General features: G+C 41.9%; 110 protein-coding genes, 14 tRNA genes, 3 rRNA genes and 1 pseudogene (2 of these 128 cut by a window edge). 7 read left to right on the top strand and 121 right to left on the bottom strand.

Going from position 1 to position 115343, the window contains the following annotated elements:
- Together ACFSN5_RS00965 and rpmB are read right to left on the bottom strand one after the other, a co-directional pair.
- Positions 1-340 carry the 5' portion of an Asp23/Gls24 family envelope stress response protein gene (locus tag ACFSN5_RS00965; protein WP_004229225.1) on the bottom strand. The gene continues 26 nt to the left of window position 1, outside the view, so 340 of the gene's 366 nt are visible here — the first part of the coding sequence; the start codon lies at positions 338-340; the stop codon falls past the left edge of the window.
- Between the two features lie 360 nt (positions 341-700).
- On the bottom strand, positions 701-889 hold the full coding sequence (gene rpmB, locus ACFSN5_RS00960; RefSeq protein WP_165212339.1) for a 50S ribosomal protein L28: 189 nt from the start codon (positions 887-889) through the stop codon (positions 701-703).
- A gap of 163 nt (positions 890-1052) precedes the next feature.
- On the opposite strand from rpmB, the gene ACFSN5_RS00955 reads away from it, so the two are divergent.
- Positions 1053-2381 (top strand): hypothetical protein, encoded by a 1329-nt coding sequence (locus ACFSN5_RS00955; protein ID WP_165212478.1) that lies wholly within the window; start codon positions 1053-1055, stop codon positions 2379-2381.
- A 244-nt stretch (positions 2382-2625) separates the two neighbouring features.
- On the opposite strand, the gene ACFSN5_RS00950 is transcribed toward ACFSN5_RS00955, so the two are convergent.
- The 5 genes from ACFSN5_RS00950 to tig all read right to left on the bottom strand — a co-directional run bounded on the left by ACFSN5_RS00950 (position 2626) and on the right by tig (position 8185).
- A complete protein-coding gene (locus tag ACFSN5_RS00950; protein ID WP_004229704.1) occupies positions 2626-3507 on the bottom strand; it encodes a class II fructose-bisphosphate aldolase in 882 nt (293 codons plus the stop codon).
- 153 nt (positions 3508-3660) lie between these two features.
- Positions 3661-3746 (bottom strand) — tRNA-Leu (locus tag ACFSN5_RS00945).
- 150 nt (positions 3747-3896) lie between these two features.
- On the bottom strand, positions 3897-5501 hold the full coding sequence (locus ACFSN5_RS00940) for a CTP synthase (RefSeq protein WP_165329440.1): 1605 nt from the start codon (positions 5499-5501) through the stop codon (positions 3897-3899).
- Between the two features lie 294 nt (positions 5502-5795).
- The gene (gene rpoE / locus ACFSN5_RS00935) at positions 5796-6377 is read right to left on the bottom strand and encodes a DNA-directed RNA polymerase subunit delta (protein ID WP_165329441.1); all 582 of its coding nucleotides are present in this window, start codon (positions 6375-6377) and stop codon (positions 5796-5798) included.
- 524 nt (positions 6378-6901) lie between these two features.
- A complete protein-coding gene (tig, locus tag ACFSN5_RS00930) occupies positions 6902-8185 on the bottom strand; it encodes a trigger factor (protein ID WP_165212343.1) in 1284 nt (427 codons plus the stop codon).
- A 141-nt stretch (positions 8186-8326) separates the two neighbouring features.
- Here tig and ACFSN5_RS00925 point away from each other — a divergent pair, with 141 nt between their 5' ends.
- A complete protein-coding gene (locus tag ACFSN5_RS00925; RefSeq protein ID WP_165212345.1) occupies positions 8327-9178 on the top strand; it encodes a mechanosensitive ion channel family protein in 852 nt (283 codons plus the stop codon).
- A gap of 40 nt (positions 9179-9218) precedes the next feature.
- Here the strand turns inward: ACFSN5_RS00925 and ACFSN5_RS00920 are convergent, their stop codons facing one another.
- The 24 genes from ACFSN5_RS00920 to ACFSN5_RS00805 form a co-directional block, all read right to left on the bottom strand.
- Positions 9219-9782, bottom strand: coding sequence for a TIGR01440 family protein (locus tag ACFSN5_RS00920; protein ID WP_165212347.1), 564 nt, complete (start codon positions 9780-9782; stop codon positions 9219-9221).
- Positions 9783-9789: 7 nt separating this feature from the next.
- Positions 9790-10260 carry an ECF transporter S component gene (locus ACFSN5_RS00915; protein WP_165212349.1) on the bottom strand — a complete coding sequence of 157 codons (471 nt, stop codon included), beginning with the start codon at positions 10258-10260 and terminating at the stop codon, positions 9790-9792.
- A complete protein-coding gene (locus ACFSN5_RS00910) occupies positions 10241-11011 on the bottom strand; it encodes a bifunctional hydroxymethylpyrimidine kinase/phosphomethylpyrimidine kinase (RefSeq protein ID WP_165212351.1) in 771 nt (256 codons plus the stop codon). Before ACFSN5_RS00910 ends, ACFSN5_RS00915 begins: the two co-directional genes overlap by 20 nt.
- A complete protein-coding gene (gene truA, locus ACFSN5_RS00905) occupies positions 11001-11750 on the bottom strand; it encodes a tRNA pseudouridine(38-40) synthase TruA (RefSeq protein WP_165212353.1) in 750 nt (249 codons plus the stop codon). The genes ACFSN5_RS00910 and truA overlap by 11 nt, the downstream gene beginning before the upstream one ends.
- Before the next feature lie 299 nt (positions 11751-12049).
- Complete coding sequence (dnaJ, locus tag ACFSN5_RS00900) at positions 12050-13180, bottom strand: molecular chaperone DnaJ (RefSeq protein WP_165212355.1); 1131 nt, start codon at positions 13178-13180, stop codon at positions 12050-12052.
- 692 nt (positions 13181-13872) lie between these two features.
- Positions 13873-15705: a molecular chaperone DnaK gene (gene dnaK / locus ACFSN5_RS00895; RefSeq protein ID WP_004226779.1), complete on the bottom strand. Its 1833-nt coding sequence runs from the start codon at positions 15703-15705 to the stop codon at positions 13873-13875.
- A 489-nt stretch (positions 15706-16194) separates the two neighbouring features.
- Positions 16195-16734: a nucleotide exchange factor GrpE gene (gene grpE, locus ACFSN5_RS00890; RefSeq protein WP_165212357.1), complete on the bottom strand. Its 540-nt coding sequence runs from the start codon at positions 16732-16734 to the stop codon at positions 16195-16197.
- A gap of 23 nt (positions 16735-16757) precedes the next feature.
- Positions 16758-17792, bottom strand: coding sequence for a heat-inducible transcriptional repressor HrcA (gene hrcA, locus ACFSN5_RS00885; protein ID WP_165212359.1), 1035 nt, complete (start codon positions 17790-17792; stop codon positions 16758-16760).
- Positions 17793-17954: 162 nt separating this feature from the next.
- Positions 17955-18539, bottom strand: a complete 585-nt coding sequence (locus ACFSN5_RS00880; protein WP_165212361.1) for a glycoside hydrolase family 73 protein — start codon at positions 18537-18539, stop codon at positions 17955-17957.
- A gap of 19 nt (positions 18540-18558) precedes the next feature.
- The gene (locus tag ACFSN5_RS00875; RefSeq protein WP_165212363.1) at positions 18559-19296 is read right to left on the bottom strand and encodes a M15 family metallopeptidase; all 738 of its coding nucleotides are present in this window, start codon (positions 19294-19296) and stop codon (positions 18559-18561) included.
- Positions 19283-19984 (bottom strand): histidine phosphatase family protein, encoded by a 702-nt coding sequence (locus ACFSN5_RS00870; protein WP_165212365.1) that lies wholly within the window; start codon positions 19982-19984, stop codon positions 19283-19285. The genes ACFSN5_RS00875 and ACFSN5_RS00870 overlap by 14 nt, the downstream gene beginning before the upstream one ends.
- Positions 19985-20554: 570 nt before the next feature.
- The gene (locus ACFSN5_RS00865) at positions 20555-21892 is read right to left on the bottom strand and encodes a PFL family protein (RefSeq protein ID WP_165212367.1); all 1338 of its coding nucleotides are present in this window, start codon (positions 21890-21892) and stop codon (positions 20555-20557) included.
- Between the two features lie 11 nt (positions 21893-21903).
- The gene (locus ACFSN5_RS00860; protein ID WP_165212369.1) at positions 21904-22170 is read right to left on the bottom strand and encodes an ACT domain-containing protein; all 267 of its coding nucleotides are present in this window, start codon (positions 22168-22170) and stop codon (positions 21904-21906) included.
- Positions 22171-22300: 130 nt separating this feature from the next.
- Positions 22301-23203 (bottom strand): LysR family transcriptional regulator, encoded by a 903-nt coding sequence (locus tag ACFSN5_RS00855; protein ID WP_165212371.1) that lies wholly within the window; start codon positions 23201-23203, stop codon positions 22301-22303.
- Positions 23204-23387: 184 nt separating this feature from the next.
- A complete protein-coding gene (locus ACFSN5_RS00850; protein WP_165212373.1) occupies positions 23388-24584 on the bottom strand; it encodes an acetate kinase in 1197 nt (398 codons plus the stop codon).
- A 62-nt stretch (positions 24585-24646) separates the two neighbouring features.
- Positions 24647-25600, bottom strand: coding sequence for a class I SAM-dependent methyltransferase (locus ACFSN5_RS00845; protein ID WP_165212375.1), 954 nt, complete (start codon positions 25598-25600; stop codon positions 24647-24649).
- Between the two features lie 176 nt (positions 25601-25776).
- Positions 25777-26235: a competence type IV pilus minor pilin ComGG gene (gene comGG, locus ACFSN5_RS00840; protein WP_165212377.1), complete on the bottom strand. Its 459-nt coding sequence runs from the start codon at positions 26233-26235 to the stop codon at positions 25777-25779.
- Positions 26213-26650, bottom strand: coding sequence for a competence type IV pilus minor pilin ComGF (comGF, locus tag ACFSN5_RS00835; RefSeq protein WP_165212379.1), 438 nt, complete (start codon positions 26648-26650; stop codon positions 26213-26215). Before comGF ends, comGG begins: the two co-directional genes overlap by 23 nt.
- Positions 26634-26927, bottom strand: a complete 294-nt coding sequence (comGE, locus tag ACFSN5_RS00830; protein ID WP_165212381.1) for a competence type IV pilus minor pilin ComGE — start codon at positions 26925-26927, stop codon at positions 26634-26636. The genes comGF and comGE overlap by 17 nt, the downstream gene beginning before the upstream one ends.
- The gene (gene comGD / locus ACFSN5_RS00825; RefSeq protein WP_165212383.1) at positions 26899-27333 is read right to left on the bottom strand and encodes a competence type IV pilus minor pilin ComGD; all 435 of its coding nucleotides are present in this window, start codon (positions 27331-27333) and stop codon (positions 26899-26901) included. The genes comGE and comGD overlap by 29 nt, the downstream gene beginning before the upstream one ends.
- Positions 27287-27613 (bottom strand): competence type IV pilus major pilin ComGC, encoded by a 327-nt coding sequence (gene comGC, locus ACFSN5_RS00820; protein WP_165212393.1) that lies wholly within the window; start codon positions 27611-27613, stop codon positions 27287-27289. The genes comGD and comGC overlap by 47 nt, the downstream gene beginning before the upstream one ends.
- Positions 27610-28653, bottom strand: a complete 1044-nt coding sequence (gene comGB, locus ACFSN5_RS00815; protein WP_277423768.1) for a competence type IV pilus assembly protein ComGB — start codon at positions 28651-28653, stop codon at positions 27610-27612. Before comGB ends, comGC begins: the two co-directional genes overlap by 4 nt.
- Positions 28577-29524 (bottom strand): competence type IV pilus ATPase ComGA, encoded by a 948-nt coding sequence (comGA, locus tag ACFSN5_RS00810; RefSeq protein ID WP_165212397.1) that lies wholly within the window; start codon positions 29522-29524, stop codon positions 28577-28579. Before comGA ends, comGB begins: the two co-directional genes overlap by 77 nt.
- A 133-nt stretch (positions 29525-29657) precedes the next feature.
- Entirely contained in the window at positions 29658-30032 is a 375-nt protein-coding gene (locus ACFSN5_RS00805) for a DUF1033 family protein (protein WP_165329442.1), read from the bottom strand.
- 218 nt (positions 30033-30250) lie between these two features.
- Between ACFSN5_RS00805 and ACFSN5_RS00800 the strand changes: the two genes are divergently transcribed.
- Positions 30251-32626, top strand: a complete 2376-nt coding sequence (locus ACFSN5_RS00800) for an HAD-IC family P-type ATPase (protein WP_165329443.1) — start codon at positions 30251-30253, stop codon at positions 32624-32626.
- A gap of 342 nt (positions 32627-32968) precedes the next feature.
- On the opposite strand, the gene ACFSN5_RS00795 is transcribed toward ACFSN5_RS00800, so the two are convergent.
- From ACFSN5_RS00795 to ACFSN5_RS00780, 4 genes are all read right to left on the bottom strand, one after another.
- On the bottom strand, positions 32969-33589 hold the full coding sequence (locus tag ACFSN5_RS00795) for a TetR/AcrR family transcriptional regulator (RefSeq protein WP_165212401.1): 621 nt from the start codon (positions 33587-33589) through the stop codon (positions 32969-32971).
- Between the two features lie 332 nt (positions 33590-33921).
- Positions 33922-35034: an ABC transporter permease gene (locus ACFSN5_RS00790; RefSeq protein ID WP_165212403.1), complete on the bottom strand. Its 1113-nt coding sequence runs from the start codon at positions 35032-35034 to the stop codon at positions 33922-33924.
- Positions 35035-35045: 11 nt separating this feature from the next.
- Positions 35046-35762, bottom strand: coding sequence for an ABC transporter ATP-binding protein (locus tag ACFSN5_RS00785; protein ID WP_165212405.1), 717 nt, complete (start codon positions 35760-35762; stop codon positions 35046-35048).
- A gap of 763 nt (positions 35763-36525) precedes the next feature.
- The gene (locus tag ACFSN5_RS00780) at positions 36526-37047 is read right to left on the bottom strand and encodes a PadR family transcriptional regulator (protein ID WP_004226204.1); all 522 of its coding nucleotides are present in this window, start codon (positions 37045-37047) and stop codon (positions 36526-36528) included.
- Between the two features lie 126 nt (positions 37048-37173).
- Here ACFSN5_RS00780 and ACFSN5_RS00775 point away from each other — a divergent pair, with 126 nt between their 5' ends.
- Entirely contained in the window at positions 37174-38859 is a 1686-nt protein-coding gene (locus tag ACFSN5_RS00775) for an MFS transporter (protein WP_165329444.1), read from the top strand.
- Positions 38860-38996: 137 nt separating this feature from the next.
- On the opposite strand, the gene ACFSN5_RS00770 is transcribed toward ACFSN5_RS00775, so the two are convergent.
- From ACFSN5_RS00770 to pbp1b, 9 genes are all read right to left on the bottom strand, one after another.
- Positions 38997-39920, bottom strand: a complete 924-nt coding sequence (locus ACFSN5_RS00770; RefSeq protein WP_165329445.1) for an ABC transporter ATP-binding protein — start codon at positions 39918-39920, stop codon at positions 38997-38999.
- Positions 39917-40966, bottom strand: a complete 1050-nt coding sequence (locus ACFSN5_RS00765) for an ABC transporter ATP-binding protein (RefSeq protein WP_165329446.1) — start codon at positions 40964-40966, stop codon at positions 39917-39919. The genes ACFSN5_RS00770 and ACFSN5_RS00765 overlap by 4 nt, the downstream gene beginning before the upstream one ends.
- A 10-nt stretch (positions 40967-40976) precedes the next feature.
- On the bottom strand, positions 40977-42008 hold the full coding sequence (locus ACFSN5_RS00760; RefSeq protein ID WP_004228615.1) for an ABC transporter permease: 1032 nt from the start codon (positions 42006-42008) through the stop codon (positions 40977-40979).
- A gap of 11 nt (positions 42009-42019) precedes the next feature.
- Positions 42020-42934, bottom strand: coding sequence for an ABC transporter permease (locus ACFSN5_RS00755; protein ID WP_040804788.1), 915 nt, complete (start codon positions 42932-42934; stop codon positions 42020-42022).
- A gap of 86 nt (positions 42935-43020) precedes the next feature.
- Complete coding sequence (locus tag ACFSN5_RS00750) at positions 43021-44682, bottom strand: peptide ABC transporter substrate-binding protein (RefSeq protein ID WP_165329447.1); 1662 nt, start codon at positions 44680-44682, stop codon at positions 43021-43023.
- A 311-nt stretch (positions 44683-44993) separates the two neighbouring features.
- The gene (gene rpoC, locus ACFSN5_RS00745) at positions 44994-48647 is read right to left on the bottom strand and encodes a DNA-directed RNA polymerase subunit beta' (protein WP_165329448.1); all 3654 of its coding nucleotides are present in this window, start codon (positions 48645-48647) and stop codon (positions 44994-44996) included.
- Between the two features lie 115 nt (positions 48648-48762).
- The gene (rpoB, locus tag ACFSN5_RS00740; RefSeq protein ID WP_165329449.1) at positions 48763-52341 is read right to left on the bottom strand and encodes a DNA-directed RNA polymerase subunit beta; all 3579 of its coding nucleotides are present in this window, start codon (positions 52339-52341) and stop codon (positions 48763-48765) included.
- A 656-nt stretch (positions 52342-52997) separates the two neighbouring features.
- Positions 52998-53360: a hypothetical protein gene (locus tag ACFSN5_RS00735; protein WP_165212421.1), complete on the bottom strand. Its 363-nt coding sequence runs from the start codon at positions 53358-53360 to the stop codon at positions 52998-53000.
- Between the two features lie 234 nt (positions 53361-53594).
- Positions 53595-56006: a penicillin-binding protein PBP1B gene (gene pbp1b, locus ACFSN5_RS00730; protein ID WP_206222667.1), complete on the bottom strand. Its 2412-nt coding sequence runs from the start codon at positions 56004-56006 to the stop codon at positions 53595-53597.
- Positions 56007-56108: 102 nt separating this feature from the next.
- On the opposite strand from pbp1b, the gene tyrS reads away from it, so the two are divergent.
- Positions 56109-57365, top strand: coding sequence for a tyrosine--tRNA ligase (gene tyrS, locus ACFSN5_RS00725; protein ID WP_165212423.1), 1257 nt, complete (start codon positions 56109-56111; stop codon positions 57363-57365).
- A 76-nt stretch (positions 57366-57441) separates the two neighbouring features.
- Here the strand turns inward: tyrS and ACFSN5_RS00720 are convergent, their stop codons facing one another.
- The 42 genes from ACFSN5_RS00720 to ruvB form a co-directional block, all read right to left on the bottom strand.
- A complete protein-coding gene (locus tag ACFSN5_RS00720) occupies positions 57442-58248 on the bottom strand; it encodes a metal ABC transporter permease (protein WP_165212425.1) in 807 nt (268 codons plus the stop codon).
- The gene (locus ACFSN5_RS00715) at positions 58241-58945 is read right to left on the bottom strand and encodes a metal ABC transporter ATP-binding protein (protein WP_165212427.1); all 705 of its coding nucleotides are present in this window, start codon (positions 58943-58945) and stop codon (positions 58241-58243) included. The genes ACFSN5_RS00720 and ACFSN5_RS00715 overlap by 8 nt, the downstream gene beginning before the upstream one ends.
- On the bottom strand, positions 58945-59388 hold the full coding sequence (locus ACFSN5_RS00710) for a zinc-dependent MarR family transcriptional regulator (protein ID WP_165212429.1): 444 nt from the start codon (positions 59386-59388) through the stop codon (positions 58945-58947). Before ACFSN5_RS00710 ends, ACFSN5_RS00715 begins: the two co-directional genes overlap by 1 nt.
- Before the next feature lie 481 nt (positions 59389-59869).
- A complete protein-coding gene (rplQ, locus tag ACFSN5_RS00705) occupies positions 59870-60256 on the bottom strand; it encodes a 50S ribosomal protein L17 (protein ID WP_165212431.1) in 387 nt (128 codons plus the stop codon).
- A 14-nt stretch (positions 60257-60270) separates the two neighbouring features.
- Positions 60271-61209, bottom strand: coding sequence for a DNA-directed RNA polymerase subunit alpha (locus ACFSN5_RS00700; RefSeq protein WP_165212433.1), 939 nt, complete (start codon positions 61207-61209; stop codon positions 60271-60273).
- A 51-nt stretch (positions 61210-61260) separates the two neighbouring features.
- Positions 61261-61644, bottom strand: a complete 384-nt coding sequence (rpsK, locus tag ACFSN5_RS00695) for a 30S ribosomal protein S11 (protein WP_002959353.1) — start codon at positions 61642-61644, stop codon at positions 61261-61263.
- A gap of 25 nt (positions 61645-61669) precedes the next feature.
- Positions 61670-62035, bottom strand: coding sequence for a 30S ribosomal protein S13 (gene rpsM, locus ACFSN5_RS00690; protein WP_004229861.1), 366 nt, complete (start codon positions 62033-62035; stop codon positions 61670-61672).
- A 17-nt stretch (positions 62036-62052) separates the two neighbouring features.
- Entirely contained in the window at positions 62053-62169 is a 117-nt protein-coding gene (rpmJ, locus tag ACFSN5_RS00685; protein ID WP_002959355.1) for a 50S ribosomal protein L36, read from the bottom strand.
- A 25-nt stretch (positions 62170-62194) separates the two neighbouring features.
- Positions 62195-62413, bottom strand: coding sequence for a translation initiation factor IF-1 (gene infA / locus ACFSN5_RS00680; protein WP_001040189.1), 219 nt, complete (start codon positions 62411-62413; stop codon positions 62195-62197).
- A 115-nt stretch (positions 62414-62528) separates the two neighbouring features.
- Entirely contained in the window at positions 62529-63167 is a 639-nt protein-coding gene (locus tag ACFSN5_RS00675) for an adenylate kinase (protein WP_165212435.1), read from the bottom strand.
- A gap of 94 nt (positions 63168-63261) precedes the next feature.
- Positions 63262-64566, bottom strand: a complete 1305-nt coding sequence (gene secY / locus ACFSN5_RS00670; RefSeq protein ID WP_004228821.1) for a preprotein translocase subunit SecY — start codon at positions 64564-64566, stop codon at positions 63262-63264.
- Between the two features lie 15 nt (positions 64567-64581).
- Entirely contained in the window at positions 64582-65022 is a 441-nt protein-coding gene (gene rplO, locus ACFSN5_RS00665; protein WP_165212437.1) for a 50S ribosomal protein L15, read from the bottom strand.
- Between the two features lie 134 nt (positions 65023-65156).
- Positions 65157-65339 (bottom strand): 50S ribosomal protein L30, encoded by a 183-nt coding sequence (gene rpmD / locus ACFSN5_RS00660; protein WP_165212439.1) that lies wholly within the window; start codon positions 65337-65339, stop codon positions 65157-65159.
- A 14-nt stretch (positions 65340-65353) separates the two neighbouring features.
- Positions 65354-65848 (bottom strand): 30S ribosomal protein S5, encoded by a 495-nt coding sequence (gene rpsE / locus ACFSN5_RS00655; protein WP_165212441.1) that lies wholly within the window; start codon positions 65846-65848, stop codon positions 65354-65356.
- Positions 65849-65865: 17 nt separating this feature from the next.
- The gene (rplR, locus tag ACFSN5_RS00650; RefSeq protein WP_003001342.1) at positions 65866-66222 is read right to left on the bottom strand and encodes a 50S ribosomal protein L18; all 357 of its coding nucleotides are present in this window, start codon (positions 66220-66222) and stop codon (positions 65866-65868) included.
- 100 nt (positions 66223-66322) lie between these two features.
- On the bottom strand, positions 66323-66859 hold the full coding sequence (gene rplF / locus ACFSN5_RS00645; protein WP_004226133.1) for a 50S ribosomal protein L6: 537 nt from the start codon (positions 66857-66859) through the stop codon (positions 66323-66325).
- A 205-nt stretch (positions 66860-67064) separates the two neighbouring features.
- Entirely contained in the window at positions 67065-67463 is a 399-nt protein-coding gene (gene rpsH / locus ACFSN5_RS00640; RefSeq protein WP_004227018.1) for a 30S ribosomal protein S8, read from the bottom strand.
- A gap of 292 nt (positions 67464-67755) precedes the next feature.
- A complete protein-coding gene (locus ACFSN5_RS00635; protein ID WP_002959375.1) occupies positions 67756-67941 on the bottom strand; it encodes a type Z 30S ribosomal protein S14 in 186 nt (61 codons plus the stop codon).
- 17 nt (positions 67942-67958) lie between these two features.
- Positions 67959-68501: a 50S ribosomal protein L5 gene (gene rplE / locus ACFSN5_RS00630; RefSeq protein ID WP_004227682.1), complete on the bottom strand. Its 543-nt coding sequence runs from the start codon at positions 68499-68501 to the stop codon at positions 67959-67961.
- A 26-nt stretch (positions 68502-68527) separates the two neighbouring features.
- Positions 68528-68833 carry a 50S ribosomal protein L24 gene (gene rplX / locus ACFSN5_RS00625; RefSeq protein WP_003001275.1) on the bottom strand — a complete coding sequence of 102 codons (306 nt, stop codon included), beginning with the start codon at positions 68831-68833 and terminating at the stop codon, positions 68528-68530.
- Positions 68834-68929: 96 nt separating this feature from the next.
- Entirely contained in the window at positions 68930-69298 is a 369-nt protein-coding gene (gene rplN / locus ACFSN5_RS00620; RefSeq protein WP_002959382.1) for a 50S ribosomal protein L14, read from the bottom strand.
- Between the two features lie 24 nt (positions 69299-69322).
- Positions 69323-69583 (bottom strand): 30S ribosomal protein S17, encoded by a 261-nt coding sequence (gene rpsQ, locus ACFSN5_RS00615; RefSeq protein ID WP_004226848.1) that lies wholly within the window; start codon positions 69581-69583, stop codon positions 69323-69325.
- Between the two features lie 26 nt (positions 69584-69609).
- Positions 69610-69816 (bottom strand): 50S ribosomal protein L29, encoded by a 207-nt coding sequence (rpmC, locus tag ACFSN5_RS00610; protein ID WP_165212443.1) that lies wholly within the window; start codon positions 69814-69816, stop codon positions 69610-69612.
- Between the two features lie 9 nt (positions 69817-69825).
- Positions 69826-70239: a 50S ribosomal protein L16 gene (gene rplP / locus ACFSN5_RS00605; protein WP_165212445.1), complete on the bottom strand. Its 414-nt coding sequence runs from the start codon at positions 70237-70239 to the stop codon at positions 69826-69828.
- Between the two features lie 3 nt (positions 70240-70242).
- On the bottom strand, positions 70243-70896 hold the full coding sequence (rpsC, locus tag ACFSN5_RS00600) for a 30S ribosomal protein S3 (protein ID WP_004226514.1): 654 nt from the start codon (positions 70894-70896) through the stop codon (positions 70243-70245).
- Between the two features lie 12 nt (positions 70897-70908).
- A complete protein-coding gene (gene rplV / locus ACFSN5_RS00595; protein ID WP_004228640.1) occupies positions 70909-71253 on the bottom strand; it encodes a 50S ribosomal protein L22 in 345 nt (114 codons plus the stop codon).
- A gap of 15 nt (positions 71254-71268) precedes the next feature.
- Positions 71269-71544: a 30S ribosomal protein S19 gene (gene rpsS / locus ACFSN5_RS00590; protein ID WP_002959393.1), complete on the bottom strand. Its 276-nt coding sequence runs from the start codon at positions 71542-71544 to the stop codon at positions 71269-71271.
- Positions 71545-71883: 339 nt separating this feature from the next.
- Positions 71884-72717 carry a 50S ribosomal protein L2 gene (rplB, locus tag ACFSN5_RS00585; protein WP_165212447.1) on the bottom strand — a complete coding sequence of 278 codons (834 nt, stop codon included), beginning with the start codon at positions 72715-72717 and terminating at the stop codon, positions 71884-71886.
- A 17-nt stretch (positions 72718-72734) separates the two neighbouring features.
- Entirely contained in the window at positions 72735-73031 is a 297-nt protein-coding gene (locus tag ACFSN5_RS00580; protein WP_019769788.1) for a 50S ribosomal protein L23, read from the bottom strand.
- A complete protein-coding gene (gene rplD, locus ACFSN5_RS00575; protein WP_165212449.1) occupies positions 73031-73654 on the bottom strand; it encodes a 50S ribosomal protein L4 in 624 nt (207 codons plus the stop codon). The genes ACFSN5_RS00580 and rplD overlap by 1 nt, the downstream gene beginning before the upstream one ends.
- A 23-nt stretch (positions 73655-73677) precedes the next feature.
- Positions 73678-74304: a 50S ribosomal protein L3 gene (rplC, locus tag ACFSN5_RS00570; protein WP_165329450.1), complete on the bottom strand. Its 627-nt coding sequence runs from the start codon at positions 74302-74304 to the stop codon at positions 73678-73680.
- Between the two features lie 107 nt (positions 74305-74411).
- Complete coding sequence (gene rpsJ / locus ACFSN5_RS00565; RefSeq protein ID WP_002959404.1) at positions 74412-74720, bottom strand: 30S ribosomal protein S10; 309 nt, start codon at positions 74718-74720, stop codon at positions 74412-74414.
- Positions 74721-75045: 325 nt separating this feature from the next.
- On the bottom strand, positions 75046-75834 hold the full coding sequence (locus ACFSN5_RS00560; RefSeq protein WP_165212453.1) for an acetoin reductase: 789 nt from the start codon (positions 75832-75834) through the stop codon (positions 75046-75048).
- 134 nt (positions 75835-75968) lie between these two features.
- Positions 75969-77252 (bottom strand): MATE family efflux transporter, encoded by a 1284-nt coding sequence (locus ACFSN5_RS00555; protein ID WP_165212455.1) that lies wholly within the window; start codon positions 77250-77252, stop codon positions 75969-75971.
- Positions 77253-77282: 30 nt separating this feature from the next.
- Positions 77283-78767, bottom strand: coding sequence for a threonine synthase (gene thrC, locus ACFSN5_RS00550; protein ID WP_165212457.1), 1485 nt, complete (start codon positions 78765-78767; stop codon positions 77283-77285).
- A 420-nt stretch (positions 78768-79187) separates the two neighbouring features.
- Positions 79188-80303 carry a hypothetical protein gene (locus ACFSN5_RS00545; protein WP_165212459.1) on the bottom strand — a complete coding sequence of 372 codons (1116 nt, stop codon included), beginning with the start codon at positions 80301-80303 and terminating at the stop codon, positions 79188-79190.
- Positions 80304-80432: 129 nt separating this feature from the next.
- Positions 80433-81179, bottom strand: coding sequence for a hypothetical protein (locus ACFSN5_RS00540; protein ID WP_165212461.1), 747 nt, complete (start codon positions 81177-81179; stop codon positions 80433-80435).
- A gap of 578 nt (positions 81180-81757) precedes the next feature.
- Positions 81758-82525, bottom strand: a complete 768-nt coding sequence (locus ACFSN5_RS00535; protein ID WP_165212463.1) for a hypothetical protein — start codon at positions 82523-82525, stop codon at positions 81758-81760.
- Between the two features lie 95 nt (positions 82526-82620).
- The gene (locus ACFSN5_RS00530) at positions 82621-84402 is read right to left on the bottom strand and encodes an acyltransferase family protein (protein WP_165212465.1); all 1782 of its coding nucleotides are present in this window, start codon (positions 84400-84402) and stop codon (positions 82621-82623) included.
- Positions 84399-84797 (bottom strand): MORN repeat-containing protein, encoded by a 399-nt coding sequence (locus tag ACFSN5_RS00525; protein WP_165212467.1) that lies wholly within the window; start codon positions 84795-84797, stop codon positions 84399-84401. The genes ACFSN5_RS00530 and ACFSN5_RS00525 overlap by 4 nt, the downstream gene beginning before the upstream one ends.
- A 10-nt stretch (positions 84798-84807) precedes the next feature.
- Positions 84808-85233, bottom strand: a complete 426-nt coding sequence (locus ACFSN5_RS00520) for a low molecular weight protein-tyrosine-phosphatase (protein WP_165212469.1) — start codon at positions 85231-85233, stop codon at positions 84808-84810.
- Between the two features lie 45 nt (positions 85234-85278).
- Complete coding sequence (ruvB, locus tag ACFSN5_RS00515; RefSeq protein WP_165329451.1) at positions 85279-86277, bottom strand: Holliday junction branch migration DNA helicase RuvB; 999 nt, start codon at positions 86275-86277, stop codon at positions 85279-85281.
- 105 nt (positions 86278-86382) lie between these two features.
- On the opposite strand from ruvB, the pseudogene ACFSN5_RS00510 reads away from it, so the two are divergent.
- A pseudogene (locus ACFSN5_RS00510) lies at positions 86383-86661 on the top strand (tyrosine-type recombinase/integrase); the annotation flags it as partial.
- Between the two features lie 110 nt (positions 86662-86771).
- Here the strand turns inward: ACFSN5_RS00510 and rpsI are convergent.
- From rpsI to ACFSN5_RS00415, 19 genes are all read right to left on the bottom strand, one after another.
- Entirely contained in the window at positions 86772-87164 is a 393-nt protein-coding gene (gene rpsI / locus ACFSN5_RS00505) for a 30S ribosomal protein S9 (RefSeq protein ID WP_165212473.1), read from the bottom strand.
- Positions 87165-87183: 19 nt separating this feature from the next.
- Positions 87184-87630 carry a 50S ribosomal protein L13 gene (gene rplM / locus ACFSN5_RS00500; RefSeq protein ID WP_165212475.1) on the bottom strand — a complete coding sequence of 149 codons (447 nt, stop codon included), beginning with the start codon at positions 87628-87630 and terminating at the stop codon, positions 87184-87186.
- 214 nt (positions 87631-87844) lie between these two features.
- Positions 87845-88471 (bottom strand): sigma-70 family RNA polymerase sigma factor, encoded by a 627-nt coding sequence (locus ACFSN5_RS00495; protein ID WP_165212477.1) that lies wholly within the window; start codon positions 88469-88471, stop codon positions 87845-87847.
- A gap of 289 nt (positions 88472-88760) precedes the next feature.
- Positions 88761-88844, bottom strand: a tRNA-Leu gene (locus tag ACFSN5_RS00490).
- A gap of 15 nt (positions 88845-88859) precedes the next feature.
- A tRNA-Gln gene (locus ACFSN5_RS00485) sits at positions 88860-88931 on the bottom strand.
- A gap of 5 nt (positions 88932-88936) precedes the next feature.
- A tRNA-His gene (locus ACFSN5_RS00480) sits at positions 88937-89009 on the bottom strand.
- A 6-nt stretch (positions 89010-89015) separates the two neighbouring features.
- Positions 89016-89086, bottom strand: a tRNA-Trp gene (locus ACFSN5_RS00475).
- Between the two features lie 7 nt (positions 89087-89093).
- Positions 89094-89174 (bottom strand) — tRNA-Tyr (locus ACFSN5_RS00470).
- Between the two features lie 17 nt (positions 89175-89191).
- Positions 89192-89264 (bottom strand) — tRNA-Phe (locus tag ACFSN5_RS00465).
- A gap of 18 nt (positions 89265-89282) precedes the next feature.
- Positions 89283-89356 (bottom strand) — tRNA-Met (locus tag ACFSN5_RS00460).
- Positions 89357-89366: 10 nt separating this feature from the next.
- Positions 89367-89456 (bottom strand) — tRNA-Ser (locus tag ACFSN5_RS00455).
- 5 nt (positions 89457-89461) lie between these two features.
- Positions 89462-89533: transfer RNA gene (locus ACFSN5_RS00450), tRNA-Glu, on the bottom strand.
- Between the two features lie 11 nt (positions 89534-89544).
- A tRNA-Ile gene (locus tag ACFSN5_RS00445) sits at positions 89545-89618 on the bottom strand.
- A gap of 34 nt (positions 89619-89652) precedes the next feature.
- Positions 89653-89723 (bottom strand) — tRNA-Gly (locus tag ACFSN5_RS00440).
- A gap of 5 nt (positions 89724-89728) precedes the next feature.
- Positions 89729-89801, bottom strand: a tRNA-Val gene (locus tag ACFSN5_RS00435).
- Between the two features lie 27 nt (positions 89802-89828).
- Positions 89829-89944, bottom strand: a 5S ribosomal RNA gene (gene rrf / locus ACFSN5_RS00430).
- 190 nt (positions 89945-90134) lie between these two features.
- A 23S ribosomal RNA gene (locus tag ACFSN5_RS00425) occupies positions 90135-93033 on the bottom strand.
- Between the two features lie 278 nt (positions 93034-93311).
- Positions 93312-93384: transfer RNA gene (locus tag ACFSN5_RS00420), tRNA-Ala, on the bottom strand.
- A 202-nt stretch (positions 93385-93586) separates the two neighbouring features.
- Positions 93587-95134, bottom strand: a 16S ribosomal RNA gene (locus tag ACFSN5_RS00415).
- The 16S, 23S and 5S rRNA genes sit together here with 13 tRNA genes alongside, the layout of an rRNA operon.
- Before the next feature lie 320 nt (positions 95135-95454).
- Here ACFSN5_RS00415 and ACFSN5_RS00410 point away from each other — a divergent pair.
- Positions 95455-96828 (top strand): NAD-dependent succinate-semialdehyde dehydrogenase, encoded by a 1374-nt coding sequence (locus ACFSN5_RS00410; RefSeq protein WP_165329547.1) that lies wholly within the window; start codon positions 95455-95457, stop codon positions 96826-96828.
- A gap of 95 nt (positions 96829-96923) precedes the next feature.
- On the opposite strand, the gene purB is transcribed toward ACFSN5_RS00410, so the two are convergent.
- The 16 genes from purB to ACFSN5_RS00330 form a co-directional block, all read right to left on the bottom strand.
- Complete coding sequence (gene purB / locus ACFSN5_RS00405; RefSeq protein ID WP_165213170.1) at positions 96924-98222, bottom strand: adenylosuccinate lyase; 1299 nt, start codon at positions 98220-98222, stop codon at positions 96924-96926.
- A 240-nt stretch (positions 98223-98462) separates the two neighbouring features.
- Positions 98463-99134, bottom strand: a complete 672-nt coding sequence (locus ACFSN5_RS00400) for a hypothetical protein (RefSeq protein WP_165213168.1) — start codon at positions 99132-99134, stop codon at positions 98463-98465.
- A 152-nt stretch (positions 99135-99286) separates the two neighbouring features.
- A complete protein-coding gene (locus ACFSN5_RS00395; protein ID WP_165213166.1) occupies positions 99287-99898 on the bottom strand; it encodes a CPBP family intramembrane glutamic endopeptidase in 612 nt (203 codons plus the stop codon).
- Positions 99899-99970: 72 nt separating this feature from the next.
- The gene (locus tag ACFSN5_RS00390) at positions 99971-100663 is read right to left on the bottom strand and encodes an aspartate/glutamate racemase family protein (RefSeq protein ID WP_165213164.1); all 693 of its coding nucleotides are present in this window, start codon (positions 100661-100663) and stop codon (positions 99971-99973) included.
- Between the two features lie 56 nt (positions 100664-100719).
- Positions 100720-102195, bottom strand: coding sequence for a YecA family protein (locus ACFSN5_RS00385; RefSeq protein WP_165213162.1), 1476 nt, complete (start codon positions 102193-102195; stop codon positions 100720-100722).
- Positions 102192-103283 carry a 5-(carboxyamino)imidazole ribonucleotide synthase gene (gene purK, locus ACFSN5_RS00380; RefSeq protein WP_165213160.1) on the bottom strand — a complete coding sequence of 364 codons (1092 nt, stop codon included), beginning with the start codon at positions 103281-103283 and terminating at the stop codon, positions 102192-102194. The genes ACFSN5_RS00385 and purK overlap by 4 nt, the downstream gene beginning before the upstream one ends.
- On the bottom strand, positions 103270-103758 hold the full coding sequence (purE, locus tag ACFSN5_RS00375; protein WP_004226150.1) for a 5-(carboxyamino)imidazole ribonucleotide mutase: 489 nt from the start codon (positions 103756-103758) through the stop codon (positions 103270-103272). Before purE ends, purK begins: the two co-directional genes overlap by 14 nt.
- A 227-nt stretch (positions 103759-103985) precedes the next feature.
- Positions 103986-105167 carry an ATP-grasp domain-containing protein gene (locus tag ACFSN5_RS00370; RefSeq protein WP_165213158.1) on the bottom strand — a complete coding sequence of 394 codons (1182 nt, stop codon included), beginning with the start codon at positions 105165-105167 and terminating at the stop codon, positions 103986-103988.
- Positions 105168-105226: 59 nt separating this feature from the next.
- Complete coding sequence (gene purD, locus ACFSN5_RS00365; RefSeq protein ID WP_165329546.1) at positions 105227-106486, bottom strand: phosphoribosylamine--glycine ligase; 1260 nt, start codon at positions 106484-106486, stop codon at positions 105227-105229.
- Between the two features lie 172 nt (positions 106487-106658).
- A complete protein-coding gene (locus ACFSN5_RS00360) occupies positions 106659-108980 on the bottom strand; it encodes an ATP-binding protein (RefSeq protein ID WP_165329545.1) in 2322 nt (773 codons plus the stop codon).
- Positions 108981-110243, bottom strand: coding sequence for a site-specific DNA-methyltransferase (locus tag ACFSN5_RS00355; RefSeq protein WP_165329544.1), 1263 nt, complete (start codon positions 110241-110243; stop codon positions 108981-108983).
- Positions 110244-110359: 116 nt separating this feature from the next.
- Positions 110360-111235 (bottom strand): Abi family protein, encoded by an 876-nt coding sequence (locus ACFSN5_RS00350; protein WP_165329543.1) that lies wholly within the window; start codon positions 111233-111235, stop codon positions 110360-110362.
- 320 nt (positions 111236-111555) lie between these two features.
- Positions 111556-112539: a Gfo/Idh/MocA family protein gene (locus ACFSN5_RS00345; RefSeq protein ID WP_165329542.1), complete on the bottom strand. Its 984-nt coding sequence runs from the start codon at positions 112537-112539 to the stop codon at positions 111556-111558.
- A gap of 269 nt (positions 112540-112808) precedes the next feature.
- A complete protein-coding gene (gene garR / locus ACFSN5_RS00340) occupies positions 112809-113690 on the bottom strand; it encodes a 2-hydroxy-3-oxopropionate reductase (RefSeq protein ID WP_165213144.1) in 882 nt (293 codons plus the stop codon).
- Positions 113691-113790: 100 nt separating this feature from the next.
- Complete coding sequence (locus tag ACFSN5_RS00335; protein WP_165329541.1) at positions 113791-114933, bottom strand: glycerate kinase; 1143 nt, start codon at positions 114931-114933, stop codon at positions 113791-113793.
- A gap of 23 nt (positions 114934-114956) precedes the next feature.
- Positions 114957-115343, bottom strand: the 3' portion of a protein-coding gene (locus ACFSN5_RS00330) for a dihydrodipicolinate synthase family protein (RefSeq protein WP_165329540.1). 522 nt of this gene lie beyond the right edge of the window; 387 of the gene's 909 nt are visible here — the last part of the coding sequence; its start codon lies off the right edge, out of view; the stop codon is at positions 114957-114959.

Raw genomic sequence — 115343 nt, 5'->3', positions numbered from 1 at the left:
TTTGAATATAGACATTAACAACATTGGCATGAATACCAAGTTGATTTTCTAGATTAAACTTCACGCGTTCTTGAATATTCTTAGAAACTTCACTGATTTTAACACCGTAACTCATCACCGTGTAAACATCCACAGTAATACCATCTTCCATCGATTTAACAACAACACCCTTAGAATAGTTTTCTTTACGTAGCAATGCTTGAAAATTATCTTTGATGGCACTCTTACTAGCCATCCCGACTACCCCAAAAATTTCTGTCGCTGAACCTCCGACAACCGTCGCAATAACATCATCAGATAATTCAATCTGACCATCTTTCGTATTAATTTTTACAGTCATCCTCTTACCTCACAAGTTTTTATCATCTTATTCTATCATAAACACCGACTAAAGTACAAAGATACAAGGGAAGGATCTTAAGCACCAAAGCACTTGGTAATTAACTCCGTTACTGGAGATGAATTGACTACTTCTTTTGCTAACTTTAATTAATGAGTATTATTGCTCCCTTAGCTTCCATATCACAAGAACTCCAATTTTAAAAAAGAAAAATTTACCTAAGTATTAAAGCATTTAATCATCATGCCAATTAATAAAGAAAAATCATCTCTTCTCAGGTGTCATCCTCCCAAAAATTAACTAAAATACCTCTATACTGAAAATAAAAAGAACAACAAAAAAGAGCCCTTGGGCTCCTCATTAAACACGTTCCACTTTCCCTGATTTAAGGGCACGAGCTGAAGCCCAAACTTTTTTAGGCTTACCATCGACAAGGATAGTAACTTTTTGCAAGTTTGGCTTGACAACACGTTTAGTTTTGTTCATTGCATGCGAACGGTTATTGGCTGATTTTGTTTTACGGCCTGTGAAATAACATACTTTTGCCATTGATCTGTTTTCCTCCTACTTAGTCTAAGGGTGAATCCACCACATACCGTAGTATTGTAGCAAAATTCAAGCCATTTGACAATAGAAACTTCAATTATTTTTATCGCTTGTACTTCATCATCAGAGTACTATAATGATTATCAATAGGAAGTGGGTGAATTTGATGAATGCAATAACCAAAAATGCCGGAGCTGCTCTAGGAGAAGCCTTAGCAGAAGGGGCTGTCATTGTCCCAAATGTTATTTTTGCAGGTTTATTATACCAGCATTATGGTCAATACCGTTTCCTGCTTCCTTTCGTATTATTATACTCATTTGAAAAAGCTGGAACCTTTGCTTTGCAAGGTTTTGGGGAATTAAAAAATCCATATAAAGTTTTAAGATACAGCCTTTTGCTAACACTCTTAGGATGTTGCTCGTGTCTATTGGGCGAGATTCATTTTATATTTTGGGAAGCAGGAGCCATTTTAATAGGATTGGGACTGTCTAACTATAACGCTCTCTTTAAAACAATCAAAAGTCTTTTAAAAAAAGAAAATAAGTGGGAAGGGAAAGGATCCTTGGTTAAGGGCTATCTTATCTTAGGAATCACGATTGTTTTACTCTTATATCTCCGTCATACTGCTATAACGCTGGTATTTGCTCTTTGGTTACTCCCTTTAGGTGTGTTATATATATTTATCTACCAGCTTGAACAAGGACAAGAAACACAGATAGGATCTTCTTTTTCCGGAAAAAGAAGATCTTTGCTATATTTCTTACCGGCCATTTGTATGCTGCTGCTTTCCTTTTTTACAAGATTATTAAAACAAACAGCAGATGCCCATTATATTTTGGACATAGGTTTTGCTTTGTGCTTATTTCTGATTGTCGGACTGTCTATTAGCCCTTTACGTTTCTCTTTACCGACTGTATCTACCATGTGGTTTGGTGCCGCAAGAAATTTCATAGTCATTTACAGCCTTATCTACTTTATAGCTATTAACAAACTCTATATGGTTGGACTTTCTTATATCATGCTTGTTTTAGGTTTGCTTTTATCAATGATGATAAGAAGGAAGCTTAAGGAGGTCGTAGATGATCAACATTTATTGGCTTTCTCACTCATCAGCAGTATTATAAGCTTCCTACTTCTCCTACCGTCCGCGACTTACCTCATTGGAGTCCTGCTAAGCTGTACTTTTATTGCTACTGGCAATCACTTAATCCTGCAAAAATATACCAAAGATGAAACTTTACCATTTTTAGAAAGAAGAATTAAACGTTCTCAATATTATGGACTCGGTGCTATTATCCAACAAGTCTTTTCATTGTCAACCCTCACAGTAGTATCTTGGATTAAAGATCACAATTCAGCCTTGAGTGTCTACGCACTTTCTAGTGATATCAGCAATATAGCAGAGAGCTTTTTTTATACAAAATTAATTTGCTTAGCCTCCATTGGACTAGTGGGTATCATTGTGGCAAAATGGGCTTTAAAACCTACAAATTGATACTAACTCAAAAATAGAAACTAAAATTTTAAAATACTTTAAGTATTTATACAAACCTAAAGTATTTTAAAGACACTCATCTTTAACCACAGCCTTCAGACCTGTAACCTACACGCTACAAACGCCTCTATCAACTCAACTAACAGCGATCTCACTCTGCTAATTTGTCAATCTTATTTTTTTGAAAATAAAGAAAGCCCGCTATACACGGACTTTCTTTATTATAAACTTAGCACAATTACAATTAAGCTTTACCTTCTGAACCAAATACGTCGATACGTTCTTCAACAGCTTCTGTGATAGCTTCGAAACCAGGTTTCAAGAATTTACGTGGGTCGAAGAGTTTCTTCTTCATGTATTCAGCTTCGTTAGCATCAAATTCATGAACAAATTCACGAGTTGCTTTACAGAAGGCCAATTGACATTCAGTGTTTACATTTACCTTAGCCACACCAAGCTTGATAGCAGCTTGAATTTGATCGTCAGGAATACCTGAACCACCGTGCAATACGATTGGGAAATTAGGGACAGCCGCAACCAATTTTTCAAGGTGATCAAGGTGAAGACCCTTCCAGTTTTCAGGATAAGGACCGTGGATATTACCAATACCTGCAGCCAGGAAGTCTACACCAGTAGCAACCATTGCCTTAGCATCTTCGATTGGTGCCAACTCACCATCACCGATAATTCCGTCTTCTTCACCACCGATAGTACCAACTTCGGCTTCGACAGAAACACCCTTAGCATGTGCTTTTTCAACAACAACTTTAGCTTTTTCAAGGTTTTCTTCAATTGGAAGGTGTGAACCATCAAACATAACTGAAGTGTAACCTACTTCGATACATTCCAATGCATCTTCATAGTGACCATGGTCAAGATGAATAGCAACTGGCACAGTAATTCCCATTGATTCTACAAGATTTTCAATAAGATTCTTACATACCTTGTAACCACCCATGTATTTAGCAGCACCCATAGAAGTTTGAATAAGAACAGGAGCTTGTTTAGCTTCTGCGGCACGCAAAATTGCTTGAGTCCATTCAAGGTTGTTTGTGTTAAATCCACCAACTGCATAACCATTGTCACGAGCTGCTTGGACAAATTTTTCTGCTGAAACGATTGCCATTATAAAGGCCTCCTATTTATTTTTCGGGTTAACCCGTTTACAACGTTAATTCTAGCACAAATTGGTCTAAAAAACTAGCCTTAATCAGTTCTGGAAGCGTTTTCTCAAACTTGTATAAAATAAAAAAGAACCAACCTCAGGTGATTCTTACCATGCGGAAAGAGGGACTTGAACCCTCACAGCCTAAAGCGGCCACAGGATCCTTAGTCCTGCGCGTCTGCCAATTCCGCCATTTCCGCTACTGTTACAACAGAACTTATTATATCAAGGGAGGTTTTTCTTGTCAATAATATTTTTCAATTTTTTCAGAAGCTCTTCAAAATAGAACATTAAAAGCGATAAGAAAACCCCAGCCAAAGGCTAGAGTCTTCTTCAAATAGCTTTACTTTTTATTTAGCATTTTCAACCGCTGCTGTAACAAAGGCCGTATAAAGTTCTTCAGCACGATTAGGACGACTCTGCAATTCTGGGTGATACTGAGCTGCTACGAAAAATTTCTTATCAGGCAGTTCCACCACTTCCATCAAGCGGTTATCTGGCGATACCCCAGAAAAAACAAAACCAGCTGCCTCAAAATCTTCCCGATACTTCGTGTTAAATTCATAACGGTGGCGATGACGACGCTGTACAACCTCTTGATTATCGTAAGCCGCAGCTGCCTTAGAACCTGGTTTTAATTTACATGGATAGAGACCCAAACGTAAGGTTCCTCCCATATCTTCCACATCAACCTGATCTCTCATCAGGTCAATCACTGGATAAGAGGTATTAGGATCCAGCTCTGATGAATTTGCCCCTTCCATATTGAGGACATGGCGGGCAAACTCAACACAGGTCAGCTGCATGCCCAGACAGATACCCAGCATAGGGACATCATTTTCCCGAGCATAGCGGATAGTTTGAATTTTACCTTCGGTACCGCGCTGCCCAAAGCCACCTGGCACAATAATCCCGTCGACATCTCCTAGCAGGTCTGCCACATTTTCAGCCGTAACATCATTGGCATTGACCCACTTGAGATCAATAGCTGAGTCATTGACATAACCAGAGTGCTTAAGCGCTTCAACAACAGATAAGTAAGCATCTGGCAATTCGACATACTTTCCAACTAAGGCAATCCGAGTAGTTTTCTTAAGGTTAAGAACCTTATCAACCATAGCTGACCATTCGCTCATATCTGCTTTAGGAACATCCAATTTCAAGTGGTCACAGACAATTTGATCCATACCCTGGGCCTGCATATTAAGAGGCACTTGGTAGATATGGTCAACATCCAAAGATTCAATAACAGCTTCTGGAGCGACATCACAGAATTGCGCTAATTTATTTTTCACCCCTTGGGTAGCTGGTTGTTCGGTCCGAATAACCAACATATTTGGCTGAATTCCGAGGCCACGCAATTCTTTAACAGAGTGCTGGGTTGGCTTGGTCTTCATTTCTCCAGCTGCCTTCAGATAAGGCAAAAGGGTCGTGTGGATATACATAACATTATCTGACCCCACATCAGCCTTCATCTGGCGCAAAGCTTCTAGGAAAGGCAAACTTTCGATATCCCCAACGGTACCACCAACTTCGGTGATGATGACATCAGAATCTGTGGTAGTAGCTGCCCGCTTAATTTTTTCTTTAAGGGCATCGGTAATATGAGGAATAACCTGAACTGTTGCTCCTAGATACTCACCCTTACGCTCTTTACGAAGGACTTCACTGTAAATTTTACCAGTCGTAACATTAGAATACTTGTTGAGGTTAATGTCGATGAAACGTTCGTAGTGACCGAGATCCAGATCAGTTTCAGCCCCATCATCAGTGACATAAACTTCCCCGTGTTGGTAAGGACTCATAGTTCCAGGATCAATATTGATGTAAGGATCAAACTTCTGAATGGTCACCTTGAGACCACGATTTTTCAACAGACGCCCCAGACTAGCTGCAACAATCCCTTTACCAATAGAAGAAACCACACCGCCGGTAACAAAAATGTACTTTGTCATACAAACTCCTTCAACTCTACGATTCAGGCCGAAACTTATGTCAAAAGTCTCAGCTAATAAAACAACACAACAAGAGTGACAGTACTTTGACTTATTTGGACAAGCCAAGCTCCCGAAAAAGTTCAAAATACCCAACCATTCAAAAATCAATTAGGCGGGGCTAGACCCTGCCACAATTAAAGAGCTTTTGAAAAATAAAAATAGCCCCCTATTCAAGTAGGGAGCTCTCCGACCTCTAAAAGAGGTGCCCGATAATTAGTATAGATTATCTAAACTTGTTTGTCAATTGGAAAATCAGTCGTTTTCGACATCATCGTCGTCATCATCGTCGTCCGACTCATTCAAATCAACGGCATCTTCATCACTAACTTCATCGTCTGGGATAATTTCATTAATTTCAGAATCGTAAGACTCAACTTCTGATTTTTCATCATCAGGATTTTCATCATCATATTCGGCATCCGTTGGCGTGAAGGTATCTTCATCTTCCGGATCATCATCATTGTAATCAATAGCATCTTCATCGCCATCCATGAAGGCATTAACCCGTTTGCGCTTACGTTTTGGAGCATTTTCCCCATTTTCTTCCAGGGTAATAACTTCTTCATCAATTTCATCAATGGCATACCAAGACCGTAAGCCCCAACGATTTTCACCAAGCGGAATAAAACTACCGTCAGTGTTCAAATCTGAATAGAAAAATGGAAGGGCTTGACGAATGTCCGCATCTGATTTTTCTAAATAATTTTGAATTTCATTAACCAAATCGCTAAAGTACATTTCATGGTCACGTCCGCGTGATTCCAAAATTGCACGAGCAACTTCAATCATTGACAATTCACTTTTTTCTTGTCCAGCAAATACTTCTAATTCCAAGATCTACTCCTTATATGTAAGATACAAAGTCGCTAAGCACTTCGAAGAAAATGAAAGCCCCGATGGTGACTAAACACCTAATAAGGCACGCCTATTCTCAGAGAAGTGTAGGTGTGTGTTCAATTGAACAGTCTCAAATGCACTAAAATGATTGCCTAGCCCCCTGACAACTCTCGATAAAACAGTATCACTGTCCGTTTTATCTCTATATCGAAATGAAACAAAGCTAGTCAAAATTATTAAAATGACTCGCTACAAGGATTGCTAGGCAATCTTTTCATCCGTTCTATCCTCTCAGAAAGCATACAAATTCACTTCTATCATTATCTGAATAACGTCAGCACTTATTATTTTACGCTAAAATTTAACTTTTGTCTATTACTAATTTTTAAAATCACTATCCTTCTTTTAAGGATAAGTCACGAGTATACCAAGCATAGCTTAGAGAAACTACCAAACAACGTTTAAGGTGAGATAAAAAATTGACCGCCAAATGGCAGTCAATCTTACCTATTAATCTAGGCTTATTTAATGCTTGCTGAGCTTGTGACAGCTTCGATAGCTTTCTTCATCGTAATATCATGCTTGAGCATGTCAGTTGAAAGAAGGGAACGCACTTGGTCAGCTGGCATATTGTATTCAGCAGCCAAATCCGTAACTTCTTTTTCAATTTCTTCATCAGTCGCATCGAATCCTTCTGCAGCTGCGATTGCTTCAATAACAAGATTAGTACGGACGCGTTTGTCAGCATCAGCTTCGTATTGTTTGTGAAGGTCTTCTTCACTTGTACCTGTCAGCTGATAGTACATTTCAGGAGAGATCCCTTGACGCTGCATATTACTCAAGAACTCATTCATGGCACGGTGAACCTCATCGTGAACCATTTCTTCTGGCAATTCAACGATTTCAGCATTTTCTACTGCTTTTTCGATTGCAGCGCCTTCAACAGCATCATCATAGGCAATTTCTTTAGCAGCTTCCAATTCTTTGCGGTATTTAGCCTTCAATTCATCAAGTGTTTCAACTTCTTCATCGATATCTTTAGCTAATTCATCATCAAGTTCTGGAACTTCTTTAGACTTAACTTCATGAACTTTTGTTGCAAAAACTGCATCTTTACCAGCCAAATCTTCAGCTTGGTAATCAGCTGGGAAAGTCACCTTAACTTCAACATCATCACCAGCCTTAGCACCAACTAATTGTTCTTCAAAGCCCGGAATGAATTGGCCTGAACCAAGCTCAAGCGAGAAGTTATCGCCCTTTCCGCCATCAAATTCTACGCCATCAACAGTTCCGACAAAATCGATTACAACAGTATCGCCATTTTCAGCCGCACCATCCTTGATAGTCAACTCTGCCAAATTATTGCGTTCACGCTCAATCTTGTCATCAACTTCTTGGTCAGAAACTTCCTTGCTTTCATCCACAGAAACTTCAAGGTTCTTGTAGTCCCCTAATTTAACTTCTGGCTTAGTAACAACTTCTGCCTTGATAGCCCAGTCTTGGCCTTTTTCCATTGAATCAACATCAATTTTTGGTTGGGCAACCACATCGAGGCCGCTCTCTGCAACAGCAGCTTCATAAGCGGCTGGTAAAATAGTATTTAACGCATCTTCATAAAGAGCTTCTTCGCCAAATTTTTGATTGAAGACTGCACGTGGCAAATGTCCCTTGCGGAAACCAGGAACGTTCAAATCTTTTTTTACTTTATTGAAGGCTGTGTCAAGGGCTGGTTGGATTTGTTCTTGACTGATTGTAAATGTAAGCACGCCACGATTTACAGCCGTGTTTTCAAATGATACAGACATCTTATTCTCCTTAAAAATCGTAATACACTTTAGTCTATCATAAATCAAGGCTTTTTGAAAGTTTTTTATAGACAGCAATATGAATAAAGCCTGCTAACTCTCTAATTTTTTGCTACACTAGAAAAACGAAAGGATGTTTATATGTCAATTTTAATCAAATATTGGGAGTCCCTCCACTTAGAAGATATGGCTGTCAACCTATTATCCAAAGCTGTATCATTATTACTTCTAATCATCGCCTTCCTTATTGGTAAACAAGTGGCTAACTGGGCTTTTAACAAATTTTTTTCTCATTCTCCGCGGCTTTTGGGGCAATCGGAAGGGCGGCGCAAAACCTTAATTAAGCTTTTCCATAATATCATGGACTATCTGCTCTATTTTCTCTTAATCTATTGGATTTTAGCCATCATAGGCCTACCAGTTTCCAGTCTATTGGCCGGGGCGGGAATTGCAGGTTTAGCTATTGGTCTTGGAGCTCAAGGATTTTTATCAGATTTAGTCAACGGTTTTTTCATCCTGATAGAGCGGCAATTTGATGTTGGGGATTCCGTTGTTGTAGGTACCGTTTCAGGAACTGTTTCCAGCATCGGCATTCATACGACTGAAATTCGTGGCTTTGATGGTACCCTTCATTTTATTCCCAATCGCCAAATTCTTTTAGTTAGTAACAAATCCAGAGGTGACATCCGAGCACGGATTGAAATTCCAATCTATGCGACAACAAATCTGGATCGAGTGACCCAAATTATCAAAAAGGTCAATGCTGAAGAAATTCCAAATACGCCTGAAATGGTGGGGGTGCCATCCATCTTAGGCCCTCGAAATTCCGTTAACGGCCAATTTGTATTTCGCGTGGATATTTTTGTTCAAAATGGACAAGAGGAAAATGTCTATTCCAAATTTTTCCGACTCTACCAAGAGGCTCTACTCAAAGAAAATATCAGCCTGCCAACACCAAACACTCATATCCTTCCAACACAAACAAAGAGTTGACCGAAGTCCAACTCTTTTTATATTAGCCTTAATAATAAATTTAGCTCTTGCGAATAGGGTCTGATTTGTACTTAGCCCTAGCCCCTCCAATTAATTTAGGGCGACTAGCCAGAGCCGTTACATGAGCGCTTCCGAGCTCACGTTGCAAGGGTATCAAAGGAACCTGCACCCGCTTAACATGCATCCCGATAAAGGTATCACCAATATCCAAACCAGCATGAGCGGTAACTTTTTCAACCTCAACCGGACTCTCCATATAGTCAAAAGCAGCCAATTGACCGCTCCCTCCTGCATGAAGACTAGGAAGGACATTGACAATTTCTAAGTCCTTGCTTTCTGCAACTGCTTCTTCTATGACCAAAGCTCGATTGAGATGCTCGCAGCCCTGAACAGCTAGGTGGACACCTTTGGCCTTGGTTTCTTCCAGAATGGTTTTAACAATAACTTGGCCAACCTCTAAGCTAGATTTTTTCCCAATCAGCCCCCCGACTACCTCGCTGGAAGATAAGCCTAAGACAAAAATTTGTCCTTTTTTAATAGCCGAACGTTCCAAAATATCTCTGATAATGTTTCGCGTTTCCTTTTCCAAAACCTGCAAATCCATAACATCCTCACTTTCTCGGAAACACCTTGTCAAAGGCTCTATAAAAACTAGCTCCAAGAGCCAAGCCCAAGGTATTCTGACAAAAATTTCCCCAGATACTAGCCAGGGCTGCTCCCCAGCCAAAACCTAAAATTAGGGTCGCCAGAATATAGATAGTAATCATAATAAGACCGGCTAGTATGACCCCGAGAGCGCGGCGAGACCCCTTCCAGCCTGCAAAATAGCCTTGCATCCCATGAGCAATGAGGCTGAAAATCATATACTGGGGATACCCTAAAAGAAAATCTAAAAGGAAAGCCGACAAACCGCCAACGATAGCTCCCGAACGGCTGCCCAAGTAGAATGCCGTGAAAAAAATCCCCGTATCAATCAAGGTCAAAAATCCTGTCGGAGTAGGAATAGTGATAAAACCAAGCGCCAAACTGAGGGCTGTTAAAATAGCTAATAAGGTTAATTGACTAGTCTTTTTGCTTCCCATAAGCTTGTACCACCCCATAATCATCTGAATGTAAAATCGCTTGATAAACAAAGGACTTAGCTGTTTTAACCGCCTCGAGGGGTTCTTTCTCCAAAACCAACTGGCTGGCAATACCAGAAGCAAAAGTGCAACCAGCCCCAACATTGTTCTTCTCAGACAAAGGCCCGCTCAATACTTCCAGTCTTTCTCCATCATAGAAAATATCCAAAGCACAGTCCGCTCCTAAGCGGTTGCCGCCTTTGATAACAACAGCCTTAGCACCCAAGGCATACAATTTTTTAGCTGCCACTTTCATATCTTCAAGTTCTTTGATGGAGAGGCCTGTGAGAATTTCTGCTTCTGCTAAATTTGGTGTTACAATAGATACATCAGGCAAAAATTTCAAAAGCTCATCTCTCAGAGCACTGACGGCCACATCGTGCTTTTCCTTACAAACTAAAACAGGATCCAGAACAATGGGAAGACCGACCTGCGACCTGACAAAAGATAGGGCAGCCTCAGCAATTTCAGCATTAGGCAAAAGACCTAGTTTAATCCCAGCAAAATCAACCTTTTGCAGACTATTCAGCTGGGCTTGAAAGACCTTTGGATCTGTCGCAAAGACCTGAAAACCATTGTTTGTCATAGCTGTTAGACAGGTCACCGCCAAGAATCCCCGAAGACCATTGAGGGTATAGGTCGTCAAGTCAGCATAAAGCCCACCACCACTATAAATATCATTTCCCGAAATAGCTAAAATGTTAGTCATCATAGATAATCTCCTTCAAATAAAGGCCATTGCCTGCTGCTGTCGGACCTGCTAGATTTCTATCCTTGGTCGCCAAGATTGTCTTAATCTGGCTGACCGACATGCGTCCATTGCCAATTTTCAAAAGGGTCCCTACCATATTGCGCACCTGTTTATAAAGGAAACCATTGCCTGAAAAGGTAAAAATCAAAAAGCCGGTTTTGCTGTCCCGCTCGACCTTAGCCTCAGTAATAGTACGAACCTTATTTTGTACCGAACTCCCAGAAGCTGTAAAGCCGGTAAAGTCATGGGTACCAATCAAATCAGCCATCGCTTCCTGCATAGCCCCTAGATCCACTGCATAGGGAAAAGGAGTGGCATAGGCCCGCATCATGGGATTCTTAGGCCGACCAGTATCCACTAGAAATTCATAGGTCTTGCTGTGAGGAGTGTAGCGGGCGTGAAAATCATCCGAAACCTGCTGAACACTAACGACATCAATATCCTCAGGCGATTGAGTATCCAGACCAAAGCGTAATTTCTCCTCATCACGGACTTGAGATAAATCAAAATGAATAACTTGACCATAGGCATGAACACCGCTGTCAGTCCGACCAGCTCCATGTACTTTGACTGGTCTTCCACTATTTAACCGCTCTAAGGTTTTTTCTAATTCTTCTTGGACCGAACGCTCCTTAGTCTGGCGTTGAAAGCCAGCAAAAAGAGTCCCATCGTAGGAAATAACTGCCTTATATCTTACCATGGCCCTATTTTAACACGATAAGTTAGGCTTGCCTAGGGAAAAGGAGAGAAACTGTCCCCAGACAGATTTAAGCTGAGACAGTCAACTAGCACAGCTATTTATAGTAATTGTATTAAACCCACGGCAGATTTAAACTGTTTGATGTAAATCAGAGCAACTCCTTTAACAGAATCCTAAAACGCGAAATTGGGGCGTTTTATCTGGATTACCTTGCTTTGTTCTATTTTTTCAATCCACTATAAAAGTTCTCTTTCCATAAAAAAGAGCAGACCTATAAAATCTACTCTTTCATCATAAGTTTATTCACCATCAAAGGCATCTTTGACCTTATCAAAGAATCCCTTTTTCTTAGGCTGAATACTGCCTTCACCACTGGCTGCTGCCAAGGCAAGCAAGGCCTCTTTTTGCCCATCATTAAGCTTAGTCGGGGTGACAACATTAATCGTCACATGCTGATCTCCCTGACCACCGCCACGCAAGCGAGGAGCTCCCTTGCCTCTGAGACGGAAAGTTTTACCTGTTTGAGTTCCTTCGGGAATCGTCATCTCAACATCGCCGTGGACAGTTGGCACTTCTACAGTATCACCCAGAGCGGCCTGAGCAAAGCTAATATTGAGCGTGTAGTAGATGGTTGAACCATCCCGCTCAAATTGCTTACTTGGTAAAACATTGATAATAACGAAGAGATCACCATAAGGACCGCCATTAAAACCAGCTTCACCCTGACCTTGCAAACGGATTTGTTGGCCCGTTTCGACACCAGCAGGAACTTTAACAGAAACCTTATGAGATTTCTTTTCATGACCAGTACCTTGACAAGTGCTACATGGCTCCTTGATTTCCTTACCGGTACCGTGACAGACATCACAGGTAACCTGACGGCGCATCATACCAAGAGGTGTCTGAGTGTCAACATTAATAACCCCTTGACCATGACAGCGACTGCAGGTCACTGGGCTGGTTCCAGGCTTAGCTCCTGAACCATGACAGGTGTGACATTCCGCTTCGCGGTTATAGGTAACATCCTTCTCAGCCCCAAAAATTGCTTCTTCAAATTTCAGGTTCAAACGATATTGCAGATCATCACCTTGACGCGGTGCATTGGGATTACGACTGCTTCCGCCACCGCCAAAGAAGCTAGAAAAAATATCTTCGAAGCCACCAAAGCCTGCACTGTCAAAGCCGCTGAAACCACCGCCAAAACCTGCATTGGCACCATCAGGTCCATACTGATCATAAGCAGCCCGTTTTTGCTCATCGCCTAAAGTTTCATAAGCCTCTTGAATATCCTTATATTTTTGCTCAGCACCTGGATCCTTGTTGATGTCAGGATGGTATTTCTTGGACATTTTCCGATAGGCTTTTTTGATTTCGTCCTGACTGGCGTTCTTTGACACCCCCAGACGATCGTAATATTCTTGATTGTTCATATTTAAGATACCAACCCCGTAAAAAGTAAAGTGAAAATAGTAAATCGGCTGAAAATGCTTATTTTCTAGACGATCTATCCCTTTTACACAACTTTTAGGGCGGGTTCAATTCCTTTCTATAAAGGTTTTTCTGTGGACAAACTCCTAAGAGATCCCCAAAAATAGAAAGCCGTCCGACAATACTTGTATCCTAGGAAAATCTATATTTTTGGCACAATCCCTAGCCCGTGCTCAGTTACGAACACTCTTACTTTCTATATGTTTAAAAGGTTATTTTTGATCATTTTCTGATGTAGTGCGACTGGATCGCTTATTTTTGAACCCAAAGGTTTCAAAAATCCCCTCATAACAAGCTAAAGCTACTGTTACTCTCACCACGGCAAAAATTATCAGCTGTGCAGTCTTCGACCGCTTTTGTTGCTGACGCTATTACCCAAAAACAGAGGCTGGTTTGCAACCTCTGCAGTTGGTTTTATAGTACAATTGCTATCTCGCTTTCACATCTCCAAGCTCAGAATAAAACAGTCCAGTGAACCACTGCTTATTTCTAGCTTCTGGCTCGCAGGCTAAAACAATCCCCCGAATCTGCCTTGCTCTCGAATTTCTAAGCTCGAGATAAAACAGTCCTTCGAACCTGAACCCTTCGCTTCTAGTTTCTAAGCTCAGGGGCTAAAAACCTTCCCCGAAGGTTTTTACTTCTCAGTAAACTCACCATCTACGACGTCATCGTCACCTTTATCTGATGATCCAGCATCAGCTGCGCCTTCAGTTCCACCAGCGGCTTGTTGAGCTGCGGCAGCTTGTTCGTACATTTTAACAGCTAAGGCTTGGGCTTTTTCGTTAAGGGTTTCCAGCTTAGCTTTCATATCGTCCAAGTTGTTGTCTTCTTGAGCTTTCTTAAGATCATCAAGAGCTGATTGAGCAGCATCACGTTCAGTGTCAAAGCCTTTACCTTCGGTTTCTTTGATAGTCTTTTCTGTTGCAAAGATAGCTTGGTCAACTTCATTTTTGAGGTCAACTTCTTCTTTACGCTTAGCATCAGCATCAGCATTAGCTTCCGCATCTTTCATCATACGTTCAATTTCTTCTTCAGAAAGACCGTCATTTGACTTGATAACGATGTGTTGTTCTTTTTGCGTACCGAGGTCTTTAGCCTTAACAGATACGATACCGTTCTTGTCAATATCAAATGTTACTTCGATTTGTGGCACACCACGAGGAGCAGCTGGAATATCTGTCAATTGGAAGCGTCCCAAAGTCTTGTTGTCCGCTGCCATTGGGCGTTCACCTTGAAGAACGTGGATATCAACGGCCGGTTGGTTATCTGCCGCAGTTGAGAAGACTTGTGATTTAGAGGTTGGGATAGTTGTGTTGCGGTCAATCAACTTCGTGAAGACACCGCCCATGGTTTCGATACCAAGTGACAATGGGGTCACATCAAGAAGTACGACGTCTTTGACATCACCAGTGATAACACCACCTTGAATAGCAGCACCCATAGCTACGACTTCATCAGGGTTCACAGATTTGTTTGGTTCTTTACCTGTTTCAGCTTTAACCGCTTCAACAACTGCTGGGATACGCGTTGAGCCACCAACCAAGATAACTTCATCAATTTCTGACAGGCTCAAATCAGCATCAGACAAAGCTTGACGAACAGGGGTCTTGGTACGTTCAACCAGATCGCGAGTCAAATCATCAAATTTAGCACGTGTTAATGAGACTTCCAAGTGGAGCGGTCCAGCATCACCGGCAGTGATGAAAGGCAGGCTGATTTGTGTTTGGGTGACACCTGACAAGTCCTTCTTAGCTTTTTCAGCAGCATCTTTCAAACGTTGCAGAGCCATCTTGTCAGTTGACAGGTCAATGCCGTTTTCTTTCTTGAATTCATCAACCAAGTAGTCAATAATCTTTTGGTCGAAATCGTCACCACCTAGTTTATTATCACCAGCAGTAGCCAATACATCGAAGACACCATCGCCCAATTCAAGGATAGAGACATCAAAAGTACCACCACCAAGGTCAAACACTAAGATTTTTTCATCTTTATCTTGTTTATCAAGACCATAAGCAAGAGCTGCTGCGGTTGGTTCGTTGACGATACGTTCGACTTCAAGACCCGCGATTTTACCAGCATCTTTCGTTGCCTGACGTTGGGCATCGTTGAAGTAAGCAGGGACTGTAATAACAGCTTTTTCAACTTTTTCACCAAGATAATCTTCAGCATAACCCTTAATGTATTGCAGAATCATTGCTGAAATTTCTTGAGGAGTATATTCTTTACCATTAGCAGAAACTTTTTCAGAAGTCCCCATCTTAGATTTAATAGAGATAACCGTATCTGGGTTAGTCACCGCTTGACGTTTAGCCGCATCACCGACAATGATTTCTCCGTTTTTAAATGAGACAACAGAAGGAGTTGTACGATTACCTTCTGGGTTAGCGATAATTTTACTTTCAGTTCCTTCAAGAACGGCAACTGCTGAGTTTGTTGTTCCTAAGTCAATACCAATAATTTTAGACATAGTATAAGATACCAAGAACGTTGAAATAGTCCGGTGGACTTTTCAATCGGGAGAGGGAGGAAGCATCGCTTTCTTCCTCTAGCGACTGACAACAACGTTCAATTCCTTTCATTTTCCTCTTTTTTAATTATAAGTTTTTTTGATATTTTTCTTAAGTGGTGGGGACGCTAGCAAACCTTCGGTTTCATGGCTAATTTTTGAGCCTAAAGTCTCAAAAATCCCCTGTCAGATAACCCGACTTGTTATCTGACTATCACCACGGCGAAAAATATCGCTTTGGGCAAGCCTTTGGCTTGCTTCTTTCTTTGTTGCGAGTAGTTTACTGTCATTTCGGACAAGTTTATTTTTATTAGCTATCATCATTGCATAGTTACAACGTGAGATAGCAAAATCGATACCATTTTGCTATCGAGCTAGTAAGGAGTCTAGGCAATCCGCCATAGTGGTTGCCGTATAATGGTGAGGCGTTTTAATGCCCATCATTATTGACTAGTTATATACCACCACCATGGCTGGCCGAAGCAGGCGATCATGCAGTTTGTAGCCCTTTTGGAAAACTTCTGCAATGCTGTCTGCTGGGTGCTCATCATCAGCCGGTAAGGTTTGAACAGCCATGTGAAGGTTGTGATCAAAGCTTTCGACTGTTACTTCTTCCACGCCTTCTTCTTTGAGAGCTTGGATCAGGCTTTCTTGTACCATTTCCAAGCCTTTCTTCACATCATCACTCAAGCCTTCAACCGCCAAAGCACGCTCTAAGTTATCCAGGCTAGGTAAAATTGCCTTAGCGAGATCCTGTGAACGATACTTTTGCAGCTGCTGACGCTCTTCATTGGCACGTCGCTGAATATTTTGCATCTCCGCGTGAGCCCGTAAGAATTTATTTTCAAAATCCTCAGCTTTCTCTAAAGCTGCTTCCAATTCTGTTTTTTCAGTAGTTTCCTCAGGGGCCGCTTCTGTTTGCAACTTGTCTTCCGTTTCAGAAGCCTGAGTCTCTTCGGTCACTTCCTCTTTTTTAATATCTTCTGACATAATGCCTCCTTCATTAAATGTTATTAATTGACTTCATAATGATTGCTACTAAGGTAACGATAGAAATCAGCTGATTTCATAGTCAAAACTCGACTGACAATTCCTAATAGACTGAATGCTCGTTGGTAATCAATCGTCACGGGTCCAAATAGACTTAAACTGCCGAAACCTCGGTAAGGAATGAGAAATTTATAGGACAGCTGTGTTAAAGAAATCAAACCGGCTTGGTTCTCATCTGCCAGACGAATGGCATAAGGTTTATCTTCTTGAAGCAACTGACGAATTTCCAAAGCTAATTCTTGGGTCTTGTCAAAGAAACGGTAGATCTGATCATCAGAAAACTTGAGGAGATTCTCCTTGCCAGCTAAAAACGGCTTTTCAACAAACATTTCCTTAAAAATATGCTCAAATAATTCTAAGACATTGTCTGTTGTCTTAAAATAGCGCTGAACAATCTGCGGAATCTCGGTTCGAATCCGATAATGGATCTCCATGACTGTTTGTCCCAAAAACCGCTCACGCACTAAACCGCTTAAAGTAACTAAGTCTTCATCAAGAAAATTCTTAGGAATAGCAAACTGACTGGTGACCGTATTGGAATCATCAAAGGTCATGACAGCTAGAGCATCGTGATGACTGAGCTTGACAATATCAAAAGCACTCAAGCGTTGATTGCTTGGTTCAACATCTAAAGCAACTGCTGTGCACCCTGTCAACTCTGCTAAAAGATCGCTGGCCTTTTGCAACAAATCTTCCAGTTTAAAAAATTCAAAATCAAAACCTTTGATAACTTGATAAGCATCAGCTTCATCAATCCTCTCAAAATTTAAGAGATGACTAACATAATACTGAAAACCTTGACGACTTGGCAAGCGACCACTAGATGTGTGCGCCTTTTCCAAGAGGCCAATTTTTTCTAAGGCAGCCATATCATTACGGATGGTGGCACTACTAGAAGCAATATAATTTTGTAAAACCTTGGATCCGACAGGTTCGTGTGTCTGCGTGAACAGCTCAACCACAATGGATAAAATGTCATTTTGCCGCTGGGTAATCATCACGGACCTCCAATCCAAAAGTTTATTAGCACTCTTAAACTAAGTCTGCTAATTTATGTTTCTATTATACCGCTCTAAAACCAACTGTCAAGAGAAAAGCACAAAAAATTAGCACTCTTTTTTAAAGAGTGCTAATTCGGCTGTCCTTATAAAAAATAAATGCTAACTATCATACTGAGTAAGATTTTTTTCCCGAATAATCGTAATAAGCTTATTAGCATAGTCAGGATCTGCATTGACTCCTGCTTTTTGCAGAGCCTGAGCTGCCGTAACATACTCTTCAGTTGTGGCTAGGATAGTGTAAAGCTGCTTTCCCCACATACCCGAAGAGATAGCTTCAAGATAAGCCGTCAAACTATCCTGCCAGTTGGTATAAATAGCATAAGGTTGTTTAACCGTCTGCCACTGACCGTTTTCATAAGACTGAGTGGTTAAAACAATCTTAGCCTGCCCAGGCTGAGCTAAGGTACCTGTGAAATTATGATAGCGCACAGCCAGTAAGTTAGAGCCATAATTGGATGACTGAGCCGCCTGAGCAATAATTATAGAAGCTTTAACGCCATAGGCTTTTGATAACTTCTGGGCTACCGGAGCAACCTCTTTAATGAAGGAAGCTTCTGTATAAGAAGTGCTAACCTTAGTATTGGCAGCCTTTGTTTTCATGTTAAACAGGAGAGGCAGAAGAATAAGGGCTAAAACAAGCCCAAAAACGATCATGAAAGGCCGAAACTTGAGCCTTGATTGCATATTATTCCATCCTCCTATCCTAATTCTTCAATAAGGCCACATACTCTTCCAAGCTCAGATTATGCTCGGTCATATATTTGGCTGACTCCTTACCAACATAGCGGAAATGCCAGTCCTCATAATCAACCCCAGTCGAATTGCTCTTCCCCTTTTCAAAACGAAGAACAAAGCCATAATCCGGCGCAATCTTTTTCAGTTGCTCTACAACGCTAGGGTCGCTTTCGTTGAGGCTGTCAACCGTACTCATATCAATTGCTAATCCTGTTTGGTGCTCACTAGCTCCGGCTGGCTGGGAATAGGTTTTAACCTTTTCCTCAGCTTGGTCTTGACTCAAACTAGGGTCGCTAGCCATCTCCTGCTTAACATAGGAGTCAAAGAGTTCCTGTTGATATTCGACACTGCGGTAACCTGAAATCAGATGCTCACTGCTATCAATCTTTTGTGCAGCTGCCAAAAATTCTTTGACCTTGTCCGCAATCCGCGAATCCACTTTGATATTATCAATAACCGTCAAATCAGGATTAAGTTCCTTAGTAATCTTGTCACGATTAACCACAATTAACTGCCAATCATCTGCTGAAACATCAGGCAGATCCGAGCTCAATTCAACTTTCTTAGTTTTTTTGACCTTAGCCAACTGACTGGCTCCTGTTTGATTTGACCGAGAGGCCAATTTATCATGCAGGAAGGCAAAACTAAAAATGACGACTAATCCTAAAATAACAACGATAAAAAAGTTGCGACTAGACTTTTTCATGGTTCTCCTTTGCTAAAATTTCTCGACCTTTTTGTCGATAAGTCATGTCTCCGATCGCTTCAATATGGAATGTACCAGACTCATAAGTTACCTGACAGACGCTACCGTTATCGAGAGCTAAACTCCTTGGAAGACTGGAATCAATCAAGCCCATTAAAGTACCAATAGTCATCCCGTGACTGACCACGATCGCATCACCACCACCTCGGCTCTCAACTTCTTTAGCAATGTCAGTAAAACCAGATAGAATTCGATCTCGCAGAATTTCCCAAGGTTCAGCCCAACCAGCTGTATCAACTGCTAGAATAGCATCAGCCATATCTTGGTAGGTCATTTCTTCAACTGGCTTATCGAAAACCCTTGGCACGACCCCGTTAAAGAGTTCCGCATCATAACCACCGTCAAGGCTGCCGAAGCACCATTCACGAATTCGCTTATCTCGCTTATAAGGAATGTCACTCTGCCCCATTTCTCGTAAAATAATTTCCATAGTCTGCAAGGTCCGACCGCTATCACTAGAATAGGCAGCAACAAAATTTAGACCTGCTGCCTTTAAGCCTAGGCCAAGTTCCTGAATCCCCCGCTCACCTTCTTTAGTCAGTGGCGTATCAGACCAACCTTGAGCCCGCCCAATAGTGTTAAACATAGTTTTACCATGGCGGGCAATAAATAAGCGTGTTTTTGTCATAAGGCCCTTCTCCTTGATTTTCTTTCTATTATAACAAATTTAAGGAAATAAAAATAGCTGATAAATAAGACGCTAATGACAATAATGAAAAACGTAGGACGCTTATTATTCATAAATATTAGTGAACAGTTTCTGGCGTTAGCCCTATTGCTAAACAGGCGACGATGGCAGAGATATCATGGTTCCAGTAATAATTAACTCCATGATAATACGGAAAGACAATCCGTTTTTTATTAGTTTGCCAGACTGATGCTCTTATTGAAGATAGAGATAACCTAAGCGAGACAGAGATTTGTCCACTCAATCTGACCGACTCAGGCAGGATTTTTCGATATAACGTCTGCATAAACTCTGCCTTCAGTAATAAAGAAGCGCGCTTTCCTCTTTATCAAAATAAGGTTGGCAATAAAAAATTTGATAACTCAAATCATCAACAGTAAACAGTACAAATCGTACTTGGTCAAGTTTGGTTTTTCAAAGAATATAAGTACCATTAGTTTTACCACCAATCAGTATCTTAAAATGAGAGTAGAAAAAAAATCCCCACCAAGATTGGTGAGGAAGCAAATGCTAATTTTTAAAACTGTGAATTGGAGCGGGGATTTGTCCGCCGCGGGCAATGAAATCTGCCGATGACTTTTTATTGACTGACATGACTGGAGCAGAGCCAAGGAGACCGCCAAACTCGATGGTGTCTCCCTCTTTGCCTTTAGGAATCAGGCGAACAGCAGTTGTTTTCATATTGATAACACCGATAGCAGCTTCGTCAGCAATCATAGCAGCAATGGTTTCGGCTGAAGTATCTTCTGGAATAGCAATCATATCCAGACCAACCGAACAGATGGCTGTCATAGCTTCTAACTTTTCCAGATTAAGCGAACCAGCCTCCACTGCAGCAATCATACCTTCATCCTCAGATACTGGAATAAAGGCGCCAGACAGACCCCCAACCTGATTGCAGGCCATCACTCCGCCCTTTTTGACCTGATCATTGAGAAGGGCTAGGGCTGCTGTTGTCCCATGGGTACCGACAGTCTCAAGTCCCATTTCCTCCAGAACCCGAGCCACCGAATCTCCTACCGCTGGCGTTGGAGCCAAGGAGAGATCAACAATACCGAATTTAACTCCCAGTCTCTCACTAGCCAAGCTGCCGACCAGCTGACCAATGCGGGTAATCTTAAAGGCCGTCTTCTTAACAGTTTCAGCCACAACATCAAAAGACTGACCCCGGACCTTTTCTAAGGCTCGCTTAACGACCCCCGGACCAGAAACACCGACATTGATGACGACATCAGCCTCACCAACCCCATGGAAAGCTCCAGACATAAAGGGATTATCCTCAACCGCATTGGCAAAAACTACCAGCTTAGCCGGCCCCATCTCGGACAGCTGAGCGGTTTCCTTGATAATCCGCCCCATATCCCCAACAGCCGTCATATTGATACCCGATTTGGTCGAGCCAATATTGACAGAGGAGCAGACAAAGTCAGTCTCAGCCAAAGCTCTGGGAATGGATTTGATGAGAATGTCATCGCCTTTTTGATAACCTTTTTGTACCAAGGCTGAGAAACCGCCGATAAAATTGATACCAATTTCCTTAGCGGCTTTGTCCATAGCTTTAGCTAGAGGGACATAGTCGGTCGCATCCGTTGCTGCCCCAATGATAGCAATCGGTGTAACTGAGACCCGCTTATTGACAATAGGAATCCCCAATTCTGCCGAGATCTCATCACCAACCGCAACTAATCTAGCGGCCTTGTCGACAATTTTACGATAAACTTTATCAGCTGCCCGATTGATGTCGGAATCAATACAGTCAAGAAGCGATATGCCCATAGTGATGGTGCGAACATCAAAGTTCTGCTCCTCAATCATGGCAATGGTTTCTGTAACCTGTTGAATATCCATGGAAATCTCCTTTACAACTTGTGCATAGCATCAAAAATAGCCGAGCTTTGAATATTAATCTTAACACCCAGACTATCCCCCAATTTTTCCAGTTCCGAGCGAAGGAAGGTGAAATCCTTTTTCTCAGGAGAGGACACTACCGTCATCATAGTGAAATACTCATCCAAAATGGTTTGGGTAATATCATCAATATTGAGTCCCAATTCAGCGATTTTGGCAGAAACTCCTGCCACAATCCCTTGGCTATCTTTACCAACAACTGTAATAATTGCTTTCATGTTTCTTCCTCTTTTTCTTGGTATTGTTAGTATTTTAGCACATATCTGGAAATTCTTTCAAAAATTATTAGAAGTATCACTGTAAATCCGAACTTTCCTAAAACATAAAGAGCCAGCAAAGTCCGACTCTCTAATTTCTTTCACTTTCTGCTAAACTAGCCTTTACTCGCTCAATAAAGGCTTCTATAATGGGAGTTTTTTTGCGTTTATTATTGGTCACGAGACCTAAGGTATGGACTGGACTATCTGCCAGCGGAATAAGGACTATTTGCTCTTTGATAAATCCATTGACAATTCCTAAACCCGAAGCGTAAGCGTCTGAGGCCGTCAGCAAGTTCATAACTGTCCCTCGGTCATTACTGTACATAATAGTTTGATTATCCAAAACCTCTAAAGTATCCTCATCAAAATTCAAGCCGGACTTTTCCTGACGGAAACGCACCTGAGGATACCCCTCCAAATCAGCTTTGGTCAGAACTTTTCTATCTGCCAAGGGATGGCCCTTCCGCAGAAAAATTCGCGTTGGAAATTCCCCCAAGGAGGTAAAACTTAAATCCTGATTAACCAAAGATTTTTCCAGAATAGGACGATTATCAGCATCCAGATAAATAATCCCTAGGTCGCTTTCAAATTTATCAACACTTCTGAGAATCTTCTTGGTAGTCGTCTCAATCAGCTGAAATTCCTGATAGTCAGCCTCAAATGTTTGAACAATCTCAGTTAAGGGCAGGAAGAGAAAATCATAATGGTGGGAAGCTACCGTGAAACCCTTGCGAAATTTCTGCTGATAACGCTTCTCCAATAAGTCCAGCTCCCCAATAATCCGTTTGGCATACTTGATGAAATCATTCCCATCATCAGTCAATCTGGCACCCGTATTGGAGCGGACAAAGAGCTGCACACCCAGTTCCGCTTCTAAATCCTTGATAGAAGCGGATAGGTTGGGCTGGGTAACATACAGCTTTTTCGCAGCTTGGCTAAAAGAACCTGTTTCTGCAATTGCCTCAACATAACGACACTGTTGAAAATTCAATACAGGTCACTCCCTTCTTTTGAAAAACTTGCTCCTATTATAGCAGAGCTAGATTCAATTAGAAGGGAAATAGCCATAGGAAAATTTAATCAACTCTTTAGTTTTTTTTATACAAATTTCGCCAGAGAAAAAGCACCCGAACGGATTCGAATGCTTTCTTTTCATGAACTCTTTAACCAAAACCTTATCGCATCTTCTTAAAATGTTCAACATCACGCGCAATCATCAATTCCTCATCGGTTGGAATGACCAGAACCCTAACCTTAGAATTTGGAGTTGAAATGTCACCGACATAGCCAAAGACATTCTTTTCTGGGTCGATCTCCATACCAAACCAAGAGAGCCCAGCAATGATATCTTGACGCATACCGATAGCATTTTCACCCATACCTGCGGTGAAGACCAGAGCATCAGCTCCATTGAGGACGGCGAAGTATTGACCGATAAACTTCTTGAGACGGTCAATAAAGATATTATAAGCTAGAACTGTGTTTTTATCATGAGCTTCAATACCAGCTTCAATATCTCGCATATCGCTAGATTTTTCAGATACCCCCATGAGACCTGATTTCTTATTAAGCATTTCAACCACATCGGCAGCTGTTTCCAAGTCTGGATCCTGCTGAATTAAAAAAGGAATAATAGCTGGATCAATATCGCCTGAACGGGTTCCCATCATAGGGCCGGCCAGCGGCGTCAGTCCCATAGAGGTATCCACTGATTCCCCGTGGTAGTTAGCCGTGATAGAAACACCATTTCCAATGTGAGCCGTGATCAATTTTAATTCATTGAGAGGGCGGCCTAACATCTTAGCCGCTTCCTGAGCGACATACCGATGGCTGGTACCATGAGCTCCGTATTTACGCACCTTGTAATCACGATAATATTTTTGCGGAATAGGATAGAGATAGGCATGTTTAGGCATGGTTGTATGAAAAGATGTATCGAAAACAACTACGCTGGTAATGTCTGGCAAGATGTCTCGGAAAGCTCGAATCCCAGCAGCAGCCCCTGGATTGTGAAGCGGGGCTAAAAGTGACAGTTCCTCAACCTGTTCAATCACTTTTTCATCAACCAAGGCAGATTCCTTAAAGTATTCGCCACCAGCGACAACCCGATGACCAACTCCTGTAATCTCCTGATAATCCTTAATCAAACCATGCTTAAGCAGATCTTCTAAAAGAATCCGAACTGCCATGGTATGGTCAGGAATATCTAGCGTTTGCGAATCAGACTTGCCATCGTATTTAACTGTTGAGATTGAATCATTTAAGCCAATGCGCTCAATGAGCCCCTTGGCCAAGACTTCTTCTTCCGGCATTTGATAGAGCTGCCATTTGAGACTGGAGCTCCCAGCATTGATTGCGATTGTTTTTGACATAGGCTACCTCTTCTAATGTAAACGTTTTCTAAATCCGTATTCCATTATAGCAAATTTTCTCATCAAAGAATATAATCAGCTGACCATTTCTTGAAATTTTCCATAAAATCTAGGAGATTGTCACGGTCCTGCAAATCACTCAGAGGATAAACAAAAGTCTCGGGTGCCTGACTGCTCTGCTTTTGCAAGACAAAGATAGACTTAGCATTAACAGGATTGCCAAAGAGTTCCTCTGGTAGAGCAATGACCGCCACAATGTCTGCGTAACCCTTGAGCCAGCCTTTAAGCAAATCGCTCTGAGGACTAGTCAACAGATTAACCGGAGCTAGAAAGATAGCAAAGCCCTGAGCCTTCAAGTATTTAAGTGACTGCTCCATCAGCAAATGATGGGCATAGGTATGTTCATTTTGAGCAGCCACCTGATAGCGACTAGCTATAGTATCATTAGGATAGTAGCCAACAGGAAGATCACTAACAATAATATCGCTTTCTTTAATCAGCTGGGGCCGCACAGCGTCTTCCTGTACAAAACTCCCTTCTGAGCCCACCACATCAGCGATACTAGCTGATAAATCAATCAGTAAGTCGTCAACTTCCAACCCCATGTAATCCAGCTGTCTACTGCTGTTGTTAATGAGCGTCTGAGCTAAATTGCCAGTCCCAGAACCAATTTCCAGAACATCCAGCCTTTCGTTTTTAGTTAGATTTTCCAGCAAGAAAAGCAGAACAAAGCCAATGCTGTCTGGCGTAAACTGGTGGTTAGCTTGCAGAGGCTCAGACTGAGCCATCTTGATAAATAGAAACTGGTAGGCTCGTCTCCATTCTTCCTTGGTCAATTCAAGCTGTCGCAAGGCTTGATTATTAGCAAGAATTTCTTCATTCTCAGTCTTACCATCCAAATAGAGAGCATTCTGCTCAATCAGAGCATCATAACTATTAGTTTTTAGGTTATTTTGTAGGAGCTGGACGTTTTCCAAAAGCAGCTCATAAGCTTTTTCAATCTTCTCAAAATTCATAATCCTATCATAACAAAAATGCCAAAAAATGGGAACGAAAGGCCCCCATAAGACAGTAAAATCCCAACTCAGATATGTAATAAAGCCCAAAGACAGAAAATCCAATGAATGGTATATTTTTTACTGAGTAAGTTATTCTGGAAATTAATGTCTGTAACGTTTTTTCCAAGACAGCATCAGACACCATCGCTGGGATCTTTCTCATCTTCATCATTGCGCGAAGACGAACTTTTTTCACTTGATTGTGATGTTGAAGAGCTACTGGCTGAAGAAGAGGCAGGCTTCCCTTTCTTTTTGTCCTTACTGGAACTAGATGAACTAGTTTCTTGATTTTCAATAAAATCATAGCAGTAACTATTGCCATCAGAAAGGATTACTTTCACGCTCAGCGCAGTCCCATCTTTTTGATAAATCGCTTGACCCTGCTCAAAGGACATTTCTCCTGAAGACTGATTAGCCTGCTCTTTGACCAGCTGGGCTATCAGATAGGCTTGTGAGTTATTAGCTAAAGCCTGGTTCTGTCGCTGGCTAGCCACTACTCTATCTAAATAAAACTGCAAGAGCAGAACAAAGATTGCTGCCATGAGCAAGGCGTAGATTAGGACTCCTGCCCTAAGACGTTTTTGCAAAATCATAGACAAAAGTCCTTTCTAAGCCTGATTCAAAGGTGACAAAAACTGTGATGGTCTGACCATCCTGACTGATAGTGCTAGCTTTGACATGAAAGAGCATGGGCTGATAGCCGCGCCCATCCGCATTGGTCTTGCGAAAATCATCCGAGCGGGACTGCCCAAAGGCTAAAGGTTGACCTCCTTTTTTTACGTAAAGTTTATTATCCGCCACCTGTTCCAACTCTGTTCCAGCTAACTCCGAGCGCAATTGCTGGCAAAAAAGAAGCCAGTCCTCCTCGTCATTCTTACTGATATAAGCGACATTGGTTACCAAAACTTGAGTCAGACCTTGATAAACCATGACACTGCCCGCAATAACCAAGAGAGCCACCAAACACTCCAAGAGGGTGAAAGCCCGAATTCTAGTTTTTGGACACATGAAGGACCTCCTTTCCGTCTTCATAAACGGTAATACTGGTTGAGGTTCGCTGAACTTGGACAGTCACCCCATTAAGACTCAACTGGTCCTGCTTGGTTTGAACCGCCATTTGGGCGACATTGAGCGCTTCTTGTCGATGAAGACTGACTGCTAACTCTTGGCGGTTCCGATTAATCTCACCTAGAATCAGGCTAACGATAGTAACCAAAACCGCCAGAGCAATCAAACTTTCTAAAAGAATATAAGCTTTAATTTTCCGTTTTTTTATAGCGACCACTTCCTATATAAAGTTGATAAGAGACAGAACCTTTCTCAGTTGCAAAGGTCAGTTTTTCCAGTGAGGAATTGCCACCCTCTGGTGAAAACTCTATGGTATAAGATTGACTGGGTCTGACAGTGTCAGGGATGGTCAGACTTTCCTGTCCATTAGTCACTTGACCATCTGAAATATTTAAGGTCAAGGTCTTTTGCTGGGCATTGCTGAGCTTCTGGCTATCCCGATAGAGGTGCTCAAAGGAGAGGAAAAAAAGCTTCTCTTGTACCCCTGCAAAAACTTCTTGAACGCCACCTGTAAAGGCTAACAATAAAAAGCTGGTAATAGCCAAAACCAACAGACTTTCAACTAGGGTAAAGGCTCTAGTTCGGAACCTGCCGATTTTCCTTATGTTTCTTGTAATAATCATTGTAAGAATCCGCTTGTTTTTGTGTGATATCTCCACTGGACACTAGTTTAGACACCGTGGCATCGTCTGTATGGTTTAATTCATAAAGTTCGGCCTGGCTTTCTACCACCTTGACAACGGCCGCACCACCAGTATCCTTAACTTTATCCTTCTGCTTGGCTAAGTTAGGCACAAAAAGCAAGAGCAGAACACTGATAATTAACAGAACTATTAACATTTCAAGAAGAGTGAAAGCTTTGACTTTCTTTCCTTTTAAACGTTTGAGTAATTTTTTCATCATAAGGGTACCTCCATATTGTGATACATGGGCAGTAGCATGGCTGCATAAATCATGACGATAACAAGGGCCACCAAGATAAAGACCAGAGGCTGAATCAATTGGGTTGCTCGGTTAACCCGGCTAAAGAAGGCGTCCCAAGTCTCCTGAGCATAGACTTCTAGCTCACTACCCAGTTTAGCTTTGACCTGACCGTATTCAATAATCAGACTCAATTCTCGTAGGAAGAAGGGATAATCTAAGACCTTATTGTGAAACTCTTGACCGGCCAGCAAGGCATCCTCCATCTCACGGCCAAGTTCTTGAAAGAGCTGAGACTTCTGCTTCTGCATAAGCTGGACAATCTGACTCATTTCCACCCCTTGACCGATCAAATTCCCCCATTCCCGCGCATAATAAGCCGTCAAGTAAAGTTTGGCAAATCTGCCAAGCAAGGGAAGCTTAGCCAAATGACTGTACCAAGAAATTTTTCGTGATCGCCTCTGCAACCAAGTTAATAAAAGGATAACCAATGCTAGGACCAAAACTCCTGTTAGAAAAACCATGGGAAAATGATTGATAATACGGGTTGCTAGGTTTGTTCCCTCCAACTGTGGCAAGAGGTAATTGCGAAGTCCCAACATGATAAGAATTAAAAAAGTTAAAAGGATGATGGGATAACTAGCTACTTCCAAGAGCTTTCTTTTTACAGTCATCAAATTAGCTAGATAACTCTCAATTTTTAAAAGACTGCCTTGGGTATTCCCGTGGATATCGGCTAAAGCCAACTGAGTCACCACATCATCAGAAAAGCCCAGTCTCCCCATCATAGAAGCTAGATTTTCACCTGCTAAGAGACTAGAACGCATTTCCTGTGTATAATACTGAGCCAGAAGATGACTGCGTTCCAGAAAATCCACAATCTCAGTCAGAGTGAAACCAGATTCCAAAAGATTATTAAAGAGCTGAATAACCTTGCGCTGGCGGCTAGTTCTTAATCTTTTCGGCTTCTGCCTGCTCGTAAGTGAGATGTCCTGTTGTAAAAAGCTGGTCAATTTTCTTATTCCAGCTGTCAGCCTTGTGACTTTGAAAATGGTCTTGAGCAAAATCAATCAATCCTCCTCCCCCGATTAAACGCTGGTAAGCAATGCCAGCCAGACAATTATCCAACTCTTCCTGAGAAACTCCCAATTCTAAAATCCGAGCATAAACACCTGGAATACTCTTAGCATGGACGGTTGAGAAAACTCGTATTCCTGTCAAGCTAGCTCTGATAACCGCTTGGGCTGTCTCTTTATCGCGAATTTCTCCTATAATTAGAACATCTGGCCGGTGTCGCAGTGAAAGTTTAATCAAATTATCATAGGTCATCTCGATAGAGGGATTAAGCTGGAGCTGTAGCATCTGATCCTGTTTAATCTCAACAGGATCTTCAATAGTAATAATCTGGCGGTCAGCATACTTGCGACTGACCAACTCATACATCAAAGTCGTCTTACCCGAACCAACAGGGCCAGAGAAAAGATAGAGGCCTCGGTCAATAATCTTGGGTAACAGTGCATTGAGGCCATCAAACCAAAACATCAGCTCTCGTCGCCTGTCAAAGAGCAAGCGAACAACCAGACTTTCCCGTCCTTGATAGTCTCCGACCGTTGATAAACGCAGAGCGGCCGTCTCACCATCTGCAAAATCATAGTGACAGGCTCCCAACTGGGCTCGCCGCTTCTCCCCAACATTCATTCCAGCAACAAATTTAAAATGACTGATTAGTCCCATAGCCTGTTCCTGAGGGCAAGTTTGGAATAGACGTCTCTCATCACCTATGCGCAGATAAATTTCATAATCATCAATCTTTGGCAGCAAATAAATATCCTGAGCCTGCCTGCTGACAGCTTCCCCAATCAGACTCTTCCCTAGCTCCTGCACCTGTACCATAGTAGCCTCCTTCTTCCTGCTTACCTATTAATTCGTAAAAAATTTCTAAAAACGGAAATTTTTTCAAACTATATTGAGCATAAGAAAAGACCGAGCATAGGCTCGATCTCTATCAATCTATTCTACAAGCGGTTCATTGGCTTCCAAATGATTTTATTTGACATTGGAAAGGAAGGGGATTATCATTGCTCCGCTCATAACCTGGACGATGGCAATCCTTGGGAATAGCCTCCCATTCCTTGAGCAGGGCCAGTGAATAGTACTGCTGCAAATCTTCACCGCACTCTTCACACCAACGTTGGTCTTTACTATCCCAAAAAGCCGTCATGACACTGCTCTTACTATTAAAGCTGGGGTAATGGTTCACCAAATCAAACCATTCTTTTTTATAATAACTGAGCGCTTCGTAATAGTCCTCAAACTCTTGAACTTCAACAATATCATCTTGCCAATCATCGAGAAACCACCAAGGCTCTAAGTCTCCGTACATTTTTACTACTTGATACATAATTTAATCCTAACTGACTCTGATTATATAGGAAAAGTTGATGAAGTTAAAAAATTTTGCTTGGAAATATCAAAAAATTAGAAATTTTAACTAATTCTTATTTTAAAAAGACATGGATTGACTCGACTAAAAGTTTTTAAAGCTCCAACGGTTCCTAGCTTTCTTTTGGGGAGCGTGATAAAATAAAAAGTAATCACGCTCTAGGAAAAGAGGATTTTATGAAAGATACTAAGGGATTAACGAGCCAAGAAGTAGCTAGCCGCGTAGCTAAGGGATTCGTCAATAAGGCCAGCACTTCTGATGTGAAGACAACTAAGCAAATTCTTAAGGAAAACACTCTGACTTATTTCAACTTAATTTTTGCAGTCTTAACTATTTTATTACTGATTAGTGGTAATCTTGGCATCAGCAACTTCACCTTCCTGCCTGTAGTCTTTATCAATACTATTCTGGGGATTATCCAGGAACTGCGGTCTCGCAAGATTGTCTCCAAACTAGCTATCGTCACCACGCCCAATGTGACCGTCCTGCGAGATAACAAACTTTCAACCATCCCGGTTGAACAGCTGGTCCTAGACGATGTCATCCAGCTATCAGCCGGTAACCAAATTTCAGTTGATGCTCACGTTTTATCCAGTAATATTCAGGTGGACGAGTCCATTTTAACTGGGGAAGCTGATGAAATCACCAAAAATGAGGGCGATGAGCTTATGTCTGGCAGTTTCGTTGTCGCAGGAACTTGTCTGGCTCAAGTTATTCATGTCGGAGAGGATACCTATGCCGCTAAACTGGTCAAGGAAGCCAAGACCCTTGATAGCGATGAACAATCCGAAATGATTCGCTCCATCAACGCTATCGTTAAATGGGTGGGAATTTTGATTATCCCTCTAGCTCTAATTATGCTCTATCAAAGCCTAATAGTCAACCAAACTGGTTTTGGCGGAGCTGTTAAGGCCATGGTAGCAGCTGTCATCGGCCTTATACCAGAAGGGCTCTACCTCCTGACCACCATCTCTTTAGTGGCTAGCACCATGCGACTGGCCCGTAAAAAGGTTGTCCTCCACGATATGAAAAGTGTTGAAAAGTTAGCCCGAGTTGACGTTCTCTGCATTGATAAAACAGGGACCATCACAGAAAATAGCATGTCGGTTCAAGACTATATAGCCACCGACGCCTTTGGTAAAAGTCCCGATGCAGGTCTCCGCCTAGACAGTCTGATTGCAAGTGTCGCTAATGAGTTAGCTGGAGACAATGATACTATGGAGGCCTTGCAAACCTACTTTACTAAGGAGCAGGCAGCCAGCCTAGCTCTCCAAAAAAAGCATCTTCTGCCCTTCAAGTCCTCTAATAAATACAGCGGGGTAATCTATGATGGCTTTTCCTATCTAATCGGAGCTCCTCAAATCTTGTTGGGGACAGATTGGCCAAACTACGAGGAAGAAGTCAATCACTACGCTGCCCAAGGTTATCGGGTTCTGGCCTTTGGCAAATTGACTTCCGAACAGGTCGAACCTCTGGATCGCCCACTTGTTCCTTATGCTTTTATCCTGATTTCCAACCCTATTCGTCAGGAAGCTCCTGAAACCTTTGCTTATTTTAGTCGGCAAGAGGTAGCTATCAAGGTCATCTCTGGAGATGATCCCGTGACCGTGTCCCATGTAGCCGGCAAAGCTAAAATTAAGGGAGCAGAAAATTATGTAGATGCCAGAACCTTAGTGACAGACGACCTAGTCAAAGAAGCTGCCCGCACCTACACTGTCTTTGGTCGAGTAACACCTGAACTCAAACGCCGGTTAGTACTAGCCCTACAGGATGATAACCACACTGTTGCCATGACAGGAGACGGGGTCAATGATGTTTTGGCTCTCAAAGCCGCCGACTGTAGCATCGCTATGGCTTCCGGTAGCGATGCCGCTCTCAATGCTTCGCAAATCGTCCTCGTCGATTCTAACTTTGCCAGTATGCCATCAGTGGTCGCCGAAGGCCGCCGCACTGTCAATAATATCGAGCGCTCAGCCAGTCTCTTCTTGATTAAGAATATCTTTTCCTTCCTGCTGGCTATTCTGTCCATTATTTTCGCTATCGTCTATCCGCTCAAGGCTTCGCAGATTTCTCTAATTTCAGCCTTTATGATCGGACTGCCAAGTTATCTATTGACCCTCGAAGCTAACAACAAGCGGATTTCCGGCCATTTCATGCTCAAGGTGCTTAAAAACGCCCTACCAGCAGCTGTGGCGGCCGTGGCAGCGATCGGCCTCTTGGTCGGAGCGGCTGCCTTCTTTCAAATTGACTATGATCAAACCTCAACCGTTTCAACCTTCCTGCTCTCTATCATCGGTTTTATGGCCTTAGTTCGTCTGTCCAGACCTTTAACCAAGAGCAAGATTGCGATTATTGCAGTATCCATCCTAGCTTTTATCATCTCAGCCCTCTTACTCAAGAATATCTTTGAGCTCAGCCATGTTACTCTAGAGGTCTTCCTGCTGGGGCTTGTCTTCTTTCTAGTCGGTGAATCCATCTACCGCAACCTCTCTACCTTCTTTGACTTCATCGCTAACAAGGGATGGCGGCGCCTTAAATGGTTTAAAAGATAGAACAAAGCAAGTGTAAAATTTGATCAGCATTCAATTTAAAGTAAAAAATCGCATGAAATCAATGTTCTAAGATCAGAGAACTTATGCGATTGTATTGATTTTTATACTTCTTATGGCAGACGTTTTTATATCTTCATAACTTTCTGAACGCTATCACATAACAAAAATCTCTATCGTCTAACTGATAGAGATTTTTATATTACAGTAATAAAGCCCTTTGTCATCCCTATAATAAGAGGCTCCAGAATCATCAGTTTCCTGCTTCTTTTACTAAAAATCTTATATCTCTCTAAGTTTCCTTGAATTATTTTCCTTTAGAAAACTCTAGTTATAAAATCAGACCTATTTAGTCACATTTTGTAAAATTTCTTCCTCAATATCAGCCAAATCCTGAATCTCATCTTTACTAGCCAGTCCTAAAATCTGAGTTTGATAAAAATAGGTTAAAAGCGGCCCTACCATACGCCGAATCAAACTGGATAAGGGCAAGTCCTTACGAAAATTTGGATTGGCTGCCTTGATTTCCTGCACGACAGTCAGGTCTTCCAGTCCTTGAAAATTCTTCAGCAGTTCCGTCTTAAATCCTTCATTGGTCAAAAACTGTTGGATCAAAATTTTGAGCAAGGGACTGTTGGACTTGATAAAAGTCCAACGATCCTGAACTAAAAAATGAACGGCATCTTCTAATCTTTTATGGGCTAGGAGATTGCTAAAGAATTCATCTTTGACCCTAGGAATAACTGGATTCAAAATCGCTAGCAAAAGCTCGTCTTTGGTCTTAAAATACTTGAAAATCGTGGCTTGACTGATTCCAGCCTGAGTGGCAATTTGGGCCGTCGAAGTCCCGTCAAATCCTTGCTTAGCAAAGAGCTCAATGGCTGTAGCCATAGCTTTTTTCTTGCCCGGCGGCATCTTCTCCTCTGCCAAAATCTGAACATAATCTTTAACAATATTTTGTGACATATTTTCCTCAATTTAAATTATTACTAGTTAATGATATATAGACTCTGAATCATTACTGATTATCTTTAGTTTACCAATGACACTTCTGAGATCAACTAGAATACTATTCAGTGTCTTAGCAAGAGAGATAATCCAATCAGATTAATCTTTCTAAAAGCAGAAGTTTGTTATCTAAGTTTTCACACTTGATAACAAACTCCATGCCGACAAGCTCTCAAAGAATTTTAAAACATTGAACGACAAAGCACACAAACTTCTAGACCATTTTATCTCAATTCACAGAGTCACGGACGGTTCAATTCAAGACTATCTGCTTTAGACGTTTATTAGCGTTACACCTTCCGATATCGTTTCAACCCTTGTATATTAAAGATTGTCAAAACGATAACAAAGATAAGCAAAACCCAAATATCCCTGTTGATGGCGGACAAGCCCTGCCCTCTCATCACAACCTTGGTTAGAGCATCTCCCGAATAGGACAGAGGCAAAACTGTTCCAATAATCCGCACCCAGCTGGCCATAGAATCCAAAGGAATTAGACCTGAGAAGAAAAGCTGCGGAATGACAACCAGAGGAATAAACTGCACCATCTGGAACTCTGATTTTGCCAATGTTGACAGGAGAATACCAAAGGAAAGTGCAACCAAGGCCATCAAGACATTAATGATTATAACATAGCCGATAGAACCTACCACTTTAACATCCAATAGCCAGATGGTCGCAAAAATAATCACTAAGGTTTGAACAATAGCTAAGAGCCCATAAGATAAGAGATAGCCAAAGACAATATCGCTGCGTTTGACCGGTGTCGCCAGCAAGCGATCCAGAGTGCCGCTGGTTCGTTCCTTGAGCAGAGACATGCCTGAAATTAAGAAGACAAAGAAGAAGACAATAAAACCCATTAAAATCGGAATCATCTTATTAAAGAAATTTGAATCCTTATCTCCGTAGTTGTAAGACTCCTTAAGAGTAACCTTACTAACCTGCCGACTAGCTGCTTGCTTTTGAGCCATCGGTGGTAGATTTTTTTGAACCTGCTTTACATTATCCGTTAACTGCTGGGTAGAATCCTTGATAATAGCTGCCTTGATAGATTGACGAACGACACTGGTCTTAGTCGCATCCGTATTAGCATGGAAAACCTTTAACGCTTTATCCCCATCTTGAGTCAAAATAGCATCGACCTCTCCCGTCTTCATATCTGCCTTGGCCTGCTTAACACTGGCATACTTTTCCAAGGTTACGTGTTTGACATCATCCAGATTTTTCACAACAGAACTGTTCGCATGAACTGTAGCAATGGTGACATCGGTATCCGTATTAGCTGAGAACATAACGTTCATCAGCCACATAATAGCAATTGGTGCAATAAATATCAAGGCCAAAGTACGTTTATCCCGCAGAAGTTCTTTGATAATTCTTTTGGTAATTCCTAAACTTTTCATCTCTATATTCCTCACTTGCTTTCTACTGTTAGGAAAACCTCTTCAATAGAGTCCACTCTATAAGTTTCCTTGAGTTTATCTGGCTCATCGCAGGCAATAATCTTACCTGCCAGAAGAAGAGCTACCCGATTGGTCAGTTCGGCCTCATCCATGACATGAGTGGTAATCAAAATTGACCGCCCTTGGTCTCGAATAGCACGCAGTTCCTTCCAAATCTCCCGCCGAAGAGCAGGATCAATACCAACCGTTGGCTCATCTAAAATTAAGAGTTCTGGATTCCCAAGTAGAGCTATAGCGAGTGAGAGCCTTCGTTTCATCCCGCCAGAATAGGCAGAAACATAGGTTTCTAGACTATTTTGCAAATCAACTACCTTAGCCGCATGGGAGACAGCACGCGTTAATTCCTCTCGCACAAGCCCCTTCATTTGACCAAAAAATTCCAAGTTCTCCAGCCCTGTCAAACTCTCATAAAGGGCATCAGACTGGGCCATATAACCAATCCGCCCTAAGATATGCCGATCAGGCATTTGGGTATCTAATACCAGAGCCTGACCGCTGTCTGACTTTTCCATACCTAGCATCGTCTTAATCAATGTGGACTTCCCAGCTCCAGATGGCCCAATCAACCCTAAAATCTCACCTTTAGCTAGAGTCAGATTAACCCCATCCAATACCGTTTGAGGCCCAAAAATCTTGTGTAAATTCTGTAAAACAATTCGATTTTCCATCAATGTCACTTCCTTTTGACAAAAGGAGATGAAGAAAATTAGAGCCTTCTAATCTCTTCCTCCTGAATAATCTCAGGTGAGTGTTTGCTCACCCAGCAACACCTCTATTATAGTGAGTGATCACTCACCTGTCAAGAGAAAAATCTTATTTTGAACGTTTTTCTAGCTTACCATTCAATCATGTCCATAAGGAAAAGAGAGTGGGATCAACCCTAAGATTTAAAAATTTGGTTTTCACCACGCCCTAGTTTCAAGGTGATGACCTAAAACGGTCTCTCCCCAGAGCATTTTTAACACTTGCTTTGCAAGCTTCATTTCTCGATTAAAAAGGTCTGAGAAACCTTTTGAGGTTGAAAATAAGATGAACGATGGTCATCACATTCGTTTAGATTTTCCGCTTTGGCCTTGGGACAAAAGGAAAAGCCCGCCTCAAGCGAGCCTTTTACTTTTTATATTTATGTCATCCGTCTAGTATGCCACCAGTAGCTCAGACTGTACTAAAGAAAAACGGCCACTAACATAAGAAACAATCCTATCCTCAATTGGCACCCTAGTCTCCTGTCTCATAGTAACCCCAGCTCAGTTTAACCAGTCGATAATTCGGAAAAGCTCATAGTTGTCTGGACTAAGTGAGACTGATAGGCCATCTGAATCTCAAGTGAATCTTGACGAACCGAGCTGTCCTACACCATTACTAGCCAAGTCCAACCAAGGGGGGAATCATCTTCAAGACAGATGAATGGTTGGTGCCATAGAATCCTCTTTATTGCTCAAGATCTTTCAGGGCATCTTCTAAAACCTTCTTAGTAGCTTCATAATAGGCCAAACCATACTTAATAGTCATTTCCTGAGTACTAGTCAAGCCTCCATCCTCTTTCCAAGTCTGGAGATTATCATGCAGCTGCTGAATTTTCTCTTCCTTACGAGCAATCCCTTCTGCTAGAAGTGGCTGCAACTTTTCCTTGGATAGGTCTGTAGCAAAGAAGAGCCGCATAAGTAAATCTGATTTAACTGTCTCATCATCTACTGCCGACTCAAAATAAGCTACAAACTCTTCTCGCCCAGCTTCAGTAATCGCATAAACATTCTTATTGGGCCGGCCCTCTTGAATGACGACCTCCTTTTTTATCTTCCCTTCTGCTTCTAACTTCCGCAGGGTCGGATAGATCATTCCATAGGTTCCATCATAAAAATAGGAGAGCTGATTTTCTAAAATATTTTTAATATCATAGCCTGTCCGCTCTTTGCGGCTCAGAATTCCCAGAATGACATCTCTACCTTTCATGGCTTATCCTCGCTTTCAATTTTATTATAAGGGGATTTAAAATAAGTGTCAACAAAAATATGGTTGACATTATTATTTATTTAGTTTATATTATCATTGTTAATATAAAAGAAAGAGAGCTTCCCTATGAAACGAACTTTTACTATTTTTGCTATGTGTATCGGCATCTTCCTCTGTATGTTGGATACTACCGTCATGAATATTGCTCTACCAGCTATTCAAGATAGCCTGAAGGTCACACTCAATAATCTACAATGGGCCCTCAATGTTTATACCATCGTCTTTGCTTCTTTAACCATTCCCTTGAGTAAATTAGGTGAAAAATTTGGCAAACAAAAATTTTATCTTTTAGGACTAATGACTTTTATGCTGGGTTCCCTCCTATCTGCCCTAAGTAAGGACTTAAATTTCTTAATTATCGGTAGGAGTATCCTAAGTATCGGGGCAGCCCTTGTCTTTCCTCTCTCGATGACTCTAGGAATCAACACTGTTAATATTTCCGCCCGAAAGAGAGTCATTGCCGCTTTGGGCGTCACGCAAGGACTTGCTGCAGCCTTGGGGCCAACTATCGGCGGAATGCTCACCCAGTACCTAGGCTGGCGTTGGATTTTTCTCGTTAATCTCCCCTTGATGATTATTTCCCTTGTCATTTGCCTGATTTGCTTTAGCTGGCATCAAGAAAAAGAATCAGCCAGAATTGACTTTCTGGGGGCTATCTTTAGCATGGCAGCCCTCTTTTCCCTCACTTTAGGCTTGGTTCAAGGACGGACTTGGCATTGGACTAGCCCAACTATTATCGGACTCTTAATCGGTTCGGCTCTCCTTTCAACCCTCTTTATTTGGTGGGAAGGAAAAGCTCAAGCTCCTATGATGCCACTGGCCCTCTTTAAGAACAAAGAATTTACTGGATCAGCTTTAGCTATTGTTCTAAGTAATGTCTTTCTGGTCGCTGTCACAGTTGTTCTGCCAACCTACTTTACTCGGGTGCAAGGCAAAGCTGAACTTGAGGCTGCACTACTGGTAACACCTATAACGGTCATGATTTTTGTCTTCTCCCCTCTGGCTGTATTAATGATTGACAAACTTGGATCACGTCTCGTTATGGCGAGCGGATTCATACTCATGACCATTGCCTATATCCTCTTCACAAAAATTGATATGACCAATAGTTTTCAGACAACCCTGATCTGTCTGATCTTAGGGATGGGCTACGGTATTATCGCTGGTCCCATAACGGTTTTAGCCGCTTCCGATTTTACTGGCAATCTCCTGACGGCTTCTCAAAGTGTGGCAGGAGTCCTGCGGCAGGTTGGGATTGTTTTAGCAGTCGCCATCTATGTGACTGGTCTCTATAGCAACCTCACTGCAGCAAAAAATGAATCCATTACTTATATTAAAAAAGAAGTTAAGACCATCCAAGTTCCTAAGGATAAGCAAAAGATGATTGCTGACACTTCCATCAAAGCTCTAGGCAAGACCAAACAAGCTAAAACGACCCAAAATCATTTTAGCCCAAAAGAAAAACAAGCCATTATCAATGAAAACTACCAGAAGGTCTTGAACAACTATCCAAACCGCCTTCCTGATCAGGGCAAACAGGCCATTCACGGCAAAGTTGAGACCCAAGTTCAAGCCAAACTACAAACCATCAACCAACAGATCAATAAGGCAATTTCAGCCATTAAAACCTATGCTAAAGGTCGCTATACCAAGGCCTTTACTAGGCTCTACCGGTATTCCATCTGCTTTATCGGACTGGCTGTTTTCACCTTTCTACTTTTCCCTGAGAAGAAAAATAGGAAGCTCGGTTAGCCCCTCGGGGATGCGGGCTTATCTTGGTCACTACTCGAGTTCAGGGTTTCAAGCTTTAACTTCTTTTGCTATATTATTTCCCCATAATTTTCAAGCGGCAATAAGAAAAGCCTCAGCTGGTTAGAGCTGAGGTCCTTTTATTTCTTATAGTTTTCAGCCTCTTGGTCAGTCGCATAGACAAAGTGACCAGGGGTGATTTCGTGCATTTGGCGGGCTTGCCCATCTTCTTCCAGACTTGGGTCATAAACCTGAGGCACCCGAGCCCGTTCTCGCTCTGGATCCGGTTCTGGAATGGCTGATAGAAGCGACTTGGTGTAGGGATGGATGGGGTTATTGTAAACCTCATCAGCTGGACCGACCTCCAAGAGCTTGCCCCAGTGCATCACGCCGATACGATCAGAAATATACTTAACCATGGACAGATCATGGGCGATAAAGAGGTAGGTCAGACCTTGATCATGCTGAAGTTTTTGCATAAGGTTGACCACCTGAGCCTGTATGGAAACATCCAAGGCAGAGATAGGTTCATCGGCTACGATAAACTTAGGTTTAACCGCTAGAGCTCTGGCAATCCCAATCCGCTGGCGTTGACCACCAGAGAATTCATGCGGGTAGCGAGAGAGGTGGTCCTTATTGAGACCGACTAATTCAATCAACTCTTCTACTCTCTTTTGACGCTCTTCCTTGCTTGCAGTCAAATGATGGATATCCAAGCCTTCGGCAATAATATCTCGGATAGTCATCCGACCATTGAGACTGGCTTGTGGATCTTGGAAAATCATTTGGGCATCCTTACGGAAGTCATGCAGGTCTTTACCCTTAAGGGCTTCAACGGATTTCTCATTAAAACTGATGCCACCACTGTCAATATCATAGAGCTTAAGAATCGAGCGACCAATAGTCGTCTTACCTGAACCTGATTCTCCAACCAGACCGAACACTTCACCTTCATAGATATCAAAACTAACATCATCAATAGCCTTGACTTGGTTGGATTTTCCCTTGTTGAAGGTCAGGGAAACGTTTTTGACTTGGACTAATTTTTTAGGGTCTTGGGTCATTTTTGTCTCCCTTCTAATTCTTGCCACTGTTTCCACCGTTTTTGGATAAAGTCTGGCGGTGTCACCTGAGGTGCTCGTTCATCTAAAAGCCAAGTAGCCGCATAGTGGCTATCAGATACCTTAAACATGGGCGGCTCTTCCTCGTGATCGATATCCAGAGCAAAGGCATTTCTAGCAGCAAAGGCATCCCCCTTAGGCGGATTGAGCAAATCCGGTGGTGTCCCAGGAATAGCTTGTAGACTGCCAGACTCGGTCCCTATGGTTGGCATGGAACCAAGAAGCCCCCAAGTATAAGGGTGTTGCGGATTGTAGAAAACTTCATCAACACTGCCGTATTCAACAATCTTACCAGCATACATCACGGCAACCCGATCAGCCATACCAGCAACGACACCCAAATCATGGGTGATAAAGATAATTGAACTCTCGGTTTGCTGCTGAATATCCTTCATCAGGTGCAGAATTTGAGCCTGAATCGTTACATCCAGAGCAGTCGTCGGTTCATCGGCAATAAGGATTTCTGGATTAGCAGCCAGGGCAATGGCAATCACAGCCCGCTGCCGCATCCCTCCAGACCACTGATGAGGATAATCATTAGCATGTTCACGCGCATTAGGGATTCCAACTTTTTCCATCAAATCAACAGCGATTTCAAAAGCTTGATCGAATTCCATTTCGTCATCGTGAATCAAAATGGGCTCAGCAATCTGCTTCCAAATTTTCATGGTTGGATCCAGACTGGTCATAGGATCTTGGAAAATCATGGCAATTTCATTACCACGAACGCTGACCCAATCTTTTTCATCCAGTTCATTGAGATTACGTCCCTTAAACTGGATATCGCCACTGACCTCAGCATTTTTAGCCGACAAGCCCATGAGCGTCCGCGTTGTGACAGACTTCCCAGAACCAGACTCGCCAACGATAGCTAGCGTTTCACCCTTGTAGAGTTCAAAGTTGACATTCCGAATAGCCTTGACATCGCCAGCATAGGTATGGAAATTCACATGAAGGTCTTTGACGCTTAAAATTTCTTCTTTTGACATAAGGACCTCCTCACTCATCAGCATTTGACTTAGGGTCAAAGGCATCCCGCAGACCATCACCCAAGAGGATGAAGGCTAGGGAAATAAAGACCAAGGCAAGAGCTGGAATAATCAGCTGATAGGGATAATATTGTAAGTATTCTTGGGCATCGGTAATCAGAGAACCTAGGGAAGCCGTCGGTGGCTTCACCCCCAGATTGATAGCTGATAAGACAGCTTCATACATAATGGCACTAGGTACAGTCATCATGATTTGTACAATGATAATCCCTGAAATATTTGGCAGAATGTGTTTAAAGGCAATCTTGATCCTGCTTTCGCCCAGAGTCCTTGAAGCTAGGACAAAATCCCGCTCCTTATAGGACAGGGTCATATTGCGGACCTGACGAGCCATCGCTGTCCAACCGACAATAGCGATGGAGATGATGATAGCCGTCACCCCATTTCCCAGAAGGAGCCCCAGCATGGTTACGATAACCAAGTTAGGGATTGAAGAGATAACTTCGATAATCCGCTGCATAATGGTATCGATCCGACCGCCGATAAAACCTGAAATCAGACCATAGCTAACGCCAATCAGGAGGTCAATCAAGGTCGCAACCACAGCAATCAAGAGGGAAATCCGAATCCCGACCATAACCCTCTTGGCCACGCTTCGGCCTAAGTTGTCGGTTCCTAAAATAAATTTTTGACCCTTGGGAACCTCTTGTTCCTTATAGACATCTGTCTTCTTATCAGCACCAGAATATTTGATTGTCCCATTCCAGAAAGGTAAATGATCGCTGATTTTAGGAGGCAAATTGCGGTAAGTGGTCACCTTATCACTGTTAAAAGTATTGGCATCTTCCTTACTGACAAAGGCCGTTGAAATAGCGGCAAAAATCAGCATGAAGGCCAAGAACCAGAGAGCCACTAAGGCTAATTTATTCTTTTTCAACCGTCGCCAAGCATCCTGCATAAAGGTCAGGGTAGGCTTTTGAATTTTTTCTTGTGAAAGCGTGCTGCCCGCACCCACAAGTTTAAATGTTTGTCTTTCGTCCATAGTATCCTTCCTTACTGCAAGCGAACCCGAGGATCAACAATACTAATCACAATATCTGTCACCAGAATAGCCACCATCAGCATGAGAGCATAGACAATCGTTGTTCCCATAATAACTGGATAATCCTTGGTGGGAATGGAGCTGACAAATTGCTGCCCGATACCGGGAATTGAGAAGATTTGCTCAATCAAGGCAGAACCCGTCAAAATATTAGCAGCCAGCGGACCAACTAAGGTCAAGACTGGAATCATGGAATTGCGGTAGGCATGCTGCTCTGTTACCTCTGATGAAGTCAGCCCCTTAGCTCGAGCCAACTGAATGTAATCTGTATTGAGGGTTTCAATCATTTCACTGCGGAAGAAGCGTGTAACCTGAGCAAAGACCGGAATAGCCAAAGCCAGAGTTGGTAAGACGGACTGACCAAAGCTACCCCAACCAACTAAAGGCAGAAGATTCCACTTGAAGCCGAGGTAATCCAAGAGAAAAAGTCCAATAATGAAGGACGGTACTGAGATACCTAGAGTTGAGATAACACTCAAGACACTATCAATCCAGTTATTCTTATTGCGGGCTGAAACAGCACCGACAAAAAGACCAGCGATAACACCGACAACCAGAGCCTGAATACCCAGTTGAGCAGAAACAGCTAGGCGTTGACCAATCAGGGTTGACACTTTTTGATTAATAGAGGCGTAAGAAGTTCCCAAATCACCGTGCAGGATATTCCAGAGATAGGTCAGATACTGCTGCCAGAGCGGCTTATCCAAGCCGTATTGCTTGTTCATCATGGCAATCATTTCATCCGTTAACTTGGGGTTGTTGTAAGGCGTTCCTGGTAAAACCTGCATAAGAAAGAAAGACAGGGTTACAACCACCCAAAGAGTAACTAACAAGATTGCTATACGTTTTAATAAATATTTCACCATATTATTGATTCCTTTAAAATCAGCAAACAAGAGAGTGAGACAGACAGCCATGATGGCTTAGCCCTCACCCTCTTGCCTGACGTTGATTACTTCTTGTAGGCATAGGTAAAGTCCGTGTAAAGTCCAGTTGCATTCCGTATCAGGCCTTTCAAATGTGGATTTTGTAAAGCTCGAGTTGAACGGAAGTAGATTGGATTGTAAAGAGCCTCGTCGTAAAGGGCTTTTTCTGCTGCCTTATAATCTTCTGCACCTGCCGCTTGATTCAAAGCATCAGTGGTCAGAGCCTTTTGGTAAGCAGCATCGTAATCAGCATTTGAAAACTTACCATAGTTATAAGCAGAGTCAGAGGTGAATAGACCGTAGAAAGTTGAACCTTCCGGATAATCACCACCCCAAAGAACAAGAGCCACATCAAAATTTTGTTTTTTTGTATCATCCAAGCGCTGCTTGAAGGTAACAAATTTTTCCTCAACGGTTAAACCAGGCAGGGCTTTCTCCCATGTCTCCTTGATATAGTCGACCGCTGCCTTGGCAACAGGCTGATCAGAATCAGCTGTAACGACGAGTTTCAAAGAACTTAGCCCTTCTTCTGCTAACCCAGCCTTAAAGAGCTGACTAGCTTTTTTAACATCATAAGTGTAGCCCGGAGCCACATAATCCGTTAGATCCCTTCCATCCGGCAATTTCTCTAATCCTTCAGGAGCCAAAGCAGTAGCCGGCTTAGATCCTGTATCAATAGCAGCCTTAACCACTCCCTTACGATTAGTTGCAAAGTTGAGAGCCTGACGAATCTTTTTATTGGTCAAACCAGGAACCTTCCCCGTTTGATTGTAAACGATATAGGTGGTTGTTGCTTCTGGAACCTTAACAACCTCTTTGCTGTATTTGTTAGCATTATACATAGCTGAGGTCGCAGAAATATTAGCATAATCAAGATCCCCTTGTTTATACATCTGAACAGCCGTATCAGGCTTTTTGACAGTCTGAACATTGACAACCTTGGTTTTAACATGCTTTGCATCCCAGTAGTATTTATTCTTAACCAATTTATAGCTACCACTAGTACCGTTCCAATGTTCAACCTTATAAGGGCCTGAATAGGCAGAATACTTAGAAGCCGTTCCGTACTTATCTCCAGCTTTATCCACAAAGGATTTTTTCTGTGGCACAAAATTAGAAAAAGATAAGAGAGATTTGAACTGAGGAGCCGGCTTGCTAAGAGTAAAAATAACCTTGTTGCCTTCTGCCTTAACACCTAAGTCCTTGACTGGCTTCTTGCCAGCGATAATCTCATCGGCATTGAGAACATGGGCATCCTGAGTCAAGTAAGCATATTCAGAAGCCGTTTTCGGGTCGACCATGCGCTGCCAAGAATAGACAATGTCCTGTGCTGTCAAGGCACTGCCATCCGACCATTTGAGATGATCGCGCAGGGTCGCCGTATAGGTTAAACCATCAGCCGACACATCCACCTTTTTAGCTAAATCTAGCTTCAAATCACCATGTTTATCTACCCGCATTAAGTTACTGCCAGAATTACCGATAGCCATTGCCGAATATTGATCAGTATTCTTAGAAACATCCAAAGTAATGATTTCAGTCGGTGTATACCAATTAATCTCATGCTTAGAATCATTTGTTTGGGTAAAGTTATGAGCTGTAACACCAACCAGTATCACCCCAGCAGCCACGATCCACTTAGCATTCTTTCGAAGCTTTTTTCTGAATTTTCTTTTTATTAATACCATAAAATTCCTTCTATCTTAAGCGTCAGGGGAAACTGAACGCTTCTTCTCTCTAGCCAAATAAAAATAGACTTGAACCGGTCTCAGGACAAGACCCGCCCAATCCATTGAATGACTATAACGTTTTCAATTATAGCAGTTTATTAAGAAAATGTAAATATTCTGTTTCGCTTTCTTATCAGTTTTGCCTTTTCAAATAGTTTATCAAGTCAAACTTTCCTTGATTTTAAGAAGGAAAAAGCCCCTCCTAAAACTAGGAGAGGCTGGAAAGTTCTTCTTATATCTATACAGATTTCAGAAAGAAGTTTGAGTTATTATTCAGCAACTGGCGCTTGAGCTTCTTGAGCTTCCTCTTCACTTGGTCCTACCTCTTCTTCAATGATTTCAACTTCATTAACAGCCTGAGGTTCGATATTACGGTAGCGAGCCATACCAGTACCAGCTGGAATGATCTTACCAATAATAACATTTTCCTTAAGACCGAGCAGATGGTCTTTCTTACCACGGATTGCTGCATCGGTCAAGACACGAGTAGTTTCTTGGAAAGAGGCTGCTGATAGGAATGAATTGGTTTCCAGAGAAGCTTTAGTGATCCCCATAAGGACTGGACGGCTGGTTGCAGGAATACCGCCAGCGATGACGATATCCTTATTAGCATCTGTAAAGTCAGCAATATCCATGAGCGTACCTGGCAGAAGATCCGTATCACCGGGATCCATGACACGCACCTTACGCAGCATTTGGCGAACCATAACTTCGACGTGCTTGTCACCGATTTCTACCCCTTGGCTGCGGTAAACTTTTTGAACTTCTGCCAAGAGATAGGTTTCAACTGACAGGGTATCACGCACTTCCAGCAAATGTTTTGGCTGGATAGATCCTTCAGTTAAAGCAGCACCGCGGGAAATTTTATCCCCGACTTGAACCTTCATTCGAGCCGTAAATGGCACCACGTATTCACCTTTACCAGTTCTACCTTCAACGTAAACCTTCTTGGTACGAGTTGCCGCATCTTCCTCAATGTCAGTCACACGCCCTTTAACTTCTGTGATGACCGCTTCCCCTTTAGGATTGCGGGCTTCAAATATTTCTTGGATACGAGGCAAACCTTGAGTGATGTCAGTATTTGAAGCAACACCACCGGTGTGGAAGGTCCGCATAGTCAACTGAGTACCAGGTTCACCAATGGATTGAGCAGCAACAGTACCAACAGCTTCCCCAACTTCAACCGCATCACCTGTTGCCAAGTTGATACCGTAGCAGTGGCGGCAGACCCCATGACGAGTCTTACAGGTGAAGACAGAGCGAATGGTGACTTCTTCAACGCCAGCCTTGACAATTTCAGCTGCCATATTTTCGGTCAGCAAGGTATCAGGCTCAACCAAAACTTCCCCAGTTTCAGGGTGTTTAACACTCTTCTTGGTATAACGACCAACCAAGCGTTCCTGCAAGGTTTCAGTTACTTCCTTACCATCGGTAATAGCTGTGATGGTCAAACCACGATCGGTACCACAGTCGTCTTCGCGAATGATGACATCTTGAGCCACATCGACCAGACGACGAGTCAGATAACCTGAATCGGCGGTCTTGAGAGCTGTATCGGTCATACCCTTACGAGCACCGTGAGTAGAGAAGAACATTTCCAGTACGGACAGACCTTCACGGAAGTTAGACAAGATAGGCAATTCCATGATTTGTCCATTAGGAGCCGCCATCAAACCACGCATACCAGCCAATTGAGAGAAGTTAGAGATGTTACCCCGAGCTCCTGAGTCCATCATCATAACGATAGGGTTCTTAGGATCTTGGTTAGCAATCAGCGCTTCTTCCAACTCTTCCTTAGCTTCACGCCAAGTATTTGTAACAGCTGTGTAGCGATCATCGTCCGTCATCAAACCGCGACGGAAGGCCTTATTAATTTGTTCAACCTTACTGTGGGCAGCTTCGATAATTTCTTGTTTATTGTCAATAACTGGGATATCGGCGATACCAACTGTCAAACCAGACAGGGTTGAATGATAGTAACCCAAGTCTTTCAAACGGTCAAGGAAGGCAGACGTTTCTGTCGTCCGCAAGCGTTTGAAGGTTTCAGCAATGATATTACCCAAGTGTTTCTTCTTGAATGGTTCATTGATTTCAAGTGCTTCAATAGCTGGCTTGATATCGCTACCTGGTTCCAAGAAATACTTATCAGGAGTCTTTTCAGTCAGATTGCTGTTAGTTGGTTCTTGCAGATAAGGGAGTTCTGCTGGCATGATGTCGTTAAAGAGAATCTTACCAACAGTCGTAATCATAACCTTACCCTTTTGGTTTTCGGTCCAAGGTTTTTCTGGCATGCTGTTCGTTGCGATACCAACACGGGTATGCAAGTGAGCAAAACCATTGCGGTAAGCCATGATAGCTTCATCCCTGTCCTTGAAGACCATACCTTCGCCTTCACGGCCAGCATCTTCCATGGTCAGGTAGTAATTCCCCAAAACCATATCTTGAGATGGGGTAACGACTGGTTTACCATCTTTAGGGTTAAGGATGTGTTCGGCCGCCAACATCAAGAGACGAGCTTCTGCTTGAGCTTCTTCAGACAGAGGCACGTGGATAGCCATTTGGTCTCCATCAAAGTCGGCATTGTAGGCTTCACAAGCCAGCGGATGGAGGCGCAGAGCCTTACCATCAATCAGAACAGGCTCAAAGGCTTGGATACCAAGTCGGTGCAGGGTAGGTGCCCGGTTGAGGAGAACAGGGTGTTCCTTGATCACATCTTCCAAGATATCCCAAATCCGTTCATCACCGCGTTCAACCATACGCTTGGCAGCCTTAACATTACCAGCATATTCACGAGCAACAATTTCCTTCATGACAAAAGGTTTGAAAAGCTCGATAGCCATTTCACGCGGCACACCGCATTGATACATCTTGAGTGTTGGACCAACAGCGATAACGGAACGACCTGAAAAGTCAACCCGTTTACCCAGCAAGTTTTGACGGAAACGCCCTTGTTTACCTTTCAGCATGTGGCTGAGAGATTTAAGCGGACGACTGCCAGGTCCTGTAATTGGACGACCTCGCCGACCATTATCAATCAGAGCATCAACTGCTTCTTGCAGCATCCGTTTTTCATTTTGCACGATAATACCTGGAGCGTTGAGTTCCAAGAGGCGAGCCAAACGGTTATTCCGGTTAATAACACGGCGGTAAAGGTCATTCAAGTCAGATGCCGCAAAACGACCACCATCCAATTGAACCATTGGGCGCAAATCAGGTGGAATAACTGGCAGGATGTTAAGCACCATCCATTCTGGCTTGTTGCCTGACTTTTGAAAGGCGTCAAGAACATCCAAGCGACGGATAGCCTTGATCCGTTTTTGACCTGAAGCAGTCTTCAATTCTTCCTTGAGTTCTGCAATTTCAGCTTCCAAGTCTACTTGTTTCAGAAGATCTTGAACAGCTTCCGCCCCCATCTTAGCAACGAAGGAACCATAACCATATTCCTGCAGTTTTTCTCGATATTCACGCTCAGTCAAGATAGACTTGCGTTCCAGCGGTGTATCCTTAGGATCGATAACCACATAGGCTGCGAAATAAATGACTTCTTCCAAAGCTCGCGGGCTCATATCCAAAGTCAAGCCCATGCGTGATGGGATCCCCTTGAAATACCAGATGTGAGAAACCGGAGCCTTCAATTCGATGTGACCCATGCGTTCGCGACGAACCTTGGCACGAGTAACTTCAACCCCGCAGCGATCACAGACAATCCCTTTATAGCGGATCCGTTTATATTTACCACAGGCACACTCCCAATCTTTAGTAGGACCAAAGATAACTTCATCGAAGAGCCCTTCGCGTTCAGGCTTGAGCGTGCGGTAGTTGATTGTTTCAGGTTTCTTAACTTCCCCGTAGGACCAAGAACGGACCTTATTAGGAGAAGCTAAAGTGACTTGCATACTTTTAAAACGATTTACGTCAACCACTAGTATTACCTTTCTATTTATCTGGCCAAACTAGAGTCAATTCCTAGTCCAGCTTATGATGAGACTTAGCTAGGCGGTTGAAAAGGAGTCCTTTTCAATCAACCTATTAGCTATCTCATTCTTCGGTCTGTTGATTCTCAGCAGCTTGTGCTAAGCGAGCAGTCTCAGCTTCTTGCTTTTGACGAGCCCTTTCCAGATCATCAACATGCATGACATCGTCATCTTCACCTTCGTCAAGATCACGCAGTTCAACTTCCTTATCATCTTCATCCAGCACACGCATGTCAAGACCAAGTGATTGCAGCTCCTTAACCAAGACACGGAAGGATTCCGGCACCCCTGGTTTTGGAATTGGTTTACCCTTAGTAATAGCTTCATAAGCTTTGAGACGGCCAGTCACATCATCTGACTTGTAAGTCAAGATTTCTTGCAGCACATTTGAAGCACCATAAGCTTCCAGCGCCCAAACTTCCATTTCCCCGAAACGTTGACCACCAAACTGAGCTTTACCACCCAGAGGTTGTTGGGTAACAAGTGAGTAAGGACCAGTTGAACGAGCATGGAGCTTATCGTCAACCATGTGGTGGAGCTTAATCATGTACATAACTCCGACAGACACGCGGTTGTCAAATGGTTCACCAGTACGACCATCATAGAGGACAGTCTTAGCATCACTAGCCATACCAGCCTCTTCAACGGTTTCCCAAAGATCTTCAGAAGTTGCCCCGTCAAAGACCGGCGTTGCAATGTGGATTCCTAGATTACGAGCCGCCATGCCCAAGTGGAGTTCCATAACTTGTCCAATATTCATCCGAGATGGCACACCCAATGGGTTCAGCATGATATCAACAGGTGTTCCGTCAGGCAAATAAGGCATGTCTTCAACCGGAACAATCCGAGAAACAACCCCCTTATTACCGTGACGACCGGCCATTTTATCGCCGACCTTAATCTTACGCTTTTGAGCGATATAAACTCGCACCAGCATATTCACACCAGATTGAAGCTCATCACCATTAGCCCGTGTAAAGATCTTGACATCACGGACGATACCAGCACCACCGTGTGGAACCCGCAGAGAGGTGTCACGCACTTCACGCGATTTATCACCAAAGATGGCATGGAGGAGACGTTCTTCTGCTGACAAGTCTTTTTCCCCTTTAGGAGTGACCTTACCAACTAAGATGTCGCCTTCCTTGACTTCCGCACCAATGCGGATAATACCCATTTCATCCAAATCCTTGAGAGCTTCTTCCCCAACATTTGGAATTTCGCGTGTAATTTCTTCAGGACCTAACTTAGTATCACGGGTTTCTGATTCAAATTCTTCCAAGTGGACAGAAGTATAAACATCTTCCTTAACCAGACGTTCACTCATGATGACCGCATCTTCGAAGTTGTAGCCTTCCCAAGTCATGTAAGCGACGATTGGGTTGCGACCCAAAGCCATTTCACCTTTTTCCATGGAAGGACCATCAGCGATGAAGTCACCTTTTTCAACCTGATCGCCAACCTTAACAAGAGTGCGTTGATTATAGGCAGTACCAGAGTTAGAGCGACGGAACTTAGTAATATGATAAACATCAAGGGAGCCATCTTCACGTCGCACTTCAACCTTTTCAGCATCAGAGAAGGTTACTCGGCCGTCATGTTGAGCAATAACAGCAGCACCAGAATCATGAGCGGCTTGATATTCCATGCCTGTACCAACGAACGGTGCCTTAGGATCAATCAATGGTACAGCTTGCCGCTGCATGTTGGCACCCATGAGGGCCCGGTTGGAGTCATCGTTTTCCAAGAATGGGATACAAGCGGTTGCAACCGCAACAACCTGTTTAGGAGAAACGTCTACAAAATCAACCGAGCTAGCTGAAAATTCTTGGTTGTTCCCTTGGTGACGCCCCATGACAATTTCTTCTGCAAAAGTGCCATCTTCATTCAGCTTTGAGTTGGCCTGAGCGACGGTGTATTCATCTTCTTCATCCGCAGTCAGCCAAACGATTTCATTAGTCACCTTACCAGTTGACCGGTCAACCTTGCGGTATGGTGTTTGGATGAATCCGTACTTATTGAGGTGACCGTAAGAAGACAGATTATTGATCAAACCGATGTTTGGTCCTTCAGGAGTCTCAATTGGACACATCCGGCCATAATGGGTATAGTGCACGTCCCGCACTTCATAACCAGCACGGTCACGAGTCAAACCACCAGGGCCTAAAGCTGACAAACGACGTTTGTGAGACAGCTCAGACAATGGATTGTGTTGATCCATGAATTGAGACAATTGAGAAGAACCGAAGAATTCCTTAACTGCAGCTGTAACAGGGCGGATATTGATAATTTGTTGTGGCGTCAGAGCTTCATTGTCCTGAACAGACATGCGTTCACGCACGTTACGTTCCATCCGAGTCAGACCGATACGGAATTGGTTGGCTAACAGTTCACCCACAGCACGAATCCGGCGGTTACCTAAGTGGTCAATATCATCAACCTTACCAAGACCTTCTGCCAAATTGAGGAAATATGACATTTCCGCCAAAATATCCGCAGGCGTCAGGGCACGGACCTTATCACCTGGATTAGAATTACCAACGATAGTAACTACCTTGTCAGCATCCAATGGTGAAACCACCTTGAATTTTTGCAGAACTACTGGTTCAGTCACAACAGCGTAATCATTTGGGGTATAAACAAAGCTATTAAGGCCACTATCTAGGGCATCTGCAATAGAATCAATGACCTCACGAGTCATGACAGTACCGGCTTCGACCAAGATTTCACCTGTTTCACCATCGACCAAGTTTTCAGCTAGAGTTTGGTTGAGCAAACGAGTTTTGATATTGAGCTTCTTATTAATCTTGTAACGACCAACGGCAGCCAAGTCATAGCGACGAGGGTCGAAGAACCGAGCAGTCAAAAGACTACGAGAACTATCAGCTGTCTTAGGTTCACCTGGACGTAAGCGTTCGTAGATTTCCTTAAGAGCTTCATCAGTCCTAGCATCTGCTGGATTCTTGTGGATATCTTTTTCAATAGTATTGCGAACCAACTCGCTATCACCAAAGATATCAATAATTTCATCATCACCAGAAAAACCAAGGGCCCGCACCAAGGTTGTAAATGGAATCTTACGAGTCCGGTCGATACGGGTATAGGCAATATCCTTAGAATCAGTTTCCAATTCCAGCCAAGCCCCCCGATTAGGGATAACGGTTGAACCGTAACCAACTTTACCGTTTTTATCAACCTTATCGTTGAAATAAACACCTGGAGAACGCACCAACTGAGAAACGATAATCCGTTCTCCACCATTGATGATAAAGGTCCCCATCTCTGTCATGATTGGAAAATCACCGAAGAAGACTTCTTGAGTTTTGATTTCACCAGTCTCTTTGTTAATCAAACGGAAAGTCACAAAGATTGGTGCTGAGTATGAAGCATCGTGGATACGAGCTTCTTCCAAACTGTACTTGGGCTCCTTCAACTCATAACCAACAAACTCTAATTCCATGGTATCGGTAAAGTTTGAAATCGGAAGTACATCTTCAAAGACTTCCTTGAGGCCATTCTCCAAAAAATCTCGGAATGAATCCGTTTGGATTTCAATTAAATTTGGTAGATCAAGAGCTTCCTTGATTCTTGAAAAACTTCGACGGGTGCGATGTTTCCCGTATTGAACGTCATGTCCTGCCAAGTTTCTATCTCCTTCATCGTAAGATACAAAGACTTTCTCAGCTCAAAGCTGAGTTAGTCGAGGTCAATTAACAGCTTATTCATCATCTGTGAGTTATTTTATGGATAATTTTTAGAATCTTTATATTTACGTTACATTTATAAAAATCCCCAAAATTAGGCACAAAAAGAGCAGCTAAATCTGACTAGAAAAGTTTGATTTAACTGCTGTATCGCTTGATTGGACAATATTTCAATCAAGTTAGACGACAAATAGTTGGTATTATTATAACCAATTTAGCTAAAAATTGCAAATTTATTTTTATAGGTAGAGAGACCTTAAAGCTAGAGATTTTAGTCTACTTTTTCACTCTATAGCCTAGTAACCCTGATGATACTAACTTCCTACTAAAAATCAGAACTTAGTCTGAGACGAAATTCATTAGTTGTAGGTACTTTTCTTATACTAAACACCTGTCCTAGAGCATTTAGAATTAGTTTGAAAGTTGCGATCTTGAATCGAGAGTAAAACATCAGTAAAGCATCAACATACAAAGCCCTCACTGGGAGTATACACCTAATGAGGACTTTGTTTTCATTGATTGTTTTGTGGGAAAACTAAGCCACCATAACTGGATATCCCCGTTTCTATTATGAAGCTTCGATCATCTCCATTCTTTACCACTTGAAAGCCCGCAAGTCCTGACGTATAGCCTCTATCTTATCAGCGTCTAGGCCATTTCGCCTTCGAGCGGCGTCATCCAGCTTCTGCAAATAAGCAATAAAGCTGTCCACCAGATGGTCATATTGATAGTTACTCAAATGCTTGAGCTGCTGACCGATGAACTGAGCAGCTTGGTCATATTCTTCAGCTTCAACCAAGTGGTCCAAGTAATCGTTACCGCTGACTTCTTGGCCTTCTTCGTTCTTCACTTTACCCAAGTCTAACTTGATATTTTCCAGCTTAAAAACCTTATCCACCCCAGTCGAAGTTCGCCTGATCTGCCTGAGCAGGTCATCATTATTAAAAACTGTTGGCATAGAAAGCCACCTCCTATCTCCAAGGATTAACTATCATTCCTGAATCGACAAAAATATTCTGTCTTTATTATAAATGTTCCACCAAGTCCCGACAAATCTTTTTATTTTAGGATAATGAAGGAACCTGTTCTTAAGGGAAGGGCTTATAAGGGCCAAGACCTTGACTTAAGTCTTTTAAAACCAGCATTTGCACTTACTAGATGCGCACATCCGCCAATTTAATCTGCCCTGCCCCTACTGACCACTAGCTGACTTCCAAGCAGCTGTCTTATCACTATCGCTGCCTCCGATCATAAAGTCATAAGTGGAGTCGCCAGGTCCATCTTTAGCCCAGTTGCTGGTGGTAGTATCACCATTCAAATCGGCCGTTTTACCGTCATGAGAAACCGAAGCAGGCTTGAGTCCAGTTGACTTAAGAACCGTCGCTTTAATAACACTGTCATCCAAAGCAAACTTTTGACCTGGACCAAAAACAGAAGCATCAGCCGAATTAATAGCATTGACCAAATTAGCCATGTACTGAGCATTATTTTCATAGCCAGTATTTGAACTTAAGGGTGAGTTGTCATCATGGCCAGCCCAGCCCCCCAGAGTCACTGTTGGCGTTGCTAGCATGAGCCAGACATCGCTATAATTATCAGTTGTTCCGGTCTTGCCAATCCAATCCGCATCCGACATGAGGCCCGAGTTAAGACCATTAAGATCATCTTTAAACTTGGTCGTCTTACCAGAGGAAATCGGACCACGAAGCAAGTCCGTCATAATGCTGGCAGTCGCCTTGCTGTAAACAGTCACCGGATTTTCTTGATGCTCATAGATAACTTTGCCCTTGCTATCCCTTATCGACTGAATTAGGTAGCCTTGTTGGTAGACACCACCGTTAGCCAATGTCTGATAAGCATTGGTCTGCTGCAGTACCGTTGTCTCAATACCACCGCCTAAAGGCAAGCTTTCAATATCGTAGTTATCGATCTGATAGCCCATCTTGGTCATATAGCCCTCAACATCGACTCCTTTTTGCCGCAGCATTTGATAAGTCCAATAAGCTGGAATATTCCAAGATACATCCAGAGCTTCTTGAAGCGTAACCGCTCCTGTTCCTTCATCTGTCCCGTGCATAATTTTAGTTCCACCTGAAAAGCTAGCTGGGTAGTTGGATAAGATTGAAGCCGATCCCATCAAGCCCTGATCAATAGCAATGCCATAGGCCAGAATTGGCTTAATACTGGAACCAGGTGAGCGTTTAGTATCTAAGGCATGGTTATTTTGATTAGCCCCATAATTCCGACCTCCAACAAAGCCCAGAATAGCTCCAGTTTTATTATCCATCAGAACATTGCCGACATCTACAGTCCCGCTATTTCCAGCATCTAAGCTGCTACCTGCACTTTGGACAGTCCCTTGCATAGCTTCATAAACCTTTTTATTGACAGTCGTTTTGATGTGATAACCACCAGTTTGCAGGGCTTCAGCAGCTAATTGCTTATAGTTAGCCACCGTTTTATCATTCTTCAAATCTAAGGCCGAAACATTATCCCGTTGGATAAGATAATGATACATATCTTTCTGGGCTTCCTCCCATACAGCATAGTAGAGATAATCGTGATTAACTGTGCTGGAATTCTCGCTTGCTTTAAAGTCTTTACTAATATCGTACGACTTATAGGCTCGATACTCTTTCTTAGTCAGATAGCCTGTTCGGTACATGTTATATAGAACGGTTTTCTGGCGAGAGAGACCATAAGCCAAATCTGCCTGAGTTTTCAGACTGCCATCTGTCGCATAAGGTGAATAAACAATAGGGCTCTGGGGCAAGCCAGCAATGTAGGCTGCCTGAGGAACTGTTAAATCCTTGGCTGACACGCCAAAGATACCTTGTGACGCCTCTTCGATTCCTGCAATATTCTCTCCTTTATTGTTACGACCAAACGGCGAAACATTAAGATAAGAGGTCAGGATATCATCCTTGGTCATATAACGCTCTAAAGCTAGAGCATAAATGATTTCTCTTGCCTTCCGCTTAAAGGTAGGGTCATCACCAACCACCTGCTGCTTAATAACCTGCTGAGTCAAGGTTGACCCTCCACTAGTAGAACCAACACCTAAAACAGAAGAAACTAAAGCCCGAAAAACAGCCTTGGGAACAACACCATGGTGGGACTTAAAATTTTCGTCCTCTGTTGCAATAATGGCATGTTTGACATTGTCAGAAATGTCAGTACTTTTGACAGGACTGCGAAAAAGATCCGTATCTACTTCAGCCAAATCTTCATCATTAGCATAGGTGAATTTGGATACTAGACTGACTGAACTCACTTGCTCAAGAAGGTTGGTCTTTTCTGGAACCTTAACACTGTCAATTTGACTAGCCATATAACCGACTCCCAAACCAGCTCCCAGCATACAAATTAGGAGAACAATGATATAGAAAAAGTCTGATACCACCTTGAGACTACGCAAGAAAACAGCCCCCAGATCCTTACCAGAAAGCCTCTCCTCAGCTTCTGCTCGCTTGCTCTTAACGCCCTTGCTGAGACCACCTTCTTTTTGTCTAATCTGCTCTGGAAGTCGCTTCTGAAACGTGCTCTTAAAAGCAGTAACGGAACGGCCCAACTTTCTTCCATATTCCTTTATCTTATTAAACATAGCCTAACCTCGAGGCTATTATATCAAAATCAAAGTCAACTTGCATGGCCGTCTGCAATTCTGATATAATAGTCATACTATTATCTTTATTGGAGAGAAACTATGACAATTTTTGACGAACTTAAAGAACGTGGGTTGGTTTTCCAAACAACCGACGAAGAAGCGCTACGAAAAGCTTTTGAAGAGGAAACTATTTCCTTTTACACCGGCTATGATCCAACAGCTGACAGCCTACACTTGGGTCACTTGGTTGCTATCTTGGTTTCTCGCCGTCTGCAGCAGGCTGGTCATAAGCCCTATGCCTTAGTGGGCGGAGCAACCGGATTGATTGGCGATCCATCCTTCAAAGATGCCGAACGCAGCCTCCAAACCAAAGAAACCGTTGAGGGATGGGTCGGCAAGATTCAAGGCCAGCTCTCTCGCTTCCTCGACTTTGACAATGGTGACAATAAAGCCGTCATGGTCAACAACTACGACTGGTTCGGATCCATCAGCTTTATCGATTTTTTGCGTGATATTGGTAAATACTTCACCGTCAACTATATGATGAGTAAGGAGTCTGTTAAAAAACGGATTGAAACCGGAATTTCCTATACTGAGTTCGCCTACCAAATTATGCAAGGCTACGACTTCTACGAGCTCAATCAAAAATATAATGTCACCCTGCAAATAGGCGGTTCCGACCAATGGGGCAACATGACAGCCGGAACGGATCTCTTGCGTCGTAAGGCAGACAAGACTGCTCACGTTATAACAGTTCCATTGATTACAGATGCAACCGGTAAGAAATTCGGTAAATCAGAAGGCAATGCCGTCTGGTTGGATGCTGACAAGACTTCGCCATACGAAATGTATCAATTTTGGCTCAATGTCATGGATGATGATGCCGTTCGTTTCCTTAAGATTTTCACCTTCCTATCTCTAGATGAAATCGCCGAAATCGAAGAAAAATTCAACGCAGCTCGCCACGAACGCCTTGCCCAAAAGATTTTGGCCAAGGAAGTTGTTACCTTGGTTCACGGAGAGGAAGCTTACCAAGAAGCTTTAAAGATCACCGAACAGCTCTTCGCCGGAAACATCAAAAGCTTGTCTGCTGCAGAACTTAAGCAAGGGCTCAGCGGCGTTCCTACCTATGCTGTTCAGGCAGACGATGATTTCAATATTGTTGAGATGTTGGTCAAGAGTGGTATCTCTTCTTCTAAGCGACAAGCCCGTGAAGATGTTCAAAACGGGGCTATCTATCTCAATGGTGAGCGCCTTCAAGATTTGGATTACACGATCTCTGATAGCGATAAAATTGATAATGAACTGACCGTTATCCGCCGTGGTAAGAAAAAATATTTCGTTTTGACTTACTAAACTTGAAAATTATAATATAAAAGGTCGAGAGGTACTGACATCTCGACCTTTTTCTATTAAACATTAAAGTCAATCACTAATCTTTAATCAAGCGATCTAGAAGACTGACAATTAAAAACATCGCAATAAAAATAATCGTAATGGTAGCACTAGCTGGCGTCTCCCAATAATAGGAGAGAACAATCCCTAACAGCATACCAACAAAGCCAATACCAATGGCTGTTAGAATAACTCCTTTAAAGCTATCAGCCAGACGCATAGCAATTCCTGCAGGCAAGACCATAATGGTTGAAACCAAAAGGGCACCTGCCGCTGGAATCATAAGGGCAATGGCAATTCCAGTAACAATATTAAAAGCTACTGACATCAAACGGACAGGCAAACCATCAACAAAGGCCGTATCCTCATCGAAGGTCAGAATATACATAGGGCGGATAAAAAAGAGAGTCAAAAGCAAAACAATCACAGCAATGACAAAGAGAGCCAAAACCTGCTCCTGACTAATGGTAATAATCGAACCAAAAAGATATTGATCCAAGCTAATGTTAGAGCTGCTGGTCTTACTAACCACTATCAGAGAAATGGCCAAGCCAAGAGACATTAAAATAGCCGTCGAAATCTCAATATAATTGCGATAAACTCTCTGCAAGTATTCAAGAACAAGAGCGGCAATTATAACGATTAAAACCGTTGACCAGGTCGTGTTCCACCCCAAGAGAATTCCAAAGGCCACTCCAGCCAAAGAAACATGACTCAAAGTATCACTCATCAGACTCTGCCGGCGGAGAATGAGGAACAAACCTAAAATCGGCGAAAAAATACTGATAGCAATAACAGCCAAAAGAGCCCGCTGCATAAATTCATACTGTAAAATCTCAAGCAATTTCAGACCCCTCCTCACTACCATGAATATTGAAACAACGCCAAGGCAGGTCCTGATTTCTCACTAGATGAATATTTCGGTCCGCATAACCCTTAACCTCTTCTGGATCATGGGTAATCATCAGAACAGACTTCCCGTGCTTATGAGCGCTGTGATGCATCAATTCGTAAAAGGTCTGAGTAGTACCAGCATCCATCCCCGTAGTCGGCTCATCAAGGACAAAGATATCAGGATCAGAGGCAAACATCCGAGCAATAACCGCTCGCTGTTTTTGACCCCCACTCAAATCACCAATTTTTTTGTATCGATTTTCCCACATCCCCACTGATTCCAAACTAACTTTAACATGTTCTTCATCGTGCTTGGTCAGTCGTCGAAACCAGCCATTACGGGGGTAGCGCCCCGACTTAACAAATTCATAAACCGTTGAAGGAAAACCCGCATTAAAACTGGCAATTTGCTGAGGCAAATAGGCTAAACGCAACTTCTTACCATCTTGATTAAACTCAGAAATCTTGACTTGACCATGCTTTGACTTGAGAATTCCCAGAGTCGCCTTGATTAGGGTGGATTTAGCTGCACCATTTTCCCCAGTCAAGGTCACAAACTCGCCACTATCGAGGTAGTAATTAATCCCTTCGAGAACTGGGTCTGTATCATATTGAAAGGACAAATTTTCAACAGTAATATAGCGCATTAGTAATTAAACTCCTCCTCCAATTTGCTGATAAAGCTAGCAATAGTCTTTTGCTCATCATCTGAAAAGCCATCTAAAATTTTATCATAGACAGATAAGGTTGATTGGTGGTGCTGGTCATGTTCCTGAGCAGCTACCTTAGCAGCATCCGTCAAGGAATAATAGGTAATTCGTGCATCAGCATCATCCTTAAGCGTTTCTAAGAGATTCTGTTTAATCATGGCTTTAACCGCCTTAGTAATCGCGGCTTGACTAACCTGCAAACGTTTTGCTAGATCAGAATTTGTCAGGCGTTCATGGGATAAGAGCATCAGAATATGTTCCTGAGTATTAGTCAATTCTAAATCAGATTGACATCGCCCCAACAATAATTCATTTTGGTGTTCAGCTAGTAGCAAAATTTTATTAAAAAAGCTATCCAGCCGTTTCGCTAATTCAGACATAAGAAACTCCTTAACTAGTTAACAATTAACATCATAACATTTAAACAATCTCTGGTCAAGATTAGAAGCCTAAAACGGATTGCGAAAAATCCTAGTCTAACTGCCATCTACCGAAAGTCAATCAGAGATAACGATCTGCTGATTTCTCAATTTAAATCTTAGTCCCAATGCTTTAGAGGTACTCTGAGAGTTTAACTAAGTTAATTCGCGATGTTCACCCCACCAAGCGATGGAATCGCTAGAGGCATTTCCCAATTCAGCTTGGGGAGAAAGTTTTACCAAACAAAAAACGCCTGCTTACGAAATCACTCTAAGCCTTTGGAAGAATAATTTCGTAAACAAGCGTTACGCTTTTGTTTCCTACAAAAATATGATGAGTGTTCCCGCTGAAGGGAAGAGTCCTTCAGCGGTAGACCAGAGCTAGACTAAGATATCAGCAAATGGATATCCATCATCATAACACTCAACAAAATTGATGATCTTATACAAGTTCAATAATTGCCATTGGTGCAGCATCGCCACGGCGTGGTTCAGTTTTCAGAATTCGAGTGTATCCACCATTGCGTTCTGCATAACGTGGAGCAATTTCGCCAAAAAGTTTTTGAAGAGCAGTTGTTGAAGTGTATTCATCATTTGCTTCATCATAACTTTCAGATGCAATTTCGTTACGTACGAAAGCTGCTGCTTGACGACGGGCATGCAAATCACCACGTTTACCAAGAGTAATCATTTTTTCGACTGTTTTGCGAAGTTCTTTTGCACGAGCTTCAGTAGTCACAATTGATTCATTAATCAAAAGGTCTGTAGTCAAATCACGTAGCATCGCTTTACGTTGTGAGCTAGTGCGTCCTAGTTTACGGTAAGCCATTTTATCCTCCTATTTTATTTATCATTTTTTAGCCCAAGACCAAGTTCTGCCAATTTGACCTTAACTTCTTCAAGACTTTTACGTCCCAAGTTACGAACTTTCATCATTTCAGGCTCTGTTTTTTCCGTGAGGTCAAATACAGTATTAATTCCTGCACGTTTCAAACAGTTATATGAACGAACAGACAAGTCAATTTCTTCGATGGTACGGTCCAACACTTGATCATTTGAAACACTTTCAGTTTCCTTCATAACCTCAGTTGTCTTCGCAATCTCAGTCAAATCGGTAAAGAGATTCAAGTGTTCAATTAGGACACGTGCCGAAAGACCGAGAGCATCTTCAGGAATAATTGTCCCATTCGTCATAATTTCAATGGTTAACTTATCAAAACCGTCATTGCTACCAACGCGAGCCGGCTCAACTTGATAATTAACCTTTTTAACAGGTGTGTAGATTGAATCTACTGCCAAAGTTCCGACAGGTGCACTATCACTCTTGTTGCCTTCTGCTGGGACATAACCACGATTCTTAGCAACAGTCATTGTTGCTTTTAGGGAATGGCCTTCAGCAATAGTGAAAAGATAGTGGTCGGGATTTACAATTTCGATGTCACTATCAGTCAAGACATCTCCAGCAGTTACTTCTGCCGGTCCTTGAACATCCAGTTCGATTGTTTTTTCGTCTTCGACGTAAGATTTTACAGCAAGTCCTTTTACATTAAGGATAATTTGCATCACATCTTCACGCACTCCAGGGATGGTATCAAACTCGTGAAGTACTCCATCAATCTTGATTGACGTTACCGCTGCACCTGGAAGTGAAGACAGAAGTACACGACGAAGAGAGTTGCCTAGAGTTGTTCCGTAACCACGTTCAAGTGGTTCGATAACAAACTTGCCATAATCTTTATTTTCATCAATTTTTGTTATTGTTGGTTTTTCAAACTCAATCATTTAAATGCTCCCTCGAAACGATGTAGTGTACAGTTAGTAAATTAGTTACGATTATACACGACGACGTTTTGGAGGACGAGCACCGTTGTGTGGCACAGGAGTCACATCACGAATTGCAGTGACTTCAAGACCTGCAGCCGCAAGAGCACGAATAGCTGATTCACGACCAGAACCTGGACCTTTAACAGTAACTTCAACTGTCTTCAAGCCATGATCCTGAGCAGATTTTGCAGCAGCTTCAGCAGCCATTTGTGCAGCGAAAGGTGTCGATTTACGAGAACCTTTAAAGCCAAGTGCACCCGCAGATGACCACGCCAAAGCGTTACCATGCACATCTGTAATCATAACAATAGTGTTGTTAAATGTAGCGTGAATATGAGCAACACCAGATTCGATGTTCTTTTTCACACGACGTTTACGTGTTGGTTTAGCCAAGATTTTACCTCCTTATTTTGATTACTTATTTTTTCTTGCCAGCAATCGCAACGGCTTTACCTTTACGAGTACGAGCATTATTTTTTGTGTTTTGGCCACGGACAGGAAGTCCGCGACGATGACGAATTCCTCGATAAGAACCGATTTCCATCAAACGTTTGATGTTCATGTTTACTTCACGACGAAGATCACCTTCAACTTTGATGCTATCAACTTCACGACGGATAGCGTCTTCTTGGTCAGTCGTTAAATCTTTAACACGGATATCTTCTGAGACACCTGCTGCGGCCAAGATTTTTTGTGATGTTGTCAATCCGATTCCGTAAATATAAGTTAACGAAATCACTACGCGCTTATCGTTTGGAATATCAACTCCAGCAATACGAGCCATTTTTTCTCCTTTCTATATTATCCTTGACGTTGTTTGTGTTTTGGATTTGATGGACAAATAACCATAACACGACCGTTACGGCGAATAACTTTACAATATTCGCAGATTGGCTTAACCGATGGTCTTACCTTCATATCTTAATCCCTCCAATTCATTCGATTATTTAAAGCGGTATGTGATGCGTCCACGCGTTAAGTCGTATGGGCTCATTTCAACAGTGACACGGTCTCCGACCAAAATACGGATGTAGTTCTTGCGGATTTTTCCCGAAACTGTCGCCAAAATTTGGTGACCATTTTCAAGCTCAACTGTAAACATAGCATTTGGCATCGTTTCTACAACTTTGCCTTCAATTTCAATCACATCTTCTTTTGCCACGCAAAAGTACCCCCTAAATTTCGATTCGATTCCCTTGAGCACAAGGGTAACAATTATAAGTCAGACTATCTTATGATATCACAAGTAAATCACTTGCGCAAGTAAGATAGCCAAATTATTTCAAGCCTGAAATTGTTTGGCTGACGTCTTTGAAGACATTGTCAATTTCTTGATTTCCTTGAATATCATGAACAAGATCTTGTTGGCGATAGTAGGCGATAATTGGCTGACCTTGGGCAATATTCACTTCCAAACGGCGTTTAACTGCTTCAGGCTTATCATCCTCGCGCTGGTAGTAATCTTCTTCCTTGTAATCTGCAGGCGGGTTGAAAACCTTATGATAGGTTTCACCCGTTTTACGGTTAATGATTCGGCCGCTCAAACGTTCAACCAATTTGCTTGATTCAATTTCGATATTGATAACAGCATCTAACTTAAGATCCAATTCTTTCAAAATCGTATCCAAAACTTGTGCTTGTTCAAGTGTTCGTGGATAACCATCAAGCAAGAACCCCTTTTCCTTAACATCAGCTTGACCCAAGCGTTCCTTGACAATACCGTTAGTAACCTCATCCGGCACTAGGTCACCCTTATCCATATAGGACTTGGCCAAGAGACCGAGCTCTGTTTGGTTAGCAATAGCGGCCCGGAACATGTCACCTGTTGAGATATGAGCAATACCAAATTTTTCCACAATTTTCGCTGCCTGAGTACCCTTTCCAGCACCTGGCAAGCCCATAATTAAAAGATTCATAATTTGTCTCCTTATTTTGTTTTTAAATAAGCCTGCTAACTTAGCAAGCTTATTAAAAGACAAAATAGAAAGGCTGACTGAGTCAACCTCTATTCTATTCTGCATTCATAAATCCAACATATTTTTTCTTCAGAAGATAACCTTCCAATTGTTTCATTCCTTCAATACCAGTTGAAATCAAGATGAGCAAACTTGTACCCCCTAGAGCAACGGTTGAAGATAAGTTAAACATTTGTTGGGCGATAATTGGAATCAAAGCAATAAAAGCCAAGAAGAGAGAGCCGATAGTAGCTAACTTCTTCAGAAGCGATGATAGATACTGCTCCGTTTCCCGTCCCGGACGAACACTTGGAATATAAGCTGCATTCTTTTGCAAATTCTCAGCCGTCTTCTCTGGATTAACCTGTACAAAGGTATAGAAGAAGGAGAAGAGAGCAATCAGAACAGCGTAGATAGCCATCCCTGTAGGAGATTGGTAAGAAAAGAGCTCTTGCAAATTGTCCAACCAAGGAAGGTTGATATTGGTACTTTGAAGGAAGGTTATAATCGAACTTGGTGCTGCCGTGATCGAACTTGCGAAGATAACAGGGATAACACCAGCAGGATTAACCTTAAGCGGGAGATAGGAGCTTGTTGGAGCCCCCTGTACCAGCTTGGTATATTGAATTGGAATTTGATATTCAGCTTGTTGAACAAACGTTGTAAAAAAGACAATAATCAGAACTGCAAAAATCAGAAGTCCGACATAAATGAAGGAATTTGTCATTTGCCCTGATTCAATATTTACAAAATATTCGTTATAGATAGATTTAATAGCACTAGGAATTTGCGCGATGATACCAGCAAAGATAATCATCGACACCCCATTACCAAAACCTTTATCGGTGATTTGATCTCCCAGCCAGGTGACAATTACGGTACCTGTAGTTAAAATTAAACCTACCATAGCAAAAGTCCTAGGATTTGGATTAGCCAAAAGCTTTGAACTAGCAAGAATATTAAAGCCTGCCGTAATCGAAACAGATTGGATGAAAGCCAAAACCAAGGAAATATAACGCGTTGCTTGATTGAGCTTACGCCGACCAACTTCTCCCTGCTTACTCCATTCAACAAAGCGCGGATAAATATCCATCTGCAAAAGCTGAACAACGATGGAAGCTGTAATGTACGGGCTAACCCCCAACGCAAAGATTGAGAAGGACCCCATAGCACTACCGCTAATTAGGTTGAGCATATTCAGGAAAGGTAAATCCTTCATATTCTCAAGACTTGTCGCATTGACCCCTGGAACCGTAATGTAAGCACCAATCCGGAAAACCAAGATCATGAAAATTGTAAAGAAAATTTTTCTTCTTACATTTTTCAGCCTCAATGCTTCAAATAATAATTTAAAGAACATAATGAGTACTCCTCATTAGATGACTTCGATTGAACCACCTTTAGCGGTAATAGCTGCTTCGGCAGATTTTGAGAATTTAGCTGCTTTAACAGTTAATTTCTTAGTCAGTTCACCATTACCTAGAACCTTAACGCCTGATTTTTCAGCACGAACAATTCCAGCTTCTTTCAAAACAACTGGTGTTACTTCTGTACCATCTTCAAAGACGTTCAATTGATCAAGGTTCACCAAAGCATATTCCTTTGCATTGATGTTCGTAAAACCACGTTTTGGCATACGGCGGAACAAAGGTGTTTGTCCACCTTCAAATCCCAAACGAACTTTACCACCACTACGTGCTTTTTGACCTTTTTGACCACGTCCTGCAGTCTTACCATTTCCTGATGAAGTCCCACGACCGACGCGGTTGCGAACCTTGCGGGAACCTTGAGCTGGTTTCAATTCATGAAGTTTCATGTCTAATTTTCTCCTTTTTTTGTAAAATGCTAGCGCCCTTGAGGAGGGAAAAGGACTCTCCCCAAAAACTCGCCTATACATTATCTCTTAATTTAGTATAAGTCGCAAAGAAAAACCTTGCGACTTACTATCTTCTATTTTACATCTTCAACAGTTACCAAATGAGAAACTGTTTTGATCATACCACGAACAGCAGAGTTATCTTCTTGTACAACTGAGCTGTTCAATTTGCCAAGTCCAAGAGCAACAACTGTCTTGCGTTGTTCTGGCTTACGACCGATTGGAGACTTAGACAAAGTAATCTTAATTTTAGCCATGTTTATCCCCTTTCTTATCCTAAGTCAGAAACTGAAATACCACGAAGAGCAGCGACTTCATCGGCACGTTTCAATTGCTTCAAACCTTCAACAGTTGCACGAACAATGTTGATTGGAGTGTTCGAACCAAGCGACTTAGAAGTCACATCCGAAACACCAGCCAATTCTACAACGGCGCGGACGGCACCGCCAGCGGCAACACCAGCCCCTTCAACAGCTGGTTTCAACAACACACGAGCTCCAGCGAAGTTTGAGTAAACTTCGTGAGGAATTGTTGTACCAACCATAGGAACATCGATCAAGTTCTTCTTAGCATTGTCTACTGCTTTGCGAATAGCTTCTGGAACTTCTTTAGATTTACCAGTACCAAAGCCAACACGCCCATTGCGGTCACCAACAACTACAAGAGCGGCAAACCGCAAGTTACGTCCACCTTTTACAGTTTTAGAAACCCGGTTGATGGCAACGACGCGTTCTTCAAATTCATTTGCATTGTCTTTAAATGCCATGTTTAGTGTCCTCCCTATTAGAATTTCAATCCGTTTTCACGAGCTGAGTCAGCCAAAGCTTTCACACGTCCGTGATAGAGATATCCACCGCGGTCAAACACCACTTCAGAAATACCTTTAGCTACTGCGCGTTCAGCAACAAGTTTACCGACAACAACGGCCTGTTCTGTCTTAGTTCCCTTAGAAACTTCCTTATCAAGAGTTGAAGCACTTGCGAGCGTTACACCCGCTACGTCATCAATCACTTGAGCGTAGATGCCTGTATTAGAACGAAAGACGTTCAAACGTGGGCGATCAGCAGTTCCAGAGAGTTTTCCGCGAACGCGACGATGGCGCTTTTGGCGGATTTTGTTTTTATCTGGTTTCGAAATCACAATTTTCACCTCTTAAATTTCTATGATGAGTTAGTTTTAGCCAACTCTCGTCAATTTAGAGAATGACAGATAACAGAGAATCTGCACCTGACACCATCTATTATTTACCTGTTTTACCTTCTTTACGACGAACATATTCACCAACGTAACGAATACCTTTGCCTTTATAAGGTTCTGGTGAACGAAGCCCACGGATATAGGCCGCTGTTTGGCCAACAACTTCTTTGTTGATTCCCTTAACAACGATTTGAGTTGGACTAGGCAATTCAAATGTTACATCCTTAGGAGCTTCAACTTCATCTTGGTGTGATTTACCAACAGAAAGCACAAGCTTAGAACCTTGAAGCTGGGCACGATAACCGACCCCACGCATTTCAAGCTCTTTTTGGAACCCTTCTGAAACACCGACAACCATATTGTTAAGGTTAGCACGAGTTGTTCCGTGAATGGTCTTCATTTCCTTAGAATCATTAGGGCGATGAAGTGTTACTTCATTACCTTCAACTTTAATTTCAATATTATGGTCAAACTCACGAACGAGTTCACCTTTAGGTCCTTTTACAGTTACAACGTGGTCCTTATTAGTGATTTCAACACCAGCAGGCAACACAATAACTTTATTACCAATACGTGACATAGTTTTTTGTTTTCTCCTGTTAAATTATCAGGCCGCCTTGTCAGGCGACTAGTTTTCACGGGGTACTCATGATACAAAGGGCGTCAAAACCAAAGTGAAAATAGAAAACTTGACGCAGAAACTCAGGTTTCTAGGAAAGTTTATCTTTTTCACACAGGTTTTAGCCCGTGTTCAAATGAGCAAGTTGTTGGCACCTCTTACGAGATTACCAAACGTAGGCAATTACTTCTCCACCAACATTCTTTTGGCGAGCTTCTTTATCGGTCAAAAGACCTTCAGAAGTAGAAATGATTGCAATTCCAAGGCCATTCAGAACCTTTGGAAGTTCTTCACGTTTCGCGTAAACACGAAGACCCGGTTTTGAAATACGTTTCAAGTTTGTGATAACACGTTGACCATCTTGTCCATATTTCAAGAAGACACGCACAATTCCTTGCTTGTCATCTTCAATAACTTCAACATTTTTCACAAAACCTTCACGTTTAAGAATTTCAGCAATTCCTTTTTTAATGTTTGATGCAGGAACTTCAAGTACTTCGTGACGAGCTTGGTTAGCGTTACGAATACGTGTTAAAAAGTCTGCAATTGGGTCAGTCATAACCATTTTAAATTTTCTCCTTACTAGTAGTTTGAAAACTCACTTGCTAGTTAAATATGATACAAAGGGCGATAAAAGCCATCATAAAATAGGAAACTTGGTGTAGAAGCTTCGTTTTCTAAAAAAGTCTACCTTTTTCCACAAAGCTTCACCTAGATTCATATCGGCCGACTTTGCATCATGTTATTTGAATTCGTGCTAAGCTCTTTGTGAAAAAGATAGATTTTCCTAGGCGCAAGTCGCCTGTGTCAAATCTCCAATTTTCACGGTGAGCTTTTAACGCACTCGTATCATGTTTTTACCAAGACGCTTTAGTAACGCCTGGAATTTGGCCTTTGTAAGCCAATTCACGGAAGCAAACACGGCAAAGTTTAAACTTGCGGTAAACTGAATGTGGGCGACCACAACGTTCGCAACGAGTATAAGCTTGCGTAGAGAACTTCGCTTTGCGGTGGTTCTTAGCAATCATAGATTTTTTAGCCATTACATTTACCTCCTATTTTATTTTGCAAAAGGCATACCAAGGCCTGTGAGCAATTCGCGTGACTCTTCATCGGTATTAGCTGTTGTAACAATAACAACATCCAAACCACGGACCTTATCAACATCATCAAAGTTGATTTCTGGGAAAATCAATTGTTCTTTAATACCAAGAGTGTAATTTCCGCGTCCATCAAAAGATTTTGTTGGGACACCATGGAAGTCACGGACACGTGGGAGTGAAACAGTTACCAATTTATCCAAAAATTCGTACATGCGTTCACCACGAAGAGTAACCTTAGCACCGATTGCTACCCCTTCACGAAGGCGGAAACCGGCGATTGATTTTTTAGCTTTGGTAATCAATGGTTTTTGACCTGAGATAAGAGCCAATTCAGCAGCAGCTTTTTCTAGGTTTTTTGCATTGTTTACAGCATCACCAACACCCATGTTAAGAACAATTTTCTCAACTTTTGGAACGGCCATGACTGATGAGTAGTTAAATTTTTCCGTCAAAGCAGGAACTACTTCATTAGTGTATTTTTCTTTAAGACGATTAGCCATTATATACTTTCTCCTTTCCTTCGTGATTAATCAAGCACTTCGCCTGATTTTTTGTTGTAACGAACTTTCTTGCCGTCAACAAACTTGTATCCAACACGCCCAGCAACGCCGTTTTTATCTAAAACTTGAACGTTTGAAGCGTGAATTGGTGCTTCAACTTCAACGATAGCCCCTTGAGGGTTTTCGTTGTTTGGCTTTTGGTGTTTCTTGACAATAGCAACACCTTCAACTACAACCTTATTTACTTTTGGAAGCGCCTTGAGAACTACAGCTTCTGTGCCTTTGTCCTTACCAGCAATAACGCGAACCTTGTCGCCTTTTTTTACAAACATTGAGTATTTCTCCTATTATTTCTTACGCCCTCTACACTAGGGCACCCTAGATAACTAGCTAGGGGACTAAGTTTGTTTTTCTATTGAGGCAGGAAATTAAAGAACTTCCGGTGCCAAAGATACGATACGCATATAGCCGTTTTCACGCAATTCGCGTGCAACCGGACCGAAAATACGTGTTCCGCGAGGAGTTTTATCATCACGGATCAAAACTGCTGCATTTTCATCGAATTTGATATAAGAACCATCAGCACGACGAGCACCAGATTTTGTACGAACGATAACAGCTTTAACAACGTCACCTTTTTTTACAGCCGCACCTGGTGTAGCTTGTTTTACAGAGGCAACAATAACGTCACCGATGTTAGCGAATTTACGTCCTGAACCACCAAGAACTTTGATAGTCAAGATTTCACGAGCACCGCTATTATCAGCAACTTTCAAGCGACTTTCTTGTTGAATCATGTCAAATGTCTCCTTTTAGTTTGATTAGATAATAACAGCTTCTTCCACCACTTCTACAAGACGGAAATGCTTTGTAGCTGATAGTGGGCGAGTTTCCATGATGCGGACGATATCGCCTTCCTTAGCAGTATTGTTTTCATCATGTGCTTTGTATTTTTTAGAATAGTTGATACGTTTACCATAGACTGGGTGGTTACGTTTTGTTTCAACTACAACAGTGATTGTTTTGTCCATCTTGTCTGAGACGACACGTCCAACAAGGGTTCTGCGTTGATTACGTTCCATTATTAGAATACTCCTTTCCCAATCTATTATTTGTTTTCTGCTTGCACCGTTTTCACACGTGCAATTTGTTTTTTGACTTCGTTCAAACGAGCAGTTTGATCAAGTTGACCTGCAGCTGCTTGGAAACGAAGATCAAAAAGTTCTTTTTTTAGTTCGCTTTCTTTATGAGCAAGTTCTTCTTGAGACAAGCCACGAAGCTCAGCAACAAACTCTTTGATTTCTTTAAGTTTCATGTCTTCTCCTTATTCTGCTTCGCGTTTTACGAATTTAGTCTTAACCGGCAATTTGTGGCTAGCCAAACGAAGAGCTTCACGCGCCACTTCTTCTGAAACATCAGCAATTTCAAACATGACTTTGCCACGTTTAACTGGTGCAACCCAACCTTCAGGTGCCCCTTTACCAGATCCCATACGTACCCCGATAGCTTTTGCGGTGTATGATTTATGAGGGAAAATTTTAATCCAAACTTTACCACCACGTTTCATGTAACGCGTCATTGCGATACGAGCAGCTTCGATTTGGCGGTTAGTAATCCAGTGGCTAGTTGTTGCTTGCAAGCCATATTGACCGAAAGCTACTGTCTTGCCACCCTTAGCTTCACCACGCATCTTTCCACGGAATTCACGACGGTGTTTAACACGTTTAGGTACTAACATTTGTTATTTGCCTCCTTTAGTGTTTTTACGAGCTGGAAGCACTTCACCACGATAAATCCAAACTTTAACACCAAGTTTTCCGTAAGTAGTGTCTGCTTCTTCCCAAGCATAGTCGATATCTGCACGCAGCGTATGAAGTGGAACGGTACCTTCTGAGTATCCTTCTGCACGGGCGATATCTGCACCGTTCAAACGGCCAGATACTTGCGTTTTAATCCCTTTTGCTCCAGCACGCATTGTGCGTTGAATCGCTTGTTTTTGTGCACGACGGAAAGCAACACGTTGCTCCAATTGGCGAGCAATGTTTTCACCAACCAGATGTGCGTCCAAATCTGGTGTTTTAATTTCAACAATATTGATGTGCACTTGCTTTCCAGTCAATTTGTTCAATTTAGCGCGAAGAGCATCAACATTAGCGCCACCTTTACCGATAACCATACCTGGCTTTGCAGTATGAAGTGAAACGATAACTTTATTCACTGCACGTTCAATTTCAATTGTTGAAACTGAAGCATCAGCCAATTCTTTCTTGATGAATTTGCGGATTGCCAAATCTTCATGAAGGTAATCTGCGTATTCTTTTTCAGCATACCATTTCGCATCCCAATCACGGATGATTCCGACGCGCATACCATTTGGATGTACTTTTTGACCCACGATTTTACCTCCTTATTTTTCTGCAACAACTACGGTTACGTGAGTTGTGCGTTTGTTGATTGGCGACGCTGAACCCTTGGCACGTGGACGGAACCGTTTCATGGTTGGTCCTTCGTTGGCAAAGGTTTCAGATACGACCAAGTTTGCTTTTTCCAAACCAAAGTTGTTTTCCGCATTTGCGATAGCTGAATTCAAAACTTTTTCAACTACACTTGCAGCTTTATTTGGAGTGAATTTCAAGATTGCGATTGCATCAGCAACGTCCTTACCACGGATAAGGTCTAGAACAAGACGTGTTTTACGAGGTGAAACACGCACTGTACGAGCCATTGCTTTAGCTGAAGTAATTTCTGCCATTGTGTCCTCCTCCTATTAACGAGTTCTCTTATCGTCTGTTGCGTGACCTTTGTAAGTACGTGTCGGTGCAAATTCACCAAGCTTGTGACCTACCATGTCTTCTTGGATATAAACTGGTACGTGTTTACGTCCATCATAAACAGCAATTGTATAACCGATAAAACTTGGGAAAATCGTTGAACGACGTGACCAAGTTTTGATAACTTTTTTCTTTTCTTCGTTGGCTTGAGCCTCAACTTTTTTCATCAAGTGCTCATCAACGAAAGGTCCTTTTTTAAGACTGCGTCCCATTTAGTATTTTCTCCTTTAAATAAGTACCACAGCGGCTTGGGCGCGCAGGGCATAAGCCCAATATTCAACTAATTCGTCGTCCTGCCCTCGCAAGTTGATTAGAAATTTCTTATAGCCATCTACAAGAAACTGCAATCAACTGCTATGCGAAATCGGCAGCAACAACCAAACGTTCCAAATTGAGTTTTCCCTGATAAACCCTACCGAGCTGGCGGAATGTTCATAACTGACCGGCGCAGTGGTTGACGGTCAAACAGCGGCGTTTTTTAACTTACTATTTTCCACGTCAACTGCGCGATGGTCTCGCTAAGAAGTTTTAACAAACTTCTGCTCGGCCGCCTATTTTTCGTTACGACGACGAACAATAAGTTTGTTTGATTTAGCTTTTTTGCTACGTGTCTTAAGACCAAGCGCAGGTTTACCCCAAGGAGTAGACGGCGCTTTACGTCCGACAGGTGCTTTACCTTCACCACCACCGTGAGGGTGATCATTAGGGTTCATGACTGAACCGCGGACAGTTGGACGAACACCTTTCCAACGATTACGTCCAGCCTTACCAAGGTTAATCAATGATTGTTGTTCGTTGCCAACAACCCCGACAGTTGCACGGCAAGTTCCAAGAATCATACGAACTTCACCAGATTGAAGACGAACAAGAACGTATTTACCTTCTTGACCAAGCACTTGAGCTGATGCACCAGCCGCACGAACAAGTTCTCCGCCCTTACCAGGTTTCAACTCAATGTTATGAATGATGGTACCAACCGGAATATTCGCCAATGGCAAAGCATTACCAACCTTGATGTCAGCATCTGGTCCAGATACGATACGTTGACCAACTTCAAGACCCTTAGGGGCAATGATGTAGGCTTTCACACCGTCAGTGTAGTGAACAAGGGCGATGTTAGCTGTACGATTTGGATCGTATTCAATGGTTTTAACAACTGCTTCAACACCATCTTTGTTACGTTTAAAGTCGATGATACGATAGTGACGTTTATGTCCTCCACCATGGTGGCGAACTGTAATACGGCCATTATTATTACGACCAGCAGTCTTGCTCAAAGAAATAAGCAATGATTTCTCAGGAGTGTTTGTAGTGATTTCTGCAAAATCCAAAGAAGTCATATTACGACGGCCATTTGTTGTTGGTTTAAAAACTTTAATACCCACCTTATTTCCTCCTTAGATTATTCAGCTTCAGCTGCGAACAACTCAATTGCTTTTGAGTCAGCTGTAAGAGTAACGATAGCTTTTTTAGTTTTACTTGTAAATCCTGTGTAACGGCCAACACGCTTTTGTTTTGGCTTAACATTTACAGTATTGACACTGGCAACTTTTACGCCATCAAAAGCAGCTTCAACAGCTTGCTTGATGAGCAATTTGTGAGCACGTGTATCAACTTCAAATGTATATTTTCCGTTTTCCAAGTCAAGCATTGACTTTTCAGTGATAACAGGTTTTTTGATTACGTCGTACAAGTTCATTATGCAAGAACCTCCTCGATTGTAGAGATCGCTTCTTTAGTAATAAGAAGTTTGTCTGCATTTATGATATCAAGAACACTTGCAGTTGTTGCCGTAGCAACAGTTACGTTAGGGAGGTTGCGAGCTGACAGTTCAGCCACATTATTTCCTTCTTCCAAAACAACAAGCACTTTTGAATCAATGCTAAGTGCGCTAAGAACCTTTGCAAATTCAGCAGTTTTTGGTGCTGCAAATGAAAGAGCGTCCACAGCAACCAGCTTTTCTTCAGCAACTTTAGCTGAGAGAACTGATTTCAAAGCAAGGCGACGAACTTTTTGTGGGAATTTGTAAGCATATGAACGTGGAGTAGGACCGAAGACGACACCACCACCACGCCATTGTGGTGCACGAATAGAACCTTGACGCGCACGTCCAGTTCCTTTTTGGCGCCATGGCTTACGACCACCACCAGATACTGCCGAACGGTTTTTAACCGCATGAGTACCTTGGCGAAGACTCGCACGTTGGCTGATTACGACGTCGAACACTACTGATTCGTTTGGCTCGATACCGAAGACAGCGTCGTTCAATTCAACTGTGCTAACTTCTTTACCAGTTTGGTCAAATAGTTTTACGTTTGCCATTATAACTGTTTTCTCCTTTCTTATTATTTAGCAGCCTTTACTGCTGTCTTGATAGTGATAAGAGATTTCTTAGCACCTGGGACGTTACCTTTAATCAAGATAACGTTTTTCTCTGGGATAACTTGTGCAACTTCAAGGTTTTGAATGGTTACACGGTTACCACCCATACGTCCAGCCAAGTGTTTGTTCTTGAAAACACGGTTAGGAGCAACAGGACCCATTGAACCAGGACGGCGATGATAACGAGAACCGTGTGCCATAGGACCACGTGATTGCCCGTGACGCTTGATAGCACCTTGGAAACCTTTACCTTTAGTTGTACCAGTTACATCAACAACATCTCCAGCTTCGAATTGTTCAACTGTTAATTCTGAACCAACTTCCAAGCCTTCAATGTTTTTGAATTCACGAATGAAGCGCTTAGGAGCTGTGTTAGCTTTCGCTACATGGCCTTTGGCAGGTTTGTTGCTCAACACTTCACGTTTGTCATCAAAACCAACTTGAACTGCTTCATAACCATCTGTTTCAACAGTTTTCACTTGAAGCACAACATTTGGTGTTACTTCGATGACAGTAACAGGGATAAATTCACCAGATTCAGTGAAGATTTGAGTCATTCCCACTTTTTTCCCTAAGATTCCTTTTGTCATGAGAAAATATTTCCTTTACTTTAATTTTTTAAAAAGTTTTTTATGAGCGTTTTTCGTGCTCAAAAAAGTTTTTAACGAGCGTTTTTTATGCTCCAGATAAAATCAAATTAGAGTTTGATTTCAACATTAACACCGCTTGGAAGATCCAACTTCATCAAAGCGTCAACAGTTTTTTGCGTTGGATTCACAATGTCAATCAAACGTTTGTGAGTACGCATTTCAAATTGTTCACGAGAATCTTTATATTTATGAGTCGCGCGAATAACAGTGTACAAACTGCGTTCGGTTGGCAATGGGATCGGACCAGCAACTGATGCACCCGTACGGGTTGCAGTTTCTACGATTTTTTCTGCCGCAGTATCCAATGTGCGGTGTTCGTACGCTTTCAAGCGAATACGGATTTTTTTATTTGCCATCTTTTCTCCTCTCGTCTATTTACGATAATAGGCTAGCTCCTCAAGAAAACCGACAGGTCGCTGCGTGGCAATGCAGCCGAGCGTGTCGCAACCTCTTGCATCATAGCTAAGGCTGTAAATTACAGCACCATAATATAATAGCAGAAATACCAAGGCTTGACAAGGGGTTTTGCTTCATTTTTTTGAAATTTTCAGGGGGAAATCCATTATCATTATATACAATCTATTTTTGATCAATGTTGTTTACTATACCTTATTCTTTACAAAAACAAAAGAGCCCTTCACTAGGACTCCTTAAAGATTATAGTTAATGTTAGTAATAGCTTTAGATGAATTGAATACCACCATCAATTTGAACGGCTTGACCAGTCATATAGTCAGATTTAGGCGATGCTAAATAAGAAACATAGTTAGCAACATCAGCTGGCTTTTGCACACGACCCATGGTAATCATCTTAGAATATTGCTCCAAGTATTGACCTTTTTGTCCTCCTTTAAGTTCAACCATCTTTTCATCAATCAGATCCCACATATCTGTCCCAACAATCCCTGGACAGTAGGCATTAACCGTTATATGCTCCTGTCCCAGCTCTTTTGCAGCTGCTTGTGTTAAACCACGAACAGCAAATTTGGTTGATGAGTATGCTCCTAAGAGATCGAAAGCAACATGACCGGCGATACTCGAAGCATTGATAATCTTACGAATTTTTTCCCCATCATTTTGTTTACGGAATTGCTCTGTTGCAACCTGTATTCCAAAAAGAGTACCAAAAACATTGATTTTAAAAATCTTATCAAAATCTTCTGCTGTTTCTTCTTGAAGAGTCTTAATTTGGGCAATTCCAGCATTGTTGACATAAACATCTAATCGACCGAACTCTGCCACTGCCTTTTCAACAAACTTAGAATGATCTTCTTTTTTGGAAACATCCCCTACAACAAAACTCGCCTTATAGCCTTTAGAGGTCAATTCATCAACTGTAGCCTTGGCAGTTGCCTCATTCAAATCTGCAACAATAACTGCAAATCCGTCTTGGCAAAGTTGACTAACAATGCCCTTACCAATCCCTCGACCTCCACCTGTGACAACTGCAACACGATTTTCGTTTGCCATAATGGTACTCCTTTCGCTTTTTAAAACTAAACTCAAGCTGAAGGCTTCCCCAGCTCCTGTCCAACAACCATTACAGCAACATTTTATACATTACAGAAAGCGCTGTCAATAGTTGAAGTCTCTCTTCATGTAATTTAATTCTTCAAAAATTTTACGTTTTTATAACATAAATAGAGAAAGGTAAATCGAAAGGCATTATCAGCCAGAGTAGCCAGCCAAACTGCTGACAAACCATAACCCAATACGACCACCAATAGGTATCCAAGACCGATTCTAATGATCCACATACCAAAGCTAGTGGCATAGAAAGGAAGGTTAGCTCTCCCCAGTCCCTGCCAGACTGCTGTATAAATCAGTGTCCCAGCTGTGATTACCCCCCCAATAAAGGAATAAAAGATGACAATTCCACTGTAGGCTATGACACTGACGTCACTCGTAAAAAGACCTGACAGATGATTCCCTAGAAGAAAGATCAGGCCGCCAACAATTGACATCAAGAAAGCTGCTAGCCAATAGGTTTCACGAACAATCTGTCTTAAAGCCCGATAGTCCTTTTGACCTAAGCTATGGGCAACTAAAATAACTGTTGCTGTGGCCACTCCCATACCTGGCATATAATTAAATTGGGTTAAAGTCTCCCCAATAGCATTACCTGCAACAGCCTTAGTTCCCAGACCAACAATCAAGCTGACAATAATCACATCTCCTGCCCGCATCATTAACCTTTCTCCTGAAGCAGGTAGAACCAAATTCAGCAAAGCCTTATTCCAAAGGCGACTTTCCCTGAACTCTCGCACATCTAATTTAGCTGAGGACCAAAGCAGCAGAGTTCCAATCAAACGCGACAAAACCGTCGAAAAAGCTACACCTGATATCCCCCAATGACAGACAAAAATAGCAAGAGAAGAAAGCAAAGCATTTAGGAGATTGGAAAAAAGGCTAACATACATAGAAACCTTAGGGCGTCCTTGGGCTCGCAAGATATTCCCCAAAACCGTCATCAATCCTAGAAATAGCACTCCCCCGCCAACAATAGCCAAATAAGTTCCGCCTGCCTGAGTTACATTTCTTTGTGTTCCCAATAAACTTAAGAGACTAGAACCAGCAAAGATTGAAAAAAGTCCCAAGAGGACCGTCAAAACCAAGGTCAACAAGAGAGCATCCCAACTATTTCGCCGAGCCAATATTGGCTCCTTAGCTCCTAAATTTTTAGCCATTAGACTAGCAACCGCACTACCTAGAGCAATCAAGACTGCCTGATAGATGGCTAAGATATTATTAGCAACCGATACTCCCGAGACGGCGACAATCCCAACTTGAGCCACTAAGTAGTTATCAACAACCCCCATCAGCATCTGAAGGAAATTCTCTACCATAGCTGGTAGGGCTAAATTCATAATATTTTTTCGATAATTCATTTGATAAATAAAAAAGCCATGTGGCTTTTTCTAAACTCCTAAGTAATCTTCAACAGCCTTCTGCATATTAGCTGTTGCAACGACTGTCTTGTGACGAACTTCAGCAGTTTCTAAACCGTCAACTGCCTTGGGCACCGCTATACCTGATAAACGATGCAGTTCTTCTACCGCCTTGAAGTCATCTCCAGCATCTTGACCAGTGACAGCCGACACAGCCACGCGCGGAAATTTATAAGGACTGGCCGTCGAAGCAATGACAACCGGAGTTTTATCACCAGATTTTTCCTTATAGGCATGGTAAACTGCAGAAGCGACTGCCGTATGAGGATCTTCGATGTAAGCAGACATATCATAAACCCGTTTAATTTCGGCAGAAGTTTCTTCTTCTGTAGCAAAACCAGCCTCAAAGAAGTCTAAGACCTCAGGGCGGACTGGCTCTAATTGGTACTCACCTTTTTCTACTAGACGTTCCATCAAAGCCCTGGTTTTAACAGCATCATTTCCTAAGAGGTGGAAGATTAAACGTTCCAGATTAGACGACACCAGAATGTCCATAGAGGGACTAGAGGTTACCTTAAAATCTCGTTTTTTATCATAAACCTTGGTCGCGAAAAAGTCTGTTAAAACCTTGTTTTCATTTGAAGCACAAATCAACTTAGCAATCGGAACTCCAATTTCTCTCGCATAATAGGCCGCTAGAATGTTACCAAAGTTTCCGGTTGGTACTGTCACATTGATTTTTTCACCATTTTGGACATCCCCTGCCTTAACTAATTGAGCATAAGCATAGACATAGTAAACAATTTGCGGTACTAAACGACCAATATTCATAGAATTCGCAGAAGATAGCTGCATCTTCTTATCTAGCAGTCTTTGCCCCAATTCCTCATCGTTAAACATCCGCTTAACATCAGTTTGAGCATCATCAAAGTTGCCTTCAATCGCAACTACATGAGTATTAGAACCCTTTTGCGTAGTCATCTGTAATTCTTGAATCTTACTGACACCGCCTTTAGGATAAAAGACGATAATTTCTGTTCCGGGTACATCCGCAAAACCAGCCATAGCTGCCTTACCTGTATCACCAGAAGTCGCTGTAAGGATGACAATTTTATTATCAACCCCTTGCTTCTTAGCCGATGTTGTTAAGAGGTGAGGTAGGATTGATAAAGCCATATCTTTAAAGGCGATGGTTGAGCCATGAAAAAGCTCCAAATTATACTGATTTCCCAATTTCACCAGAGGAGCAATCTTTGGCGTATCGAACTTACTGTCATAAGCTCTTGTAATGCAAGCATCTAACTCAGCTTCCGTAAAATCATCCAAAAAAGCCGATAGCACTAATTTCGCCACTTCTTGGTAAGATGAGTCTTTTAACTGATTAAAATCAAGCTCAACCTCAGGCAAGTCCACAGGAGTAAAAAGCCCCCCATCACTCGCCAAACCGTGCAAAATCGCCTGACTAGCTGTCACCTGATTTTGAGCATCTCTAGTTGATTGATAAATTAAGGTCATAATTTTTTCCTATTCTAAAAAGATGAAAATTTACAATACTTACTGGCCACTGGCCCAATTAATTTCTAAGATTTTGAACACAATTAGCTGCTTTTCCCAAGCAAGTTTCTCGACAACTTAGCCTTGGTCAATAGTCTTTGAAACATTATAACATAATTGTCAGAATATTTGGCAGTCATTCTAGGCTTAAACGATAAAATGTTCAATTTGTTAATTCCCAAAGCCACAGGCTGTTGTCACCCTTTTTATAGAAGACTCAAGCCTTAAAAAGGCTATCAAAAAACAGAACCTAGCTAATACTAAGCTCTGTTGGGTTTAAATGATTTTCTCACACCAATTCCAGTTCTCTAAAACATCTAAACTGCTCAAGAATTTAGCCAAGCAAGTAAGACAGGGCTTAAATAGCCTAAACTCTCAGCCTTATTCAAGATTTAAACTGACAGTGTGCCCTTTAGCATCCGTTAAAGTCAAGCCAGATGAAGTCTTTTTATAAGATACCTTCTCACCTTTTCCAAAGCTAGTCAGTTCACTATCTGAATTGACCTTGGTTATTTCAATTTTACCGCTAACACGATCAACCTTCCCCTCAAATAAAGTACCCGATGCTTGTCCTTTATCAGAATCATAATCTAAGCCCTCATTTTCCACTTCACTAGAAAAGGTTTTCTCAAACCCTTTTTGATCTAGATTAGATTTCTTAATCAAACTGTTCATCAGGTAGTTCCATTCATCATTTGAGAAATCATCCTTATATTCAGAATAATAGGAACTAAAGTTAGATTTTACTTCATCATAAAAGTCATCATAATTCACATCATAGCTAACAGTTGCCTTGACCTTATCGTCCTTAATAATTGTTTCAACCTTGGCATTATCAGTAAAACTGGAGTAGCTAATAGTTCCCTTGTCAAAATCAGCATCTTTCAGCTCCTCTTCTAAGTCCTTCTGCATACTTTTAACTTGATAGGTCCCATCAACATTTCCTGATAGTTGGCGATACAAGAAGATGCCACCGACAAGTAAAATAATAGCAGCAACACCCCCGACAATACTCCAAACAATTCGTTTAGTCCGACCAGATTTGGCTTGAGGAGCCACAACATAAGCACCTTGAACAGGAACACCATTAGGAGCTGCAGAGTTACTCATCATGTTAGGATTCTGATAAACCGGCGCTGTTCCAACAGGATTCCCTACCGGAATATTATTGACTGCCTGAGGCGAAACTGGTTGGGGTTGAACAAACGGCTCTTGAGACTGAGTCTGAGGGGTTTGAACTTGATTATTGACAAAATTTGGGGAATATTGAGGATTTTGAACCCGATCGTTAGCTGGCCCCTGAGGCATCTGCGGTGAGCCAGCCATCGTATTTGGGGGAACCACTCCTTGATGAGGAAGGGGTTGATCAAAATTAGGTTGACTAACCTGATTTTCCTGATTCTCTTCTGTTGATAATTCTGACTGCAGATTTACTTGACTATTGAGAGACTCTGATTGAGCATCCTCTGAATACTCGCTAAATTCTTCTGTTGACATAAAAGCTCCTGTTCAGATTATTTTAAGTTAATCCTACCATGCTTTACTAAAACTGTCAATCACATTGGAAAGAAAATTTGCTTAAACATACGAAAAAACCAACCCAAATAGGTTAGTTTTCAAGCCATTTTATTTCTTTTCAAGCTTAAGTGTATCACTATCGCCACTATCTGTTAAAGTAATACCTGTGCTTGTTTTCTTATAAGAAGTTGTCGAACCTTTTTTGATCCCCTTTAAATCTTTGAAAGTACCATCATCATCACTAGTCTGTAATTTACTATTATAATTTGTGACTTCGATTTTCCGTGACCAACGATTAACCTTCCCCTTAAAGATTATTCCTGATACAACCCCAGTATCTGAGTTGTAGGTTAGACCATCTTCCTCAGCAGATTCCTCTATCGTCTCGTTGAAGTCACTAATAACAGCTTCTTTTGATGGCATTTGAGATTTCACAAACTGTTTTTGTTCACTTGAGAAGCCAGCCAATTGACTTTCAATAGTTTCTTGATAAACCTTGTAAGCTTCATCTGTATCAACTTTATAAATAACACTAGCCACAGCTTGGTTATCTTTAACCTTAATATCAACATCCATATCCGTAAAGATTTTGCTGTAATCAATATCACTATCTGTATTCTTTTCTTCAATTTCCTTTTGGAATTCTTTTTCTAGAGACGCTGCATGATAGTTTCCATCAATATTACCAGATATATACCACCAGGCTGAACTCCCACCTGCAATCAGAGCAATAGCAGCTAGAACTGACACAATAATGATAACGATCAGTTTGGCATTCATGCTCTTTTTCGCTTGCATCGGTACCTGCCCCGGAGCCATTCCTGGCATTGGACTTTGATTTATTTCTTGTGACATGACAGTCTCCTTTTAGTTTTATTTAAGTTAAATTTTAGCATTTCTTCTTGCTACTGTCAATAAAAATATCAAAAATCAATATACAGCCTATCCCAGTCACAGCCTTACTAACTTCAAACCACAAAGAAAAGTCTGGAACAAAAGTCCAGACTCATTAACATTATTATAGATTTAACTAGATTGACGCAGTGGTTGGGAGTAAAACTTGTTGGCTATGCCAAGAAGTCTTACCCCTACACAGTTCTAGGTGCTTTAGCATCAATGAACCACTGCTGATTGGCTTTCTGTAACTGGACGCTTCTTAATAGCGTTTACCTTAAACAGTCCACTGAACTAATTAACTACCACGCAAGAGAAAGGTCAAGCAATCTGAGAGACTGTTTGAGAAGACCAATATCAACTATGTGGAGATGGGATTGAAATGCTCAAGTGGACTTTGGTAGTCTAGGGATAGACTGCCAAAACTTGTCATCTAAAAATAGGAAAGTGGCAGAGACCTGAGCCTTAAAACAAGAGAGCAAAGAAAATCAAAATCGTGATTTTATCACGGTTTACTGATTGAGTCCCACTCTCTTAACCTAATCTTTTCTCAACTGAATATCCTTGTCAGCTTCCAAATTAATACCAGTTGATGTTTTCTTAAAGGCTAGTGATTCACCTTTTTTAAAAATATCCAAAGCATTAGTTCCTTGCTTATCATCGCTGGCTACCAAGCCACCCTTGTCATAGTATTTTGTAATATCAATGCTATGAGTCCAGCGGTTGACCTTACCTTCAAAAATAGTAGCAGTCGCTGTACCAGCTTCTTCATTAAAAGTAAAGCCAGATTGCTTAGCTAGAGCTGATGTCTGTTCGTTGAACTGCTTGATAAAATCCTCTTCAGTCGTAACTGTACCATACTGTTGCAAATCATCCAGACTAATCCCTGGGTGCTTTTGGATGTCGGCTTCCAACATATTCTTATATTGGTTATAAGCTTCTTTTCGGTCAAAACTGATAGTCTCTGTTGCTACAGCTTTGTCATTTTGAACCTTAACCTTCACCTTAAAATCAACATACTGACTCACATCAATCTTTGTTTCAGAGCCACTAATATCTTCACTGCTCTTAACAGAGTTTTTTGATTCTTCTTCTAGGGTTACTGCCCGATAGTGCCCATCAATATCACCAGACAAATAACGATAAACAGCCCCACCAGCTCCCACTAAAATTAGAATAAGGAAGAGTGTCCAAAAGATCTTCCTTCCCTTTGACTTTTTCTTAGTTTTTTTGTGGGACTGCGTTCGGGAACCTCTTCGACTAAAACTTTGCTCCTGTACAAATTCTTGATTAAATTCTTCTGACATGTTCACTCCTATTATTCGTGCTAAAAGCCAGCTTATCATCTAAGCTGGCTACTGTCAACGATAATTCCTTATGTTTTTTAAATGTAATATTCTTGTTACTGACCCTTGGCTGGTTTTCTAGCAGCATCAGCTACAGCATCCTGAATCGTTTGTACATAAAGGTCTGCTCCGTTAGTTGATTGGGAATAGTGGACACCATCAGTTCCTCCCCAAATATCCGGATTATCCTGAGCAGTTTGGTACCAATCTGCTACACTAATATACTCATTATCCTTAGCTAGCTGGAGCTCATAATCACGTATAGCAGACATCTTAGTATCTTCTTGGGAATCATAAGGCGTCACCAAAACTAGACGATGACCGTCTGGTAAAGCATCTAAAAATTGCTGAATATCATCCTGATAATTATCTGGTGAATTAACACCAACCGCTAAGACTACTGTCTCTGGCAAAGTATTAGAATCAATATTCGTTTTAAAAGTTTCATAAGCTGCATCAAAACTCCGACTGACTGAAGCGTCTAGTAAAGCATTAGGCATCTTACTAGTAAAAGTATCCTGAGAACGCAGAGTCACCGAATCACCAATAATCAAAACATTATTCATAGCATTGGCATCACCAGCTGTCCGCTGATTGGTTAAATTCATTCCAGTGTCTGCTTGGGTAAGTGAATCTACTAAGACTCCTGATTCAAATTCTCCTAATTTTGGAGCCATAAAAGTGATTAATAAACTGGCTACAGCCAAAACACCTGCCACTCCCTTAATCCATTTTTCATAAGGAGTAGTGATATTGAGCTTGATCCCCAACATTTTAGGCTCTTTACCTGCAATCATTGGCTCAATAACATAGAAAGAAAGAGCCGCGAACACTGTCGAAAGGACAAAGGTTAACAAACTTGCCAACCAATTTGGCAGCAATTGGGAGAAGATGATGTAAAAAGGCCAGTGAAAAAGATAAATACCATAACTGACATCCGAAAAGAAGGTAATAACCAGAGGTTCATCCACATCAGGAATTTTATCATGCAGGGCTCTCGCCGCATAAATCATGAGGCAGGCAAAGAGACTTGCCAGAGCAAAACCAAAGAGGTAGGTCAATTTTCCTTCATAATTTAAGACAAAACCAAGTAAAAGAAGCAAGACAAAACTACCAATAAATTGCAGCAAGATACGCTGTAAGGGCCAGCGTTCTACATTTTTTCGGAAACGCTTAGTCGTATCTGTTACTCCCGACATAGTGGCATAAATGGCACCCAGATAGAAAGGAAAACTGTGACTAAAAGTTGAAAAATAATTAAAAGAAACATCGGTAAGGAAACTACCGATAAACATGGTCAAGTAACCTAGCAAAAAGAGACCAGTCGAAGCCAAAAAGATAGCTCCACGGAAGTTCCCCTGTGAGAGTTTCCGCTTTGATAGCCACCAGATAAGGACACCCCAAAAGATGTAGAAATGTACTTCAACTGCCAAACTCCAAGTATGAAGAAAGAGATGGGGGGTGAACTGATTTTCATAGTTACTTCCGATAAAAATCTCATACCAATTGGTCATAAAACCAAAAGCCGCAACAATTTGCTTACCGATACTGGCGATAAAATCATTTCTGACTAAGAGGGTAAAGGGCATGGTAACCAAAATCATAATCACCACTGGTGGAACAATCCGGTAGAAACGCCGCTTAAGAAATCCTAACAAGTCAATACTTTGTTTGCGATGATACTCATCAATCAAGAGAGCTGTAATTAAGAATCCTGAGAAGGCAAAAAAGACATCAACCCCGATAAAACCGCCAGGCAATGCTTTCCTAAAAAAGTGGTAGACCAGAACCAAGAAAAGTCCTGTTACCCTGACAAAAGAAAACCACTTAATCCTCATTTTTGATAAATTCCTTGCTTAAACCTTCCACTGTATTTCTTCCCATCAGCTGTCGTCAGGGTTCCCTTACCATTAGCCTGACCTTTACTAAATTCGCCTTTATAAGTCCAGCCACTTTTAGCCTTAAAAGTCCCCTGACCTTCAAACTGTCCATTGACGAAATCTCCTTCGTACTGATCCCCGTTTTTATAAGTTAGCTTACCTTCGCCATTCATCTTATTATTTTTAACACGACCGACATAGACAATCTTGTTCTTATCAAACTTTAAAGTCTGATGAGAACCAAAAGGCATTTTCAAAATAGAGAGGGCACACAAAAGGATAACAATAGCAGCAGCTATTTCCAAACGTTCTCTAGTCAGCTGACTCAAAAAATCTTTTATTTTCTTTTCCATTAGACACTCATTAATTTAATTTTTCCATCCAAGATCGACAGCCAGCCTTTACTAACTGGTAAGTCTCTTCAAAATTTCCTGTAAACCACGGATCTGGCACACCACCTTCAATGAAAAGTTGGATTTTAGAAGCTGGTGCTTGCGGAAACAGGGCTCGCAAATCTTTAACATTTTGTTGATCCATCCCAATAACAAAATCAAAAGTTTCTATATCTACCTGAGAAATTTGCTGAGAAGTTTTATTTTTACTATAAGGCACACCATATTGCTTAAAGATAGCCTGAGTCCCCCGATGAATCGGATTCCCATGCTCCCAAGAAGAAGTTGCACGGCTCTCAACATAAATTTCAACAGGATCAGCCATTGACTTCATGATAAATTCCGCCATGGGACTTCGGCAGATATTTCCAAGACAAACAAAACATACTTTTTTCATAGCGTTATTATATCATAGGGACCGCAAATTCAAAGACAGCAAAACCTAATTAATTTTCTGCTCAATACCTAAATGTTCGTAAGCCTTAGCAGTCGCCATCCGGCCCGAACGTGTCCGCATAATAAAGCCTTTTTGAATCAGATAGGGCTCATACATATCCTCAACTGTCTCCCGCTCTTCAGCAATATTGATAGCCAAGGTCCCAAGACCAACCGGGCCACCTCCATACATTTCAATCATCGTTCGAAGGATTTTCTGATCGATATAATCCAAACCTTCTTGGTCAACATCCAGCATAGTCAAAGCCTTGTCAGCAATTTGAGCATCAATGAGACCATCTCCAACAATTTGAGCATAGTCCCGTACCCGCTTTAGAAGTCGGTTGGCGATCCGAGGAGTTCCCCGGCTACGTTTGGCCAATTCAAGAGCCGCTTCATGAGTAATCTCAGCCTCAAAAATCTCAGCTGTCCGTTCAACAATTTCCGTCAAATCAGCTTCTTTATAGTACTCCATATGACCATTGATGCCAAAACGAGCCCTCAAAGGATTTGAAAGCATACCTGCGCGAGTCGTTGCTCCAATAAGCGTAAAAGGAGGTAAGTCCAGATGAACACTTCTACTTGACTCACCAGTCCCAATCATGATATCAATGTAAAAATCTTCCATAGCGCTGTAGAGAACTTCTTCAATAGCCATGGGCATTCTGTGAATTTCATCAATAAACAGAACATCACCTGGTTCTAAGTCATTGAGAATAGCAACCAAGTCCCCAGCTTTTTCAATAGCTGGGCCAGAGGTTTGCTTGAGATTGACCCCCAACTCATTGGCAATCACAAAAGCCATAGTTGTCTTTCCAAGACCAGGAGGGCCGAAGAGTAAGACATGATCCAAGGCTTCATTCCGAAGCTTAGCTGCCTCGATAAATATGGCCAATTGATCTTTAACCTTATCCTGCCCAATATATTCCTTAAAAGTTTGAGGCCGTAGCGTTCGCTCGACCTGTTCCTCACTCTCCATCATTCCATCATCTAAAATTCTAGTCATGTTACCATTATATCACAAAAGGTAAGCTCTAAAATAGTGGAGACCTAAAGATTTTTATCACATTTTTTGATAGAAATTTTTATAAAATCACCTACTCCAACCTAAATTAATACTAAGGGAAATGTCAACAGCCCTCTACACGCTGATTATCTCAATAACAAGATGAAGTCAGTCGAACGCCGTCATAAGAGCCTGACACACGCTACACCACACAAATTACGACATACTGGGGCAACTCTTACTAAACAATCTGGAACATCACTAGAAGCCATTTCCGAGGCTCTGACGCATAGCGATACCCTCACGACCAAAACCTATATCAATACTTCAAATGTCATACCAATGGCTGTTGGCGAAATTGCCTATCGCAATCTTAAAAAGTAATGGTGTGACTTTGGTGTGAAAAGTGGTGTGAATTTTGCTAAAAAATTACCAAAAAACACCCCACAGTGTGAACCATGAAGTGTTGTAAATACTGTAATATAAAGCCGTTCTTAACGTTTTGAGAACTGACTAGCTTTACGTGCTTTCTTAAGACCTGGTTTTTTACGTTCAACCATACGGGCATCACGAGTAAGAAGTCCAGCACGTTTCAATGAATCGCGGAAATCTGGATCTACTTGCAGCAATGCACGTGCAATACCATGACGGATTGCACCTGATTGACCTGCATAACCACCACCAACAACATTAACAAAAACATCGTATGAACCAACAGTTGATGTAACTGCAAATGGTTGGTTAATAACGAGACGAAGATCAGCGTGTGGAATGTATTCTTCTACATCTTTGTCATTAACAGTAATTTTACCAGTACCTGGAACCAAACGAACGCGTGCAACAGCGTTTTTACGACGACCAGTACCTGCATATTGTGCTTGTGCCATTAATTATGCTCCTTTCCTCTTAGATAAGACCTGAAATGTCAAGAACTTCTGGTTGTTGTGCAGCATGAGTATGTTCGCTACCTGTGAAAACTTTTAACTTCATACCTTGTGCACGTCCAAGAGTATTATGCGGAAGCATACCTTTAACTGATTTTTCAATCAAGCGAACGGCATTCTTAGAACGCAACTCACCAGCAGAGATTTGCTTTAACCCACCTGGATACATCGAATGAGTATAATAAATTTTATCAGTTGCTTTTTTACCAGTCAATTTAACTTTTTCAGCATTGATAACAATGACAAAATCACCTGTATCTGTATGTGGGGTAAAGGTTGGTTTGTTCTTACCACGAAGTACGCTAGCAACTACTGCAGAAAGACGCCCAAGTGGGACATCAGTAGCATCAACAACGTACCATTTACGTTCAACTTCACCTGGCTTAGCCATGTATGTCGTTTTATTCATGATTTCTCCTATAGATCGTTTTTGTTTACAAAGTGGATGTTCCGGTCCACTGATTATTTCTAAAGCTTTCCGGGGCTTCTGAAATGGGGTAAACAATACCAGCTACTATCTTATCAATTCCAAACAGCTAAGTCAAGTAGTTTTCCTTTACTTTCTACTAAATTTTTTCTAAGTTATCCTGGTCTATCGGTAGGCAAGGTGATGAATATTTCTTTTAATCATCATTGTCAAAATCTTCAAATTCAACTTTAATATCTTTTATAAAAGCCCTTTTGCCTTTAAATGAATGACCTCTCATTAGCAATAAAATCTTTGCATAATCCTCGGGACACAATTTATGTTTAAGCTCTGCTAATTTGTCTTTCAAAGCGCAGTAATCAGCAGGGTCCATCTGCTGAGAAGGAATCATATGGCCCAATTCAGAAATTTCTTCATAAATCATTTTATCAAAAGCCCGCTTCTGACTCTCTTGCTTACGAATATTATCCAAAACATAACTTCTAAACTTGGTTTTAAAATAAGCCCTCAGCTTTTCTTCATCATTTGCAAGTGCTGGGAACCTTTCTAGTAATTGATAAAGGATAATCCGCGCTTCTTGCCTCCAATCATCATAAGTCCACAATTTAATATAATAATCCCTTGCCAACTTATTAACAGTTTTTTCAACTTGCCCAAACGCACTAACAAACGAAGAATCATCCATATCCAATACCTCTTTCAAACAGAATAATAAACCAGCTGCAACAATCTCTTTTACTGCCACTATGTCAAATTTTTCTTCCTCTTCAGGTGGCAGACCAGAAAGTTTGTCAAAAATTTCTTTCAATTTTTCTTTATCCATACAAAATCTCCTTCAATTTCTTTTGCATCATTATAATAAGAAATTCAAAAATACAATAGCGACATCAATGTCACTATGAAAGAAATTGGATAACAAATAGAATGTACAGACTCCATTAAATAAGGCACACTCCCACAGCAACCTTATATCTACTTATTCGTAAAAAAATATAAAAATAAGAAAAAATTTAAGAAAAAATAAAAAGAGAGTAAAACTCTCTTAAAGATGAGACAATCTGAGACTAAGTGAAAAAATAAAAAGAATCTCAATTGAGATTCTTCTAACAATATACCGGCGGCCGGGGTCGAACCGGCACGTCCGTGAGGACACTGGATTTTGAGTCCAGCGCGTCTGCCAATTCCGCCACGCCGGCTAGTATATATCTAAACTGGGGTAGCTGGATTCGAACCAACGCATGAGGGAGTCAAAGTCCCTTGCCTTACCGCTTGGCTATACCCCAAGATAGGCGAATGATGGGGATCGAACCCACGCATGCCAGAGCCACAATCTGGTGTGTTAACCACTTCACCACATTCGCCATAAACACGGGCAGTAGGAATTGAACCCACACTGAAGGTTTTGGAGACCTTAGTTCTACCTTTAAACTATGCCCGTAAACAAATGGAAGGGGAGGGATTCGAACCCCCGAACCCGAAGGAGCGGATTTACAGTCCGCCGCGTTTAGCCTCTTCGCTACCCTTCCTTAATAATATTAAATAATGGCGCGAGACGGAATCGAACCGCCGACACATGGAGCTTCAATCCATTGCTCTACCAACTGAGCTACCGAGCCTTTCCTACCTATAAGGTATTGCGGGAGCAGGATTTGAACCTACGACCTTCGGGTTATGAGCCCGACGAGCTACCTAACTGCTCCATCCCGCGATATTATTAAAGGAGGATGTGGGATTCGAACCCACGCGTGCTGTTACACACCTGACGGTTTTCAAGACCGTTCCCTTCAGCCGGACTTGGGTAATCCTCCAACAATAGTCCGTACGGGATTCGAACCCGTGTTACCGCCGTGAAAAGGCGGTGTCTTAACCCCTTGACCAACGGACCTTTGTTGCTAATGGGCACAAGTGGACTCGAACCACCGACCTCACGCTTATCAGGCGTGCGCTCTAACCAGCTGAGCTATGCGCCCAAACTTTTTGTTTGGTTTATAATTTTCATTATAAAGCGGGTGACGAGAATCGAACTCGCGACAACAGCTTGGAAGGCTGTAGTTTTACCACTAAACTACACCCGCTAAAATGGGAGTTAACGGGATCGAACCGCTGACCCTCTGCTTGTAAGGCAGATGCTCTCCCAGCTGAGCTAAACTCCCTAATGGAACCTTCTTAGATTCCTATGCGCTAAGCGACTCCCTTATCTCACAGGGGGCAACCCCCAATTACTTCAGGCGTGCTAGGGCTTAACTGCTGTGTTCGGCATGGATACAGGTGTCTCTCCTAGGCTAGCGTCACTTAACTATGAATTGAATTGTATTCGAACTTAAAAGCTAGTGATTTAGATAAATCCTCTTGAAGTCCTTAGACTTCTGCGGTGATTTCCTAAAATCATACGCTTTTCTTCACGTTCTCATTACTTATTTTGCCAATTCAAAATTGAATACCTATCTATTGTATCAAGCCTTACCTCGCGCTGTCAATACCTTCTTTAGGATAAGTCCTCGAGCGATTAGTATTGGTCCGCTTCATAGCTTACACTACTTCCACTCCCAACCTATCTACCTGATCTTCTCTCAGGGCTCTTACTGATATATAATCATGGGAAATCTCATCTTGAGGGAGGCTTCACACTTAGATGCTTTCAGCGTTTATCCCTTCCATACATAGCTACCCAGCGATGCTCTTGGCAGAACAACTGGTACACCAGCGGTATGTCCACTCTGGTCCTCTCGTACTAGGAGCAGAGCCTCTCAAATTTCCTTCGCCCGCGACGGATAGGGACCGAACTGTCTCACGACGTTCTGAACCCAGCTCGCGTGCCGCTTTAATGGGCGAACAGCCCAACCCTTGGGACCGACTACAGCCCCAGGATGCGACGAGCCGACATCGAGGTGCCAAACCTCCCCGTCGATGTGAACTCTTGGGGGAGATAAGCCTGTTATCCCCAGGGTAGCTTTTATCCGTTGAGCGATGGCCCTTCCATGCGGAACCACCGGATCACTAAGCCCGACTTTCGTCCCTGCTCGAGTTGTCGCTCTCGCAGTCAAGCTCCCTTATACCTTTACACTCTGCGATTGATTTCCAACCAATCTGAGGGAACCTTTGGGCGCCTCCGTTACCTTTTAGGAGGCGACCGCCCCAGTCAAACTGCCCGTCAGACACTGTCTCCCTAGACGCTTAGCCTAGCGGGTTAGAGTAGCCATAACACAAGGGTAGTATCCCAACAGCGCCTCCTTCGAAACTAGCGTCCCGATCTCTATGGCTCCTACCTATCCTGTACATGTGGTACAGATACTCAATATCAAACTGCAGTAAAGCTCCATGGGGTCTTTCCGTCCTGTCGCGGGTAACCTGCATCTTCACAGGTACTAAAATTTCACCGAGTCTCTCGTTGAGACAGTGCCCAAATCATTACGCCTTTCGTGCGGGTCGGAACTTACCCGACAAGGAATTTCGCTACCTTAGGACCGTTATAGTTACGGCCGCCGTTTACTGGGGCTTCAATTCAGATCTTCGCTTAACGCTAAACCCTCCTCTTAACCTTCCAGCACCGGGCAGGCGTCACCCCCTATACTTCATCTTTCGATTTCGCAGAGAGCTGTGTTTTTGATAAACAGTTGCTTGGGCCTTTTCACTGCGGCTCAGTCTAGCTGAGCGCCCCTTCTCCCGAAGTTACGGGGCCATTTTGCCGAGTTCCTTAACGAGAGTTCGCTCGATCACCTGAGGCTACTCGCCTCGACTACCTGTGTCGGTTTGCGGTACGGGTAGAGTATACATTAACGCTAGAAGCTTTTCTTGGCAGCCTGACATCACTCACTTCGCTACTAAACTTCGCTCCCCATCACAGCTCAATGTTACAGGACTAAGCATTTGACTCAGTCCACACCTCACTGCTTGGCCAGACACTTCCAGTCGTCTGGTTGAGTTAGCCTTCTGCGTCCCTCCTTCACTCTATACTCTAGTACAGGACTATCAACCTGTTGCCCATCGGATACACCTGTCGGTCTCTCCTTAGGTCCCGACTAACCCAGGGCGGACGAGCCTTCCCCTGGAAACCTTAGTCTTACGGTGGACAGGATTCTCACCTGTCTTGCGCTACTCATACCGGCATTCTCACTTCTATGCACTCCAGCACTCCTCACGGTATACCTTCTCCACACATAGAACGCTCTCCTACCATCCCTAAAGGATCCACAGCTTCGGTAAATTGTTTTAGCCCCGGTACATTTTCGGCGCAGGGTCACTCGACTAGTGAGCTATTACGCACTCTTTGAATGAATAGCTGCTTCTAAGCTAACATCCTAGTTGTCTGTGCAACCCCACATCCTTTTCCACTTAACAATTATTTGGGGACCTTAGCTGGTGGTCTGGGCTGTTTCCCTTTCGACTACGGATCTTAGCACTCGCAGTCTGACTGCCGACCATAAATCGTTGGCATTCGGAGTTTATCTGAGATTGGTAATCCGGGATGGACCCCTCACCCAAACAGTGCTCTACCTCCAAGATTCTTATTGTCGACGCTAGCCCTAAAGCTATTTCGGAGAGAACCAGCTATCTCCAAGTTCGTTTGGAATTTCTCCGCTACCCACAAGTCATCCAAGCACTTTTCAACGTACTCTGGTTCGGGCCTCCAGTGAGTCTTACCTCACCTTCACCCTGCTCATGGGTAGGTCACCTGGTTTCGGGTCTACGTCATTGTACTTATCCGCCCTCTTCAGACTCGGTTTCCCTACGGCTCCGTCTCTTCAACTTAACCTCGCACAATAACGTAACTCGCCGGTTCATTCTACAAAAGGCACGCTCTCACCCATTAACGGGCTCGAACTTCTTGTAAGCACACGGTTTCAGGTTCTCTTTCACTCCCCTTCCGGGGTGCTTTTCACCTTTCCCTCACGGTACTGGTTCACTATCGGTCACTAGGGAGTATTTAGGGTTGGGAGATGGGCCTCCCAGTTTCCGACGAGATTTCTCGTGTCTCGCCGTACTCAGGATCCTGTTAGCGTCTTCCATCATTTCAAATACGAGGCTTTTACTCTCTTTGGCCGACTTTCCCAAGTCGTTCTTTTATGACGTTTGATCACTCTTCACAGTCCTACAACCCCAGAATGTAAACATCCTGGTTTGCCCTCCTGCCCTTTCGCTCGCCGCTACTCAGGCAATCGCTCTTGCTTTCTCTTCCTGCAGCTACTGAGATGTTTCAGTTCACTGCGTCTTCCTTCTCATATCCTTAACAGATATGGATGACAACCTGTAGTTGCCGGGTTCCCCCATTCGGATATCTCTGGATCTCAGCTTACTTACAGCTCCCCAAAGCATTTCGTCGTTAATCACGTCCTTCATCGGCTCCTAGTGCCAAGGCATCCACCGTGCGCCCTTATTAACTTAACCTTATTAAAAAACTCATTAAATATTTACAGCGTTTCGGTTTATTTTCTTGTTACTATTTGATAGATATTCAATTTTCAATGGACAAGTCTAAGATACTAAGACCGTCCCAACTTGTTGGGCATTTTTGTAGAAAAATAGGAAATCAACGCTGTGTGACTTGCACACAAGGAGATTTATCTTTTTTCCTAAAAAATGAGGTCGTGTTCAATTTCTTGAACAATATCTTATTTAGCTTAGAATACAAGTTTTCGCTAAAGCGAATCATCTCTCGTATCCTATGGAGCCTAGCGGGATCGAACCGCTGACCTCCTGCGTGCAAAGCAGGCGCTCTCCCAGCTGAGCTAAGGCCCCACAAAACCTCTGAAAACTAAATAGAGACGCCCTAAAACGTGCTTCCGTAGCTAAATAAGGGTACCTTTAACCTTATCGGCTAAATTGTACTCGGGCTAAAAGCTTGTGATTTAGATAAACCACCTTGTATGCAAGCATACTGCCTTGGTTTCCTAAAATCAAGTCGCTTTTAAACGCCCTCCGTTACTTAGTTTTTCCTTAGAAAGGAGGTGATCCAGCCGCACCTTCCGATACGGCTACCTTGTTACGACTTCACCCCAATCATCCGTCCCACCTTAGGCGGCTGGCTCCCGAAGGTTACCTCACCGACTTTGGGTGTTACAAACTCTCGTGGTGTGACGGGCGGTGTGTACAAGGCCCGGGAACGTATTCACCGCGGCGTGCTGATCCGCGATTACTAGCGATTCCGACTTCATGGAGGCGAGTTGCAGCCTCCAATCCGAACTGAGATTGGCTTTCAGAGATTAGCTTGCCGTCACCGGCTTGCGACTCGTTGTACCAACCATTGTAGCACGTGTGTAGCCCAGGTCATAAGGGGCATGATGATTTGACGTCATCCCCACCTTCCTCCGGTTTATTACCGGCAGTCTCGCTAGAGTGCCCAACTTAATGATGGCAACTAACAATAAGGGTTGCGCTCGTTGCGGGACTTAACCCAACATCTCACGACACGAGCTGACGACAACCATGCACCACCTGTCACCGATGTACCGAAGTAACTCCCTATCTCTAGGGATGGCATCGGGATGTCAAGACCTGGTAAGGTTCTTCGCGTTGCTTCGAATTAAACCACATGCTCCACCGCTTGTGCGGGCCCCCGTCAATTCCTTTGAGTTTCAACCTTGCGGTCGTACTCCCCAGGCGGAGTGCTTAATGCGTTAGCTCCGGCACTAAGCCCCGGAAAGGGCCTAACACCTAGCACTCAGCGTTTACGGCGTGGACTACCAGGGTATCTAATCCTGTTCGCTACCCACGCTTTCGAGCCTCAGCGTCAGTTACAGACCAGAGAGCCGCTTTCGCCACCGGTGTTCCTCCATATATCTACGCATTTCACCGCTACACATGGAATTCCACTCTCCCCTTCTGCACTCAAGTTCAACAGTTTCCAAAGCAAACAATGGTTGAGCCACTGCCTTTAACTTCAGACTTACTAAACCGCCTGCGCTCGCTTTACGCCCAATAAATCCGGACAACGCTCGGGACCTACGTATTACCGCGGCTGCTGGCACGTAGTTAGCCGTCCCTTTCTGGTAAGATACCGTCACTTGTGTAACTTTCCACTCTACACATCGTTCTTCTCTTACAACAGAGCTTTACGATCCGAAAACCTTCTTCACTCACGCGGCGTTGCTCGGTCAGGGTTCCCCCCATTGCCGAAGATTCCCTACTGCTGCCTCCCGTAGGAGTCTGGGCCGTGTCTCAGTCCCAGTGTGGCCGTTCACCCTCTCAGGTCGGCTATGTATCGTCGCCTAGGTGAGCCCTTACCTCACCTACTAGCTAATACAACGCAGGTCCATCTGTTAGTGGTGCTCTTGCACCTTTCAAATCACTAACATGAGTTAGTCACTATTATGCGGTATTAGCTATCGTTTCCAATAGTTATCCCCCGCTAACAGGCAGGTTACCTACGCGTTACTCACCCGTTCGCAACTCCTCGTACTAGAGCAAGCTCCAGTACTCAGCGTTCTACTTGCATGTATTAGGCACGCCGCCAGCGTTCGTCCTGAGCCAGGATCAAACTCTCATCTAATAGTTTGAGCGCTTAACTCACTTGTGTCATCGCTGACTTATTGTCCTTTGACAGGTTACTCTCGTAACCCGCACGTCTTGGTTCGTCTCTATTCAGTTCTCAAAGGTCTTGCCCCTCTCTCGAGGACAGCTCCCTTATTCTAGCAAACACCTCCTCCTTTGTCAATACCTTTAGATTAATTTTTTTATGTATTATAAAATATTGCAAGACTGAAGCCTTTTGCTCTTAGGATTTGCTCTCTTGAGTTCTTTTATAGCAAATTCTTGAAAACGGTTTCTTAGGTGATATAATGAATATATATCATAAAAGGAGGAATCATCATGGCTTATAAAACCACCTACCCCTACACTGATGAGGTATTAAAATCCTACAACAATGTCACCGACCAAGACATAGAAGATGCTCTAGCTGCGGGGCATGCCCTCTATAAGACTTGGCGCGAAAACGATCAGCTACAAGAACGCAAGGTTATCTTGCATAAGGTGGCTGACCTTTTGCGACGTGACCGCGATAAGTACGCCGAAATTATGACCAAAGACATGGGTAAACTCTTTGCTGAAGCCCAAGGTGAAGTGGATCTGTGTGCAGCTATTGCTGACTATTACGCTGACAAAGCGGAAGAATTCTTAAAACCACAGCCTCTGGAAACCGATACTGGTGATGCCTACTATATTAAGCAAGCTACTGGGGTACTTTTAGCCGTTGAACCTTGGAACTTTCCTTTCTATCAAGTCATGCGGGTCTTTGCCCCTAACTTTATGGTAGGAAACACCATAGTGCTCAAACACGCGTCTATTTGCCCAAGTTCTGGTCAAGCTTTTGAAGACTTAGTTAATGAGGCAGGCGCTCCTAAAGGCTCTTTCAAGAATCTCTTTGCTAGCTATTCACAAGTTTCCGATATTATCGCTGATCCTCGGGTGACTGGGGTTTGCTTGACTGGTTCCGAACGGGGAGGCGCTTCCATCGCTGCCGAAGCTGGGAAGAACTTGAAGAAATCTTCTATGGAATTGGGAGGTAATGATGCCTTTATCATATTAGACGATGCTAACTGGGATGACCTCAAGGCTCTCTTGCCTGATGTCCGCCTTTACAATGCCGGTCAAGTTTGTACCTCATCTAAACGCTTCATCGTTTTAGAAAAAGATTATGATAAATTCGTGAACATGCTCGTTGAAGCTTTCAAAACAGCTAAGTGGGGTGACCCGATGCAAGCAGACACGACACTGGCTCCTCTGTCATCAGCTTCTGCCAAGGAAGAAGTCTTGGGTCAAATTAAACTAGCCGTTGATAATGGCGCTAAGGTTGCCTTTGGTAATCAGCCAATTGATCACCCCGGCTACTTTGTTATGCCGACCATTTTAACAAATATCACTAAAGAAAACCCTATCTATAATCAAGAAATTTTTGGTCCTGTTGCCTCGGTCTACAAGGTAGCTACCGAAGAGGAAGCGATTGCTTTAGCCAATGATTCCAGCTATGGTCTCGGTGGTACGATCTTCTCCAGCAGTCCTGAACATGCAGAAAGCGTTGCTGCTAAGGTCGAAACTGGTATGTCCTTTATCAATTCCGGTTGGGCTTCTCTGCCTGAACTGCCATTTGGTGGTATTAAAAATTCTGGTTATGGTCGTGAACTAAGTGAGCTTGGTTTCGATACCTTCACTAATGAACACCTCATTTATACCCCAAAGAAATAAGATGTCATTATCCTTAATAGGTCAATTGTCTTGATATCAAACAGCTATTAAAAGAGAGATTGAAAATCCAATCTCTCTTTTGCTTTCTTCTATGATCAATCTTCTAGACCGATACGTTTGAAAATCTCATCCACACGCTTGGTATAATAGGCTGGATTGAAGATTTCGTCGATTTCTTCTTGGCTCAGGCGGGAAGTCACTTCTGGGTCTGCTTCCAGCAGCGGTTTGAAGTCTACTTGCTTGTCCCAAGACTGCGCAGTCTTAGGCTGGACAAGGTCGTAAGCCTCTTCACGGGTCATACCTTTTTCGATCAAGGCCAACATAGCACGCTGACTGAAAATCAGACCGAAAGTAGAGCCCATGTTGCGCTTCATGTTTTCTGGGAAGACCGTCAGGTTCTTGACGATATTGCCAAAACGGTTGAGCATGTAGTCGATCAGAATAGTCGTATCTGGCGCGATAATGCGCTCAGCCGATGAATGAGAAATATCACGTTCGTGCCAGAGAGACACATTTTCATAGGCCGTCACCATGTGACCGCGGATCACACGCGCGAGGCCAGTCATATTTTCTGAGCCGATTGGATTACGTTTGTGAGGCATAGCAGAGCTTCCTTTTTGACCCTTGGCAAAGAACTCTTCCACTTCGCGCTGTTCAGACTTTTGCAGACCGCGAATTTCCGTCGCCATGCGCTCGATTGAGGTCGCGATACTGGCAAGCACTGCGAAGTATTCTGCATGCAGGTCACGCGGCAGCACTTGGGTTGAAATTTCCTGAGCACGGATACCCAATTTATCACAGACATATTTTTCCACAAATGGCGGAATGTTGGCAAAGTTCCCAACGGCACCGGAGATTTTCCCAGCTTCTACGCCAGCGGCAGCATGCTCAAAACGCTCGATATTACGCTTCATTTCGCTATACCAAGTCGCAAGCTTAAGCCCGAAGGTCGTTGGCTCCGCATGGACACCATGAGTGCGGCCCATCATGATGGTAAATTTGTGTTCCTTAGCCTTATCAGCAATGATAGCCAGAAAATTGTCCAAATCCTTGCGAATAATGGCATTAGCCTGCTTGTAAAGGTAGCCGTAAGCCGTGTCCACTACGTCTGTCGAGGTCAAGCCAAAGTGCACCCACTTACGCTCCTCACCCAGAGTCTCAGACACCGCACGGGTAAAAGCCACTACATCGTGGCGGGTTTCCTGCTCAATCTCCAAAATGCGGTCGATATCAAAATCCGCCTTCTCACGAATCTTGGCCACATCTTCCTTAGGAATCTCACCTAACTCAGCCCAAGCTTCGTCGGCAAGGATTTCCACCTCCAACCAAGCACGGTACTTGTTCTCTTCACTCCAAATATTCGCCATCTCAGGGCGTGAATAACGTGTTAGCATAATTTAAGATACCAAGGGCAACAAGAAAGTGACTGAATTTTAGAAAACCAACGATGGACGCTCACGTCCGAGGCGGTTTATCTAAATTCCGAGCTTTCCGCTCGGGTTCAGTTTGACAATTCTGGTGCCCATCTCCTTTCATTTTTTACTGCTCTACTTTTTATAATAGCCGAAAGAGCAATTCTGCTATTTGAAATTCACTCAGTTATATTTTTATGAAACAGTTTATATAATAGAAATCTATCTCATCAGTTGTTTCCTCACAGTTTGCTTATACACTTCTATATCATGATTACCTTTATGTCGATACGAATAATGGTATATAAACTTAAAATTTGTATCTGGACCCAACTCACTCTGTAACAATTGCTTATTTCTTTGTATAGATTTTTTAACTTCATCACCTAATGAAATAATCAATGGATTTTTAACACCAAGTTCTAGTAATTCTTGAATTAAATTGTTGATTTGAACTGATTCATAGTTACTATCTTTTCTTAATTTCTTGCCAACTTCTTGAGAATTACTATTTCGATACCCTCTTGGTTTCCCATCTTCATCATATTTTACTAAATCCGTTAAATAGGCTCCTAAAAAATTATTATCAACACAGATAGCTTTTAACTTGTCATCATTCTTTTGAACCCCTTCAACATGCTCGTGAAAGCTTTGAAAATTCATAACATAACTATCCAAATCATCTTCTGTTCTATCTGCAAAATTTAAAGCAAGAATTACTATATTAGGGTTCAAATTTAAACTATCTAGACTGGACTGGGAATCTATTTCATTTAAAGTATTAACAGCTGAGTCATAATCTCCTAACGACCTATTTTCCCAAACTGCCCAACTAGATACCTTACCTAGTTTTTCTTTATTTGTTAAAAAAGCATCTAACAACAACTTCTTCATTTGAAATACCCCTTTCTAGAAATCAATCCTCTCTCCAAACTCCCTCACTTCATCTGGCTCATCACTAAACACCGTCACATGCCCCATTTTGCAATTGTGTTCACCACAACAAACTCATTTTATTGAACAATATTTCTACGACTAACTTGCTACTAAATTAGCATAAACGCAGCACATATGCCTGAAAAAATATTAGCTGCCGCATGAATAATCCAACTTGGAATAATGGAACCTTGAGCCTTGTTTTCGTTGATATAGCCCATTCCATAAGCAATAGCAAACGTAAACACTGTAACCATCATTGTGGAACCAATATCCAGCACCTTTAAAAACATGAAACCATGTATCAAAGCAAAAAACAAGGACTGGATGGTATTAGCCAAAGGAAAGGTCAGCTTTTGCATCAGACGCTTCAATAAAAATCCTCTGAAGAACAATTCTTCTGGCAAAGCGGTATTAAATAGTCCATAAATGAGAATAGCAGGCAAAACCTTGAAACCACCGCCTCGGAAAATGGTTGTCGCCGTTGATACTCCCTTTAAGCGGAATAAAATAAAGAGAGAAATGAGTGAAAATAATACTGTCATCACTAGCGAAGGCACAAAGACTTGTTTAAAATCATGTTTGCTGACTTTTTTAAAGCCTAGCCAGTCTAGAAAAGGAGAGTGTTTTCTTTCTATAGCAAACCAATAAATAAATGGAATGATAGCAAATAATACTATTTCTAAAAAGCTGCTGATGACTTTTGAAATGAATAGTTCCATGTGTTAACCTCCTGATACCTATCCTACCACCTTAACATCCGCTGTCAAAATGGTCACAGGTCTCTTTCTAATTTATTCATTCACCGCTAATCGTGCGGCTTTCTCTGCATGTATAGCTGTCGTGTCATAGAGGGGGAGGTCGGTGTCTGCTTGTTGGACTAAAAGACCAATCTCTGTACAGCCTAGAATAACAGCTTCTGCGCCAGCATTTTTCAAATCATCAATGATAGCAAGGTAGGTTTGCTTGGAGCTGTCTTTGATGATTCCCAGACAGAGCTCATCATAGATGATTCGGTTGACCTCGGCAATGCCAGCTTGATCTGGAATCAGTACTTCGAGTCCAGCCTCAAGCAGCTTATCCTTGTAAAAATCTTGGGTCATAGTGTACTTGGTACCTAGGAGACCGACTTTTTGAATGCCATTTTCAAGAAGAGCCTCAGCGGTTGCCTGCGCAATGTGCAAAATCGGAATCACGATTTGCTCTTGAATCTGCGGTGCAACCTTGTGCATGGTGTTGGTGCAGATGACAATGAAGTCGGCACCGGCCTGCTCCAGCTTCTGGGCAATTTGGCTCAGCACTTCCGCACTCTTAGCCCAATCTCCGCAGGCCTGATAGCGCTCAATCTCCGCAAAATCAACACTGTAAAGCAGAATCTTAGCCGAATGCAGACCGCCAAGCTCTTTTTTGATTGTCTCGTTGATGAGCTGATAATAAGTCGTTGTGCTCTCCCAGCTCATGCCACCGATAAGACCGATTGTTTTCATGTTTGTTCTCCGATTAGGGTTTTACCATCTCAGTGTGTGAATAAAATAACTATTAATTACAATCTATTCATGCCACAACATTTTTTATATTTTAATCCACTACCACATGGACATTTATCATTACGTTTAATCTTTATCACATGTCTTGGGATTCCAATAATTTCATTGCCAACTTTCCTAAAGCCACCTTTTTCATAATCTTTCTTTTCACGATCATTAATAATCGTTAAACCAATTCCATCCGTTATTAATTTTAATTTACGTAATGTATATACAATTTCTAATATATAAAATATTAACGAAAAGTTACTCAAACACAATTGAGCAAAGTCAACAATAGAACATCTTTCTATTCGTACCTTTCCCTTATACTTATCCTCAAAAATGATTTCTTGCTTATCATAGTTCACCTCTGAACTGTAATGCTGTATTGCATTCCTAATCCTATTTGTCAAACTTGACATAGGCTTGCTAAATGGTTCAGATATGTCAAAATAAGGTTTCTGTGATGATTTGGAATTAATTTTATTAAATTTACTACCAATCTTTTCCAGGTCATTACAATAATTTTTATTATTGCAACATTCAGTGTATGAATTTCTTACAAAAATATTGTTAAGACCTATAACAATATTTATATTATCAAGAATCCATTCATAACTTGAAGCATAAAATTCTTTCATTTCTTTATAGTTACTTGCTGATATACCATAGCGTTCTTGATCTAACCTATCATATTTTCTTATATTATTCAAAGTGACAATGGGTATTAGTGTATGATAAATCTTAGAAAAAGTAATAATATTCTCAAAAGCACTTTTTTCAATTTTATCAAAATTAGGTTCAATATAATTAGTATAACTAAGTATATTATTTCTATGTAATTCCGATAACTGTATCTTCTTCCCTAATTCTGTATACTCAGATAAAACATTCTTTCCAATAACTGAACTTATTCCTGAAATGGTTAATAATAACTGATGTAAAGCCATGGTTGCATCAGTTCTATTATAAACTTTATTAATTGGTGTCAAACCTGTATATTTATCTAATAATTCTTCTAGTTCATGATATAAATATTTATCTTGTCTACCCCAGTATAAATTATATAAACGATAATAATTTTCTAAATCTCCATCTTGTATAAATTCAGCAAATGTTAAAGTACTTTGAAAATCTTTAATATCATTAAAATATTCCTTTTTATCAAATCTTGAAATTTGAGATAAAAATGGTGTTAAACTATCCAAAGCAGATTTCCTTAAACGTAATTTTTGCGTAGGAAAATCTGAAGATATTTCTAAACACCAAATTGGAAATTGAGTAAGTTCATCATAGTCTGGTCTATCATTTTCTAATCGCGTAGCATTTTTTAAATTTAATTTAAATGGTTCAAAATCAACTTGACCACTGATATTTGTTTTACACTCTGGACACACTAGACTAAAAGGCACTGAAAAGTTTCCCATTTGAATTCTTAGGTTTATGCACTTATTACACGTTATACATAAAATAAACTCATTATAAGTCATAAATCCACTCCTTCCCCAAACTCCCTCACTTCATCTGGTTTATCACTAAACACGGTCACATGGCCCATTTTACGGTTGTGCTTGGCTTCTAGTTTACCATAAAGGTGGAGGTGGGCGCTAGGGTGGGCGCGAACATAGGCTTGGGCTTTTTCCATGTGCTGGCCAAGGACGTTGAGCATGATGGCTGGAGCATGGAGATGGATTTGAGGAAGGGGTGCACCGAGCACGCCTAAGATATGAGTGTCAAATTGGGAAAAGTCGCAGGCTTCGATGGAATAGTGCCCTGAGTTGTGAGGGCGCGGGGCGATTTCGTTTACAATGATATCATCGGCTGTCGCAAACATTTCCACGCAGAGAGTGCCTGAGAGATTGAGTTTTTTAGCAATTTGTACTGCCATGGTCTTGGCCTTCTCAGCCAATTGGTCTGAGATACGGGCTGGGACAATGGTTTTTGAGAGGATGTTGTTGCGGTGGATATTTTCCTGAACAGGGAAAACCGTCACGTCCTTGCCATTGCCTGACACGATGACCGAGATTTCAAGGTCAAAGTCTACAAATTCTTCCAAGACACACTCAGCAGCGTTAGCTAATTGGCTAGCGGCAGCTAAATCGTCCTGTGATTTGATGACGACTTGACCATGGCCATCGTAACCGCCTGTAGCCGTTTTCAAGACATAAGTCTTGCCCAAATCCAAATTCTCCAAGTCCAGGCTAGAGGTTACCACCTTGTATGGAGCGACTGTCACACCAGCCTTGTTGTCGAGGAAGTCTTTTTCAAAGATACGGTTTTGCGAAATGCGCAACAAGTCAGTCCCCTGCGGCAGCTGACCGTCCCTGACAACAGCGTCGAGGGCGTCTGCATCGACATTCTCAAACTCATAGGTCAGTACATCACAGCGCGCAGCCAGTTGACGCAAAGCGTCCACATCATCGTAAGGCGCAACAATCATCTCAGACACGCGTGAGGCAGGACAGTCCGCCGTCGGATCCAGCGTCACTACCTTGTGCCCCATGTAAATAGCGGAAATGGCCATCATCTGACCCAGCTGACCGCCGCCGATAATACCAATGGTTTTAGTTGAGCTCATCTGTTGACGCCTCCGCGATTTTTCCTTGTTCCTCTGCAAAATCTGCAAGCAGTTTCGCCAGATCTTGGTCTTCAATGGCCAAGATACGTAGGGCAGTAAGAGCAGCATTAGTGGCTCCCGCTTCCCCAATGGCCATAGTTGCCACAGGCACGCCGCCCGGCATCTGTACAATGGAATAGAGCGAGTCCAAGCCACTGAGAGCGCGTGATTTGACAGGCACACCGATAACGGGCAGCGTTGTTTTGGCTGCTACCATACCCGGCAAGTGCGCTGCCCCGCCAGCACCTGCAATGATGACCTTGATGCCGCGGTCACGTGCTTCTTGAGCATGTTTGAACATGAGGTCTGGTGTGCGGTGGGCTGAGACGACTTTTTTCTCATAAGCCACACCGAACTTATCTAAAACTTCTGCTGTTTTTTGCATGGTGGCCCAGTCGGATTTGGAGCCCATGATAATAGAAATAATTGGTTTCATAATAAGATACAAACGCTGTTAAACGACACCCAGCAAATAAGGAAGTCTGACGACGAGGATAGCCCTCTAGGAAAGACTTATCTTTTTGCCCAGTGTTGTAGGCGTGTTCAGTTCCTTTCGTTTTTTTATGTTATAGCGACTTTTGGTTATTTGCGAAAATCCCGTAGAAAAGAATAAGTAACCTAAACGAAATATTCCTTTTCCTTTGAATAAATGGAATCTTTTACTCAAATATTTTTTAGGGTGGCTGCTTCCACACTGTAATGTTTAACAGTATTATTGACCAGTTTTGTGACACTTCCAGGATTTATCAATAATCGGATTATAATAATGGCAAGAGGAATAAAACTCAAAAAGTCTTTCCAAATTGGTGTTAAAACCTCCTCACTATCACTTTTTAAAAGCCAGTGCCCTGTTGTTTGCAATATCTTTCTCCTGCTCTTGGTTCTTTCAGCAGTGCCAATTATCAATGCCAACAAACTGTGTGTTTTTACTCCAGCCTTTCCTATATAGATATCAGGCTGAGTGCAGCTGCCCTTGCCTAATTCTATCATCATTTTCGGGAAATTAACCCCCGCTTTATAAGCATTAGCAGGTTCAACCATTCTGGGATTGCACTCTATATAATAAAATTGATGATGAACACGTATAAAATCCAAGGTTAGACTTCCATGCCATTTTAAATAACTTCCTAACTTTTCAACATGTTTTTTCGTTATTTCAGATTCTATACTTAATCTAGCAGCAGCTGAACCGCCAGCACCAGATGCAATCTTTATACTTGAATGAACTGCAAGTAATTTCCCTTGATTAAATATTGCTTGAACTTGCCCATATTCTCCATCTATATCTTGCTGAACCATCCATCTCTCATTGTCAATTGACAAGACCTTTACTAGACTTTTCAAATCAGCTTCGCTTGTAATTTTATAAACTGAACGTCCGGCAGTGCCATAGTCTGCCTTTAACCAATAAGGATAAGGAAGTGAAATAGATTCTAGTTTTTCCACACGCTCCCATTTAGGAATCGGCAAATTTAACTGATCTGAAATTTCAGCAAAAGCGATCTTCCCAGCTAACTTTTCAAATTGTTCCTTATCAGCAAGCGCTACTGGCAAACGAGTTGGTAAAAACTTCTTCCCACTTGCCAATAACCAGCCTTCTTCATGTGTTGGCAAAATAGCCACATAATTTTTTTGATGAAGCAGCTGATTAACTTGTTTCAAATAATCTACAGGAAAACGATTCACATCAACTGTCGGAATTCTATGAGTGAGTCGACTGAATCTTGCAATAGAAAACTTATCTAGAGACAAGACATCAACCTTGTAGCCCTCTTTTAGCAATACTGTTAGCGTCTCTCTTGAAGTTAAGCTAGAACCTTCTAAAAATAGCAGTCTATTTTTCATTTTTCAAACACCAAAATTTTATATTCAAGCCTCATGTCTCAATATTTAATGCGCCTGAATTATAAAGCTTTGCTTCCGATGTCATGTCGGTAAAAGAGGCCTGCTGTTTCTTGTTGGGCAAGTTTCTTATAGATTTTGTCCTGCGCAGCTTTGACGCTGTCGGCTGTGGTGACTAGCATGTAGACACGGCCGCCGTTTGACAGCAGCGCTTTGTTATTTTCCGCAAACTTAGCCCCTGCATAGTAGGTGATAATGTCGCTGTCGGTCTTTTCTGGTAAAGCCACGCCTTTTTCGTAGGCCAGCGGATAGCCATCTGAAGCGACCACCACACCGAGGGTCACACCCGCGTCTAGCCAAGTGATGTCAGGCTCCTTACCAGCCAAAATATCCGTGATGTTCTGCGCGAAGTCAGAAGTCAGGCGCGGCAGGATAATCTGAGTCTCAGGATCGCCAAAGCGGGAGTTGAACTCGATGACCTTGGGACCATCAGCTGTCAGGATAAGCCCCGCGTAAAGCACGCCCAGATAAGGACGCCCTTCCCTAATCATGCCTTCAAGCACTGGCTTGACAATACTGTCAACCGACTGGTCAATTACGCTTTGCGGTAGGTGGGGAACTGGTGCATAGGCCCCCATACCGCCTGTATTTGGCCCCTTGTCGCCGTCATAGGCACGCTTGTGATCCTGCGCCGCAGGCATCACGTAGAACTTATCCCCATTGACAAAGGCAAAGAGCGAGAACTCCTCACCGTCCAGAAATTCTTCGATAACCACACGCGCACCAGAATCGCCAAACTTATTGTCCAGCAGCATTTCATGCGCTGCTTCGACCGCTTGCTCCACGGTTTCAGCCACGACCACGCCCTTGCCCAGCGCCAAGCCGTCCGCCTTGACTACGATTGGAGCGCCCTGCTTTTCGATGTAGGCCTTGGCTTCCTCAAAGTCGGTAAATGTGCCATGGGCTGCAGTCGGAACGCCGTATTTGACCATAATTTCCTTAGCAAAATCTTTAGACCACTCCAGCTCCGCCGCTAACTTAGTCGGACCAAAAGCCTTGAGCCCAGCCTGATTAAAATCATCAACGATGCCAGCTGCTAAGGCATCATCAGGACCGATAAAGGCCCAAGCGATATCATTGCTCTTTGCAAAATCAATCAGCTTGGAATGTTCGGAAATTCCAATATTAACCAAATCCAACCCATCAAGGGTCATGCCATCATTGCCGGGCGCCACAAAGACCTGCTCAACCTGCGGAGACTCCAACAACTTCCTCGCAATCGCATGCTCGCGACCGCCAGAACCAACAACCAAAAGTTTCATAGCTAAGATACCTCAATATAAAACAATCACGAGTGCCTGCGCACCCAAACCAACAAACCACGCAAAAACCAGACACTTTTTACGAATTATATAGGATTATTATAACATATTTGTTCGTGATTTTGAAATGACAGGAAAAGAAAAGCACCACAATGTGGTGCAGCGAGAATAATTAAACACTTTTACAACTCTCTGTAATATACAGTAAACCAAGTAATAATTTTATTTCTTGTGTTTTTGTCATTGCTTCGTTCTTTGTAATGACTCTAGGGCCCCCATGCGTTGACAAATTTAAAAATGCTAAAAAGCTTTCGCTTTCATCCTTAGAATTGATAGAAAGAAGTAATGATTTCAATACCCTCTTATCCGCATCATCTAATGTGCTATTATCGATAATATTTTCTCCTTCATTAATAACTTTTCTGTAGTTTTGTAATAAACTTTCTGACTTATCAATCTTTTTGTTATCCAAAACGTCATTTACAACAATTTCAATTAAAGTCCGATAAGCAGCGACTGGAACAAAACTATAATCTTCAGCATTAAAAATTTGATTAATTTCCCCTATAAAACTGATAACATCTGGCTTAAAGTTAATTTTTTTGTTTATTGGCATTACAACTAAATTACTATTAGAAGTTTCTTTAGGAATATCAAAGCTATCTTCTTCTACTCTAAATGTAAAATCAGCCTCATGAATGAGCCCTGTTTTCTTATCGGTTATTTCAATTGAAATTGTATTTTCATTTAAGCGACCAAAATTTATTATGCCTTTATTAAAGTTAATAGTAGGATTATTTTTTGTATCAATATCAAATTTTAGGCCTTTATCCTCTTCACCAAAACTATTTGTAAAGGCGAATAAATCATCAATTTTATAATCTATTCCCTTCTTGAGGATATTTTTACTTTGATTGATTTTTGGCTGTAAGGGTTTCTTCAAAATTATTTTTTGAAAAGTTATTGTACTGTCCGTCTCATTCTTTATTATCCATTCACCCTCTTGATTTTCTTTAAATTCATTAACTTTGTCACCATTGAAACGAATTTCAGTTGATTCTGCTACTAACTCACTCAAATTATCAATTTTATTATTTAAATCATCTATACTGATCCATGATTCAACTGTTCCCAAATCTATTTCTTGTTTATTTTTTGGAATAATATCTAGTCTAATAGACTTATCAAATAAAGTGCATTCTATCTTGTTTGTTTGCTTTTTAAAATTGATAAACGACTTTAATTTAAAATCTTCTTTGATGTACTTTTGAAGATTATCAAGATTCGATGCTTCTTCTTCGGGAATTTGTTTTTGAGTAAATGCATTTAAATCTCTTAATTCATTTTTTAACGAACTACCAATTTTTTGAGTTTCCTCATTTAGCTTTTCAATAAATAGTGCAATCTCATCTGTTAGCTCACTTTGTGCAAATTGGGTTCTGTCTGAGTTAAATTGTATTGAAGGGTCACTAGACTTAACTGAAATATAGCCAATTAATTGTTTTAATACTTCACTATACTTTTTAGTCGTCATCAACTCTGTATTAAACAATGTATAATTGTTAAACAGATTATTATTGATATAAATTAGAGGAGTCAACTCATTAGTATTAGGATTATAAAACAAAGAATTAATGCTACTCTTACCCTTCGCTTTCAAAGAATAAGCAACTAAATCCATATCAACAGAATATTTACTGGAATTAAAGGAAATTTTTTCCGAATATATATCTTGATTTTCTTTACTAAAAATAAGCTCTTGACTATCAGAAGAATATCGTACTCTAAATAATTGTTGTGATCTATTTTGTGTTTCTAATTGAATTCCATAATCAGTTGATTTAGACTCTCCATCTACACTAAAGTTTATGGTAAAGTTTTTATCAGAAGAAATTTTTCCGTCATATACTTTATTATCAATAAAGGAATTTAAAATTTTATTCCGATTTTGTTCCTCACTAAAATACTTATTTAATGTAGATACATTGTAGTCATCAATTTCAATCTGGATTAACGTTCCTACAAAATTATCTGAATTTGAAACCGTAACATCTAACTGCTTATCCGTTATATTATATTCATTAACTAAAGAATCAAAATCTACTGAGAATTCAGATAACTGACCATTTTGAACTGTTTTCCACGATACTTTTTTTCCAAATTTAAAAACAGATAAGAACCCCAACCCCTTCGACCCTTGAGTTAAACGCTGAGTATCTTTTTTGTAAGAAATAACTTTCCCATACTGCTTATCACTGCTTGATATGTGAAATAATTTCTTAATTCCCTCCGTATCCATACCAATACCATAGTCTCGAATGGTAAGTTTTTTCGATTTGGAATCTAATATAATATCAACACTAGGTGAACAAGCATCATATGCATTTTTTATTAACTCATTTAATGCAATAATGTTATTGGGAATTTTTTCTGATAATTCACTCAATATACTACCTGCTACAGTGATGGGTACTTGCTCAAAATTCTTAGGCATCTAAATCTCCTCTTTTTTCCTTAATATTAAAACATATTCCTGATTCATTGACTCTACTGAACAATTCCTTACTTTAGAGACCCGTCTAGGCATTCGTTTCATGGGGATATTACGTGTAATTGATGCTTCTAATTCAAAGCCGACATCTTCAAAATATTCTTGTGTAATATCAGATAGCGGTACAATTTTATTATCAACACGCCTCTCACCCAACGTTAAAACGATTCTTTTATTCTTTTTTAGGACACGCCCCATTTGCTTCATCACTTCGAGATAATCTATTACAAAGTTTTCTACTTTCTTTCGCTTATCTTGAGATATGCTTTCAAGATACTCAGATAAGCAACGTGATTGATAATTTTGTTTATTTCTTTTACCCACTCCGCCTAAGCTATTTGAATCAATACTTGAATAATTATCTATTAGACTTTCATCAAAATTTCCCATATCTTTTCTGTCAATCCAATATATAGGTAACATTGAGTATTGACCGTATGTGACAGTAGTTGAATTATCTCCATAAGGGGGAGAAGTAATAATTAAATCAACCGTATCATTTCCCATTTGCAACAGTATTTTCTCTGATTTTCCAATTTGTAAATTTACTACCTTACTCCTGTTGTATTCTGGCAGATACTCAAAATAGGTATTTATACTTTTTAGAAAATCAGTAATGATATTATTTCTCATAGCTGCAATAGCTCGTTGCTCTTTTATATGTAATTTAAATGTTGAACTTCTTGTATTACTGTATTTTTTTAATATATTAATTAAACATACCCAGTAATACTGCCTCATATACCGATACTTTTCTTTTTGAATTGCGCAACGTATTTTGCTAAATGTCAATATAAAGTCTTTACGATACCATTTTTCTATATTATAAAAATCATGTTTATAAAAGTAAAAATCGTTATCCAGCAGAAGTCTCTCTATTCTTTTATTTGCAGTTTTTGCATACTTCTTATTTACACCTTGTAACTTAACTTTTGTAATCAAATTAGCAAGTGGATTGATATCAATTCCCATAGGAAATAGATCATTCTTTTCCCCTTCTACTAGAGTGGTTCCAGAACCATGAAAAGGATCGAGAATATTTTTTATAGAAGGATCTTCACTTTTAATTAACTTAATCAACTCATACTGCATATCAGGTACCATTGTAGCTGGATATGCACTGATTTTATGAATTCCTGAAGCAGTCACATTTTTAAAGTCCCAATAGTTAAGTCCTTTTGCATTTATTTTTTCAATTAAAGCCATAGTAACCCCTTCTTTTCATCCACATAGCTATTAGTTTAATTATATCATAATTTCATAATACAATATTTTATTCAAATACTTAAAAAAGCAAGCCTCTCAACTCACTTCTTGTATCTTTATTTCTTCAAAACAGCTTCCCAATCATTTGTAAAACCTAAGTGATGTAAATGAATACTAGATTGGTATTTAGTAAACAAGTCTTTTAAACGAGGAATAAAATAATTATTCCATTTATCGCTATCAATGTATAGTTGTTTGATCGCGTATAATTGTGCCATGAGGCGATTTTTAATTTTGATATTTTCAGTCATAAAAGACGGCAGCTGTCTGGGAACTTTCGTGAAACTTCTATAATATAATCTGCCATAATGTGCACAATAGTTTCTGAGGACAACTGCAACTTCAAGGTAGGTACGAACTTGAGCTGTCTTGATATTTAAGTCTTTAGCAATAAGACTTTGAACTGTACTTGGACTGTCGGCATAAAATTTAGAAGTCATACCAAATGAGAAAAATTCAACCAAGACCCAAAGAGGGAATTCGCCATCATACTTGAATTGATGATGTTTGTAAACAGGATCCTTTCTTCGATAGCTCAATTCTTTTTTTAGATTATCCATAAACTCATCGTGTTTATGAAATTTATTAAAGTTCTCCCTATCTTTATAAGCCAAGGCCCCATATTGTGCAGAATGGTGATAGGCTACTTGCGTTCTAAAATACAATTCAATATCTTCAAGATACTCCATTAACAGTAGTCTGAGTTCTGAGTCAAACTGATAGATGCTGTAGATCTTTTCTAGGGATATCTTGCTGCTGTCATATTTTTGAGATTTTTCATCTCTAAAAGGTAGAAAATAAGCAGTTAGCCGATAATAATTGATACGTTTCAGAATAGTGATGGCATATTCCTTGGAAGTTATATCCTCACACCCATGCTCAATTAATTTCGCTACCTGCTCTTCAAAAGTCTTAAATTCTTTGATTTCCATTCAATTATCCATAAAAAAATGTCCGCCTTGTCACATCAGAGAGAGGTGGGCGGTCCTATTAGTCCTATTTTACTAAAGTTAATTAAGATTTGTCAAGAGTGAAATGCGGTACAACAGATATATGAAGCCTCCCAGCTCACTTCTTATAGATTTCCTTCCCTGCCCCACCGCAAAAGACTCCAATCACAATTTCGTCGGCATAAACATTAGCCAAAATACGATAATTGCCCACACGGTATCACCACTCGCCAGAACAGTTAGCTATCAAGCCTTTAACAATCCTATTAAAACAGCCCCGCTTAGACGGAGCTGTTATTTTTTTATTCTTCCTCAGGGTAGGTCATGCCCCATTCTCGGCGCAGCTGGGTCATGATGGTCATGACATCTCGGGTATAATCTAAATACATGGTGTTGTCGATACCTGCGACCGCTTTTTCCATATCACCGACTTCGTAAGCTAGAGCCTTTGCGGTGTCTCCTGCTTCGATTACTTCTTGGTGGCCATCCTCGGTATAGGTAATGACCGCCTTTTGACCGCGCGGATACTCATAAAGTTCGACATAGCCCTTATCATAGGCGATGGTCCCCCGTTTAGGCTGTTTGGCATGAAGGCTGAGAGTAACCGTTGCCATTTGACCTTGGTCATTAGTCAAAAGAATACCGACCTGCTCATCTACACCAGTCGGTGCCAGCTTAACCTGCGATGCTATCTGGTTGGGGCTCGATGCCATAAACCAGCGGACAAAGGACAAAGCATAGACGCCGATATCCAATAAGGCACCGCCGGCTAAATCACGACTAAAGAAACGGTTGGTCATATCATAGTCTTTATAGCTGCCAAAATTCATCTGGATAAGCTTGAGTTCCCCCAATTTTCCCGAATTCACAACCTCTGTTAATTGGCGGTAAATTGGCATGTGGAAAATGGTCATAGCTTCAGCCAAGATGACATGATTTTCCTCGGCCAAACCAATAGCTTCCTCTAACTCTTCAGAATTAAGGGTAATAGATTTTTCGCAGAGCACATGTTTTCCTTTAGCTAGAGCTTTGCGTAAAAAATTGATATGGGTATTGTGGGGCGTTGAGATATAGATAATATCAACATCTGGATCTTCAAACACCTCATCAATCTTATCATAGACTTTCTCAATCCCATATTTTTCAGCAAAGGACACACCCTTTTCATAGGTGCGGTTAGCGACCGAGTAGAGTTTTCTGCCCTGATCCTGCAAAGCCTGAGCTAATTCGTTGGCAATGACACCCGTTCCTAAGGTTGCCCAATTATACTGCTTGGTTACTGTCATGATAATGCCTCCTAATCTTATCTAAGAGTTTATTTATATATTTCATTATAGCAAAGTTCTGCCAAAACCTATCAAGGTAAAGTCAAAAGGGATGAATTCTGCCCAATGCAGATTTCACCCCTTCTCATAAAATGATAGGCCAATTTCAAGAGCACCAGTATAACCAACTGCGTAATCGCTAACTGCTGATTATTTATACCCGACTAAAATTTCCCTTAGATTTCTTCAGGCTGACACTTCTTGATATGTAAGCCCGCTCTTAAAATAACTTACTGCAGTTTTTGTCCATTTACTAACTCATAGTAACGGGCAATAGCTGAATGGTCGTCTGAACCGTAATCATGAGCTTTCAGCACTTGTAAAATTTCCATGGCTTGAGCTGTGAACGGCGTTGAGACATTGTAGGAATGCGAAGCATCCAGAGCGTTTTGTAAATCCTTGATATGCAAATCAATACGGAAGCCTGGCGCAAAGTCACCATCAAAGATTTTTTGTGACTTTTGGTCCATAACAGTTGAGCCAGCAAGACCGCCCCGAATGGCTTCGTAAACCCGTGATGGATCAACACCAGCCTTCTTAGCCAAAGAGTAGGCTTCTGACACCGCCGCAATATTGACTGCAACAATCATTTGGTTAGCCAACTTAGTCAGATTACCAGCACCAACTTCACCGACTAAGGTTACACTGCTAGCCATAGCCTGCAGGACATCCTTATATTGTTCAAAGACTTTTTCGTCGCCGCCAACCATAACAGCAATAGTCCCGTCAATGGCCTTAGGTTCACCGCCAGATACAGGAGCATCTAAGAAGGAAACAGACTGTTCCTTCAATTTATCATGAAACTCTTTACTAGCTACTGGTGAAATAGAACTCATATCAATAACTGCTTGACCGGCACTCAAACCTTCAGCAATCCCATTTTCATCAAACAAGGCTGCTTTGACGTGCGGTGAGTTTGGCAGCATAGTAATCACGATATCGCCCTTCTGAGCGGCATCCTTGCCACTGTCTGCAGCATGACCGCCGGCCGCCACCAAAGCATCAATACCCGCTTGATTAAAATCGAAACCATAGACTTCATGACCAGCTTTTACTAGATTGATAGCCATTGGTTTTCCCATAATACCTAATCCGACAAATCCGATTTTCATCTTTAATTACATCCCTTCTAAATTCTTATTCTACATTGTAACAGACCTTAACAGCAAGATAAATAGTCTATATACTACAATTATAAGGTGTTATCGTCAATTATTTGGTCAATGTACCAAATAAACTGATAAGATTACGACTGGCTGAAGCGACTAAAGTTCTCGTATCAGCCATAGCCTCTTCCAAGCTCATTGGCCGATTAACGACATCAAAGACACCCGCTATACCCTGACGGTAAACGTCATCCAAGTCCAAGGAACGACTACCAACAATAGCCACCGTAGGGACATGATATTTCTGAGCAATGGCAGCAATACCAATAGGAGCCTTCCCATTGATGGACTGGCCGTCCATACGCCCTTCGCCAGTGATAACCAAATCCGCCTGTTTGATGTCTTCTTCAATATGGATCATTTCCAGAATCTTATCAATACCACGCTCTAATTTACCATCCAAGAAGGCCATCAAACCAGCTCCAAGGCCGCCAGCCGCCCCTGCTCCGGGAATATCTTTAATATCCTTTTGCAAACGTCTCTTGATGACCTCAGCGAAATTGGCAAGACCCTCATCTAAAGCAGTAATTAGGTCAGCAGTAGCACCTTTTTGCGGCCCATAAACTGCTGTCGCACCGTTATCACCGCAAAGCGGATTGGTCACATCAGATAGAATATGTAATTCTACCGAGCGACAGCTATCCCTTATAGCAGAAGCATCCAAGTCAGCTATTTTTCCTAAATTTTCAGCTGTCGCTGCTAGTTCTTGTTGGTGGCTATCAAAGAATCTGACACCCAACGCTGATGCCATGCCCAAGCCACCGTCATTAGTCGCTGAACCACCGATGCCGATGTAAATACGTTCTACACCATGCTTCAGAGCATCTTTTATGAGCTGCCCAGTACCGTAGGTGGAAGCTTGCATCACATTTAAAGACTCAGGCGCAATCAAGGTAATACCAGAAGCTGATGCCATCTCCAAGACAGCCGTTTTTCCATCGTCAATAATAGCATAGGAAGCGTTGACAGGGGTACCGAGCGGCCCTTGCACACAAACTGTAACCTTTTCACCGTGATTAACATCAAGAATAGCATCAACCGTTCCTTCACCGCCGTCTGCAATCGCAAAAATTTTGGTCTCATAATCAGGATATAGGCTGCGGATACCTTCAGAAATATAGGTTCCAACCTCTTTAGAACTGGCACTGCCCTTAAAAGAGTCCGATGCAATGACAATCCTTTTCCCCATACAGATACCTCCTGCTAATATTATTATTCAGATGGAAGAAAACCACCTTTGCGCATTTCTTCTTTCATTTTTTCTAGGACAGGGCCTACTGTTGCTTCTGTCGGCAAGATTGATTTACCAACGTCCATTCCCATCAGATTGGCCATATCCTTAGTAGCAGCTGGGAAACTTGCCGCATCCTGAGACAGACGAATTGGATTTAGTTTAAACTGAGCTTCCAGAGATTTATCGAAATCACCAGCAACATAGTAATCATAGATGCTGCTGACCAATCGAGTGTACATATTCGCCGTCGAGCAAACACTGCCGACAGCTCCTACGCAGAGCCCCGGAAATACAACGGTATCCTTACCCGTTAGCACTCGGAAATTGACATCCTGAGTCTGGCGGACCAATTCACTGCAAAATGT

Source organism: Streptococcus tangpeifui (genome assembly GCF_044503215.1).
GTDB lineage: Bacteria > Bacillota > Bacilli > Lactobacillales > Streptococcaceae > Streptococcus > Streptococcus tangpeifui.
Note: the sequence above shows the minus strand (reverse complement) of the source record. Positions and strands in the feature narration are given on the sequence as shown.

Coding starts and splice junctions, on each gene's coding strand:
- ACFSN5_RS00400 (WP_165213168.1), bottom strand. CDS start 99,134: ATGAAGAAGTTGTTGTTAGATGCTTTTTTAACAAATAAAGAAAAACTA.
- rplN (WP_002959382.1), bottom strand. CDS start 69,298: ATGATTCAACAAGAAAGTCGCTTGAAAGTTGCTGATAATAGCGGTGCT.
- ACFSN5_RS00715 (WP_165212427.1), bottom strand. CDS start 58,945: ATGCGCTATATTACTGTTGAAAATTTGTCCTTTCAATATGATACAGAC.
- ACFSN5_RS00860 (WP_165212369.1), bottom strand. CDS start 22,170: ATGAAAGCAATTATTACAGTTGTTGGTAAAGATAGCCAAGGGATTGTG.
- ACFSN5_RS00800 (WP_165329443.1), top strand. CDS start 30,251: ATGAAAGATACTAAGGGATTAACGAGCCAAGAAGTAGCTAGCCGCGTA.
- rpsJ (WP_002959404.1), bottom strand. CDS start 74,720: ATGGCAAATAAAAAAATCCGTATTCGCTTGAAAGCGTACGAACACCGC.
- ACFSN5_RS00795 (WP_165212401.1), bottom strand. CDS start 33,589: ATGTCACAAAATATTGTTAAAGATTATGTTCAGATTTTGGCAGAGGAG.
- rplO (WP_165212437.1), bottom strand. CDS start 65,022: ATGAAACTTCATGAATTGAAACCAGCTCAAGGTTCCCGCAAGGTTCGC.
- pbp1b (WP_206222667.1), bottom strand. CDS start 56,006: ATGTTTAATAAGATAAAGGAATATGGAAGAAAGTTGGGCCGTTCCGTT.
- ACFSN5_RS00580 (WP_019769788.1), bottom strand. CDS start 73,031: ATGAACTTGTACGACGTAATCAAAAAACCTGTTATCACTGAAAAGTCA.
- ACFSN5_RS00345 (WP_165329542.1), bottom strand. CDS start 112,539: ATGACAGTAACCAAGCAGTATAATTGGGCAACCTTAGGAACGGGTGTC.
- ACFSN5_RS00385 (WP_165213162.1), bottom strand. CDS start 102,195: ATGACTTATAATGAGTTTATTTTATGTATAACGTGTAATAAGTGCATA.
- ACFSN5_RS00770 (WP_165329445.1), bottom strand. CDS start 39,920: ATGACCCAAGACCCTAAAAAATTAGTCCAAGTCAAAAACGTTTCCCTG.
- rpsM (WP_004229861.1), bottom strand. CDS start 62,035: ATGGCTCGTATTGCTGGAGTTGATATTCCAAACGATAAGCGCGTAGTG.
- ACFSN5_RS00915 (WP_165212349.1), bottom strand. CDS start 10,260: ATGGGAAGCAAAAAGACTAGTCAATTAACCTTATTAGCTATTTTAACA.
- ACFSN5_RS00805 (WP_165329442.1), bottom strand. CDS start 30,032: ATGTATCAAGTAGTAAAAATGTACGGAGACTTAGAGCCTTGGTGGTTT.
- ACFSN5_RS00780 (WP_004226204.1), bottom strand. CDS start 37,047: ATGAAAGGTAGAGATGTCATTCTGGGAATTCTGAGCCGCAAAGAGCGG.
- rpsI (WP_165212473.1), bottom strand. CDS start 87,164: ATGGCACAAGCACAATATGCAGGTACTGGTCGTCGTAAAAACGCTGTT.
- garR (WP_165213144.1), bottom strand. CDS start 113,690: ATGAAAATCGGATTTGTCGGATTAGGTATTATGGGAAAACCAATGGCT.
- rplV (WP_004228640.1), bottom strand. CDS start 71,253: ATGGCAGAAATTACTTCAGCTAAAGCAATGGCTCGTACAGTGCGTGTT.
- rplD (WP_165212449.1), bottom strand. CDS start 73,654: ATGGCAAACGTAAAACTATTTGACCAAACTGGTAAAGAAGTTAGCACA.
- rplM (WP_165212475.1), bottom strand. CDS start 87,630: ATGAATAAAACGACATACATGGCTAAGCCAGGTGAAGTTGAACGTAAA.
- comGA (WP_165212397.1), bottom strand. CDS start 29,524: ATGGTACAGGTGCAGGAGCTAGGGAAGAGTCTGATTGGGGAAGCTGTC.
- ACFSN5_RS00355 (WP_165329544.1), bottom strand. CDS start 110,243: ATGGCTTTAATTGAAAAAATAAATGCAAAAGGACTTAACTATTGGGAC.
- ACFSN5_RS00370 (WP_165213158.1), bottom strand. CDS start 105,167: ATGAAAAATAGACTGCTATTTTTAGAAGGTTCTAGCTTAACTTCAAGA.
- rpmD (WP_165212439.1), bottom strand. CDS start 65,339: ATGGCTAAAATTAAGATTACTTTGTCTAAGTCTCCAATCGGTCGTAAG.
- ACFSN5_RS00495 (WP_165212477.1), bottom strand. CDS start 88,471: ATGGATAAAGAAAAATTGAAAGAAATTTTTGACAAACTTTCTGGTCTG.
- thrC (WP_165212457.1), bottom strand. CDS start 78,767: ATGACCTTAATTTATCAATCAACTAGAGATGCTCAAAATCAGGTGACA.
- ACFSN5_RS00870 (WP_165212365.1), bottom strand. CDS start 19,984: ATGACAAAAACACGCTTATTTATTGCCCGCCATGGTAAAACTATGTTT.
- ACFSN5_RS00785 (WP_165212405.1), bottom strand. CDS start 35,762: ATGGAAAATCGAATTGTTTTACAGAATTTACACAAGATTTTTGGGCCT.
- ACFSN5_RS00635 (WP_002959375.1), bottom strand. CDS start 67,941: ATGGCTAAAAAATCTATGATTGCTAAGAACCACCGCAAAGCGAAGTTC.
- ACFSN5_RS00555 (WP_165212455.1), bottom strand. CDS start 77,252: ATGAATTATCGAAAAAATATTATGAATTTAGCCCTACCAGCTATGGTA.
- rplP (WP_165212445.1), bottom strand. CDS start 70,239: ATGTTAGTACCTAAACGTGTTAAACACCGTCGTGAATTCCGTGGAAAG.
- rpsS (WP_002959393.1), bottom strand. CDS start 71,544: ATGGGACGCAGTCTTAAAAAAGGACCTTTCGTTGATGAGCACTTGATG.
- grpE (WP_165212357.1), bottom strand. CDS start 16,734: ATGTCAGAAGATATTAAAAAAGAGGAAGTGACCGAAGAGACTCAGGCT.
- ACFSN5_RS00920 (WP_165212347.1), bottom strand. CDS start 9,782: ATGGATTTGCAGGTTTTGGAAAAGGAAACGCGAAACATTATCAGAGAT.
- ACFSN5_RS00790 (WP_165212403.1), bottom strand. CDS start 35,034: ATGAAAAGTTTAGGAATTACCAAAAGAATTATCAAAGAACTTCTGCGG.
- ACFSN5_RS00775 (WP_165329444.1), top strand. CDS start 37,174: ATGAAACGAACTTTTACTATTTTTGCTATGTGTATCGGCATCTTCCTC.
- ACFSN5_RS00765 (WP_165329446.1), bottom strand. CDS start 40,966: ATGTCAAAAGAAGAAATTTTAAGCGTCAAAGACCTTCATGTGAATTTC.
- rplC (WP_165329450.1), bottom strand. CDS start 74,304: ATGACAAAAGGAATCTTAGGGAAAAAAGTGGGAATGACTCAAATCTTC.
- rpmJ (WP_002959355.1), bottom strand. CDS start 62,169: ATGAAGGTAAGACCATCGGTTAAGCCAATCTGCGAATATTGTAAAGTT.
- ACFSN5_RS00560 (WP_165212453.1), bottom strand. CDS start 75,834: ATGGCAAACGAAAATCGTGTTGCAGTTGTCACAGGTGGAGGTCGAGGG.
- ACFSN5_RS00350 (WP_165329543.1), bottom strand. CDS start 111,235: ATGGAAATCAAAGAATTTAAGACTTTTGAAGAGCAGGTAGCGAAATTA.
- ACFSN5_RS00845 (WP_165212375.1), bottom strand. CDS start 25,600: ATGAATTTTGAGAAGATTGAAAAAGCTTATGAGCTGCTTTTGGAAAAC.
- rpsQ (WP_004226848.1), bottom strand. CDS start 69,583: ATGGAACGTAATCAACGCAGAACCCTTGTTGGACGTGTCGTCTCAGAC.
- purB (WP_165213170.1), bottom strand. CDS start 98,222: ATGCTAACACGTTATTCACGCCCTGAGATGGCGAATATTTGGAGTGAA.
- ACFSN5_RS00880 (WP_165212361.1), bottom strand. CDS start 18,539: ATGCAATCAAGGCTCAAGTTTCGGCCTTTCATGATCGTTTTTGGGCTT.
- comGG (WP_165212377.1), bottom strand. CDS start 26,235: ATGATTTTGCAAAAACGTCTTAGGGCAGGAGTCCTAATCTACGCCTTG.
- ACFSN5_RS00910 (WP_165212351.1), bottom strand. CDS start 11,011: ATGATGACTAACATTTTAGCTATTTCGGGAAATGATATTTATAGTGGT.
- ACFSN5_RS00950 (WP_004229704.1), bottom strand. CDS start 3,507: ATGGCAATCGTTTCAGCAGAAAAATTTGTCCAAGCAGCTCGTGACAAT.
- ACFSN5_RS00410 (WP_165329547.1), top strand. CDS start 95,455: ATGGCTTATAAAACCACCTACCCCTACACTGATGAGGTATTAAAATCC.
- ACFSN5_RS00940 (WP_165329440.1), bottom strand. CDS start 5,501: ATGACAAAGTACATTTTTGTTACCGGCGGTGTGGTTTCTTCTATTGGT.
- secY (WP_004228821.1), bottom strand. CDS start 64,566: ATGTTCTTTAAATTATTATTTGAAGCATTGAGGCTGAAAAATGTAAGA.
- ACFSN5_RS00865 (WP_165212367.1), bottom strand. CDS start 21,892: ATGGATATTCAACAGGTTACAGAAACCATTGCCATGATTGAGGAGCAG.
- rpsH (WP_004227018.1), bottom strand. CDS start 67,463: ATGGTTATGACTGACCCAATTGCAGACTTTTTAACACGTATTCGTAAC.
- ACFSN5_RS00520 (WP_165212469.1), bottom strand. CDS start 85,233: ATGAAAAAAGTATGTTTTGTTTGTCTTGGAAATATCTGCCGAAGTCCC.
- truA (WP_165212353.1), bottom strand. CDS start 11,750: ATGGTAAGATATAAGGCAGTTATTTCCTACGATGGGACTCTTTTTGCT.
- hrcA (WP_165212359.1), bottom strand. CDS start 17,792: ATGATTACCCAGCGGCAAAATGACATTTTATCCATTGTGGTTGAGCTG.
- purK (WP_165213160.1), bottom strand. CDS start 103,283: ATGAGCTCAACTAAAACCATTGGTATTATCGGCGGCGGTCAGCTGGGT.
- purE (WP_004226150.1), bottom strand. CDS start 103,758: ATGAAACCAATTATTTCTATTATCATGGGCTCCAAATCCGACTGGGCC.
- rpmC (WP_165212443.1), bottom strand. CDS start 69,816: ATGAAACTTAAAGAAATCAAAGAGTTTGTTGCTGAGCTTCGTGGCTTG.
- rplQ (WP_165212431.1), bottom strand. CDS start 60,256: ATGGCTTACCGTAAACTAGGACGCACTAGCTCACAACGTAAAGCGATG.
- rpmB (WP_165212339.1), bottom strand. CDS start 889: ATGGCAAAAGTATGTTATTTCACAGGCCGTAAAACAAAATCAGCCAAT.
- ACFSN5_RS00540 (WP_165212461.1), bottom strand. CDS start 81,179: ATGTCACAAGAAATAAATCAAAGTCCAATGCCAGGAATGGCTCCGGGG.
- tig (WP_165212343.1), bottom strand. CDS start 8,185: ATGTCTGTATCATTTGAAAACACGGCTGTAAATCGTGGCGTGCTTACA.
- rplE (WP_004227682.1), bottom strand. CDS start 68,501: ATGGCTAATCGTCTTAAAGAAAAATACACTAATGAAGTAGTTCCTGCT.
- ACFSN5_RS00530 (WP_165212465.1), bottom strand. CDS start 84,402: ATGAGGATTAAGTGGTTTTCTTTTGTCAGGGTAACAGGACTTTTCTTG.
- ACFSN5_RS00395 (WP_165213166.1), bottom strand. CDS start 99,898: ATGGAACTATTCATTTCAAAAGTCATCAGCAGCTTTTTAGAAATAGTA.
- dnaK (WP_004226779.1), bottom strand. CDS start 15,705: ATGTCTAAAATTATTGGTATTGACTTAGGAACAACAAACTCAGCAGTT.
- ACFSN5_RS00525 (WP_165212467.1), bottom strand. CDS start 84,797: ATGGAAAAGAAAATAAAAGATTTTTTGAGTCAGCTGACTAGAGAACGT.
- ACFSN5_RS00700 (WP_165212433.1), bottom strand. CDS start 61,209: ATGATTGAGTTTGAAAAACCAACAATAACAAAAATTGATGAAAATAAA.
- ACFSN5_RS00360 (WP_165329545.1), bottom strand. CDS start 108,980: ATGCCTAAGAATTTTGAGCAAGTACCCATCACTGTAGCAGGTAGTATA.
- rplF (WP_004226133.1), bottom strand. CDS start 66,859: ATGTCACGTATTGGTAATAAAGTTATTGTGTTGCCTGCTGGTGTTGAA.
- comGD (WP_165212383.1), bottom strand. CDS start 27,333: ATGATTATTACAAGAAACATAAGGAAAATCGGCAGGTTCCGAACTAGA.
- ACFSN5_RS00335 (WP_165329541.1), bottom strand. CDS start 114,933: ATGGGGAAAAGGATTGTCATTGCATCGGACTCTTTTAAGGGCAGTGCC.
- ACFSN5_RS00955 (WP_165212478.1), top strand. CDS start 1,053: ATGAATGCAATAACCAAAAATGCCGGAGCTGCTCTAGGAGAAGCCTTA.
- ACFSN5_RS00710 (WP_165212429.1), bottom strand. CDS start 59,388: ATGTCTGAATTAGCGAAACGGCTGGATAGCTTTTTTAATAAAATTTTG.
- ACFSN5_RS00545 (WP_165212459.1), bottom strand. CDS start 80,303: ATGTCAACAGAAGAATTTAGCGAGTATTCAGAGGATGCTCAATCAGAG.
- purD (WP_165329546.1), bottom strand. CDS start 106,486: ATGAAACTTTTGGTTGTTGGTTCTGGCGGTCGCGAGCATGCGATTGCG.
- ACFSN5_RS00760 (WP_004228615.1), bottom strand. CDS start 42,008: ATGGACGAAAGACAAACATTTAAACTTGTGGGTGCGGGCAGCACGCTT.
- dnaJ (WP_165212355.1), bottom strand. CDS start 13,180: ATGAACAATCAAGAATATTACGATCGTCTGGGGGTGTCAAAGAACGCC.
- comGC (WP_165212393.1), bottom strand. CDS start 27,613: ATGATGAAAAAATTACTCAAACGTTTAAAAGGAAAGAAAGTCAAAGCT.
- ACFSN5_RS00675 (WP_165212435.1), bottom strand. CDS start 63,167: ATGAATCTTTTAATTATGGGCTTGCCAGGTGCTGGAAAGGGTACTCAG.
- ACFSN5_RS00390 (WP_165213164.1), bottom strand. CDS start 100,663: ATGAAAACAATCGGTCTTATCGGTGGCATGAGCTGGGAGAGCACAACG.
- ACFSN5_RS00875 (WP_165212363.1), bottom strand. CDS start 19,296: ATGAAAAAGTCTAGTCGCAACTTTTTTATCGTTGTTATTTTAGGATTA.
- ACFSN5_RS00750 (WP_165329447.1), bottom strand. CDS start 44,682: ATGGTATTAATAAAAAGAAAATTCAGAAAAAAGCTTCGAAAGAATGCT.
- ACFSN5_RS00735 (WP_165212421.1), bottom strand. CDS start 53,360: ATGCCAACAGTTTTTAATAATGATGACCTGCTCAGGCAGATCAGGCGA.
- ACFSN5_RS00850 (WP_165212373.1), bottom strand. CDS start 24,584: ATGTCAAAAACAATCGCAATCAATGCTGGGAGCTCCAGTCTCAAATGG.
- ACFSN5_RS00535 (WP_165212463.1), bottom strand. CDS start 82,525: ATGTCAGAAGAATTTAATCAAGAATTTGTACAGGAGCAAAGTTTTAGT.
- tyrS (WP_165212423.1), top strand. CDS start 56,109: ATGACAATTTTTGACGAACTTAAAGAACGTGGGTTGGTTTTCCAAACA.
- rpsE (WP_165212441.1), bottom strand. CDS start 65,848: ATGGCATTTAAAGACAATGCAAATGAATTTGAAGAACGCGTCGTTGCC.
- rplX (WP_003001275.1), bottom strand. CDS start 68,833: ATGTTTGTAAAAAAAGGCGACAAGGTTCGCGTTATTGCTGGTAAGGAC.
- ACFSN5_RS00755 (WP_040804788.1), bottom strand. CDS start 42,934: ATGGTGAAATATTTATTAAAACGTATAGCAATCTTGTTAGTTACTCTT.
- ruvB (WP_165329451.1), bottom strand. CDS start 86,277: ATGACTAGAATTTTAGATGATGGAATGATGGAGAGTGAGGAACAGGTC.
- ACFSN5_RS00925 (WP_165212345.1), top strand. CDS start 8,327: ATGTCAATTTTAATCAAATATTGGGAGTCCCTCCACTTAGAAGATATG.
- comGF (WP_165212379.1), bottom strand. CDS start 26,650: ATGTGTCCAAAAACTAGAATTCGGGCTTTCACCCTCTTGGAGTGTTTG.